The 115343-nt window shown below is 60.5% G+C and carries 88 protein-coding genes and 2 riboswitches (2 of these 90 only partly in view); of the genes, 47 read left to right on the plus strand and 41 right to left on the minus strand.

What is annotated here, in order from left to right; translation table 11 throughout:
• Together ACFFSY_RS12665 and ACFFSY_RS12670 are read right to left on the minus strand one after the other, a co-directional pair.
• Positions 1–2707: the 5' portion of an S-layer homology domain-containing protein gene (locus ACFFSY_RS12665; protein WP_377494373.1), read on the minus strand. The gene continues 794 nt to the left of window position 1, outside the view; the window shows 2707 of its 3501 coding nt (coding positions 1–2707); its start codon is at positions 2705–2707; the stop codon falls past the left edge of the window.
• A 344-nt stretch (positions 2708–3051) separates the two neighbouring features.
• A complete protein-coding gene (locus tag ACFFSY_RS12670) occupies positions 3052–3927 on the minus strand; it encodes a sugar phosphate isomerase/epimerase family protein (protein WP_377494375.1) in 876 nt (291 codons plus the stop codon).
• A 222-nt stretch (positions 3928–4149) separates the two neighbouring features.
• Here ACFFSY_RS12670 and ACFFSY_RS12675 point away from each other — a divergent pair, with 222 nt between their 5' ends.
• From ACFFSY_RS12675 to ACFFSY_RS12710, 8 genes are all read left to right on the plus strand, one after another.
• Entirely contained in the window at positions 4150–4617 is a 468-nt protein-coding gene (locus ACFFSY_RS12675) for a hypothetical protein (RefSeq protein ID WP_377494377.1), read from the plus strand.
• Between the two features lie 406 nt (positions 4618–5023).
• Complete coding sequence (locus ACFFSY_RS12680; protein WP_377494379.1) at positions 5024–6016, plus strand: LacI family DNA-binding transcriptional regulator; 993 nt, start codon at positions 5024–5026, stop codon at positions 6014–6016.
• A 43-nt stretch (positions 6017–6059) separates the two neighbouring features.
• Positions 6060–7058, plus strand: coding sequence for an N-acetylglucosamine kinase (locus tag ACFFSY_RS12685; protein WP_377494381.1), 999 nt, complete (start codon positions 6060–6062; stop codon positions 7056–7058).
• Between the two features lie 5 nt (positions 7059–7063).
• Entirely contained in the window at positions 7064–8371 is a 1308-nt protein-coding gene (locus ACFFSY_RS12690) for a 6-phospho-beta-glucosidase (RefSeq protein WP_377494383.1), read from the plus strand.
• 78 nt (positions 8372–8449) lie between these two features.
• Positions 8450–8584, plus strand: a complete 135-nt coding sequence (locus ACFFSY_RS12695; protein WP_377494385.1) for a hypothetical protein — start codon at positions 8450–8452, stop codon at positions 8582–8584.
• Between the two features lie 136 nt (positions 8585–8720).
• Positions 8721–10853 carry a ribosomal protection-like ABC-F family protein gene (abc-f, locus tag ACFFSY_RS12700; RefSeq protein WP_377494387.1) on the plus strand — a complete coding sequence of 711 codons (2133 nt, stop codon included), beginning with the start codon at positions 8721–8723 and terminating at the stop codon, positions 10851–10853.
• A 355-nt stretch (positions 10854–11208) separates the two neighbouring features.
• Positions 11209–11652 carry a MarR family winged helix-turn-helix transcriptional regulator gene (locus tag ACFFSY_RS12705; protein WP_377494389.1) on the plus strand — a complete coding sequence of 148 codons (444 nt, stop codon included), beginning with the start codon at positions 11209–11211 and terminating at the stop codon, positions 11650–11652.
• A gap of 4 nt (positions 11653–11656) precedes the next feature.
• On the plus strand, positions 11657–12874 hold the full coding sequence (locus ACFFSY_RS12710; RefSeq protein ID WP_377494391.1) for an MFS transporter: 1218 nt from the start codon (positions 11657–11659) through the stop codon (positions 12872–12874).
• A 527-nt stretch (positions 12875–13401) separates the two neighbouring features.
• Here ACFFSY_RS12710 and ACFFSY_RS12715 read toward each other — a convergent pair.
• The 7 genes from ACFFSY_RS12715 to ACFFSY_RS12745 form a co-directional block, all read right to left on the minus strand.
• Complete coding sequence (locus ACFFSY_RS12715) at positions 13402–14199, minus strand: hypothetical protein (protein WP_377494393.1); 798 nt, start codon at positions 14197–14199, stop codon at positions 13402–13404.
• Between the two features lie 115 nt (positions 14200–14314).
• A complete protein-coding gene (locus tag ACFFSY_RS12720) occupies positions 14315–14470 on the minus strand; it encodes a hypothetical protein (protein WP_377494395.1) in 156 nt (51 codons plus the stop codon).
• 414 nt (positions 14471–14884) lie between these two features.
• Positions 14885–15679, minus strand: a complete 795-nt coding sequence (locus ACFFSY_RS12725; protein WP_377494397.1) for an ABC transporter ATP-binding protein — start codon at positions 15677–15679, stop codon at positions 14885–14887.
• Between the two features lies 1 nt (position 15680).
• A complete protein-coding gene (locus ACFFSY_RS12730) occupies positions 15681–16619 on the minus strand; it encodes an ABC transporter permease (protein WP_377494399.1) in 939 nt (312 codons plus the stop codon).
• Positions 16620–16718: 99 nt separating this feature from the next.
• Positions 16719–17795 (minus strand): ABC transporter substrate-binding protein, encoded by a 1077-nt coding sequence (locus ACFFSY_RS12735; protein WP_377494951.1) that lies wholly within the window; start codon positions 17793–17795, stop codon positions 16719–16721.
• A 293-nt stretch (positions 17796–18088) separates the two neighbouring features.
• Entirely contained in the window at positions 18089–19687 is a 1599-nt protein-coding gene (locus ACFFSY_RS12740; RefSeq protein WP_377494401.1) for a response regulator, read from the minus strand.
• Positions 19688–19690: 3 nt separating this feature from the next.
• A complete protein-coding gene (locus ACFFSY_RS12745) occupies positions 19691–21649 on the minus strand; it encodes a cache domain-containing sensor histidine kinase (protein ID WP_377494403.1) in 1959 nt (652 codons plus the stop codon).
• Between the two features lie 129 nt (positions 21650–21778).
• On the opposite strand from ACFFSY_RS12745, the gene ACFFSY_RS12750 reads away from it, so the two are divergent.
• From ACFFSY_RS12750 to ACFFSY_RS12760, 3 genes are all read left to right on the plus strand, one after another.
• Entirely contained in the window at positions 21779–22660 is an 882-nt protein-coding gene (locus ACFFSY_RS12750; protein WP_377494405.1) for a carbohydrate ABC transporter permease, read from the plus strand.
• Positions 22657–23487, plus strand: coding sequence for a carbohydrate ABC transporter permease (locus tag ACFFSY_RS12755; protein WP_377494953.1), 831 nt, complete (start codon positions 22657–22659; stop codon positions 23485–23487). Before ACFFSY_RS12750 ends, ACFFSY_RS12755 begins: the two co-directional genes overlap by 4 nt.
• A 125-nt stretch (positions 23488–23612) precedes the next feature.
• Positions 23613–24950 carry an ABC transporter substrate-binding protein gene (locus ACFFSY_RS12760; protein ID WP_377494407.1) on the plus strand — a complete coding sequence of 446 codons (1338 nt, stop codon included), beginning with the start codon at positions 23613–23615 and terminating at the stop codon, positions 24948–24950.
• Between the two features lie 274 nt (positions 24951–25224).
• Here ACFFSY_RS12760 and ACFFSY_RS12765 read toward each other — a convergent pair whose 3' ends face one another.
• Positions 25225–26610 (minus strand): MATE family efflux transporter, encoded by a 1386-nt coding sequence (locus ACFFSY_RS12765; protein WP_377494409.1) that lies wholly within the window; start codon positions 26608–26610, stop codon positions 25225–25227.
• Positions 26611–26916: 306 nt separating this feature from the next.
• A riboswitch (cyclic di-GMP riboswitch) is annotated at positions 26917–27007 on the plus strand.
• A gap of 145 nt (positions 27008–27152) precedes the next feature.
• Between ACFFSY_RS12765 and ACFFSY_RS12770 the strand changes: the two genes are divergently transcribed.
• The gene (locus tag ACFFSY_RS12770) at positions 27153–29519 is read left to right on the plus strand and encodes a putative bifunctional diguanylate cyclase/phosphodiesterase (protein ID WP_377494411.1); all 2367 of its coding nucleotides are present in this window, start codon (positions 27153–27155) and stop codon (positions 29517–29519) included.
• A 197-nt stretch (positions 29520–29716) separates the two neighbouring features.
• On the opposite strand, the gene ACFFSY_RS12775 is transcribed toward ACFFSY_RS12770, so the two are convergent.
• Positions 29717–31216, minus strand: coding sequence for a methyl-accepting chemotaxis protein (locus tag ACFFSY_RS12775; RefSeq protein WP_377494413.1), 1500 nt, complete (start codon positions 31214–31216; stop codon positions 29717–29719).
• Between the two features lie 190 nt (positions 31217–31406).
• On the opposite strand from ACFFSY_RS12775, the gene ACFFSY_RS12780 reads away from it, so the two are divergent.
• Positions 31407–33752 carry a helicase C-terminal domain-containing protein gene (locus ACFFSY_RS12780; RefSeq protein WP_377494415.1) on the plus strand — a complete coding sequence of 782 codons (2346 nt, stop codon included), beginning with the start codon at positions 31407–31409 and terminating at the stop codon, positions 33750–33752.
• A 340-nt stretch (positions 33753–34092) separates the two neighbouring features.
• Here the strand turns inward: ACFFSY_RS12780 and ACFFSY_RS12785 are convergent, their stop codons facing one another.
• Both ACFFSY_RS12785 and ACFFSY_RS12790 read right to left on the minus strand, forming a co-directional pair.
• Complete coding sequence (locus ACFFSY_RS12785) at positions 34093–34815, minus strand: amino acid ABC transporter ATP-binding protein (protein ID WP_377494417.1); 723 nt, start codon at positions 34813–34815, stop codon at positions 34093–34095.
• Positions 34808–36313 (minus strand): ABC transporter substrate-binding protein/permease, encoded by a 1506-nt coding sequence (locus tag ACFFSY_RS12790; RefSeq protein WP_377494419.1) that lies wholly within the window; start codon positions 36311–36313, stop codon positions 34808–34810. The genes ACFFSY_RS12785 and ACFFSY_RS12790 overlap by 8 nt, the downstream gene beginning before the upstream one ends.
• 429 nt (positions 36314–36742) lie before the next feature.
• On the opposite strand from ACFFSY_RS12790, the gene ACFFSY_RS12795 reads away from it, so the two are divergent.
• The 10 genes from ACFFSY_RS12795 to ACFFSY_RS12840 all read left to right on the plus strand — a co-directional run bounded on the left by ACFFSY_RS12795 (position 36743) and on the right by ACFFSY_RS12840 (position 49516).
• A complete protein-coding gene (locus ACFFSY_RS12795; RefSeq protein WP_377494421.1) occupies positions 36743–37630 on the plus strand; it encodes a carbohydrate ABC transporter permease in 888 nt (295 codons plus the stop codon).
• Positions 37631–37634: 4 nt separating this feature from the next.
• Positions 37635–38519, plus strand: a complete 885-nt coding sequence (locus tag ACFFSY_RS12800) for a carbohydrate ABC transporter permease (protein WP_377494423.1) — start codon at positions 37635–37637, stop codon at positions 38517–38519.
• Between the two features lie 66 nt (positions 38520–38585).
• Complete coding sequence (locus tag ACFFSY_RS12805) at positions 38586–39932, plus strand: ABC transporter substrate-binding protein (protein ID WP_377494425.1); 1347 nt, start codon at positions 38586–38588, stop codon at positions 39930–39932.
• 66 nt (positions 39933–39998) lie between these two features.
• Entirely contained in the window at positions 39999–40985 is a 987-nt protein-coding gene (locus tag ACFFSY_RS12810) for a LacI family DNA-binding transcriptional regulator (protein WP_377494427.1), read from the plus strand.
• 543 nt (positions 40986–41528) lie between these two features.
• Complete coding sequence (locus ACFFSY_RS12815; protein WP_377494429.1) at positions 41529–42743, plus strand: family 8 glycosyl hydrolase; 1215 nt, start codon at positions 41529–41531, stop codon at positions 42741–42743.
• Positions 42744–42981: 238 nt separating this feature from the next.
• A complete protein-coding gene (locus ACFFSY_RS12820) occupies positions 42982–43749 on the plus strand; it encodes a hypothetical protein (RefSeq protein ID WP_377494431.1) in 768 nt (255 codons plus the stop codon).
• 945 nt (positions 43750–44694) lie between these two features.
• On the plus strand, positions 44695–46680 hold the full coding sequence (locus tag ACFFSY_RS12825; RefSeq protein WP_377494433.1) for a GTP-binding protein: 1986 nt from the start codon (positions 44695–44697) through the stop codon (positions 46678–46680).
• Positions 46681–46771: 91 nt separating this feature from the next.
• Positions 46772–47767 carry an EAL domain-containing protein gene (locus ACFFSY_RS12830; protein WP_377494435.1) on the plus strand — a complete coding sequence of 332 codons (996 nt, stop codon included), beginning with the start codon at positions 46772–46774 and terminating at the stop codon, positions 47765–47767.
• Between the two features lie 26 nt (positions 47768–47793).
• A complete protein-coding gene (locus tag ACFFSY_RS12835) occupies positions 47794–48267 on the plus strand; it encodes a PAS domain-containing protein (protein ID WP_377494437.1) in 474 nt (157 codons plus the stop codon).
• 106 nt (positions 48268–48373) lie between these two features.
• A complete protein-coding gene (locus ACFFSY_RS12840) occupies positions 48374–49516 on the plus strand; it encodes a nitric oxide synthase oxygenase (protein WP_377494439.1) in 1143 nt (380 codons plus the stop codon).
• 540 nt (positions 49517–50056) lie between these two features.
• Here ACFFSY_RS12840 and ACFFSY_RS12845 read toward each other — a convergent pair.
• Positions 50057–51199 (minus strand): tyrosine-protein phosphatase, encoded by a 1143-nt coding sequence (locus tag ACFFSY_RS12845; RefSeq protein WP_377494441.1) that lies wholly within the window; start codon positions 51197–51199, stop codon positions 50057–50059.
• Between the two features lie 192 nt (positions 51200–51391).
• On the opposite strand from ACFFSY_RS12845, the gene ACFFSY_RS12850 reads away from it, so the two are divergent.
• The 3 genes from ACFFSY_RS12850 (at position 51392) to ACFFSY_RS12860 (ending at position 55111) form a co-directional block, all read left to right on the plus strand.
• A complete protein-coding gene (locus tag ACFFSY_RS12850; protein WP_377494443.1) occupies positions 51392–52036 on the plus strand; it encodes a GntR family transcriptional regulator in 645 nt (214 codons plus the stop codon).
• 21 nt (positions 52037–52057) lie between these two features.
• On the plus strand, positions 52058–53143 hold the full coding sequence (locus tag ACFFSY_RS12855) for a Gfo/Idh/MocA family protein (protein WP_377494445.1): 1086 nt from the start codon (positions 52058–52060) through the stop codon (positions 53141–53143).
• Positions 53144–53236: 93 nt separating this feature from the next.
• Entirely contained in the window at positions 53237–55111 is a 1875-nt protein-coding gene (locus tag ACFFSY_RS12860; protein WP_377494447.1) for a DEAD/DEAH box helicase, read from the plus strand.
• Positions 55112–56455: 1344 nt separating this feature from the next.
• Here the strand turns inward: ACFFSY_RS12860 and ACFFSY_RS12865 are convergent.
• From ACFFSY_RS12865 to ACFFSY_RS12875, 3 genes are read right to left on the minus strand one after another with little or no spacing between them, the layout of a single operon-like run.
• Positions 56456–57055, minus strand: a complete 600-nt coding sequence (locus ACFFSY_RS12865; protein WP_377494448.1) for a ferric reductase — start codon at positions 57053–57055, stop codon at positions 56456–56458.
• A 25-nt stretch (positions 57056–57080) separates the two neighbouring features.
• The gene (locus ACFFSY_RS12870) at positions 57081–58160 is read right to left on the minus strand and encodes an FAD:protein FMN transferase (RefSeq protein WP_377494450.1); all 1080 of its coding nucleotides are present in this window, start codon (positions 58158–58160) and stop codon (positions 57081–57083) included.
• Positions 58161–58162: 2 nt separating this feature from the next.
• Positions 58163–58594 carry a hypothetical protein gene (locus ACFFSY_RS12875; protein ID WP_377494452.1) on the minus strand — a complete coding sequence of 144 codons (432 nt, stop codon included), beginning with the start codon at positions 58592–58594 and terminating at the stop codon, positions 58163–58165.
• Positions 58595–59027: 433 nt separating this feature from the next.
• On the opposite strand from ACFFSY_RS12875, the gene pyrH reads away from it, so the two are divergent.
• The 5 genes from pyrH to ACFFSY_RS12900 all read left to right on the plus strand — a co-directional run bounded on the left by pyrH (position 59028) and on the right by ACFFSY_RS12900 (position 64274).
• Positions 59028–59780: a UMP kinase gene (pyrH, locus tag ACFFSY_RS12880; protein ID WP_377494454.1), complete on the plus strand. Its 753-nt coding sequence runs from the start codon at positions 59028–59030 to the stop codon at positions 59778–59780.
• A 229-nt stretch (positions 59781–60009) separates the two neighbouring features.
• Positions 60010–60456, plus strand: coding sequence for a LytTR family DNA-binding domain-containing protein (locus tag ACFFSY_RS12885; protein WP_377494456.1), 447 nt, complete (start codon positions 60010–60012; stop codon positions 60454–60456).
• A complete protein-coding gene (locus tag ACFFSY_RS12890; RefSeq protein ID WP_377494458.1) occupies positions 60453–60863 on the plus strand; it encodes a hypothetical protein in 411 nt (136 codons plus the stop codon). The genes ACFFSY_RS12885 and ACFFSY_RS12890 overlap by 4 nt, the downstream gene beginning before the upstream one ends.
• Positions 60864–61050: 187 nt before the next feature.
• On the plus strand, positions 61051–62076 hold the full coding sequence (locus ACFFSY_RS12895) for an NADH:flavin oxidoreductase/NADH oxidase (RefSeq protein ID WP_377494459.1): 1026 nt from the start codon (positions 61051–61053) through the stop codon (positions 62074–62076).
• A 332-nt stretch (positions 62077–62408) separates the two neighbouring features.
• Positions 62409–64274, plus strand: a complete 1866-nt coding sequence (locus tag ACFFSY_RS12900; RefSeq protein ID WP_377494461.1) for an LTA synthase family protein — start codon at positions 62409–62411, stop codon at positions 64272–64274.
• 619 nt (positions 64275–64893) lie between these two features.
• Here the strand turns inward: ACFFSY_RS12900 and kimA are convergent.
• Positions 64894–66720, minus strand: coding sequence for a potassium transporter KimA (gene kimA / locus ACFFSY_RS12905; RefSeq protein WP_377494464.1), 1827 nt, complete (start codon positions 66718–66720; stop codon positions 64894–64896).
• A 165-nt stretch (positions 66721–66885) separates the two neighbouring features.
• Positions 66886–67061: riboswitch (cyclic di-AMP (ydaO/yuaA leader) on the minus strand.
• A 284-nt stretch (positions 67062–67345) separates the two neighbouring features.
• Here kimA and ACFFSY_RS12910 point away from each other — a divergent pair.
• The gene (locus tag ACFFSY_RS12910) at positions 67346–68149 is read left to right on the plus strand and encodes an SDR family oxidoreductase (RefSeq protein ID WP_377494466.1); all 804 of its coding nucleotides are present in this window, start codon (positions 67346–67348) and stop codon (positions 68147–68149) included.
• Between the two features lie 113 nt (positions 68150–68262).
• Here the strand turns inward: ACFFSY_RS12910 and ACFFSY_RS12915 are convergent, their stop codons facing one another.
• The 4 genes from ACFFSY_RS12915 to ACFFSY_RS12930 form a co-directional block, all read right to left on the minus strand.
• Positions 68263–70629 carry a response regulator gene (locus ACFFSY_RS12915; protein WP_377494468.1) on the minus strand — a complete coding sequence of 789 codons (2367 nt, stop codon included), beginning with the start codon at positions 70627–70629 and terminating at the stop codon, positions 68263–68265.
• A 24-nt stretch (positions 70630–70653) separates the two neighbouring features.
• Positions 70654–71484 (minus strand): CheR family methyltransferase, encoded by an 831-nt coding sequence (locus tag ACFFSY_RS12920; RefSeq protein WP_377494470.1) that lies wholly within the window; start codon positions 71482–71484, stop codon positions 70654–70656.
• 7 nt (positions 71485–71491) lie between these two features.
• Entirely contained in the window at positions 71492–75193 is a 3702-nt protein-coding gene (locus tag ACFFSY_RS12925; RefSeq protein ID WP_377494472.1) for a response regulator, read from the minus strand.
• Between the two features lie 104 nt (positions 75194–75297).
• Positions 75298–75630, minus strand: coding sequence for a YflT domain-containing protein (locus ACFFSY_RS12930; RefSeq protein WP_377494474.1), 333 nt, complete (start codon positions 75628–75630; stop codon positions 75298–75300).
• Positions 75631–75936: 306 nt separating this feature from the next.
• Between ACFFSY_RS12930 and ACFFSY_RS12935 the strand changes: the two genes are divergently transcribed.
• Positions 75937–77682, plus strand: a complete 1746-nt coding sequence (locus ACFFSY_RS12935; protein WP_377494476.1) for an alpha-glycosidase — start codon at positions 75937–75939, stop codon at positions 77680–77682.
• A gap of 603 nt (positions 77683–78285) precedes the next feature.
• Positions 78286–79518: a sugar phosphate nucleotidyltransferase gene (locus tag ACFFSY_RS12940; RefSeq protein WP_377494478.1), complete on the plus strand. Its 1233-nt coding sequence runs from the start codon at positions 78286–78288 to the stop codon at positions 79516–79518.
• A 143-nt stretch (positions 79519–79661) separates the two neighbouring features.
• Here ACFFSY_RS12940 and ACFFSY_RS12945 read toward each other — a convergent pair whose 3' ends face one another.
• The 8 genes from ACFFSY_RS12945 to ACFFSY_RS12980 all read right to left on the minus strand — a co-directional run bounded on the left by ACFFSY_RS12945 (position 79662) and on the right by ACFFSY_RS12980 (position 88508).
• Positions 79662–80045: a YuzC family spore coat inner layer protein gene (locus tag ACFFSY_RS12945; protein ID WP_377494480.1), complete on the minus strand. Its 384-nt coding sequence runs from the start codon at positions 80043–80045 to the stop codon at positions 79662–79664.
• Positions 80046–80184: 139 nt separating this feature from the next.
• The gene (locus ACFFSY_RS12950; RefSeq protein WP_377494482.1) at positions 80185–81318 is read right to left on the minus strand and encodes a putative 2-aminoethylphosphonate ABC transporter substrate-binding protein; all 1134 of its coding nucleotides are present in this window, start codon (positions 81316–81318) and stop codon (positions 80185–80187) included.
• Between the two features lie 115 nt (positions 81319–81433).
• Positions 81434–82234 carry a DeoR/GlpR family DNA-binding transcription regulator gene (locus ACFFSY_RS12955; protein WP_377494484.1) on the minus strand — a complete coding sequence of 267 codons (801 nt, stop codon included), beginning with the start codon at positions 82232–82234 and terminating at the stop codon, positions 81434–81436.
• A 40-nt stretch (positions 82235–82274) separates the two neighbouring features.
• The gene (locus ACFFSY_RS12960) at positions 82275–83444 is read right to left on the minus strand and encodes a saccharopine dehydrogenase family protein (protein ID WP_377494486.1); all 1170 of its coding nucleotides are present in this window, start codon (positions 83442–83444) and stop codon (positions 82275–82277) included.
• A 202-nt stretch (positions 83445–83646) separates the two neighbouring features.
• The gene (gene phnW / locus ACFFSY_RS12965; protein ID WP_377494488.1) at positions 83647–84813 is read right to left on the minus strand and encodes a 2-aminoethylphosphonate--pyruvate transaminase; all 1167 of its coding nucleotides are present in this window, start codon (positions 84811–84813) and stop codon (positions 83647–83649) included.
• Complete coding sequence (gene phnX / locus ACFFSY_RS12970) at positions 84810–85610, minus strand: phosphonoacetaldehyde hydrolase (protein ID WP_377494490.1); 801 nt, start codon at positions 85608–85610, stop codon at positions 84810–84812. Before phnX ends, phnW begins: the two co-directional genes overlap by 4 nt.
• Before the next feature lie 109 nt (positions 85611–85719).
• Positions 85720–87417: a putative 2-aminoethylphosphonate ABC transporter permease subunit gene (locus ACFFSY_RS12975; protein WP_377494955.1), complete on the minus strand. Its 1698-nt coding sequence runs from the start codon at positions 87415–87417 to the stop codon at positions 85720–85722.
• Positions 87418–87464: 47 nt separating this feature from the next.
• Positions 87465–88508 (minus strand): ATP-binding cassette domain-containing protein, encoded by a 1044-nt coding sequence (locus tag ACFFSY_RS12980; protein ID WP_377494492.1) that lies wholly within the window; start codon positions 88506–88508, stop codon positions 87465–87467.
• 557 nt (positions 88509–89065) lie between these two features.
• Between ACFFSY_RS12980 and ACFFSY_RS12985 the strand changes: the two genes are divergently transcribed.
• On the plus strand, positions 89066–89593 hold the full coding sequence (locus tag ACFFSY_RS12985; protein WP_377494494.1) for a hypothetical protein: 528 nt from the start codon (positions 89066–89068) through the stop codon (positions 89591–89593).
• Positions 89594–89613: 20 nt separating this feature from the next.
• Positions 89614–90132 carry a Crp/Fnr family transcriptional regulator gene (locus tag ACFFSY_RS12990; protein WP_377494496.1) on the plus strand — a complete coding sequence of 173 codons (519 nt, stop codon included), beginning with the start codon at positions 89614–89616 and terminating at the stop codon, positions 90130–90132.
• A 210-nt stretch (positions 90133–90342) separates the two neighbouring features.
• On the opposite strand, the gene hmpA is transcribed toward ACFFSY_RS12990, so the two are convergent.
• The 5 genes from hmpA to ACFFSY_RS13015 form a co-directional block, all read right to left on the minus strand.
• On the minus strand, positions 90343–91566 hold the full coding sequence (gene hmpA / locus ACFFSY_RS12995) for an NO-inducible flavohemoprotein (RefSeq protein ID WP_377494498.1): 1224 nt from the start codon (positions 91564–91566) through the stop codon (positions 90343–90345).
• A gap of 213 nt (positions 91567–91779) precedes the next feature.
• A complete protein-coding gene (locus ACFFSY_RS13000; protein WP_377494500.1) occupies positions 91780–92289 on the minus strand; it encodes a ferritin in 510 nt (169 codons plus the stop codon).
• 150 nt (positions 92290–92439) lie between these two features.
• On the minus strand, positions 92440–92664 hold the full coding sequence (locus ACFFSY_RS13005) for a DUF1450 domain-containing protein (RefSeq protein ID WP_377494502.1): 225 nt from the start codon (positions 92662–92664) through the stop codon (positions 92440–92442).
• A gap of 445 nt (positions 92665–93109) precedes the next feature.
• Positions 93110–94321 carry a beta propeller repeat protein gene (locus tag ACFFSY_RS13010; protein WP_377494504.1) on the minus strand — a complete coding sequence of 404 codons (1212 nt, stop codon included), beginning with the start codon at positions 94319–94321 and terminating at the stop codon, positions 93110–93112.
• A gap of 174 nt (positions 94322–94495) precedes the next feature.
• Positions 94496–96049, minus strand: a complete 1554-nt coding sequence (locus ACFFSY_RS13015; RefSeq protein ID WP_377494506.1) for a methyl-accepting chemotaxis protein — start codon at positions 96047–96049, stop codon at positions 94496–94498.
• Between the two features lie 169 nt (positions 96050–96218).
• On the opposite strand from ACFFSY_RS13015, the gene ACFFSY_RS13020 reads away from it, so the two are divergent.
• The 3 genes from ACFFSY_RS13020 (at position 96219) to pdaA (ending at position 98642) form a co-directional block, all read left to right on the plus strand.
• On the plus strand, positions 96219–96440 hold the full coding sequence (locus ACFFSY_RS13020; protein WP_377494508.1) for a YwbE family protein: 222 nt from the start codon (positions 96219–96221) through the stop codon (positions 96438–96440).
• Between the two features lie 132 nt (positions 96441–96572).
• Positions 96573–97745, plus strand: a complete 1173-nt coding sequence (locus ACFFSY_RS13025) for a copper amine oxidase N-terminal domain-containing protein (protein ID WP_377494510.1) — start codon at positions 96573–96575, stop codon at positions 97743–97745.
• A 150-nt stretch (positions 97746–97895) separates the two neighbouring features.
• A complete protein-coding gene (pdaA, locus tag ACFFSY_RS13030) occupies positions 97896–98642 on the plus strand; it encodes a delta-lactam-biosynthetic de-N-acetylase (RefSeq protein WP_377494957.1) in 747 nt (248 codons plus the stop codon).
• A gap of 282 nt (positions 98643–98924) precedes the next feature.
• Here pdaA and ACFFSY_RS13035 read toward each other — a convergent pair whose 3' ends face one another.
• The 3 genes from ACFFSY_RS13035 to ACFFSY_RS13045 all read right to left on the minus strand — a co-directional run bounded on the left by ACFFSY_RS13035 (position 98925) and on the right by ACFFSY_RS13045 (position 102376).
• The gene (locus tag ACFFSY_RS13035) at positions 98925–99482 is read right to left on the minus strand and encodes an NADPH-dependent FMN reductase (RefSeq protein ID WP_377494512.1); all 558 of its coding nucleotides are present in this window, start codon (positions 99480–99482) and stop codon (positions 98925–98927) included.
• Positions 99483–99754: 272 nt separating this feature from the next.
• On the minus strand, positions 99755–100429 hold the full coding sequence (locus ACFFSY_RS13040) for a response regulator (protein WP_377494514.1): 675 nt from the start codon (positions 100427–100429) through the stop codon (positions 99755–99757).
• Positions 100430–100462: 33 nt separating this feature from the next.
• Positions 100463–102376: a sensor histidine kinase gene (locus ACFFSY_RS13045; RefSeq protein WP_377494516.1), complete on the minus strand. Its 1914-nt coding sequence runs from the start codon at positions 102374–102376 to the stop codon at positions 100463–100465.
• Positions 102377–102793: 417 nt separating this feature from the next.
• On the opposite strand from ACFFSY_RS13045, the gene ACFFSY_RS13050 reads away from it, so the two are divergent.
• Positions 102794–104158 carry a DUF2252 domain-containing protein gene (locus ACFFSY_RS13050; protein ID WP_377494518.1) on the plus strand — a complete coding sequence of 455 codons (1365 nt, stop codon included), beginning with the start codon at positions 102794–102796 and terminating at the stop codon, positions 104156–104158.
• 108 nt (positions 104159–104266) lie between these two features.
• A complete protein-coding gene (locus tag ACFFSY_RS13055; RefSeq protein ID WP_377494520.1) occupies positions 104267–104764 on the plus strand; it encodes a CcdC family protein in 498 nt (165 codons plus the stop codon).
• A gap of 694 nt (positions 104765–105458) precedes the next feature.
• Here the strand turns inward: ACFFSY_RS13055 and bioB are convergent.
• Positions 105459–106457, minus strand: a complete 999-nt coding sequence (gene bioB / locus ACFFSY_RS13060) for a biotin synthase BioB (protein ID WP_377494522.1) — start codon at positions 106455–106457, stop codon at positions 105459–105461.
• A gap of 479 nt (positions 106458–106936) precedes the next feature.
• On the opposite strand from bioB, the gene ACFFSY_RS13065 reads away from it, so the two are divergent.
• From ACFFSY_RS13065 to ACFFSY_RS13080, 4 genes are all read left to right on the plus strand, one after another.
• Complete coding sequence (locus ACFFSY_RS13065; RefSeq protein WP_377494524.1) at positions 106937–107398, plus strand: MarR family winged helix-turn-helix transcriptional regulator; 462 nt, start codon at positions 106937–106939, stop codon at positions 107396–107398.
• 429 nt (positions 107399–107827) lie between these two features.
• A complete protein-coding gene (locus tag ACFFSY_RS13070) occupies positions 107828–108322 on the plus strand; it encodes a glutathione peroxidase (protein WP_377494526.1) in 495 nt (164 codons plus the stop codon).
• A gap of 121 nt (positions 108323–108443) precedes the next feature.
• Complete coding sequence (gene add / locus ACFFSY_RS13075) at positions 108444–109493, plus strand: adenosine deaminase (RefSeq protein ID WP_377494529.1); 1050 nt, start codon at positions 108444–108446, stop codon at positions 109491–109493.
• Between the two features lie 45 nt (positions 109494–109538).
• The gene (locus ACFFSY_RS13080; protein WP_377494531.1) at positions 109539–110858 is read left to right on the plus strand and encodes a deoxyguanosinetriphosphate triphosphohydrolase family protein; all 1320 of its coding nucleotides are present in this window, start codon (positions 109539–109541) and stop codon (positions 110856–110858) included.
• 245 nt (positions 110859–111103) lie between these two features.
• Here ACFFSY_RS13080 and ACFFSY_RS13085 read toward each other — a convergent pair whose 3' ends face one another.
• The gene (locus ACFFSY_RS13085; RefSeq protein ID WP_377494533.1) at positions 111104–111637 is read right to left on the minus strand and encodes a cysteine hydrolase family protein; all 534 of its coding nucleotides are present in this window, start codon (positions 111635–111637) and stop codon (positions 111104–111106) included.
• Between the two features lie 217 nt (positions 111638–111854).
• Here ACFFSY_RS13085 and ACFFSY_RS13090 point away from each other — a divergent pair, with 217 nt between their 5' ends.
• The gene (locus ACFFSY_RS13090; RefSeq protein WP_377494535.1) at positions 111855–113039 is read left to right on the plus strand and encodes a GNAT family N-acetyltransferase; all 1185 of its coding nucleotides are present in this window, start codon (positions 111855–111857) and stop codon (positions 113037–113039) included.
• Positions 113040–113136: 97 nt separating this feature from the next.
• A complete protein-coding gene (locus ACFFSY_RS13095) occupies positions 113137–114507 on the plus strand; it encodes a sodium-dependent transporter (protein ID WP_377494537.1) in 1371 nt (456 codons plus the stop codon).
• A gap of 716 nt (positions 114508–115223) precedes the next feature.
• On the opposite strand, the gene ACFFSY_RS13100 is transcribed toward ACFFSY_RS13095, so the two are convergent.
• A protein-coding gene (locus tag ACFFSY_RS13100; RefSeq protein WP_377494539.1) for an ABC transporter ATP-binding protein crosses the window boundary here: on the minus strand, positions 115224–115343 show its 3' end. The gene runs 1881 nt beyond the window's last position; the window shows 120 of its 2001 coding nt (coding positions 1882–2001); the start codon falls outside the window, past its right edge; it ends in the stop codon at positions 115224–115226.

Below are 115343 nucleotides of genomic sequence, written 5' to 3' on the forward strand. Positions count from 1 at the left end.
CCGCCGAACTATTATTCACGCCGGAAAGCGCGAATGTAACTTTCTCCGTCGTATTCTTGCCGGAAGTATCGAAAGTGATTTTCTTATTGGTCTTGTCAATGGTGCTCGTTGTGAAGTTGACGGCATTGTTCGCTTTATCCGCGGACAGCGCATCGGTCGTAGCTTCCGTGATCGTAATCGATCCGCCGTCTTCAAGCCAAGCCGCGACGGCGGCATCGCTCATGATCCTGCCGTGCTGATCCTGAACAAGCAGGTCCGTGTAGCTAAGCTCGATACCGGTTTGGTCCGTTTTGAACGTTTTGCTGTAAGTGGTTTTTAAGCCATTGACGCTTGCCGGTTTGGCCGCTTGGCGAACTTGAACCGTCGCTGTTTTGACACTGTTCGTCGCGGTCATGAGCACAAGCGACTTCGTTTCGGAAGTGGAAGTCTCGCTTTGGACCTTAACAAGGTCGCCAGGAATGCGGAGTTGAACAGCACCGTCTTTGAAGACGAATGGATTATCGACTGCCTTCCCGTCATAGGTCACTTTGACGCCTTTTGTTGCGCTGTTCAATGTCGCCGTATTCGTCACCGCGTTGCCATCTTTGTCGACGGCGTCTACCGTAAAGTATGCCGCTTCACCCGCGGAGACGAACTCGGTAGTGCTCGAAACATTGATGGTGTTGACGCGTGCGGCTTCTGCAACCGTAACCGTGGTGGTTGCGCTTTTGCCGGAAGTCGTCGTTACCAGCGTGACGATGTTGCTGCCTACGGCCACCGGACCCTTAAGTTGCAAAGCAGTTCTCGTTACGCCATCGACCGTAACGGTCGTGAAGTTGTCCGGCGTGGCCGACGAGGTGATCGCTCCATTCGGAACGTCGACGATCAAGCTGTTCGACTCATGCACTTGGACTTGCGCGTTAAGCTTAGCAACATCGGTAATCGTTTTGCCGTACTGGTCCTTCACGTCGACCAGGATATAGAACGGCGTCGTCGAAAGATCGGTGTCTTCGTTAAGAACCTTCTTATCGACATTGTACACGCCGTCGGTCGTAACAACGGAAGCGCGGGCTTCGGCCGAGACCGTGAATGTTTTGTTCGCTGTCAGGACGGTTGCGCCGTTATTGTAAATCAACGTCAACGGTACTGTTTGATCTACTTTGTAGTCGCCTGCGAGAGTGGCCAGACCATCGGTTTTATTAATCGTGAACCCATTGGAAGTCAGGTCCGTCGTCTTCGTAATGTTCTCGCCGTATTGGTTCAGCACTTGATATGGTATCGCGATATCATCGATATCCGTATCAGCATCCGGGGATGGCAAATCGACGAGTGCGGCCACATCGGACAAGAATTCGATCTTATCGACTTTCTCGTTGGCTGCCGTGAATTTGCTCGTGAGATCTGCTGTGGCTGCGCCAGTCGCCGTGACTGTATAGTCGCCTTCGGTCAACTTGGTCGTCGTTTCCAGTACGACGGTTGTCTTGTCGGCAGAAACGGTTTTATCCGCGACGGAGACCGTTTGCGTTCCCTTCTTGATCGTGAACGTCACGGCCGACGGATCGATCGCCGCGCCGAATTTCACTTCGATTTTCTTCGCGCCGGTTGGCGTTGCTTTGAACTCAGCTGCCTTAGGCGCTACGACCGTCGCGCTACCTTTGACGGCATCCTTCGTTACCGTTACCGTGTAAGAAGCGCCGCTTGTCAGCGCGTCTGTCGAGACGGTTGCCGTTTTCTTGTCGTCGCTCAGCGTGACTTTGGTGACTTTGACGTCCTTGCCGTCTTTGTCCTTGACGGTCAGGTCCGTAGCAGCGAACGTGTCGACGGCCGTCGTGAACGACAGCTTGATTGTATTGGTATCGCTCGCTTCCGCTTTGAACGAAGTATTCTTGATCGTGTCGGCTGCCGTTTGCAGCTTATCCACGTTCGTCACGTAACGATCAACGACCACCGCAACTTGCTCGCGCGTAGCGGCGCCTTTGCCGTTGAACGTCGATTCGTTGATGCCTGTCAGCAGGCCGTTGTTCACGGCGAACGCAACCGAATCCCGGGCGAAGGACGAGATTGCATCTTTATCCGCGAACTTCAACGTGTCGCCTTGGCCTTTGATATCGTCGGCCGAGAGTCCCAGCGAACGAACAAGAATCGTCGCCAGCTGCTCGCGCGTAATTTCGCCGGTCGGGCCGAAAGTGCCGTCACCCGTGCCTGTGATCAAGCCTTTGGCTACCGCGGTTTCGATGTATTTGTAAGCCCAGTGCGTTTTTGGCACGTCTTTGAACGTCGGCGTGTCCGGGTTCGCCAGATCCGCGTCCTTCACGAGCGCCTTGACGATCATCGACGTGAACGCGTCGCGCGTCATCGTACCTTTCGGGTTGAACGCGCCAGTCTGGTCGCCTTGGATCGTGCCGGACTCGACCAGACGCACGATCGCTTCCTTCGCGAAGCCGGACGCCTTGTCGATGTCTTTCGGACCAGCTGCAGCCGCATGCGCCGCGCCGCCGGCCAGCGGAATCGTACCGAGAACGACACCGCCGAGAACGACTTTGGCCACGGTAACCTTCAGGTTCGGATATTTGTTCTTGACGTAGTTGATGATGCTGGCCTTCGTCTCGCTGTCCGGGCCGCCTTTGCCGAGCTCTTCCGCGAACTCGGTTTGATCATCCGCTAAGTAAATGATGACCTCGTAGCCACCATTTCTCGATTTCTTCAGTTCGTCGCGCAAAATATTCAAAGCAGGTCCCTCCTGTATTCTGAATGTCCGCCCAAGCTTACTGTTTCCAGCGAGGGAGAGAACCATTCGGAGAAAGTTGCCGTACGGAACGGAAAATTTAGCGTGACATTCGCCGATGACGGCGCGCAGTCTTCCGAGATCCCCCTGAAATCTCCCTGGAATTCATCCCCCGTCTGATATTTTTCCCTTGCAAGCGCCCCGTATCCGGACTTTCTGACGAAGAAAGAGCAGGCCTCCTCATACCGTCGTTCGTAATACCGGCAAGCGCGATCCGCTTTCCACGCAGCAAAAAAAGCCCGTACGGCACGGGTATGCCGACGGGCTGCGAGTCGCAAGCGTTATTTTTATTTGAAGCGGTTGATGAACGTGACGGCTCTACGGATATCCAAGGCGGGATCTTCGCCAACCTCGCGTTCGATCGTGAGATAGCCGGTGTAACCGATGGCCTGAAGCGCCTCGAAGTAGCCGGCGAAATCGACGTCGCCTTCTCCTAGCGGAAGCTCGACGAAATCGCGGCCGCCGGCGGCCATCTCCGCGATTTTCTCGTGGCTCATCGCATCGTAGCCGAGGTAGCCGTACACTTTGCGGGGGTCGACCTCGCGCAGGCGGCGCCCGTCTTTCACATGCGTATGGACGATGTAGTCCTTCAGCGTATGGACGCCCTTCACCGGGTCGTCGCCGGTGACCATTACGAAGTTGGCGGGGTCGAAATTAACCGACACGCCTTTCGTGCTGAGCGTATCGAGGAAACGCTTCAAATGCGCGGCAGGCTCGGGACCGGTCTCGATGGCGAAATACGCGCCGAGACTCGTTGCGTAACGGCCCAGCTCCTCGCAGGCCTCGTGCATGGCGGCGTAGATCGGACCGCTCTCGTCATCCGGCACGATGCCGATATGCGTCGTCACGATGTTCGTGCCAAGGTCCAGCGCCAGATCGAGAATGCGCTTGGATTTCTCCACTTTGGCGGGATTGACCGTCGCATCCTGGAAGCCGTGGCCGGCCAGGTCGCCGCATAAGGCGCTGATGGCAAGTCCCTGCTCTTCGACGAAGCGCCGAAGCTCCAAGCGCCGCGCCGCGTCTAGATTGGCCGGATCCATCTCGCCGGAGACGGCGTAGATCTGCACCCCGTCCGCTCCGACGTCTTTGGCCTTGCGCAGTCCTTCGCGAACGCCGACGCCGAAGCTGTCGACGATGACGCCGATCGGGTTAGTCAATTTCATGGGAGGTACCCCCTTCTTCAGACTCGGATTTCGTACTCTTCACCTAGCGGCCCGCATTCGGTACAATGGGGAATGACAAGTCCCGGCACGGCATGGGAGACCGCCTACATACTGCCACTATAGCATGGCGGTACCGGCTGGTGAATGTACAGGGTAACAAAGCGCATGGACCATATATTCAGTCCGCATGGCTGCGCATGACGAGAGGAATGGGGAAACGAAATGAAACGCATAGGATGGGGCGCAGTGGTCGTCATCGCTTTGGCGATGATGCTTGGCGGCTGCTCGGGCGGCGGTGCTGAAGGATCGCCCGAAGCGACTGCGTATTTGGAGAGCAAGGGATATCAGAACGTCCAGCAGGAGGGACGCGTCGTGCGTTACGTTATTAACGGCCGTCTGCTGTCGCAGTCTCCGACGATGGAACAATGGGGGCTGCAAAATGTAGATCCGTCCGCTTACTTCGGTCAGACGATCGCCATTGAACGTTACGCCGCGACGGGCAGCGCGATTCGCGAGGGCAAGGTGAGCGTATCCGTCTTCATGGCGGGAAACAAGCCGGTTGGCGGGTTCGTGACGGTGCCGGGCGAAGAGGGGATCAACTACTCGCTGGAAGGCAAGACGCTGGAGGAAGTGTCAGGCAAATCGTACGAGGCGTGGAAGCAGGAATGGCTCGCGCGGTACGGTGGATAGGCGGGTGAACGGTTATGGGCAGGCGCGGGGTTCCCGCCGAAGCGGCACCAAGCCTGCGCAGCGGGGACGAGTCTTTAGTCCGTAGGGACCCGTGCCATAGATTCCGGCGTCAGTTGGAGGATCAGGTCCCCCAATTGACGCGTGCCATTTTTCCCCTTGCGGCGTCGGAAGAAGCATACTATACTGAAAATAGTTAAAGCGCATTAACTTTCGAGCAGGGTAAGCGCTCGTTTGTTAAAACGAGACAGACTTGAGCGAGGTTTTGGATAAGGTCGGCGGCTGAAACAAGCGAAGGCCGTTTTTATTTCTCATTAAAGTTAAAGCGTTTAAACTTTTGGATGCGGTTTGACGTACAAGAGATAATGGCCGGCCCCTTGCGGGGGACCAGTTTGCGGGAGGCAACGACGTGAAAGTAAGCATATTCGACGTCGCAAGACGTTCCGGCCTATCGGTCGTGACGGTCTCGCGGGTCATCAATAACGCGGAATCGGTGCGGCCGAAGAACCGCGAGAAGGTGCTCCAGGCGATGCGGGAGCTGGATTATCAGCCGAATGCCGCGGCACGCAGCTTGGCCAGGGGCAAGACGGGCATCATCGGGCTGACGCTCACGACGCTGTACGACTCCGTATTCGACGTTATCGTGAAGGAGATCAACGACCGTCTGGCCGAGCACGGTTACTTCCTTGCGATCTCGGTGACGAAGGAGAAGGAAGAGGGGGCGCACGGCGCGATTTTCCAGGAGGACCGGGTGGACGGCGTGATTCTGCTCTCGCCGGTACGGGAGAACGAGTTCGTGCTGGAGCTGAAGAAGAAGGGGATTCCGTTCGTCATGCTCGACAATCAGCACCGTAACCCGTCGGTCACCTCGGTCGTCGTGGACAATTTCAAGGGCGGCTACGAGGCGACCAAGCATCTCATTGATCTCGGGCACAAGGAGATCGCGCATATTAGCGGCACGGAGCTGTTCCTCAGCAGCCGCGAGCGCGAGCGCGGCTTCTTGTTCGCGATGGAGGAGGCGGGGCTGACGCCTTTCGCCGTTGAGCAGGGAAGGTTCGAGGTGAACTCGGGGTACGACATCGCCTCCAAGTGGCTGGCGGAAGGGAAGCTGCCCTCGGCCGTGTTCGCCTCCGACGACCACATCGCCCTTGGCGTGATGGACGCGCTGAAGAACAACGGTTTGCGTATTCCGCAGGACGTCTCCATCGTCGGCTATGACGACCAGGAGCTGGCGTCGCAATTCCGTCCGAAGCTGACGACCGTCCGGCAGCCGGCGCAGCTGATTGGGCGCCATGGCGCCCGGCTTCTGCTGGATGCCATCAACGGCGAGTCGAAGAAGAATGTCACGCTGCAGCTGGAGCCGCAGCTGATCGTCCGGGATTCGACGGCCCGCAAGGAGTAGGAAGCGGGATCGCTGCGGTATACCAAGATAAGGAGTGATGGACGTGAAGTATTATTTGGGCGTGGACGCCGGCGGGAGCAAGACGTATACGCTGATCGTCGACGAGCAGGGCGCGATCGTCGGCAAAGGCGCAGCCGGCAACGGCAACCACCAAATCAGCTATGACGAGGCGAAAGCCAATATTACGGCATCGGTCGAAGCTGCTCTTGCGGAAGCGGGGCTTGCTCGCGAGGATATCGAGTACGCGTATTTTGGGCTTGCCGGCGCGGACCGCGAGACGGACTACAAGATTTTGCGTCCGCTGATCGCGGGACTAGGCTTTCCGAAGCATGACATCAATTGCGACACGGTCATCGCGCTGCGGGCGGGGACGGACCGTCCATACGGCGTCGTGCTCATCTGCGGCAGCGGCACGAACAGCGCGGGTCAGAATCCCGCCGGCCAGTTCTACCAATGCGGCGGCTTCTCTTACCTGTTCGGCGACTTCGCCGGCGGCGGGACGCTTGCGAAGGAAGCGTTCCGGGCCGTCATCCGCGCATGGGACGGCCGCGAAGAGCCGACGTCGCTTACGGGCCCGCTGCTCGCGCGGCTCGGCTACGAGAGCGTGCAGGCGATGTTCGATGATTATCTCGATCATGACAAATGCTACGTGCCGCTCGACGTCGCGAAGCTCGTCTTCGACGCCGCGCTCGCGGGTGACGCCGTAGCGCAGCGCTTGCTGAACATGCAGGGCGACGAGCTAGGCAAAGCGGCGGCGGCGGTCATTAACCGACTCGGCATGCAGGAGGACGAATTCGACGTCGTGCTCGCTGGCAGCATCGTGACGCGCGGCCAAGGGCCTTACGTCATTGACCCGATCCGCTCTTACGTGAACGGCGCGGCGCCGAAGGCGAAGGTCGTGAAGCTGGCGACCGAGCCGGTCGTCGGCGCCGTATGGTTGGCCATCGAAGCCAGCGGGCGGCCGGTGTCAACCGAGATGCACGAGAAGCTGAAGCAGGTATCCGATTACAACGCGATTCTCATCGAAGCGAAGAGGGTGTGAACACGATGACAAAGGGATTGAAGATTGCGGTAATTGGCGGAGGTTCCTCGTATACGCCGGAGATTGTCGAAGGCTTCATTCGGCGATACGCGCAGCTGCCGGTCCGGGAGCTGTGGCTGGTTGATATCGAGGCGGGCCGCCAGAAGCTGGAGATCGTCGGCGGACTGGCGAGGCGGATGGTCGCGGAATCGGGCCTTCCGATCGAGGTGCATCTGACGATGGACCGTCGCGCGGCGATCGAAGGCGCCGATTTCGTCTCGACCCAGATGCGCGTCGGCTTGCTGGAGGCGCGCAAGTGGGATGAGCATTTGCCGAACGGCCACGGGGTGATTGGCCAGGAGACGACCGGTCCCGGGGGCATGATGAAGGCGCTGCGGACGATCCCGGTGCTGCTGGACATATGCCGGGATATCGAGGAGCTGAGCCCGAACGCCTGGCTGCTCAACTTCACGAATCCGGCCGGCATGGTGACGGAGGCGATCAACCGCTACTCGAAGGTGCGCAGCATCGGGTTGTGCAACGCGCCGATCGGCTTGCAGAAGTGGCTGAGCACGAAATACGACGCCGCGCCGGAGCGCATCTATACCGAGTTCGTCGGTCTGAACCATCTGCACTGGGTTACTCGGGTCGAGGTGGATGGCGTGAACCGGCTTCCGGAGCTGCTGGATAAGCGCGAGGAGTATTCGGGCAAGAACGTGCCGGCGACGGAGTGGGACCATGATTTCCTGATGTCCCTCGGCGCGCTTCCGTCGTATTATCTGAAATATTTCTACATGCAGGACGCCATGCTCGAGGAGCAGCTGATCGCGCTGGCGAAGAGCGGCACGCGCGCCGAGGTCGTGAAGAAGGTCGAGGATGAGCTGTTCAAGCTCTATCAGGACCCGGAACTCAAGGAGAAGCCGAAGCAGCTGGAGCAGCGCGGCGGCGCGTATTATTCGGAGGCGGCGGTGAATCTGATGGACTCCCTGCACAATGACAAGCGGGACATCCAGACGCTGAACGTCGCCAACGGCCGCACGCTCGATTTCCTTCCGGCGGACGCTTGTATCGAGGTGAATTGCGTCGTCACGGGCGAAGGCCCGCTGGCGCTTCCGGTCACGCGCGTGCCGGAGCAGACCAAGGGGCTCATTCAGGCGGTGAAGACTTACGAGCGTCTGGCGATCGACGCCGCGATTACCGGCGACCGCGGGCTTGCGCTGCAGGCGATGGCGCATCATCCGCTCGTGCCTTCCGTCTCGGTCGCCAAGACGCTGCTCGGCGAGATGCTGGAGAAGAACAAGCTTTACCTGCCTAATTTCTACGGCAGCAGGTAAAGGTTGTCAGGGGCAGTATCGTTGTGATAAATTAAAAGGGTTATTGCACTCATTTAGAGGAAGCGAGGTGAAGGTAGGATGAATTTCGAAATGGTGAACGATCGTTTGAGCCGTCTGGTACAAATTATCAGCGGCAATGTGCATGCTTTTGCCGACAACGGGAGAAGTCTGTCCAAATTTACGGTCTCACCATTCGAGAAGATGCCTGCCTGATCCTTTTATGCGGATATGTACGTCCGGATAAGAGCCGCGGGGGATTTTCCCGCGGCTCTTTTTGCGCTCTTTTTTCCACAGAGACGAATGAAGGTTCAAGGTCAGGATCTCTCCCTACACTTAGGAGGAACTGACAATGACATTGATGATAAATTGCCAACAAGTCAAGAAATACCACGGGGCGCAGCTGGTGCTGGAGAATGCCACGTTCGAAATCCGCGACGGGGAGCGAATCGGCCTCGTCGGCCGCAACGGAAGCGGCAAATCGACGCTCATGCGGTTAATCGCCAAAGCAGAGAAGCCGGATGAAGGGCAGTTGACGGTGCGCAAAGACGCAGCCATCGGCTATTTGGCCCAAATCCCGGCGGAGTGGGAGATGTATACGGTCTACGAAGCGCTCGCCTCCGGTAGCGGGCATCTCCTGGCGTGCAGGGAGCAGATGCGGGCGCTCGAAGCGGCCATGTCGGACCCGGATGCCGCGGGCTCGGACGGCTTGGATGCGCTGCTTCGGCAATACGCGAAGGCACAAGAGAAGTTCGAGCAAGGCGGCGGCTATGAGCTGGATGCGCGAATCGACGCGGTGGCCGGCGGATTGCGGATTAACCGTGCGCTATATGGACGTAAGTTCGGCACCTTGTCCGGCGGGGAGCAAACGAAGATCGGCCTGGCGGCGCTCCTCATCCAACGACCGGAGCTGCTGCTGCTCGACGAGCCGACCAATCATCTGGATATGTCCGGTATCGAGTGGCTCGAATCGTTCCTGAAGCAATATGACGGCGCCTGCCTGATCGTCTCGCACGATCGGACGTTCCTCGATCGAGTGGTCGCCAAGGTCATCGATCTCGAGGATGGCGAGACGACGCTCTACCACGGCAACTATACCTGGTATGCGCGGGAGAAGGAGGAACGCTTGCTTCGTCAGTTCGCGGAATTCCAAGAGCAGCAGAAGCAGATCAAGAAAATGAAGGAGACGATCCGGCAGCTGGAAGAATGGGGCCGTGTCGGGGGCAATGAGAAGTTCTTCCGGCGGGCGGCGTCGATGCAGAAGGCGCTGGATCGGATGGAGAAGCTGAAGCGGCCGGTGCTGGAGCGCCGCGGCGCGGCGTTCGACCTGCAGCAGGCGGACCGGTCCGGCTCTCGGGTGCTGCATTTCGAGGGCGTACGGAAGGCGTACGGCGACAAACAAGTGCTGCGCGGCGCGGAGGGGCTGCTGGAATATGGCGAACGGGTCATGCTTCTCGGCGGCAACGGCGCGGGCAAATCGACGCTTATCAAGCTTATGCTTGGCCTCGAGCAAGCGGATGCGGGCTCGCTACGCTGGGGCTCGCGCGTCGATGTCGGCTACTTGGCGCAGCAGGAGTATCCGAAGGACGGCAAACAAAGCGTGCTCGCTTATTTCCGGGAGGAAGCCGGTCTCGAGGAAGGCGAGGCGCGATCGCGGCTGGCGAAGTACTTGTTCTACGGGGCGGACGTGTTCAAGTCGGTAGGCCAGCTGTCCGGCGGAGAGTGGACGCGGTTGCGGCTGGCCCTGCTCGTCCTGCGGAAGCCGAATGTGCTTATCTTAGATGAGCCGACCAACCACATGGATATTGCCTCCAAGGAGGCGCTCGAAGAAGCGCTGGACGATTACCCCGGCACGCTGCTGGCGATTACGCACGACCGGTATTTCATCAACCGGCTGGCGGAGAAGGTGTGGGTGCTGGAGCAGGGGCGGCTTACCGCTTATCTCGGTGGCTACGATGATTACGAAGCGGAGCGCGGAAGACGCGGGGCGCAAGGGGCGGTGGAAGGTATTGCTGCGGAAGCGGAACCCGGGAGGTCGCACATCAAGCCGAAGGCGGACGGGGCGACCGGCGCGGGAGGTGACGGCAAGTCGACGGTGAACGCCCGCCGCGACGCGGTGAACGGCGAGGGGGGCGGTTACGCGAAGGCGGGGGCGAAAATCGGCCTTCCTGCCGCCGGAGCGGACGGTCAATCGACCGACGCCGAAGCATGGGGCAGTCAGCCGCCGAGCGGAGAGGTTCCTGGCGGCGCAGCCGGGCGACCGGAGCGGCGAGCCAAGCCGAATCCGGCGCTGCGCGAGCGGCTGGAGCGCGACATCGCGCAGGCGGAGGAGCAGCTGCGGCGGCTCGACGAGACGCTGGGCAGCGAGCAGGTCGCAAGCGACGCGGTGGAGACTGCGCGGATATGGCAGCAACGGGAAGCTCAGCAGCAGGTGTTGGACCGGTTGTATGAGAGATGGATGGCGCTTGACGGGCTCGAAGATTAATGCGTAAACGATCGGCAATAACCCTAGGGACATCCTGCCCCTAGGGTTATTTATTTGCATCTTGTCAGCTTAAGCGAGTCTAAGCGAGGAAGGACCACATCCACCGCAGATGGCGGATTTTTCACCCGCAGGATTACTCTTAACGTGACGACACCGGGGTTATATCACGGGGGAGGCTCCGTGCTCGGACGTGACGGAGATGGTAGAAGCGTTAGCGCGTCAGTCCTTCAATCAGTGATCAATTAAAGCAAGCAACGCTGCCGATTGAGGGGGGGCTGTGCCGTCGCGGGTGGTTGACGAATATAGTTGCTGGTCATATAATTGCTATAGCAATCAATTGAGTGGAGCGTGCGAGATGCATATCGATGATTCGTTAGGTTTCCTTATCAATCACGCCGGACGCCGGCTTACGCTGCTGCTTGCGCTTCGTTACCAGCCGCACGAGATTACGACTGAGCAGTGGAGCGTGTTGAACCGGCTGTACGAGCAGGATGGCATTACCCAGAAGGAGCTCGCCAGAAGGAGCGAGAAGGATCAGACCAACATTACGCGCATTTTGGACCAGCTCGAGCGCAAAGGCTTGGCCGTTCGCAAGGCGAACGAAGCCGATCGGCGATCGTTTCTGACTTATATTACGCCTAAAGGCCGCGAGCTTAACGAGACGCTGCTGCCGATCGAACAGGAAGTCATCCAATCGGTGCTCGGCGGGATGAATACCGACGATGTGGCGCAGCTTCGGCGCCTGTTGAAGCAGGTGACGGTTGCGGCCGAGAGGACTATCGAACAATTGGGGGAATAACGACATGAGCGAACCGAACGCATTCGAATCAAGGCCGAAGCTCTGGACCCGCGATTTCGTCGCGGTATGCTTCAGCAGCTTCTTCTTGTTTATGACATTTTATATTCTGGCAGTCACGCTGCCGATCTTCGTCACCGACACGCTGCATGGCGGCCAAAGCCAAATCGGCCCGGTCATGACGGTATTTGTCGTCGCGGGCTTGATCTTCCGGCCGCTCGCCGGGAAGTGGCTGGACGAAGTGAACCGGCGCACCATCGTGCTCATCGCGCTCGGGTTGTTCTTCGCGTGCAGCGGCCTCTACATGCTGATCGACAGCTATGCATGGCTGCTGGGGCTTCGACTCGTCCACGGCATCAGCTTCGGCATGGGCGCGACGGCGATCGGCGCGATCGCGATGGACCTTGTGCCCGCCGCCCGCAAGGGCGAGGGCGTTGGCTATTATAGCTTGTTTATGAGCTTGGCTATGGTCGGCGGTCCAGCCATCGGCCTCATGATCGCGGAGACAGGCTCGAATTCGCTGTTGTTCGGCACCTGCTTCGGCCTTGCGCTGTGCGGCCTGGCCTGCGGTATGAGCGTCCGCATCCCGGCCCGTCTGCCTCGCAAGCCGGGACCGGCGCCAAAGGGCTGGCGTCAATTCATCGAGCCGGCCGCCATGCCGATTGGCTTGACCGGGGCAGTGCTCGCGTTCTCCTACGGCGCGATTACGACCTTCCTCTCCGTCTACGCCAAGTCGCTGGACTTGAGTGCGTACGCGAGCGTCTTCTTCATGGTGTTCGCGCTCATGATCGTGCTGTCCCGGCCGTTCACCGGCAAAATGTACGATCGCTCCGGGCCGCATTTGCTCGTCTATCCGGGCATCGTTCTCTTCACATTCGGCATGGTGGGCCTCGGCGGCGCGCACTCGCTGGCGATGTTCCTCGCGATGGGCGGCGTGCTCGGCCTTGGCTACGGTGCGCTGTTCCCAAGCTTCCAGACGATTGCGATCCAATCGGCGGAGCCGCACCGCAGCGGTCTTGCGACCGGTACGTTCTTCCTGCTCTTCGATGCCGGTTATGGTTTGGGTTCTTCGGTGCTCGGCATGGTGTCGGCGCACACGAGCTATCATGCGATGTACATCATCGGCGGGGTCGTCGTGGCGTGCTCGGGGATCCTGTACTATGTCTTGCATCACCGCAGAAGCGGCAGCCGCTCGTCCTCGATGACGGCTGCTCCACACGCGTAACGGTCTACGTAACCGAGACTCCTCCGGGGTCTCGGTTTTTTGCAGTCTTAGGAATTATGCAGCTGTTCTGTTGTGGATAAGCCCATCAAGCGCATGCACCTTGCCAGATACCACTCCAAGGCAAAACGTAACGAACGAAGCTCGAACAAAAGCCAGTCCGAAGGACTAGCGTGCTCCCCTCGAAAGGACACATCGAAGACGGCCGCGTAACGAGACACGGTACTTCCGGGTGTCCAGAGGGACGGGTCCCTCTGGACACCCCATCGAGAGGGGCAATGCTATCAGGTTAAGGAAAAATGTCTGGTGAAGCGACCCGTGGCCTATAGTTGACGGACTTATGTCTTAGGAGCCCGCTGAAGCTTTGTCCGACAGGACAAAAGCGTGCCCGCTCAAGCCGCCCCGCCGACTGCGAACAATGGTGGCTGCACGAAGAAGGGAGTCCAGAGGGCAAAGTCCTATGGTTCCCCTCGACGGAGGGGGAAGGGGGAGGGGATGGAAAGGGTTCTCGAAAGGGCAAAGCCCTTATATTACTTCATCACGAGCGTTACGTACCGCGGAATGTCATAAGCATAGAAAGCAGACGTGAACGGGCCTTGATCGGCGAATGGAATGCCCGCCTCTCGCAGCAGCCGATGCAAGGTCTGCTGTTCCTCGGGACCTTTGTTCGTCACAATCAGAACGCCCGGCTGCTCCAGCTGGTCAAACGCATGCGCAATTAATCGGGCCGGCTGAAACGTGCCGAGCGGCAATCCCCAGTGCAGCAGCGGATCTTGCGTGACGAACGGGAGGAACAACGTGCAGACATTATAGGAGGCTGTAACCTGCATAAAGTCGAGCGCTTCATAGCGGATGATGCCCGATTCGCCGAGTTCTCTCAAATACGCCTGCGCGTAGTCGTAGGCTGTGAAGCCGTTGGGGTAGCGGCGGTAAGCGTCCAGCTCGATGCCGAGCAGCGATTCAACCTGGTAATGCCGCCGGAAGAAGTGGAAGAGGGCCGGTGCATAATAGAACGTGCGGCTGCCGACGTCGACGATCCGGAGCACGCGCGGTAGATGCTGCGCCAGCACGGGCTGCAGCCAGCGCAGCAAATCCAGATGGTACAGGTTGAGCCTATAATCGTTCAAGCCGAGCAGCTCATGCCAGCGCTGAAAATCATAGGCGGTCAGCAGCTCGCGTTCTTGGCGCTTGGTAGCTATGTCCGGGTACAAGCGGTCCTTCGGGGCAGGCTTCAGCCGTACGCGGCCCAGCCGTATGCGCAGCCGGCTCCGCAAGGCGAAACGGAGGGCGTTCCATCCGCTGACGAGCCGCTTAGTCCAATCGTTCATCGAGACGAGCCTCCTGCCAGCTATCATGATCTTATAGGCTATTATGTCCTAATCCGGTGCAGCAGCTCGCATATGGTGCGGATGTTGTGCCACCCGTGTACGTCAACAAGGGCCGCTAGTGCAGCAGCCCCAATCGCCTTGCTTGGTCCTCGGTCAAAATAAACTCCTCGCCCGGCCACATCTCCTCTTCGGCATCGCGCCCGAACAGCTTCATTATGTCCGGCCAGATGTTCCGCTCCATCGCCTCGGCGACCGTAATGATCACTTTCATCGAATCCACGCTCCTTGTCCCATATCGTTGCTTATCGATACTGTACCCGACGGGAGACGGAGACAAACCCGTGAGGAGGGACAATGCTGTCAGGTTAAGGAAAAACGATTGGTGAAGACTAATGTCTTAGGATGGCCTTCATGACCCACTGAAGCTTTGTCCGACAGGACAAAAGCGTGCCCCGCTCAAGTCAGCCCGCCGACCGCGGGCCATAGTGGCTGCACGAAGAAGGGAGTCCAGAGGTGAACGTTTTCCGGATGGAAAACGACTTCGGAAGCATATACTCAGTCCTATGGTTCCCCTCAGCGGAGGGGGAAGGGGGAGGCTGGTTTTCTCATGCAAAAAAAGCCTCCACCGCTCGCAAAACCGAGGGGTACAGAGGCTTTATTGCCAGCTTACAAGAGCTCGAAACCGTTAGCCGAACACGACGCGGTCGTCGGACAGCTTGTGGCCGCTGATCCGCTCGAATTCGCCGAGCAGCTGCTCGACGGTCAAATCCTTCTTCCGTTCTTCGGTCACGTCGAGGATGATGCGGCCCTTGTCCATCATGATCAGGCGGTTGCCGAGGCGGATCGCCTGCTCCATGTTGTGCGTGACCATGAGCGTCGTCAGCTTCATCTCGCGCACGATGCTCTCGGTCAGCCGCGTGATCACTTCCGCGCGGGCCGGGTCGAGCGCCGCCGTATGCTCGTCGAGCAGCAGAATCTGCGGCTTGGTGAAGGTCGACATGAGGAGGCTGAGCGCCTGGCGTTCGCCGCCGGAGAGCTGGCCGACTTTAGCGCGCATCCGCTTCTCCAGTCCGAGGCCGAGCCGGCCGAGCTGCTCGTGGTAGAACTTGCGTTTGCCGCCCGTGACGCCGATGGAGAGACCGCGAGACTTGCCGCGCGTATGCGCCATGGCCAAGTTCTCCTCGATCGTCATGTTCGGCGCGGTGCCGGCCATCGGATCTTGGAAGACGCGGCCGATCCACTGGCTGCGCTTGTGCTCGGGTTCGTTCGTAATCTCGGCGTTCGCAATGCTGACCGTGCCGATGTCGGGCGTCATGACGCCGGAGATGACGTTCATGAGCGTCGACTTGCCGGCGCCGTTGCTGCCGATGACCGTGACGAAATCGCCGGGATTCAGCTTCAGGTTAATGTTGACGAGCGCGACCTTCTCATCGGGCGTGCCCGGGAAGAACAGCTTGGATACATTCGATAGCTGCAGCATACTAGAGGGCACCTCCTGCGGACTGACCTGTTGATGGAACCGGCGTTGCCGCCGCGAGCTCGGCGGCGCGCTTCTTCGCCATGCTCTTCTGCTTCAAGGAGCGGCGGACGGTCGGGAGCAGCAGCGCGATAATAACGATAATGGCGGTGATCAGCTTCAAGTCCGACGTGTCGAGCCATTCCACGCGCAGCGCGAGCGCGACGACGATCCGGTACACGATCGAGCCGAGCACGGCTGCGAACGTGGCGCGCAGGACGGTGCGGGCACCGAAGATCGCCTCGCCGATAATGACGGACGCCAGGCCGATGACGATCATGCCGATGCCCATGGAGCTGTCGGCGAAGCCGGTCTGCTGGGCGATCAGCGCGCCGGAGAGCGCGACGAGGCCGTTCGAGAGGCTAATGCCGAGAATTTTGGTCGTATCGGTGTTGGCGCCGAAGCTGCGAATCATGCGGGCATTGTCGCCCGTCGCCCGCAGCGCGAGGCCCATGTCCGTGCGGAGGAACGCGTCGAGCAGGAACTTGATCGCGAAGACGCACAGCGCGATGACGACCAGCTTGAGCCAAATGTTCTCGATGGACGTGAACAGCGGGTCGGTATCGAGAATCGAGACGTTCGGCCGGCCCATGATGCGCAGATTGATCGAGTAGAGCGCGATCATCATGAGAATGCCGGACAACAGGCCGTTGATGCGGCCTTTCGTATGCAGCAGGCCTGTGATGGAGCCCGCGATCGCGCCCGCGAAGAACGCGACGATCACGGACAGCCAGACGGATGTACCGTGCGAGATAAGCACCGCGGCTACGGCGCCGCCGGTCGTGAAGCTGCCGTCAACGGTCAAATCCGGAAAGTCTAGAATACGGAACGTGATGTAGACGCCCAGCGCCATCAGCGCGTAGAGCAGCCCCATCTGTACCGCCCCGGTCATGGAGTCGATCATGGTGGATAACCTCCTGAAATTTTTTATCCTACTTGATAGATGGCTTCGTAAAAACAAGAAGAGGGTGAACTTCAAGGACGTTCACCCTCGTGCGCGTGCTTATTGAATCAGGTTCTCCGCTTGATCGGCCACGGCGCTCTTCATGGCGTCGGTCAGCTCGATGCCGTAGTCGGCAGCGACCTTGGCGTTGATGATCAGGTCCAGCTTCTCCTGCATCATGACCTTCATCTCGCCCGGGTTCTTGCCGTTCTTCAGTACGTCGACGGCCATCTGGCCGACTTGATAGCCATGGTCGTAGTACTTGAAGCCAACGGTGGCGAATGCGCCTTTCTCGACGGTATCGCGGTCGCTGGAGAAGAACGGAAGCTTCTCTTTTTTCGCGATTTTCAAGATGGCGTCCGCGCCCGTGACGACGACGTTGTCGAGCGTGATGTAGAACGCGTCGACGCGGCCGATCAGGGATTCAGCGGCCTGCTGCACTTCCGAGGTGTTCGTAACGGCGGCTTTCACGAGCTCGATGCCCTTCTTGCCGAACTCTTCTTCGGCTTTCTTGGCCATGATGACGGCGTTGGTCTCGCCTTCGTTGATGATCAGGCCGACCTTCTTGACGTTCGGGAAGTTGTCCGCGATGAAGCCGACGAGCTTCGTCGTAGCTTCCGGATTCGTGTCGGAGGCGCCGGTCACGTTGCCGCCCGGCTGGTCCAGGTTGTCCACGATTTTGGAAGCGACAGGGTCTGTCACGGCCGCGAACAGCACCGGGGAATCCTTAATATTCTTCACGAGTGCTTGTGCCGAAGGCGTCGCGATGCCAAGGGCGAGGTCCGGCTTGTCGCTGGCGATCTTCTGGGCGATCGTCGTGTTGTTCGTTTGGTCGTTCTGCGCGTTCTGGTAATCGACTTTCAGGTTCTCGCCTTCAATCAGCCCGCCGTCCTTCAGTGCGGCAAGGAAGCCTTCGCGCGTCGCATCCAGCGACGGATGCTCGACGATTTGGGAGATGGCGATCGAATAGGTCTTCTCATCGGCGGCATTGGTACCGGCGGCGGTGTTCTCCGTCTGCTCGCCCGCGCCGCTATTCGCGTTCGCGTTGTTGCCGTTGCCTTCGTTCTTGCTGCCGCAGCCTGCAATAAGGAGGACGGCGGACAGGACTAGCGCAAACCAGGTCGTCTTCTTCAAAATGAATTCTACCCCTCTCTAAATGTGGCGCAATGTGGCGGCGCGGCATTAACGCTTTTGCTCGTAAAAGCAAAAAGGTAAATAAAAAGGCAAACAGAGCAACAAATACTGTCATGCTTGCCAATTAACGTTAATTTCCGGCGCGTTTAATGAAATAAAACTATTGTTTTTAATATTAAAGCCCGGCTCTATTTTCGTCAATCTCGGATAAATAATGTAAATTTATGAAGCTTGTAATCGTCGGAAGGGTGAAAGTAGCCAGCGGCAGGTGGATGGCTCTGCAGCCGCAGGCTCCCTTATCCGCGTAATTGGATCTGCTTGCGGTATTCGCCCGGCGAGCAGCCGGTCTGCTTCTTGAACACTTTGCTGAAATATTTCTCGTCTTGGAAGCCGCATTTCTCCGACACCTGCGAGATGCGCAGCTGCGGGGAAGCGAGCAGCGCCTTGGCCCGCTCGATGCGGATGCGGGTGACGTAATCCGAGACGTTCTCGTTCATCACCTGCTTGAACTTGCGCGAGATGTACTCGCGGCTGAGGTAGAACCGGCTCGCGATCGTCTGCAGCGAGATGTCTTCGTGGGCGAACTGCTCGATGTACTTGGCGATATCATGGATGCTGCTGTGCGCCTGCCGCTCATCCGAACAAGCTAGCGCCGCCTCGCGCACCTCATCCAAGACGAGCTGCTGCCATGCCGCCAGGTCGAAGGCGCCCTTCTCGTCAGCAGGCAGAAGCAAGGCGGCCGCCTCGCCGTCCCGCTCGAGCTTGCGCTCGCGCAGCCAGACGGACCTGGCGACGGCGATCTCCTGCCACCACAGCTGAAGCTGCTCGGGCGATATCCACTCCGCCGCATCCAGCGCGTCGAACCACGGGGCGAGCGCCGCTCCCACCTGTTCGGGCTGGCCGCTCTGCACGGCGTATCGCACGCGCTCCTCGTAATCGTTGAACAGCGGCGCGTCCGACCTGGCCGCCGCCCCGGCGTAACGATGGCACCAGGCGGCGCCATCGAGCAGGTTGCGGCGGGCGAGCGCGGCTCTCGCCTGACGGTACGAGACGCCGAGCTCGCCCGGCAGCGCGGCATCCCCCCCGATGCCGAAGGCGAATCGCGTCTTCAGCGTCCGGCGAATCGCCGCATCGATCTCGGCGAGCACGTCTGCGGCTTCCTCCGCCGCGCCCCAGAAGAGCAGCGCGATCTCCCCTTCGGACCCGCGGCAACGGAAGGCGTACCCGATGCGCCGCTCGCGCAGAAACTCGTTGCAGATGTTCAAGAGCGCGAAGTACAGCAGATCCCAGCCGGCGGCGAACTTGTGCCGGATCGCGTCCGAGGCGGGCTCGAGACTAAGCAGCGCGATGCGTCCGCGTGCGGGCGCCGCAGGGAGACCGAATTCCTGGCGGAGCGTCTCGGCAGCGCCGGAGGAGGCGCCCGGATCGGTCACAAGCGTGGAGAGGAATTGCTCCAGATAGACCGGCTTGAGCTGATGAATCTGGCTGCCGTGGTGCTGGTCGCGCCGCCGCGCTTCTTCGTCTGCTTGCCAGCTGGCGATCGCGCCCCCTAACGCCGTCGCCAGCTGCGCGGGATCGATCGGCTTGAGGATATAGTCGATGCCGCCGTGCTTCAGCGTCTGGCGCACGAACTCGAAGTCGTCGTGCCCGCTGATGACGATGACCTTGCTCTCCGGCGCATGGCGCGCCGTCCAGGCGAGCAGCTCCACCCCGCCCATGTTCGGCATCATCATGTCGGTGAAGATGATCTCCGGCTTCTCCTTCACGATCGTTGCGGTCGCCGCCGCCCCGTCGGACGCCTCCAGCACCGTTCCGATCCCGTGCGCCTCCCAGTCTACCAGCAGCTTGACGGCCTCCCGGACGTGTTTCTCGTCATCGATAATCAATGCTTTCATCGGCTACAGCACGGCTCCTTCCTCAAGCGGAATATGAATCAGCACGCCTAGGCCGCGCGGTTGCGCCGCGTACAGCTCCAGGGTGGACGATGGATGAAAATGCAGCCGCAGTCTCGACAGCACGTTGCGCAAGCCAATGCCGCCTTCGTCGATATGGGCGACGGCGCCGCCCTGCGTCAGCGGCAGGTCGCCGGCGGCGAGCGCCTGCACGGCCGCTTCCAGCTGCGCCTCGGTCATGCCCTTGCCGTTATCTTCAATCCGGATGGACAAGCTGCCGTCTTCGAGCAGCTCGCTGACGAGCAGCAGCCGCGCCGGCTCCGCTTCGGAAGGGACGAAGCCGTGCTTGAAGAAGTTCTCCACGATCGGCTGGAGAATCATTTTGGGCACGAACACGCCCTTGGTCCGCTGATCGATGCGCAGCGTCGCTTCTAGCCCCGTATCGAACCGCTGCTTCTGAAGATCAAGGTAGGCTTGTACGTAATCGAACTCCTTGGCCAGCTCCACAACGGCGCTCTCCGTGCTCATCTGGTAGCGCATCATCTTGCCGAGCGAGGTGAGCAGGGAATAGACCTGCATGTCCTTATGCTGCAGCGCCACGGTGCCAATCGATTGCATCGCGTTGTACAGGAAGTGCGGATTTACCTGGGCCTGCAGCGCCTTGAGCTGGTTCGTCTTGCTGGCGATCTCAAGCCGGTATTCCTTCAGAATCAGGTTGTTGATCGTCTGCATCATGGAGCGGAAGCGCCGCGCAAGCAGGCCGATCTCATCACTGCTCTGAATGTCGATGTTGACGTTCAGGTGGCCGGTCTCGATCTTGTTCACGTAGCCGATCAGCCGCTGGAGCGGACGCGTAATGCGCAGCGAGACGTACAGCGTCGCGAGCACCGCGATCGCCAGGAAGCCGATGCTGACGCCGGCGTTGATCCGCGCGAGGCTGCCGGCTCGTTCGTACAGGTGCGTGTAAGGCGACAGCTTGACCAGATACCAATCCATGTAATCGGTCTGGATGCGGTCGTAGAAAATCATCCCCTTGAAGTCGCTGCTCTTCTGGTCGACATAACCGCTGTCCGTTCCGGCGCGGCGCACCTTGGTGAACCACTCCAGCACCTCTTCCTGCTTGGCGTCCTGCGAAGCGAGCACCACCCGGCCGGACTTGTCGACGATATAGAGACGTTCGGCGCTGTCGTACAGCTGCCGGTTCAAGTCCTGCAGCACGGACAGCTTCACGTCGATCGACAGGCGGGCGAGCAGCTCATCGCTGGGCGCGCGGAAGATTGGCCGGTGCAGGGTGAACACGGGCTCCTCCGGCTGCGACGTCTTGAAGGTTAGCCCATAGAGGTGGCTCAGGTGCGTCGGCTCAATGGACGTTTTGCCCGTATTCCCGGCGTCGCGCGGCGGCTGCTCGGTCTGCCCGACCTTCATGTCGCTGTTGCGCAGCAGGTAGGTCGCGTTCGTCTTCGCCACGTACAGCCGCACCTGGTGGAATTCCTTCACGCTTTGATAGATGTTGTACAGGTGGTCCTTGAGCAAATTCCGGTTGCGGATAACGTCGGTCAGATCGTTCGGGAATACCTCGTCTTCCATGTCGTGCTCCAGCAGGTAATAGAGCGAACGCGGCACATTCATGGCATTGTAGACGGCGAGCGACTTCTGGTTGATGTTGTTCATATAGTTGACGATGTTCGTCTTGCCGAGCGACAGCAGCCGAGTGTTCATGGCGATGGATTCTTCGGTGACGGATGACTTGGTCGCGTTGTAGGAGATGATCATGGAGGTCGTGATCGGCAGGATGGTGGCTGCCAGAAGCAGCAGCATGAGCCGATTGCGAATCGTATTCTTAAATGGGACAAGTCCGGACATAGACGGTTCGACCACACCTTTCAGCAGCTGTGGAATGCGCTTACATTTTACGAAGGGAGCGGCGGCTTCCATGGGGATCGTCCACTGCTTCGGTTGGTTCAACAGTAACCGATCCCGCTGTGGAGGTCAATATATTCCACCTAGCTGTTCATCATCCTCAGTGTGACGGGCGCGCGGCGGATTCTATACTAGAGTCAGATAAAGCGTATAAGGGGAGGGGAATCGCGCGTTATGGTGAAACGCAAACAATGGAGCGAATGGATACAGCAGACTGTCTTCGTCGGACCGGGTCTCCTGTTCTTCGCCCTGATTATTTTGCTGCCGTTTGTGATGGGCTTTTACTACATGTTCACGAATTGGGACGGCGTGGATAAAGCGGACTGGGTGGGCCTGAACAATTTGACACGCATCTTCACGGATGATGACCGGTTCTGGAGGGCCTTCTGGTTCACGTCGAAATTCACGGTCGCGGCGGTCGTGACGACGAATCTGATCGCGTTCGGGCTGGCGCTGCTGCTCACCCGCAACTTGAAGCTGAAGGGCGTGCTGCGCACGGTATTCTTCCTGCCGAACGTCATCGGCGGCTTGCTGCTCGGCTACATCTGGTATTTCATCTTCGTGCGGGGCTTCTCGTCGATCGGCGAGAGCACGGGGATCGGATTTTTTAATTTGCCATGGCTCGGTACGCCGGCGACCGGGTTCTGGGGTATCGTCATCGTGTTCGTCTGGCAGACGGCCGGCTACATGATGCTCATCTACGTGGCGGCGATCCTCAACGTGCCGAAGGAGCTCATGGAAGCGGCACGCATCGACGGAGCCAGCGGCTGGCGCATTCTGCGCAGCGTCACGCTGCCGCTCATCATGCCGGCGATCACGATCTGCTTGTTCCTGACGACGTCGAACGCGTTCAAGATGTTCGACCTCAATCTGGCGCTCACTGGCGGCGGTCCGGGCAACGCGACGGAATCGATCGCCCTCAACATCTACAAGGAAAGCTTGACGAACGGCCGATACGGCCTCGGCACGGCGAAGGCGATGATCTTCTTCTTCGCGGTCGCGCTCATCACGCTGCTCCAAGTATGGACAACGAAGAAACGGGAGGTGGAGGCATAGTGGAGGAGAAATACGCGAAGCGCACGTTCGGACTGGAAGTGCTCGGCATCGTGCTGGCCGTCGTCTTCCTGGCCCCGTTCTACTTCCTGCTCAACAACTCGTTCAAGAAACTGCCGGAAATTCTGCTCAACGCGGCCAAGCTGCCGGAGGCGTTCAGCCTGGACAACTTCCGCCGCGCCTGGGTCGCGATCGACTTCCCGACGGTGCTGATGCACTCTATCGTCGTAACGGGCCTCAGCGTCCTGGCGCTCGTCGTTGTCAGCTCGATGACCGCCTACCGGCTGGTGCGCCGCCCGACGCTGTTCAACAAGGTGCTGTTCAACGTGCTGGTCGCGGCGATGATCATCCCGTTCCAATCGATCATGCTGCCGCTCATGAAGGTGGCGGCGATGTTCGAGCTGCGGGGCGAGCTGTATGGCATCGTCATTTGTTACCTCGGCTTCGGCCTTCCGCTCTCGATGTTCCTGTATCACGGCTTCATCAAGTCGGTGCCGCTGGAGATCGAGGAGGCGGCGGTCGTCGACGGCTGCACGCCGTACGGCGTGTTCGGACGGATCGTGTTCCCGCTCTTGAAGCCGATCACGATGACCGTCATCATTTTGAACGTGCTGTGGATTTGGAACGATTACCTGCTGCCGGTGCTCATCATTAACGACTCGTACACGACGATTCCGCTTGCCGTGCAGAAGTTTTTCGGGCAGTATTTACGGAAATGGGATCTGGCGATGGCGGCGCTGACGCTGTCCACCATTCCGGTCGTCGCGTTCTTCCTGCTGCTGCAGAAGCACATTATCGCGGGTATTACGGCCGGTTCGGTCAAAGGGTAATGCGCGAGGTGTTCAACATTTTCCACCTCAACCGTTCAATTTTCTCGGTGTCGGTCTGAAGCGCTTCCAACTTATAATGACGATGTAATCACGGATTCGCACTGATGATTAGGAGGGTTTATCGGATGAAAAAGGGGATCACGATGCTGCTGACCGCGGCGATGTTCGTTGCACTGGCAGGCTGCGGCAATGGCAACAATGGCGGCAACGCAGGCAACAACCAGGCGGGCACAGCAGGAAATACAGAGGCGAATACCGCCCAGACGAACGCGGAGAAGCCGAAAGAAGAACCGAAGAAAGAGAACGTGACGATCAAGGTATTCCAGTTCAAGGTCGAAATCGCGGAAGCGCTGCAAAAGATGGCGGAAGCGTACGAGAAAGAGACTGGCGTGAAGGTCGAAGTCGAGACGCACGGCGGCGGCGAAGACTACAGCGCGCTGCTCAAGGCGGAGCTGGCAGCCGGCGAAGAGCCTGAAATCTTCAACTCCGCGGGCTGGGCGGGCTTCGATCCATACGTCGACCGCGCGACTGACCTGAGCGGCGAAGCATGGGCGAAGGATCTGGTCGAAGCGTCCAAAGCGCAAATCTCGCGCGACGGCAAGCTGCTCGGCATGCCGATGAACTTGGAAGCGTACGGCTTCACGTACAACAAAGACCTGTTCGCGAAGGCGGGCATCACGACGCTGCCGCAAACGCTCGACGAGCTGGAAGCGGACGCGAAGAAGCTGCAAGATGCGGGCATCACGCCGTTCGCGCTGACGAGCGAGTGGTGGTCGATGGGCATTCACACGCTGAACATTGCGCTGGCGAACCATGAAGATCCGGCGACGTTCATCGAAGACGTGAAGGCAGGCAAAGCGACGTTCAAAGACGATCCGGTCATGAAGGACTGGCTGCGCCTGGTCGACATCATGTTCGCAAACGGCCAGAAGAACGCGCTGACGACAGACTACAACACGCAAGTCGCGGAATTCGCGGCAGGCAAATACGCGATGATTCAACACGGCAACTGGATTCAAGGCATGGTGGATGAAGTGAATCCGGAGCTGAACCTCGGCATGATGCCGGTACCGCTCGGCGCGAAGCCATACACATTCACGGGCGTGCCGAACAACTGGATTGTGAACAACAAGTCCGCTCATGCGGAAGAAGCGAAAGCATTCCTGAACTGGATGGTAAGCTCCGAGACAGGCAAGAAATTCATCGCGACGGATTTCAAATTTATCCCGGCCGTATCGACAATTACGCCTGACACGGCGGCAATCGGCAAAATCGGCGGCGACTTCGCGACATTCTCGCAAGAGCATGCCGACCAAGTCAAAGGCTGGAACTGGGACCGCTTCCCGGACGGCATCACGCAGCAATGGGGCTCCGCAATGCAGGAGTACCTGGGCAAGCAAATCAGCGGCGACGAGCTGCTCGGCAAGCTGGACAAAGCCGTGGCGGATATCGTCAAACGTTAATAGCGCGATCGCAGTTTAGCGCGGCGAGCCGAGAATGGCTTGGCTCGGGCGCTTCGGGCAGCGAGGTAGAGCACGGCATTCCTTCGGGGATGCCGTGCTTTTGCGTTCCCGCGAAGGCCGGGCCGGCGATTGGCGGAGTTGCGCGGCCGCCGCGAACGACGGGACCAAGGACGCCCAGAGCGAATCGGACCAAAGATCCGTCCTTATAAACGAAGAAAGGCTGGCACGCGTCATGACGATGACGGGAGACCAGCCTTTCTTGCATGTTTGACAATTAATGGGCCGCGACGGTCGGATCGGCGCCGCCGGGCTCGACGAGCGAGCGGCTCTCCCAACGGCGGCTGTGCCACCGCGCCCACATGATGCCGGCGCGGAGCCATTCGTCCGCCGCGATGGCGAGCCAGACGCCGACCAAGCCGAGATCCAGCCGGAATACGAGCAGATAGCCGAGCGGCAGGCTCATGAGCACCATCGAGATGAAGCCCATGTAGACCGTGAATTTCGCGTCGCCGGCCGCGCGCAGCGCGTTGACGAGAACGAGGTTACCCGCGCGGCCGGTCTCCAGCACGATGCTGATCAGAATGACCTGCGCGGCGATCGAGACGATGTTCGGGTTGTCGGTGAACAGCCCGACGAGCGGATAACGGAACAGCATGGCCAGCACGTCGACGATGACCGTGATGCCGACGCTCCACATCACGCTGGACACTACCCGGCGGAACGCGAGCTCCTTCTGCTTCGCGCCGACGAGCCGGCCAACGATGATCGCCGTGCCCATGCCGATCGCCGCGCTGAACAAATAGACGTACTGCGAGATGGAGTTCGCGTAGTTGCGCGCGGCGAGCGCTTCTGTGCCAAGGAAGGTGACATAATAGAGAAAGACCGTTTGGCAGGCATGGTACGTCACCTGCTCGAGCGCGGACGGAATGCCGATCCGCAGGATTTTCTCAATATATTCCTTGGTAAAGGTCAAATAATAACGGAACGCGATGCGCACTTCCATGACCCGATACAGCATCCAGAGGAAGACAAGGAACGCGACGCCGCGGCTAATGACGGTCGAGACGGCCGCGCCGGCTACGCCCATCTCCGGGAAGCCGAGGTTGCCGAAGATCAGCGCATAGTTCAGCCCGATGTGGAGCACGTTCATGCCGAGGGCGACGTACATCGATTCCTTCGTAAAGCCGTAGGTGCGGATTAGGCTAGCGAACACATTAATCAGCGCTTGGATGAAAAGAAATCCGCCCACGATGCCCATGTACGTTTTGGCGTAATCGAGCACCTGGCCATGCAGATTCATCCCCCCGAGAATCATATTGCCGAAGATGAACAGCGCGCCGCTAACGACAAGGCCGAGAACGAGGTTGAGCGTGACGGCGAGTCCGGCGATCTTCGACGCTTCGAGCATCCGCTTCGCCCCAATGTACTGGGCCACGACGATGGCCGCCCCGTTGCTGATGACTTCCATAATGAGAATGCAAATAAATAAGTACTGGTTGACGACCCCGACGGCGGAGACCGCATCGTCGGACACGTGGCTGAGCATGAGGGTATCCGCCGTGCCCATCAGCATGAACAGGAAGACCTCCAAGAAGATCGGCCACGTTAATTTATAGAGGCTAAGGCCTTTGCCGCCGTCAGCATGAGCTTCCGTTGACAATTTGAACCACCTGCGCTTTCGTTCCTTTTATGCAATGGGGCTATCGTAACATAGACCTATAAGCTTTGCATTATTTTCGGGATAAAAATAAGTGAGCTGCTTTCCATTTTTTTATGGGAGCGGCACCAATATCGTCTAGGGCATTCTAGCACCTAGAGAAGCGTGCTGAGCGCGAAGAGAGGCGTTATGGAATGGGGCGATTTGGGTCTCCGCACAAACTTAGCCAAATGGTGGGAATACCTGTCTGTGCGGGGATCAAGGGTAGACGCGGTTAGGAAAATCGTCCTATAATAAGACTAAACAACATCATGTTCAGGGCAAACCGCTCCGAAAGGACGGGACGCAAAACTATAGGGGCTTACCGGAGCTTGTCTCCCGTTGCCAGCCAGCTGCCGCGCAAAGAGAGAACCCGCGGAGGTTCTTTTTTTCTTCTCTCGGCATTTCGTCCTTTAATGTGTGAAAGCACCTGTCCTCTATTCCATATACGAAACCGGTTACTTGGCATAACTTCCTAGACTATCAACGACGTGGAGCTGACTCCGATGCAACTGTGGATTATTTCCATTCTGTTCCTTCTTCTTCCAAGCTATCTGCTTTTCTATATGGGGGCCGAGATCTATTGGCGCAACCCGCGGCATCGGCTGCATCAGCTGACGATGGCGTTGATGTTCACGCTCGGGCTGACGCTTGCCTTGCAGTTCGCGATCCCGTATCTCCTCTCGCTGCCCGCGGGTACGCTGGCGGCTAGGCTGCGGTATACGATGTCCTTCCTGACGATGGGCTTCGCGCTGCTTTTCTTTCGCCATCTCACGGCGGGCGGTAAGGCGACGAGGCTTAGCCTGGCGCTAGCCTTGATTCCGTTTGCTTGCGCGGCAGCTTCCCTTCTCCCCTACTTTATGAATGACGTTTATCTCGAGGTCCACGGGGCGCACCGGATGGAGACGTTTGGTCCGGTGTATGGCGGGTTGATGGGCGTCAGCATCTTGTACACGTTCGTTGGCGTCATCATCATGCTCATCCGCAAAATCGTGTTCCCCCGATTTCGCAAGACGATCGAATTCAAGCGAATCAGCGCGGTATTGTGGGGGGCCCTGTTCACCGTGCTTGCCGTTATCGTGGCAGTGGGCATCAACTTCGTGCTCGTCGCCAAGGGCGTGTACACGTTTAATTTTCTTCCGACCTCTTGCGTCGTCATCTGGGCGTTCGCGCTTCGTTATGCCATGGTCAACCATGATTTTCTGGCTGCGACCGGAAGACGGTATGAGCTGCTCTTCAAACTGTCGCATCACGGCATCGTGCTGCTGGACAGCCAGTGCCGTATCGTGGAAGCGAACGCCTCTTTCCAGAAGCTGGTCGGGCTCTCCCCGGATGTTAGCATGCATGGACGCCGTTTCTCGGGCTTGCTGCGTTCCGGCGAAGAGGATGCGTTCGAGGACGATTACCGGCAGGCCAGCGCGTCCCTTACGCCGCTTCATCGGGAACTGGTGCTGATCGGGGCAAGCGGCGAGACGCACATCGTGGAGGCGCACAGCGACTATATCGAGATCGAAGGCAGTCTATACTCGTTCCTGCTCGCGCGCGACATGACCCAGCAGAAGCAAGGCGAGGAACGGCTAGCCCAGCTCGCCTACGAGGACGAGCTGACCGGTCTTGGCAACCGGCGGCATTTCTCGGATCGCATCCGGGAGGACTTGGCCAATGGCGTGGCGCTTGGCGTCATGCTGCTCGACTTGGATCAATTCAAATGGGTGAACGATACGCTCGGTCATTCGGCGGGCGACGCGATGCTGCAGCAGGTGGCTGGCAAGCTTAGCGCCGTCTCCGGCGGCTTCGTGGCCCGGCTGGGCGGCGACGAATTCGGGGTGCTCGTCCATGGCGGGCGCGAAGAGGTGCTCCGGGGCGCGGAGGCGCTGATCGCCGCCATGAAGGAGCCCGTCATGCTGGGCGGCAAGCCTTATGCAATTACCGCAAGCATCGGCATCAGCTTGGCGCCAGATGACGGCAATGACTATGAGACGCTGCTCCGGAGCGCGGACACGGCGATGTACGTGGCGAAGAACGGCGGCCGCAACCAATACTACCTGTTCCAGCCGCAGTTGAAGACGAACGCCGACAATTACATGACGCTCGTCAGCGGCTTGGCCTCCGCGCTCGAGCGGCGAGAGCTGCAACTGCACTTCCAGCCGCAGATCGATCTGCCTACCGGCGGCGTATACGGCGCCGAAGCGCTGCTGCGCTGGCACTCGTCTGAGCTGGGCTCGGTGCCGCCGGGCGTGTTTATCCCCATCGCGGAAGCGAACGGGCTCGTCGTGCCGATCGGCTGCTGGGTGATGGAGGAAGCGATTCGGCAGGCCAAGCATTGGGTCGACCAAGGGTACGAGGATTTCGTCGTCTCGGTCAACCTCTCCGCGATTCAGCTTCGGGATTCGGGGTTGGCGGAGCATGTAGCGGGATTGCTGGACAAATACGGGTTGCCGCCGCGCAATCTGTGTCTGGAGATCACGGAGAGCACGGCGATCGCCGATGTGGAGACGTCGTACCAAATTTGCAAGGCGCTGGGCGAGATGGGCGTGAAGTTGGCCATCGACGATTTCGGCACCGGATATTCGTCGCTGGCGGTGCTGGGACGGTTCCCGTTCGACTTTATCAAGATCGACCGCTCGCTCGTCGAGGATATCGTCACGAACAAGAAGGATTTGGCTGTTATCCGCTCGGTTGTCGCGCTTGCGCGCGATCTCGGGCTTCAGGTCGTCGCCGAAGGCGTCGAGACGGCGGCGCAGCACGAGATGCTGCGCGGGCTCGGCTGCCATGAAGGACAAGGCTATCTGTACGGACGGCCGATGAGCCGGGAAGATATGGACGACTTCTTGAAGCGCAAAGGCGGCTGCGGACAGCTCGGCACGGCTTAAGCGCATGATTACGGGATTCCAGGCTAAACCAGGGATCCCGTTTTTTGCGTTGCGCGGGCGAACGGGCTATCGGGGCACCGGGCAATCCCGGCGCGGAAGTTAGGTCGGCGGCCCGTTCCAGTCTGCCCCAAACGCAAACAAGAGGCTGCCCGGGCGGCGGCCTCTTGTCGTTGTCCTTATGCCGGCACCAGAGTCGTTTACGACTTGTTGCCTTTGTCCGTTTGGTACAGGCTCATCAAATGCTGAACCTCTCCGCGGCTATCGCGAATATCCGACGTGATCTCCTGCTGGTTCGCGCTCTGTTCCCCGACCGTCGCGGACAGCTGCTCGAGCGTCGCCGACAGCTCCTCGATGAAGGCCGCGAAGTCGGCGGTGGCCGTCTTGACATGGGCCGACTTCGTGCCGATCGACTTGGTCTGCTCGTGGTTGTGCTTGATGTTCTCCGTCAAGATGCCGACGGCCGCTTCGATCGTGCGGAACGTGCCGCGCGTCTGATCCGTCATGTCGACCGACTGGGTCATCTGCTCCACGTTGCGGGACATCAGTTCTTGGACCGAGCGCGTGTCGGACTGGATTTTCCCGATCTTGCTCATCATCTCATCGGCCAGCGCGGTGCTCTGGGAGGCGAGCGAGCGGACCTCCTGCGCGACGATTGCGAATCCGCGGCCAGCTTCGCCCGCGCGCGCCGCTTCGATGCTGGCGTTGAGCGAGAGAATGTTCGTCTGAGCGGAGATATCGTTGATCGAGCGCACCGAGTGGGTCACTTCCGCGATGCTGGCCTGCAGGTTCGACATCTCCTGATGCATGATCTCGAACGAGCCGCTGAACTGCTGCATCGCGTGGGACAGCGCCTCGACGCGCGCGGAGCCGTCTTGGCTTGCCTGCTCGGATTCGGCGGCCTTCTGCTCCAGCATGTCCGACTGCTCGACCATCCGGGCGACCATGCGGTTCGTCTGCTCCAGCTCTTCCGTAATGTCGCTGATCGTCTGCGCTTGCACGGTGACGCCGGAGGCGATCTCCTGGAAGCCTTGATTGATCTCGTTCATCGATTCGGCGTTCGTCGCGTTCTTATTGAAGATACGTTCGATGTTCCCCGACAACGTCGCGGAAGAAGCGCGCAGCTGTGCTTCGCGTTCTTTCTCGAGACGAAGCAGTTCTTCCGTCGCGGAACGGCTCTCGTCGATATCGGCGAACATCTGGGTGGTGATTTTCTCCTTCAGGAACAAGATGACGGTCACGACCGCGTAGATCATCAGGTGAATGGCGATCGTCTTCGGCTCGCCGTCGAGAAGCGGGTCGCCCTTGTGGTACATGAAGAAGGCGACATAGATCGCCAAGCCGACGCCGAAGTAGACGAGCATGATCATGCGGCGCATATAGATGGATCCGGTTGCGACTAGCATGTACAGCAGCATCAGGTTCGACATGCTGGCGCTGCGGAACAAGAAGACTGCTACGACGCCGGCCATCAGCACGAGCCCTGCATAAGGGAACAGCTTCACGGCGATTTGGCGCCGATTCAGCACCATGAGGCCCGCGACGAGTATGGTGCTGATGATCGTCGTTATTTTTAACGACCAAGGGTTGCCTAAAGCAAACATTGCTAAAATGCCCATCACGCTCGCGAACATCAGGGCCGATCCGGCCAGCCTGTTTTTGCGGCGCATGTCGAGCAGCTGCAGCGTATTCATATTCATTGCTTTTCCTCCTTGCGCAAAATAGGGATTACTGCTTGTTATCGGCATTCGGCGCCCGAACGAAGAGATCTTTCTCGCACTAAAATGTACCGCTTCGGCAAACGGGCTGAAAATGCGCCCCAAACGTGCTAGTATGGAGGGAACAAACGTTCCTTTTGGCGGGCGGGCCAGGGGAAGTAAGGGAGGCGCCATGACGACAACGGTAGCGATTGCGGTACGGCCTTTGGTGGAGTATGCCTACTTAAGCGGAGACATCGAGTCGGGATTCCGGACGGCGACGGCGTTGACCGAAGGGACGAAGGCGCACCAACGGGTGCAAAGCCGGTACGGCGAGCGGGACCAGAAGGAAGTATACGTGAAGGGCGAGGTCGCGTGCGAGGAATTGCTCTTCGTGATCGACGGCCGCTGCGACGGCGTGCTGGAGGCAGAGGACGGGGCGATCACGATCGACGAGATCAAATCGACCTCCGGCGATCTGGCGCACATCGACGAGGACCGCTATCCGGTGCACTGGGCGCAGGCGTACTGCTACGCCTTCATCGTAGCGCGCGAACGGGGACTTGCGGCCATCTGCGTGCAGTTGACCTATGTGCAGGTGGACAGCGAAGCCGAGAAGCGGTTCAAGCGGGAGCTTACGGCGGCGGAGCTTGAGGCGTTCGTGCACGAGACCGTGAACAAGTACGCTCCATACGCCCGCATGCGCGCGGCGCACGAGACGGCGAGGGATGCGAGCATCCGCGAGCTGCCGTTCCCGTTCCCGGCTTACCGGAGCGGCCAGCGCAAATTCGCCGGAGCCGTCTACAAGTCGATCGAGGCGGGGACGAAGCTGTTCGCCAAGGCCCCGACGGGTACGGGCAAGACGATCTCGACGCTCTTCCCTGCGATCAAGGCGTTCGGCGCGGGCTTGCTCCAGCGGCTGTTCTACCTGACGGCGCGCACGATCACCCGCACGGCGGCGGAGGAAGCGTTGGCGCTCATGGAGACCAGGGGGCTGCGGATGCATGCGGTCACGATCACGGCGAAGGAGAAGGTCTGCTTCCAGGAGGAGGTCCGTTGCTCGCCGGAGCACTGCCCGTATGCGGATGGCTATTACGACCGGGTGAACGGAGCCGTGCTGGACATGCTGGAGCACGAGACGATCATGACGCGGACGGTCATCGAAGGCTATGCGCGCAAGCATCGGGTATGCCCGTTCGAATTCTCGCTGGACGCGGCTTACGCGGCGGATGCGGTCATCTGCGACTACAATTACGTTTTCGATCCGCGCGTCAGTCTGAAGCGGCAGTTCGAGGAGCAGAAGCGCAGGACGGCGCTGCTCGTCGACGAGGCGCACAACCTGGTCGACCGCGCGCGGGAGATGTATTCCGCGGAGCTGGCGAAGGGGATGTTCCTTGAGCTTAGCCGAGCGTTCAAGACGACGGAGCGCGAGGTCGCCGCCGCGGCGAAGGCGGTGAACGACCACTTGCTCGCGCGGCGCAAGGCGATCGGGGAGCGGCTTACGGAGGTGGAGACCGCCAAGCCGGAGCCGCTGCTGGCGCTCGTCGAATCGTTCTCGGCGGCGGCGGAGCGATACTTGGCCCGGGGCGGGGGAGAGGATGGATCGGAAGCGGGCGCGCAGCTGCTCGATGCCTTCTTCGCGGCGCAGGCTTTCCTGCGTACGGCCAAGCTGTACGACGAGGAGCACCATGTCACGTATACGGAGTGCTTCAAGAGCGAGGTGCGGGTCCGGATGTTCTGTCTGGACCCGTCGCAGCAGCTGCGACAGATGACGAAGGGATACCGCTCGCAAATTATGTTCTCCGCGACGCTCTCGCCGCTCACGTACTACATGGACATGCTGGGCGGCGGCGAGGAAGACTACTCGGTCGCGATTCCGTCGCCGTTCTCAGCCGAGCAGCTGGATGCGCGGCTTGTGCCGCTCTCGACCCGCTATCAAGATCGGGAGCGGACGCGCGAGCCGCTGGCGGAGCTGTTGGCTGAGAAGGCGCGGGGCCACGACGGGAACGGACTCTTCTTCTTCCCCTCGTATGCGTACATGGAGGACATCTATGAGCGGTTCGCCGCCCTGCTCGGCCCGCAGATCGAAGGCGGGAAGATGGACGTGATCGTGCAGCGCACGGCCATGACGGAGGAGGAGCGGGAGCGATTCCTGGCCAGCTTCGAGGCGGAGCGCGGCGTGCCGCTGTTCGGCTTCGCCGTCATGGGCGGCATTTTCTCCGAAGGGGTCGATCTCGTCGGCGACCGGTTGACGCTCGTCGGCATCGTCGGCGTCGGCCTGCCGCAGATCGGATTCGAGCGGGACTTGCTCAAAGCGCACTTCGACCGCACGCGCGGCAGCGGCTTCGAGTATGCCTACGTCATCCCCGGCATGAACAAAGTGCTGCAGGCGGGCGGCCGGCTCATCCGATCGGAGGACGACCGCGGCACGCTGCTGCTCATCGACGACCGGTACCGCCAGCCGCAATACCGCCGGCTGCTGCCGGAGGAGTGGCGGCTGGGGGGCGAGGATGCGGGGGAATGGGCGTATTACAGGTAGCCAATGCCGGTCTGGCCTCGCTTGCAGGCGAGCGAATCGAACCCTGCCGGGGAATTACTTCGGCGGCGAATAGAAGGCGAGATTCAGGCGGGATCAGGGCAACAGGGAGCACGTGCAATCCTGCAAGCCGATAAGGAGGGCACGTAAGTCCGGGGAAGGTCGCATCGGCTGAGCTGAATTGCGGGTATTGGTCCGGGCAGACTGCTTGAGCCGAGCCGGTCTCGCATTCCCCGGCTTGTTCGGCCGTCGGCACGCTGCCGGGGCGCGGCGCACCCATCTGAATACGCGACAAAGCCGCCGGCAGCAGCCGGCGGCTTTGTGCAATATCCATATGAATGCCTTACAGCACCTGCTCCAGGAACCGCGCTGCGCGCTCGCTCTGCGGACTAGCGAAGAACGTCTCCGGATCGGCGCGCTCGATGAGACGGCCGCCGTCGAGGAAGTAGATCGTGTCCGACGCTTCGCGGGCGAATTTCATCTCATGCGTGACGATCAGCATCGTCATGCCGGAGGAAGCGAGGTCGCGAATAACCGCGAGCACTTCCTTGACCATCTCGGGGTCCAGCGCAGAGGTCGGCTCGTCGAACAGCATAATGTCCGGATCCATCGCCAGCGACCGGGCGATCGCCACGCGCTGCTTCTGTCCGCCGGATAGCTTGGACGGATAGACGTCCGCTTTGTCCGCGAGACCGACGCGCTCCAGCAGCTTCAGCCCTTTGGCGCGCGCTTCTTCCTTGCTAAGCCCCTTCACGCGCGTCGGCGCGAAGGTAATATTGTCGATGACCGTCATGTGCGGGAACAGGTGGAAATGCTGGAACACCATGCCGATCCGCTGCCGAACCTGGCCCATGTCGGTATTCGGATCGGTCAGCACCGTTCCGTCGATCGCGATGGAGCCGCTCGTCGGCGTCTCCAGCAGGTTGAGGCAGCGCAGGAAGGTCGATTTGCCCGAGCCGGAAGGCCCGATGATGGCGACGACCTCGCCGCGCTTGACCGTGGTCGAAATATCGTGAAGGACGGCAGCTTTGCCGTACGATTTGTTCAGATGCTCGACTTTAATCACTGCGGCGCATCCTCCTTTCAAGCAGCCCGGCGAGCGACGTTAGCGTCAGCACGAGCACGTAGTAGATGGCGCCGACGAGCAGCAATGCTTCGAACGCCTTGAACGTATTGGCCTGCACGACGTTCGCGCGGCGCATCAGATCGGCGACGCCGATGATCGAGACGAGCGACGATTCCTTCACGAGCGCCACGCATTCGTTGACGAGCGCCGGAAGAATGTTCTTCACCGCCTGCGGGAAAATAATGCTGATCATCATCGTCTTGTACGGAATGCCGAGGGCGATCGCGGCTTCGCGCTGCCCTTTGTCCACGGCCATGATGCCGCCGCGGATCGTTTCGGACAAGTAGGCCGCCGAGTTGAGGCCGAACGCGAGACCGGCCGCCAAGAGCGCCGGAATATCGTAGTTGAACAGCTGCGGCGTCGCGTAGTAGATCAGGAGCAGCTGCAGCAGCAGCGGCGTGCCGCGGAAGATCGACGTGTACACCGTCGCGAACCAGCGCAGCGGCGCGATCGACGAGATTTTGAACAGCGATAGAATGCCGCCCCAGATGAAGCCGAACAAGGCGGAGACGAGCGTGAACAGCAAGGTAACGAAGATGCCTTTGAAAATATACCCGACGTAGCCGTTCAGGACGCTGAAATCGATGCCCTTCTTCGTGCTCTTCACGCCGGACTTCGTATTGAACCACTTATCGACGAGCGTCTGCAGCTCGCCGCTTTCTTTCATCTTCTGCAGCTCGGCGTTGAACGCCGGCGTCAGCTCCGAGCCTTTCGGGAAGGCGATCGCGTACCCGAGGTCGTCCGGATTCGGCTCGAGCATCGTGAAGATCAGGTCGGGATTGGCGTCCGTGTAACCGGCCGCGACGGCGTCCTCGACGATAACGGCGTCCAGACGGCCGGATTTGATCTCTTGGATCAGGTTCGGCAGCTTGTCCAGCTTCTTGATCTCGCCGAGCCCTTGCATCTTCATGACCGCTTCTTCCTGCGTGGAGCCGAGCTGAACGCCGACGCGCTTGCCCGCAAGCGACGCTTCGGTCGTCAGGCCGCTGTCCTTCAGGGCGACGATCGTGTTGCGCGCGGCATAGTACGAATCGGAGAAGTCGATGCTCTGCTTCCGCTCCTCCGTGACGGACATCGCCGACATGACGAAGTCGACGCGCTGCGTCTGGAGCGCGGCGATCAGACCGCTAAAATCCATGCCGGAGATTTCGAGCTTATAGCCTAGACGTTCTGTGATCACCTTGGCGATTTCGACATCGAGGCCGATAATGTCGCCGCCGTTCTTGGCGTCGACGCTTTCGTAGGGCGGATAGTCGGGCGAGGTGCCCATGATGATCGTTTTACCGTTACCGGAAGTCGACTCTCCCGCGGCCAAGGCCAGCCCGGCATCGCCGGTCAAGCTCGCAAAAAAGCCGCCAAAGCCCGTGCCGCCCGCGATTCCCGTGACGAGAAGGAGCGCGGCGAGAGGCGTGACGACCCATTTTAACCATTTGTTCATCGTATTGTCCTCTTCTGTATAAAGTCTGTATAAATATGCGCACTTGAATACTATACCCAAATCGCACGCAACTCTCAACACCGGATAATGTTACCAATGTGTGTCGCCTTTGATGGGCAAAAGGAGCTTTAGCAAGACGTCCCGACTCACCGGAAGTCGAACATTGGTGAAGCAGCTCTGCCGCCATCCGACATGCACGGGCGCCGAGAACTAGAGGCGAAATAGGCCAAAAGGGATATATTGACAATTTGAAAAGGCGTCGCCTATACTGGCATCAAGTCTCCAAAAAATTAAACCGGTTTAATTTACGGTCATCACCATTCTCCGCTTTCACGCAATCCATGCCTGGTTTTCAACTTGCAGCCCGCACTTGTTCGGCCCGAAAGTTAAACCGATTTAACTTTTGTTCGAAAGAGAGGGACCGTATCGATGAGAAGCAAGCTTGGAACCGCGCAAACCCGAGCCTTCTATGCCTTTATCTCCCCATGGCTGATCGGCTTTGCCGTGCTCACCCTGTTTCCCGTGCTGTCATCCCTGTACTACAGCTTCACGGATTACGACGTCATTCACGCCCCCGTCTGGATCGGGCTGGCGAACTTCCGGGAGCTGTTCCAAGACGAGCTGTTCTGGACGTCCATCCGAGCCACGCTCAAGTATACGCTCGTCAGCGTGCCGCTCACGCTCATCCTCTCGCTGCTGCTTGCCCTGCTGCTCAACCGTCGCATGCCCCTCCAAGGCTTCTTCCGCACCGCGATCTACTTCCCGAGCATGATCTCCGGCGTCGCCATGTCGCTGCTCTTCACCTGGGTATTCAACCCGCAGGCCGGGCCGTTCAACTACATCCTGTCTCTCTTCGGCGTGGAGCCGATCCCGTGGCTGCTTGACGAACGGTACGCGATTTGGGCGCTCATCGTCATGTCGTTCTGGGGGCTTGGCGCGGGGATGCTCATTTTCTTGGCGGGGCTGCAAGGGGTGCCGCAGTCGCTGCTGGAAGCGGCCCGGCTGGACGGCGCCACGAAGCTGCGGTCGTTCTGGCATGTTACGCTGCCGATGATCTCGCCGGTCTTCCTATTCCAGCTCATCGTCGGCATGATCGACTCCTTCCAAGTCTTCACGCAAGCCTACACCATTACCCAAGGCGGCCCTAACTACAGCACCTGGTTCTACGTCTACAACATCTACATCAGCGCGTTCAAAAACTTCCGGTACGGCTATGCCTCCGCCATGGCGTGGCTGCTGCTCGCGGCCGTCCTGCTCGTGACCTACTTCATCATGAAAGCTTCGAACCGGTTCGTGTATTACGAAGGGAGCCGCTAGAAAGATGAACGATACCACGCCTACCGCGCATCGGACAGATGTGCCGCACCGCCGCGCCGCCTGGCCATGGGGCCGAATCGCGATCTTCATCGTGCTCATCGTCATCACGCTTGCCATGCTCGCGCCGCTTGCGTTCATGCTCTCCACCTCGCTCAAGTCGAGCAAGGAGCTGCTCGTCTACCCGCCGGCTTGGATTCCGGAGTCGCTGCAGTGGAACAACTTCGGCGCGCTGTTCCGAAGCAGCGAGATCAAATTCGGGCGGCAGTATGCCAACAGCCTGATCGTCGCGGTCTTCGCGGTTGCCGGCACGGTCCTTAGCTCCTCGCTGGTGGCGTTCGGCTTCGCGCGTTACCGGACGAGAGGAAGCAGCGCGCTGTTCCTGCTCGTGCTTAGCACCATGATGCTGCCGTATCCCGCCATCATGATTCCCCAATTCCTGCTGTTCACCAAGCTGGGGCTGCACGACTCGCTGCTGCCGCTCATCCTGCCGAATTTCTTCGGATCGGCGTACATGATCTTCCTGCTCAAGCAGTTCTTCGCGAATATGCCCTCGGAGCTGTACGAGGCGGGCCGGATCGACGGGAGCGGCGAATTCCGGCTGTTCTGGAACCTGACGCTGCCGCTTGCGGGTCCGGCGCTGGCGACGGTCGCGGTCTTCACCTTCATCTGGAGCTGGAACGATCTGCTGGCCCCGGTGCTCTACTTGGACTCTCAGGAGAACTTCACCCTGCCGATCGGCATGGCGTCGATGCTGTCTTCCAAATTCCGGCTCGCCCCGTGGAACTTGCTGATGGCTGCGTCCATCCTCTCCACGCTGCCGATTATCGCCCTGTTCGCGGTCGCTCAGCGGCGGTTCGTCGAGGGAATCGTCTTAACCGGCATCAAGTGACAGTCACAAATATCCGCGCGCTTGGGCAAAAGCAAGTCCACTTTACGAACGGGAGGCTTGGTTGAGATGCAGAGCAAGGTCATGCGCAAGGGGATGTGGAAAGGGGTGGCGGCGGGGGTGATCGCGGCCGGCGCGCTGGCGGGCTGCTCCGGGAATGGCGACAGCGGCGGAGATGCGGTGACGATCACGCACTACACGATCGATTCGCCGGACCGCACGTTCGTCGAGCAGCTCATTCCGGATTTCGAGGCGAAGCACCCGGGCATCAAAATCAAGGTGACCAAGGCGCCCTACGAGCAGTTCGACTCGAAGCTGCAGTCGGCCATCGCCGCGAAGAATGCGCCGGACGTGACGAGCCAGTGGGGCTATGGCGGCTTCATGGAGTATTACAACAAGGGGATGCTGGCCGATCTGACGCCGTACCTCGGCGATTTCAAGGCGGAGGCTGCCCACATTCCGAAGAGCGTCATGGACATCTACAAGGTGGACGGCAAAACATACGGCATTCCGCTCAACAGCTACGTGTCCGTGCTCCTGTACAATAAGGACTTGTTCGACAAGGCGGGGGTCCCCTATCCGCCGTCGGATTATGAAGACAAGAGCTGGACGTTTGATGAAATGGTGCAAGCTGCCAGGAAGCTGACGATCGATTCGAAGAACTTGGCGGAAGCGCAGTACGGACTGGATTTCGGGCTTGGCGAGCGGGACCAGCGGCCGCTGTATTTCGGGGCGAAGGTGTATGCGGAGGATACGTGGGCGAACGGCGGCAAGCCATCGAAGGTGAACTTCGACCAGCCGGACGTTATCGCGGCGTACAAGAAGATTTACGGCCTCATCTGGGATGAGAAAGTATCGCCGCCCCCGGCGTTCAGCAAGTCCGTCGCGGGCCAGTTCGGCGATCCGTTCCTGTCGGGCAAAATCGCGATGTCGGTCGTCGGCTCCTGGAGCCTCGCGGCTTCGAGCGATTTCAACTTCAAGGTCGGCGTGGCCGCGGTGCCGCAGGGACCGAACCCGGATTTTCGCAGCGTGCTCTACATCGACCCGCTGTTCGTGTTGAAAGACTCCAAGCATCCGAAGGAAGCGCTCGAGTGGATTCAGTATCTCGTCTCTACCGACGTGCAGAAGAAGTCGATCGAACTATCGGGCGGCAATCCGCCCGTGAACCAAGAAGCGGCCGAGACCTACTATTCCCACTTCGAGGGGATCGATCCGGCCGTGATCAAGCAGGTGTATGAGGGGGCCTACCGCTACGGCTTCGAGTCCTATAACCATCTCATCGACAACTACTCGCAGATGAACGAGCTGTACATCAACGAGCTGGCGAACATCGAGAACGGGGACAAGAGCGCCGAGGAGGTATTGCCGGTGCTGCAGGAGAAGCTGACCAAGCTGCTCGGACGGGTTAATCCGTAGCACGTCTCCCCGCAGGCGGCATCCCTCGTGATCCGTTCATTCTAACCGCAAGGAGCCAACGCGCTTATGAAAGCTAGCATCTACGATGTCGCCAAACGGGCGGGACTGTCGGTCGTCACCGTCTCCCGCGTCCTTAATAACGATTCGACCGTCCGGGAGAAGAACCGGCTGAAAGTATTGGAAGTGATGAAGGAGCTCGATTACCATCCGAAGGCGGCGGCGCGCAGCTTGGCGAAGGGGAAGACGAATCTGATCGGGATGATGCTCTCGACGTTGGACGATTCCTTCTTCGACGCGGTAATCAAGGACATCAGCGATCGACTCGCGGCCAAAGGGTATTATTTGACGCTGTCGGTCGACACCGATATGTCGCCCATGCTGTTCCGGGAGGATCACGTCGATGGCGTCATTCTGCTCTCGCCGGTCAACGAGATCGCCTATATGCGGGAGCTCGACAAGCGCAGAATCCCGTACGTCATGATCGACCATCAGCATCCCGCGCCGTCGGTCTCCAGCATCGTCGTCGATAACTACGCCGGCGGCGTCATGGCCGCCCGGCATCTGATCGAGCTTGGGCATAAGGAGATCGCGCATGTCGCAGGATCGGCGCTCTTCCTCAGCAGCCGGGAGCGGGAGCGGGGCTTCCGGCACGCGATGCAGGAGGCGGGGCTTGCGCCCTTCGCCGTCGAGCCGGGCGATTTCCAGATCGCCTCCGGCCTGGAGGCGGCCGATCGCTGGCTCGCTGCGGGCCGTCTGCCGACGGCGGTGTTCGCCGCCGACGATTACACGGCGATCGGCGTCGTCACCGCGTTCCAGGGGGCAGGCGTCCGCGTCCCGCAGGACGTGTCGGTCATCGGCTTCGACGACCAGGTCATCGCCTCCCAGTTCCGCCCGGCGCTCACCACGATCAAGCAGCCGGCCGAGCAGATCGGCCAGCAGGCGGTGGACATCATGCTCGCCACGCTTCAGGGCGAGCGCAAGACGCCGGCCAAGATCGAGCTCAAGCCGGAGCTCGTCGTCCGCGCGTCGACAAGCGAGCCGAGGGTGGAGTAGGGGGCAATGCTGTCAGGTTAAGGGGAGACGTTCGGGTGAAGAATCGTGCGCTCCTTGATAACGACGTAGGTGTCACTATCGCGGGCTTGGCCGGCCTGCGGATGAACAATAACGACGTAGGCGTCACTATTGCAGGCACGGACACCTGCGCGGACACCCTCGGACGGGCAATCCCCACCACCGTTCCGCCGCGCTTGCATTGGAGGAGGGGAGTGGCAACGACGTTAGCTTTGTCCGTAAGGACAAAAGCGTGCCGAGCTCGAACCACCCGCCCATCGCGAACACACGTGCCAGCACGAAAAAGGGTGTCCAGAGGGCGAAGCCCTTTGGTTCCTCTCCGATGGAGGGGGAAGGGGGAGGCGATAACCGGGGTTCAGAAGGGCGAAGTCCTTTGGTTCCTCTCCGATGGAGGGGGTCGGCGGAGGCACTTGGGGGAGCGACTTTTTAAGGAGGTGATGCTCACCAAAAAAAGGTCGGATAAAGATAGCGAAGAACAGCTAAACGCCAGGCTAGCGATTCATTCGAAAACAAGGAGGCAAGTTAATGAAAATGAAACTGAAGGTACTCCTGTTAAGCGGACTCTGTATGTCGCTCCTGCCGGTCGGCGCGGCGCTGGCGGCTGGTGAAGCCAAGCCGTTCCCGCAGCACACCATGTACACGGCGGGTACGATCAAGCCCAACAACGTGACGCAGACGGCGATGGATAACGCGGTGAAGAGCAAGTGGACCACGTGGAAGACCAACTACCTCAAGCCGGCGGGCACCGGCAAATATTACGTCAAGTACAACAGCGCGGGCGAGACGGTCTCCGAAGCGCATGGTTACGGCATGCTGCTAGCGGTCATGATGGCCGGGGCGGACACGAACGCCCAGACGTATTTCGATGGCTTATACCGGTACTTCCGCGAACACCCGAGCGCGATCAACGCGAATTTGATGGCGTGGAAGCAGAACAGCAGCTTCCAGAACATCGAAGGCGAGGACTCGGCCACCGACGGCGACATGGACATCGCCTACTCGCTGCTGCTGGCGCACCGCCAATGGGGGAGCGCGGGGACGATCAATTATTTGGCCGAGGCGAAGAAGGTCATTAACGCGATTATGCAAAGCGAAGTCAACCAGACGCGCTGGACGCTAAGGCTCGGCGATTGGGCGACGAGCGGCAATTGGGGCAGCGCAACCCGGCCGTCGGATTTTATGCTGAACCATATGAAGGCGTTCAAAGCTGCGACCGGCGATACCAAATGGGACAACGTGACGAACCAGACGTATTCGATCATCAACACGATTTTCGCGAACAACAGCTCCGCAACCGGACTCATGCCGGACTTCGTCATCTATCAGAACAATGCGTACGTGCCGGCGCCGGCCAACTTCCTGGAGAGCGGCAACGACGGCAGTTACTACTATAATTCGTGCCGCACGCCATGGCGGATCACGACCGATTACCTCATCAGCGGCGACACCCGGGCGCTGAACCAGATCAACAAGCTGAACAGCTGGATCAAGACGAAGACGTCGAACAATCCTAGCAGCATCATGGATGGCTACACGTTAAGCGGCAGCGCGGTAGGCGATTATAATAGCGGCGCCTTCTATGCGCCGTTCGGCGTCAGCGCGATGACGAGTTCGGCGAACCAAAGCTGGCTGAACGCGATCTGGACGAAAACGGCGGGCAGCGCGTCGGAGGGCTACTATGAGGACAGCATCAAACTGTTCTCCTTGCTGGTGATGTCGTCGAACTGGTGGACGTACTAAGGCAACACGAACCGGCCCTGCGCCTCTTGGCAGAACCGCGCCCCCTTCGGGGCGGCCGCGGTCGCTAAGAGGCTTGTTTACGCTGAGGTGTGACATGGACGAAATTTTGCACCCTCATTCCAAAACATGGTTCCCAATCGTCCGGGATTCCCTTATGATGAGGGGAGCAGGTAAGAGCATTGTAAGATTTCGGCTCGCTTCGACATATAGGCATATTTCTAGGAAGGGGCGGATGGTAATGGAACGATGGGAGACGGCGGCGGCGGATTTTTTGCTGGCGTGGACAAGCCGCAACGATGTCATCGGCGCGATGCTGTGCGGCAGTTATATTACGGGGAATCCTTCCCACCGCTCGGACTTGGACATTCATCTGATTTTGTCGGAGGACGCCGAGGGCCGAGAACGCGGCAATCTTGTGAGGGGCGGCCTCATGATCGAATATTTCCTGAACCCGCCGAAGCAAATTCGCGCCTATTTCCGGCAGGATTTCGAGGCGGAGAGCACGATGTCGATGGTGCAGTTCGCCACGGGCCGCATCGTCTACGATCCGACCGGCGTCACGCAGGCGCTCAAGGCGGAAGCGAAGCAGTGGCTCTCGAAGGAACGGGACGAACTGTCCGGCGCGGAGCTCGAGCTGGCCAAGTACGCGGTATGGGACGACATGGACAATGTGCTGGACAGCTTCGAGCAGCGCAGACCGGACTATCCGTTCGTCTGCCAGCAGGCGCTCATGCGGTTGTTCCAGACGTACAGCCGTTACCTCAAGCTCGGGAAGACGCCGCATCATCACGTGCTGGCTTATTTGAAGGATCCCCGGTACTTGGCCAAATACTTGGCCCCCGCCTTCCCGGACGAGGAGTTCGCCCGGAAGATGGTCAAGCTGATTCAAGATCACGATACATACCGGCAAGTGCAGGAGTACGAGCAGCTGGCACGGTACGTGCTGGACCAAATGGGCGGGTTCGAGCCGAACGGCTGGCATCTGCGGACGCCGCTCGATCTGTAGCAGACGTTGCGGAGCGTGCCCGAGTGGGCGGAACGAGCCGCGATAGCGAGCTGGAACTCACTATTGCGCTTCGAACGGACGGAATGTGCACCAATAGTGAGCTGGAAGTCACTATTGCGCTTCGAACGGACGGGATATGCACCAATAGCGAGCTGGAACTCACTATTGCGCATCGAACGGACGGAGTATGTATCAATAGTGTGCGGTAGCACACTATTGCACCTCGAGCGGACGGAATGTGCACCAATAGTGAGCTGGAACTCACTATCGCGCTTCGAACGGACGGAATGTGCACCAATAGTGAGCTGGAACTCACTATCGCGCATCGAACGGACGGAATGTGCACCAATAGTGCGCGGTAGCTCACTAGTGCGCCTCGAACGGGCGGAATATGCACCAATAGTGAGCTGGAACTCACTATTACGCTTCGAGCGGACGGAATGTGCATCAATAGTGAGCTGGAAGTCACTATCGCGCATCGAACGGACGGAATGTGCACTAATAGTGAGCTGTAACTCTTTATTGTGCCTCAAGCGGACGGGATATGCACCAATAGCGAGCTGGAACTCACTATTGCGCCTCGAGCGTACGGAATGTGCACCAATAGTGAGCTGGAACTCACTATTACGCTTCGAACGGACGGAATGTGTACCAATAGTGAGCTGGAACTCACTATTACGCATCGAACGGACGGAGTATGTATCAATAGTGGTGAGCTGGAGCGGCGGGAGCACACTATCGAGATATGCGTATACGACATCACGCAAGGCGTCCGAGGATTATTCCTTGGGCGCCTCCGTTTTGTCAGGGCGGCAGCTTGGTCATGGCCAGGGTCGAGGGCACGCGCTTGCGGCGAATCGGCCAGTCCTGCCCCGCTTGCGCACCACTCCATTATTTCGCATGATAGAGGAAGCGAACACAGCGTTCATACAAGGAGGACTCACCATGACCATCCCATTGCGCAATGTCGGCTTGTTCGCCCATGTCGACGCCGGCAAGACGACGACGACGGAGCACATGCTCTACTTGAGCGGCCAACTGCGCGCCCCGGGCAGCGTAGATAGCGGAACGGCGCAGACCGACTGGCTGGATGTGGAGCGGGAGCGCGGCATCTCCGTCAGAGCGGCTGTCACGCGTCTAGAGTGGGCCGGGGTGCCGATCAACCTGGTGGATACGCCGGGGCACGTCGATTTCCTGTCGGAGGTCGAGCGGACGCTGCGCGTCATGGACGGCGCGGTGCTGATCGTCTCGGCGGTCGAAGGCGTGCAGGCGCAGACCGAGGTGATCTGGGATGCGCTGCGCCAGCTCGGCATTCCGACGTTGATTTATATGAATAAAATGGACCGGGTCGGCGCAGATCCGGACGAAGTGCTCGCGCAAATCCGGCGGCTCCTGTCGCCGCAGGCGGCGCCGCTCTTCGCGCCGGACGGGACGGAGGGCGGATTCGCCTGCACGGTGCCTCTGCTTGGCGAGGGGAAGGACGCTTCGCCACGGGGTGCAGGCTACCGGATGCTGCTGGAAGAAGCGGTCGCCGAGGGCGACGAAGCGGCGATGGAGATCTACTTGGAGCAAGGCGGCTTGACGGATGGTCAGCTGGAGGCGGCGCTGCCGCAGCTCGTCAGCCGGCGCGCGCTGTTCCCGGTTCTCTTCGGCGCTTCGAGCCGGGGCATCGGGGTGACGGAGCTGCTGGAGACGGTCGTGGCGCTGCTGCCGCCGCCGCAAGGCTCGGCAGAACGCCCCGTCTCCGGCGTGGTGTTCAAAATCGAACGCGATCCCGTTATGGGCCGCATCGCGTACGTACGGTTGTACGACGGCGCGATTCGCAACCGGGATATCGTTGCGAATCATTCGCGGGAGCTGGAAGAGAAGGTAACGCAGATTCGCCGGCTGAACGGCCGGAAGACGGAGGATACGGGGCTGCTGGAGGCGGGCGACATCGCCGCCGTGTACGGCTGGAGCCGGGCGCGCATCGGCGATATTCTCGGGACGGATGCCGCTGTTCCGGGCGAGCGCCGGCTTGCCGTACCGCTGCTGACCGTGCAGGCACGGTGGAAGAACGAAGCGGAGTACCCGGCCGTCATCGCGGCGTTCCAGGAGCTGGCCGACGAGGACCCGCAGCTGGACCTGCAGTGGCTGCAGGAGGAGCGGGAGCTGCACGTGAAGGTCATGGGGACCATTCAGATGGAGGTGCTGGCGCACGTCATGCGCAGCCGCTTCAAGCTGGACGTATCCTTCGGCGAGCCGACCGTCATCTATAAGGAGACGCCGGCCGTGCCGGGCGAAGGCTTCGTGGCGTATTTGGCGCCGAAACCGTGCTGGGCGATCCTGCGCTTCCGCATCGAGCCGGGGCCGCGCGGCAGCGGCATCCGCTATCGTTCGCTCGTGCGGGGAGAACGGCTCCTCGAGAGCTACCAGAACGAGGTGGAGCGCCGTATTCCCGAAGCGCTCCAACAAGGACTGCTCGGCTGGGAGGTCACCGACGCCGAGATTACGCTGGTCGAGGGCGAACATCATGTGTGGCATACCCATCCGCTTGATTTCGTCATCGCGACGCCGATGGGGATCATGGACGGACTGGCGAATACAGGCACGAAGCTCCTGGAGCCGCTGCTTCGCTTCCGGCTGTCCGTGCCGGAGGAGCACGGCGGGAAACTGATGAACGAGTTGATGCTGATGCGCGCGGTATTCGAGCCGACCGCGGTGCAAGGGGAGCGGATGGAGTTCGAAGGCGTGCTGCCGGTGGCGACTTCGCTCGATTTTCCGGCAAGGCTCGGTTCGTTGACGAAAGGCAGAGGGACGCTGGCCGCCTCGTTCGCCGGCTATCAGGAGAGCCCGCCGGACGTGCGGGCCGAGCGGCGCAGAAGAGGCGTCGACCCGCGCGACCAGGCGAAGTATATCCTTGCGGCCCGCAGTGCCCTTGCTAGCCAATAGCCATCCTTCGATTATGGGAAAAAATTAACGATGGTCTCCCTAGTTTGCTATGATACACTGGCACTAGACTAACTAGAGGCGGTGTACATCCATGTCGGAATGTCGGAGCTGCCTGCCCGGAGAACTGCATTACAGGGTGACGGCTGGCACGGACGCGAATGAAAAGGTGATGCAAGGGATCTTGCCGTTTATGCGGAACGCGGGCGTCCTTGCAAAGGAAGAGGATGGCGCGGTCACGGTCCGCGAATCGGGCATGGCGGATTTTATGGACTTTTGCCGGGATCATATGGATGCGTCGCGGATGACGTTCCAGCTGGACGGAGCGGGCGAGCAACGGCCGTTCGAGGCGGTGGCGCCGCTGCTGGGTGCGCAGTGGATCGATTCGATCGTCTACCAAGGGAGAGTTGTGCCTTACTGTCAGCCGATCGTGGATCGGGACGGCAAGCTGTTCGCGCACGAGATATTGTCCCGATTCGCGCGAGAGGACGGGACGCTGGCGCCGCCGGGCGAAGTGTTCCGGGCCGCCAAGGCGCGGGGACGGCTGTACGCGCTCGATCGGGTGTGCCGCATGTCGGCCGTGAAGTGCGCCGCCGAGCTGCCGGGCAAAGTATTCATTAACTTCATCCCCACGTCGATCTACGCGCCGGAGCATTGCTTGCGGTCCACGGTCGCGCTGGCCGGGGAGCTTGGCATCGATCCGTCTCGTTTCGTCTTCGAAGTGGTGGAGACCGAATACGTGGAGGACCTGGACCATCTGAAGCGCATTTTGGATTATTATCGTCAGCGGGGCTTCCAGTATGCGCTGGACGACGTGGGCGAAGGTTTTAGCACGGTTGAAATGCTGCGCGAGCTTCAGCCGCATTACATGAAGCTCGACATGGGCTACGTGCGCGGCGTGGCGGACGATCCGCAGAAGCAGGAAGTCGCGCTCAAGCTGCTCGCCGCCGCGCGCGAGGTTGGATCCGTGCCGCTGGCGGAAGGCGTAGAAGCGCCGGAGGATTACGACTGGCTGCGCCAATCGGGATTCGAGCTGTTCCAAGGTTATCTGTTCGGCAAGCCTGCGCCTGTTACGAAGGAGCAAGGTTAGCGTCGTTCAAGACGGGAGTTGAAGGAATGGCCGTAGGCCGCGAAAATATCGGGCAAGTCGGAATGACACTCGTGTGGAAGCGGGAATGGCACCCGCAAGGAAATAGAGTCCGGGCATCGCGGACGAACGGTCTGCCGGACAGCAGGCTGGCCGCCTACATGGACTACCATCCGGATGCCATCGTCCTGTTGGACCGCGAAGGCGTCGTGCTGCGCGTCAATCGTACCTTCGAAACGATGTTCGGCTATACTCGGTCAGAGGTCGAGAACAAGCTCGCCTACGAATGCCCGGTCGTTCCGGCGTCCGAGCTGCCCGGCATCGCCGATCGGCACGCCCGGGCGCTGAACGGCGAGATGGTTGGCGGCGTCGAGACCATGCGCATCGCCAAGGATGGCCGAAGGATCGACGTCGTCGTGACCGTAAGGCCGCTTGTACGCGGCGATGACGGCGTCGACATCTGGATCACCGAGTTCCGCGACGTCACGTGGCAGCGCGATTGAACTGTCACCGAATATGAACATTTTCGCCACCAAGTCGCCACCTGCAGGCCCCGAAGGAAGGGGCCTGTTTGTTGTATAATGGAGAATAATTCCGGAGGGACGACAGATGCCCTTCGACAACCAACAAGAGAAGGTGACCGTAGTGGAGCAGTGCGAGACGGCCGGGCATGAAGCGCTGGCCGAGGAAGCGGTACGATTCATCGAGAACTGTTACCGGGAGCTGGGCCGCGCGGAGCGGGAGACGGCGGCACGGGTGGCCGACGTGCGGGCTACCATCGCGAGGACCGGCACCTATACGCATACCTGCGAAGAACTGGCGCATGGGGCCAAAATGGCGTGGCGCAACAGCAACCGCTGCATCGGCCGGCTGTTCTGGGAGACGCTGCATGTCTTCGACGCGCGCGACGTTCAGGATGCGGACGGTATGGCCGAGGCGATATTCCGCCATATGGCGTATGCGACCAACGAAGGCCGTGTCCGCCCGGCAATCACGATCTTCGCCCCGACGGACGCGGACGGCGCAGGGCCGCGGATATGGAATTCGCAGCTCGTCCGCTACGCGGGCTACGAACGAGAGGACGGAGCGGTGCTCGGCGATCCGATATCGGCGGCGCTGACGAAGCGATGCGAGGCGATGGGCTGGCGCGGCGCGGGCACCGCGTTCGACGTGCTGCCGCTTATCCTGCAGGCGAAGGGTGGCGCGCCCAAGCTGCAGGAAATTCCGGACGAGCTCGTGCTGGAGGTGCCGCTGCGCCATCCGGACTTCCCTGCGTTCGGGGAGCTGGGGCTGAAGTGGTATGCCGTCCCGTTCGTCTCGAATATGCGTCTTGAGATCGGGGGCCTGTCGTATACGGCGGCGCCGTTCAACGGCTGGTACATGGGAACCGAGATTGGGGCGCGCAACCTGGCCGACGGCTTCCGGTACAATCTGCTGCCGCAAATGGCTGAATTGATGGGGCTCGATACGCGGAGCGAGGCGACGTTATGGCGAGATAAGGCGCTCGTGGAGCTGAACGCGGCCGTGCTGCATTCGTACAAGGAGCAGGGCGTCTCGATCGTCGATCACCATACGGCGGCCAAGCAGTTCGCGCGCTTCGAGGAGCAGGAGGCGCAGAAGGGCCGAGACGTCACCGGACGCTGGTCATGGCTCATCCCGCCGCTATCTCCGGCGACGACGCACGTGTTCCACAGCCGGTATGATGCAACCGAGCGGACGCCGAATTATTTCGCGCAGGAGGACTTGCTATAGCAGGGGGAAACGAATAAGGCAGTGCCGGCTGAGAGCAGGCACTGCCTTTTGTATTCTGTCATAAATGGTTTACGTTCTGCACGTAAACGTTAGCTTTGTCCGCAAGGACAAAAGCGAGCCACGCACAATAGCTCCCGCCAACCACCCCAATTACGTGCTTGTACGAACCAGGCGAGAGTAAGCTTTGTCCCCAAGGACAAAAGCGTGCCCCGCTCGAATGCTCCCGCCAACCACTGCCCCAACGTGCCAGCACGAAAACGGGTGTCCAGAGGGCAGCGCCTTCGGAGCCCCCTCGGCGGAGGGGGGCAATGCTGTCAGGTTAAGGGAAAACGTCCGGTGAAGCGACCCGTGGCCTATAGTTGACAGGCTTATGACTTCGGACTGACTTCAAAACCGACTGAAGCTTTGTCCGCGAGGACAAAAGCGTGCCAGCTCGAAGCAACCCGCCGACCGCGAACAAACGAGCCAGCACGAAATGGGAGTCCAGAGGGCGAAGTCCTATGGTTCCCCTCGGCGGAGGGGGAAGGGGGAGGGACCTTTCTACTCCAGATACATCTTCTTCAACTGCGCACGGTTCTCCGCTGTCAGGCCTATGCCCTTCTCCAGGAAGCCGTCCACGGAGCCGTACGTTTTCTCCATCTCGTCGAACGCCGCCTCGATATATTCCGGACGCACGTCCATCAGCGCCTTGAACACCTCGATCGTCTTCTCGTCCGTCAACTTCAGCTGCTTCACGATGCCATCGACCGCGGCTTTGTTATACGCTTCGCGGTAGGTGTTGCTGAGCAGGAAATCCTCCACGACCGTCTCCTTCGGTACGCCGAGCGCGAGCAGGATGAGCGCCGAGCCGAAGCCGGTGCGGTCTTTACCCGCCGTGCAGTGCTGTACGAGCGCTTGGTTCGCCGGATCGAGGAGAAGCTCGAACAGCGCCTTGTACGCTTCGGGACTTTGCACCATTTGACGATTCGCCTGGATCAGTATGTCGCCCGGCTCGCCCAGCTGGTCGAGATGGCCTGAGCTGATCAGGGAGAAGATGTCCGTGCCGCTGCTGCCCGTGGTTTCTTTGAAAGCGGGGTTACTCACGTACGTCACGCCGGCAATGACCGGATCCGGCTTCGCTTTCACTTCGCTGCTCGTCCGGTAGTCAACGTTGGTCTTCAGACCAAGCTTCTGCAAATAGGCGATGTCCGCTACCGTCAGGCCGGCCATCTCGTCTGCCCGGAACAGCTTGCCCCACTTGACCGTGTGCCCGTCCGTCGTCCGGTAGCCGCCGAGGTCGCGGAAGTTCGTGACGCCTTTGAGCGGCAGCTTGCGTTCCGCGGTGACGATGGACGTGCCGTTAGCCCCTTTTATCTTAAAATAAACCGGGCTGCCCGGGCTCGGATCCGCCGCCACGAAGCCGTTGAAGCGGACGTACGTCTTGGCGAGCTCTTTCCATCCGCCTTCCGGAATCGTGCTCCAGTATACCTTTGCGGCGCCCAAGTCGGCATCTGCGCTCCAGCGGATCAAGAGCGAGCCGTCGGTCTTGCGGACGACACTGGCATCGGTGAAGGCGCCTTGCTTGGCTGCTGCCTGGACGGACTGCGTCCCCGGCGCGGCGGCGGTTTTCCCGGCCGCGAACGCTGCCGCGGGGGTAACGGAGATGGCGATCGCTGCGCTGAGCAGCACGGCTTTTCTCATCATGGTGAACAATTCCTCCATTAATATAGGTGTGTAGGTATGTAACCGGTATACAAGTTGCATTATGAGGACGGAGTGTTCGGGGATCGTCATGGGCATGTGGAGGTTTCGTTAAAATCGGGCCTAACTTGCAAGCAGGCTGGACAGAACGTACAATTTTGTTAACAGTTGATGGTGGAAAAGAGGATGCGGAGAATGACGATTTCATTGGCGGATCACATCTATGCGGGACTTCGCGCCAAATTGGTGCGGGCGGAACTGATGCCGGGGATGCTGTTGTCCGAGAACGAACTTGCCGCCGAATTCGGCATGAGCCGGACGCCGGTGCGCACGGCGCTGTCGCGGCTGGAGACGGAAGGGTTCGTCGTGTCGCTGAAGAACCGGGGCATTCTGGTCAAGGAGCTCTCCGGCAAGGAAGTGCTCGATATGTTCGAAGCGATCGCCGGCATGCAGGCGTACACGGCCGAGGCGGTGGCGCAGCGCGGCGGGGGCTTCAATATCCCGGCGCTGGAGCAGGTGCTGGGAGAGCAGCGAGCGGCAACGGCACGAGGCGATTATGCGGCGCATATGGAGCATTCGCTCGCATTCACGGCCGTTTTCCTCGCGGCGGCGAACAACACGTTCATGCTGCGCATGGTGGAGGAATGCCGGGACAAGCTGATGATGGCCGCGATCGTGAACTACAAGCGCACGCCGCATCAGGAGCATTATTCGTCGGACGCGGTGAACGAGCGGTTGCTGGAGCTGGTCAAGGCCGGCGATTATGCGGGTCTTCGCCAAGCGGCATTAGATAGTTACACAGCCGTCCGGGAGCGGGCTTTCCGGTCAGGCCAGTTCTAGCGGGAACAGGGGATGAGGAACATGGCGGAGAAAATCAGATTCGGCATCGTGGGCGGCGGCTGGCGCGCCGAGTTCTATCTGCGCATCGCGGCTGCGCTGCCAGAGCGGTTCGAAGTCGCGCGCATGCTGGTCCGCAGCGAGGAGAAGGGCGCGGCGCTGACGGCGCGGTGGGGCGTGCCTACGGTACGGGATGTGGACGCTTTCGTGAGAGACCGCGATTATGCGTTCGCCGTAGTGTCGGTATCGCGGAGCGTCTGTCCGGATTATATCGCGGCGCTGACGGAGGTCGGCGTTCCGGTGCTGTCGGAGACGCCGCCGGCCGAAGGGTTGGACGAGCTGCTCGCGCTGCATGCGCGAATTGGGCAGGACGCGCGGATTCAGGTGGCGGAGCAATATGTGTTCCAGCCGATGCATGCGGCGCGGCTCGCCGTTGTCCGCTCGGGCAAGCTCGGCGAGGTCTCGCACGTGCAGGTGTCGGCGGCGCATGCGTATCACGGTGTAAGCTTGATCCGCCAGCTGCTCGGAATCGGCTTCGAAGACGCAGTCATCCGGGGCGAGCGGTTCAGCGCTCCGCTGGTGGGCGGCCCGGGACGCGGGGGGCCGCCGGAGTCGGAGACGGTGGCTGAGTCGGTGCAGGATTTGGCGATTTTCCGGTTCGACGGCGGACGCTCGGCGGTATTCGATTTTGCCAAAGAGCAGTATTTCTCCTGGATTCGGAGCAGCCGGTTGCTCGCACGCGGGGAGCGAGGCGAGATCAAGGACGACGAGGTCCGGTATTTGGCGGATTTCCTCACGCCGCTTCGAATGGCGCTGACGCGGGTAGATACAGGGCACGGCGGTAATTTGGAGGGCTATTACCATGCGGGCGTTACGCTCGGAGCGGATTGGGTATACCGCAATCCGTTCGCACCCGGGCGGTTGTCGGACGACGAGATCGCGATCGCGACGGTGCTGGCGTGCATGGGCGAGTACGCGGGAGGTGGCCCTTCCTTCTATAGTTTCGCGGATGCCGCGCAGGATCATTATTTGTCGCTGATGATGCACCGGGCGCTCGAGACGGGCGAAACGGTGCGCACGAAGGCTATGCCGTGGGCAATTCGGGAATAAAGGGTCTTATGGATGCTTTTGTGGTACGATAAAGGGAGCTGTGGGCTTGTTATCGGAGCGTATGAGCAAGAATAGATAAATGAGGTGGCCATTTTGGCGGATTTTGTACAACTAGGGGTATCACAGGAGCAGGCAGCGGCGCTGCGCAGCGGAGGCATCGTGGAGCCGACGCCGATTCAGGAGGGCGCGATTCCGGTCATTCTGCGCGGGGAGGACGTCGTCTGCCAAGCGCAGACCGGGACGGGCAAGACGCTCGCGTTCCTGCTGCCGATGCTGGCGAAGCTCGATCCGAAGAAGCCGAAGCTGCAGGGGCTCATCCTGACGCCGACGCGGGAGCTTGCGCTGCAGATTACGACGGAGCTTAAGCGCTGGCTGGATAAGGATGCGGGCTTCCGCGTGCTCGCCGTCTACGGCGGCCAAGACGTCGAAGCTCAGATGCGCAAGCTCGAGAACGGCGTGCACATTGCAGTGGCGACGCCAGGACGGCTGCTTGACCATCTGCGCCGAGAGACGATCACGCTCGGCGGCGTGTCGATGCTCGTGCTCGACGAAGCGGACCAAATGCTGCACATGGGCTTCTTGAACGAAGTGGAGCAGATCCTCTCGGGCATTCCGACGCGCCGGCAGACGATGCTGTTCTCGGCTACGATGCCGCAGGGCGTCCGCTCGCTCGCGGCGCGCTTCATGCGCGATCCGAAAGACATCACGGTCAAGGCGCCGAAGGTGACGGTCAAAGGCATCCGCCAGCTTGTCGTCGAGACGACCGACCGCGGCAAGCAGGACGCGCTCATCCGGATGATGCACGAGAACACGCCGTACTTGGCCATGATCTTCTGTCGGACCAAGCGCCGCGCGGTCGCGCTGAACGAGGCGCTGCAGGAAGCGGGCTATATGTCGGACGAGCTGCATGGCGACTTGTCGCAGGCGAAACGCGAGCAGGTCATGAAGCGGTTCCGCGAAGCGAAGCTGCAGTTCCTGGTCGCAACCGACATCGCGGCGCGCGGCCTGGATGTGGAAGGCGTCACGCACGTCTACAATTACGACGTGCCGCATGACGTCGAGAGCTATATTCACCGGATCGGCCGGACGGGCCGCGCCGGCGCGGAAGGGCTGGCGGTGACGTTCGCCACGCCTCGCGACGGGCACGCGATCGAAGCGATCGAACGCGGCATCGGACAGACGCTGGAGCATCGCCGCACCGACGGCACGAAGGTCGCGGTTGCGGCCCGGACCGAGAGCAACTCGGCGAAGGCGGGCGGCAAGCGCCGCAGCGACGACGGCAAGGGCGACCGCAAACCTCGCCGCGGCGCGGATGCGCCGGGCCGCTCGGGAAGACGCGGCGATCGCGATCGTTCGGCCAGCGGGCGCGCAGGCGTCAAGAGCGGACGCGGTTCGGCAGGTGCCGGCCGCAGCGCCGCGCAGCTTGAGGAGACGATCAGCGGCTGGGCAGGCCGCCAAGACGCGGCGGCGCGCGCCGAGCGCGGCGAGGCGCCAGTGCGCGGACGCGCAGGCGGTGGCCGTGGCGAGCGTGAAGGCGCGGCCGTCCGCGGAGGCGGTCGGGCAGGGCGTCCGGAGGCGGCATCGACGCGAGGACGCGGCGGCAGCGGCCGCGGCGAACGCGAAGAATCGGCAGGCCGCACGGGCGGCTGGGCGTTCCGCCAAGAGGCGGGCGCCGCTCGCGGACGCGCGGCGGGGAGCCGCGGCGAACGCGAGGAGCAAGCAGGCCGCGCAGGCGGCTGGGCGCGCCAGGATGCAGGCGTTGTGCGCGGCGGCGAGATCGGCGCGACAGGCAAGGCGCGCACTGGCATTTGGGGCGGCGGGCGTGATGGCGGCGCTCGCGGCGGTTCTTCCCGCCAAGGCGGGGGCTCCGCAGGCGGCCAGAAGAGCGGCCGCGGCTCGGCTCCGGCCGGCGGCAGACGCGGCGGCGCGGCCGGCAAGAGCGGTCGCCCGCAGCGCCGCGGGCGATAGGCTGGCAAGACGAACGAATTGAAAAAACGCGTGGAGCGTCACTTTGACGCTCCACGCGTTTTTTTGTTCGAGCTGTATGCGGGCGGCGGCATGGCTCGAGTGAGCAATAGTAGGGCCCAGCGTACTATTGGCCCAAGAACCAGCCGAGGTCGAACAATAGCGCCGCTCAGCTCACTATTGGCCGAGGAACCGGCCGCGCGGCGAGCAATAGCGCCGCTCAGCTCACTATTGGCAGAGAAAACGGCCGCGCGGCGAGCAAAAGTGACACTGAGCTCACTATTGGCCGAGGAACCGGCCGCGCGGCGAGCAAAAGTGACACTGAGCTCACTATTGGCCGAGGAACCGGCCGCGCGGCGAGCAATAGCGACGCTGAGCTCACTATTGGCCGAGGAACCGGCCGCGCGGCGAGCAATAGCGGCGCTCAGCGCACTATTGGCCGAGGAACCGGCCGCGCGGCGAGCAATAGCGGCGCTCAGCGCACTATTGGCCGAGAAAACGGCCACCCGGAGAGCAATAGCGACGCTCAGCTCGGCTATTGGCCGAGGAACCGGCCGCGCGGCGAGCAATAGCGCCGCTCAGCTCGGCTATTGGCCGAGGAACCGGCCGCGCGGTGAGCAATAGCGACGCTCAGCTCGGCTATTGGCCGAGAAAACGTCCACCCGGCGAGCAATAGCGCCGCTCAGCTCACTATTGGCCGAGGAACCGGCCACCCGGCGAGCAATAGTGACACTGAGCTCACTATTGGCTGAGAAAACGGCCACCCGGCGAGCAATAGCGACGCTCAGCTCACTATTGGCCGAGAAAACGGCCACCCGGCGAGCAATAGTGACACTGAGCTCACTATTGGCCGAGAAAACGGCCACCCGGAGAGCAATAGTGACGCTGAGCTCATTATTGGCCGAGGAACCGGCCACACGACGAGGAATAGCGCCGCTCAGCTCGGCTATTGGCCGAGAAACCGGCCGCACGACGAGCAATAGTGACACTGAGCTCACTATTGGCCGAGGAAACGGGCGCCCGACGAGCAATAGCGGCGCTCAGCGCACTATTGGCCGAGGAACTGGCCACAGGGCGCCAAATAGCGGCGCTCAGCTCACTATTGGCAGAGAAAACGGCCGCGCGGCGAGCAATAGCGACGCTCAGCAAACTATTGGCCGAGGAATCGGCCACACGGCGAGCAATAGCGACGCTGAGCTCACTATTGGCCGAGGAACCGGCCACCCGGCGAGCAATAGTGACACTGAGCTCACTATTGGCCGAGGAACCGGCCACCCAGCGAGCAATAGCGACGCTCAGCACACGATTAGCCGAGCAACCGTCCGTGCTCCAGGCGCAGCCGCCCGCTCAAGATATCGACCCTTTGCGGCCCAGTCTGGCTGTCTCGCCGCGGCTGCCTTTCCCCGTGCTCGTGAACGAGCGGTATGTGGCGCGAACGAGCGTAGCGAGCACCACCGCGCAGGCGGACAAGGCGTAGAACCACTGAGCGGCCAAGCTGCTGCTGTCCGTTCCCATGAAGAAGCCGTGCACGAGCGACATGACGAAGGCTGGGTATGCGCTCAAATGGAGCAGGAACCAGAGCGGCCTCTTCAGCTTGCCGCGCAGATCTGTAGACAGAATGATGAGCAGCAGCAAGTAGAAGCTGAGCGTCCCAAGGCCGGAGAGGACGGGGCGATGGGAGGCGGTGAACGGGAGGAGCAGCATGCTCCAGCTATACGGCACATACGTATCGATGACGGTCAGTATGCCATGTCCCATGCCGAGCGCTGCGCCGCCGATCGTCAGCGTGGAGTGTGTTTTGTACAGACGCTTCTTAACCGGTGCGCTCCAGAACGGAAGGCTGTAAAGAATGCCGAGGCAAATCCCGGCCGTAATCGCGGCGAACGACAGCAAGCCGAGCGCCCGTATCGTCTCCCACCACGGCAATGCCAAGAACGAAGCAATCATGTTGTATCCCTCCTGATGTTGACTGTCAATAAAGCCACGGGATATCCGACCCGGCGGCGGCCTGCCAGCGCTCTTCCCGGCCCGGTGGGGTTGATCCGGCTGTAAGTCTCGCGCGCCCGTCCGTGGTGAATGCGAGGACCTCGCAAGCCGAGCCGGCTCGCCGCATCCGAGCCGTGCCTTCCGCGAAACCAAGAATGCAGACGATTTTCGCCCATACCTCGCATTCGGTCGCCGTCGCACCCGCAACCGTGCACTGCACGACGTCGCTGTGGCTGGCGCGCATCGTGGCTGGATCGATAAGATGGTGGTGCGCAGCGCCATCCGGGGAGTTCCAGGCGCGGCCAAGCACGCTCGAGGTGGCGGCTGCGCGGTAAGCGCCGCTCAGCCGCAGCGTTCCCCAATTTCGGATGGGATCCCAAGGATGTTCAATCCCCACGGCCCAAGCCTCCTGATCGCCAGGTACTCCCCACGTCGTCAAATCGCCGCCTGCGTTAATAAGGCCGCAAGTAATTCCGAGCCGACGAGCGAGATAGTCGGCGAGCCGCTGGACTGCCCAGCTCTTGACAATGCCGCCGAGGTCGATCGCGCCGCCTGATGGGAGCGTCGCCGCCTTCATGCCGCGATCGAGCCGAAGCGCGGAGACCGGCGAGTTGATCGGCGCGGATTCATCAGCGCGCGGAGCCGCCGAGCCACTCGCGCGTTCTTCTCGGGAGGAGGCTTCCCCGGATTGTCCGCATACCTGCTCGAAGCTGACGTCATACCCCGACCGGGTAAGCGCCTCCAGCACGAACGGAGAGAATGTGCCTTCCGTGACGCGGCCGTACAGTTCCGCCAACGCCAGCACTTCGAGCATCGTATCCGAGATCATCGTCGGCCGGCCGGCGGCGCGGTTCAGCAGGCTTAGCTCGCTGTCTTCGCGGAAGCGGCTGAACCGCTGCTCAGCGAACCGGAACCAGTCGACCGCGGAAGCTTTGGCCATGGCAGCTTGGGCGTCGTCGCCGCGGATGCGCAGGCTGACGGTCGTATTCATGGCGCGGAAGCGAAAATCATGCAGCCGTTCCGCGGTTTGGGTGAGATCTGCGGCTCGATCTTCTGTCCTCGGCATCGTCATGACCTCCCCGTCCGGGCGGCATCCCCGGCAGCGCCTGTTCCCCACGTCTCGGTACCGGTAGCCTCACCGCTGCCGCTCGCTTGCCATCCTTGCCCACCGCTGTCGCCGCTGCTGTTCGCTTGCCATTCTTGCCCGCCGCCCCGGCTGCCGAACCCGTGGCCTCCGTGCGCCCGTCGGCCCGTGCTGCCCGCATCGCTTTCGCTCGAAGATGCGCCGCCATCTTCTTGACGCGCTCCCTGGCCGTCCGAGAGCCACTCCTCCAAGACGCGATCTTGGTCGTTTTCGACGGTTGCCGTATCGGGGACTGCCGCGTTTTGGGAGACAGCTGCCTCGTAATCTGGACTTGATTTGATCACGTGAAATAAGAAAGCCATGCCCGCCGTTCCGGCCATGGCGATTTTCCATTTGAACCATTTATCTTTCTTCATGCGAATAGGCCTCCTCTAGGGGTGTCGCGTCGTATGTGAATCGATGGAATGGCTTTATTATCGCGCGCAATCCTGAGTAGATTCTGAGTCGAAACTGAAAGTAAGCTAAATGTATTTCCCGCGCGTAGGCCTGGCCGTGCCTCGCTAGGACCAATCGCCCAATTCGGCGGCGGGCCGTTGCCTTTTACCGGCGGATGCGGTATTCTCTTGCAAAGAACATTTGGGAGGGATGGGAAGATGAGGAAGTTGGCGTTCGGGAAGCACAAGGCCGCTTTCGCTATTCCCTTTCCCCAATGAGACACCAAGGCCTATCGTGGCTTTGGTGTTTTTTTACGCCGCCAAGGAGGGCGAATATCAGCTCGACTTGCGCGGCTTGCAGCAGGGCGCAGACATCGGGGAGCTTCGTTCAAAGTCCGGGAGGTGCAGGCGAATTATGGTCAAATACAAACGTGTACTCATCAAATTAAGCGGTGGCGCGGTTGCCGGCGACGGCGGCTCGGGCTTCGATCCGGCGCGGATGAACCGCATTGCGGACGAAATCATGTCGGTACTGGAGCTGGGCGTCGAAGTGTCGGTGGTCATTGGCGGGGGGAACATCTTCCGCGGCAATCTGGCCGACAATTGGGGCATCGAGCGGGCGGAGGCGGACAATATCGGGACGCTCGCGACCGTCGTGAACAGCCTTATGATGCGCGGGGTGCTGAAAGCCAAGACGAACCGGGAGGTCCGGGTCATGTCGGCGGTTCCGATCTCGTCGGTGGCCGAGCCCTACATCCGGCTGCGCGCGATTCATCACCTCGAGAAAGGGTACATCGTCATCTTCGCCGGCGGCAACGGCCAGCCGTTCGTGACGACCGATTATCCGTCCGTGCAGCGGGCGATCGAGGTGAACAGCCAGGCGCTTATCGTCGCCAAGCAGGGCGTCGACGGCGTCCTGACGGGGGATCCGAAGAAGGAGCTGCATCTGCGCAAATTCCGGACGCTGCATTACGACGATGTGCTGCGCCATGACTTGAAGGTGATGGATCAGTCCGCGTTCATTCTGGCGCGCGACTATCGGCTGCCGATCCACGTCGTCGGCTTCGATACGGCGGGATCGCTGCGCGCTGTGTTGGAAGGGCGCGAGGCAGGCACGCTGATCAGCAGCGAGAGCGAATTGGCTTACGACGACGAGCTGCCTGCGTAGGCTAGTCCGCTGCGAAATGCGGACACGGCGCACGCCTCGACGCGGCTTCGCGGCCACCGCACGAATGAAGCGAAACCCAATTCCCTTCGGGGAGTTGGGTTTTTTGGCGTGGGTCGGCGTGGATCGGGCACGGATTGCAACTAACCGACAACATTGTGCAAGAAAGCGAAAAAAGGTAGTTTTGACCATTCGCGGCTTATATGATGGGTTTGAGAGGAGGCACCACCCAGTGAAAGTCATATTCGGAACGGACGCGAGCTTGGAGAAGCGGCTCGCCAAAATCATCACCAACCCCGCCGAACAAGCGGATTGGAGCAAAATCGAACACGCGCTCCGCGGCATGGAACAGAAGATCGTCGTCCTCAACGCGAAGAACGGCCGCAGCGTCGAGGTCGCGCGAAGTACCATCGCGGTCATGCAATCGGAAGATCGGATGTGCAGCGTACGTCTGATCACCGGGGAGATGTTTCTATTGAATAAACGGCTCAAATACGTGGAGGACGACCTCGACCCGGCGGAGTTCCTCAAAATCAATAATCAGACCATCATCAACACCCGATACATCCAGGAGTTCTTCTCCACCGAGCACGCGCGGGTGAAGGTCGTCCTCGAGGATCAGTCCAGCTATTTCGTCAGCCGTCACTATATGAAATCATTTAGGGGGAAAATCCAATGATCAAAGAATTGAGAGAATCTTTTTTTCAAACGTTTACGTTGACGTCGCTATGGGTCACGCTGCTGCTGTCCCTGTTCTACAAGGATCAATCGGTCACTACGTCCCTATTGTGGAGCGCCGCGGGCATTGCCTTGATCTTGGCCGTCTTGTACGGGATGCTGTACAACGTTTTGTGGAATTACTTCACCTTGAAGCCGGTGTGGAACATTCTGATTTCGTCGACGATTAATATCGCAGGCGGACTTATATGCGTGTGGCTGTTCTCCAAGGAAATGTACGACAGCGTAATCGGATGGTGGCCGGGCATGCTGGTGTTGTCCTTCGTGCTGCACACGGCGGCCTTCTACTTCTACGCTAAATCGGACAGCAAGCGGAGGGCCGACGAGCTAAACAAACGCATCAAGTAGGCTGATCCCGGAAAGACTGCTCAAGCGGCGGTCTTTTTGCGTTTTGCCTGGTATGATCCTGCCGTAACTGTCCGTACGGCGCAGTTGCCGACCGGGAGCGTTGTACTTTATGCTCGACATCGTGTACAATTCTAAATATTAATAGGTAACTTACAAATATTAATTGAGATAGGAGTGTCGCTTTCTCATGCCATACTTAGATCAACCGTTCACGCTGGGTAATCTTACGCTCAAAAACCGGATCGTCATGCCGCCGATGTGCCAATACGCCGTCGAGGCGAAAGACGGCATCCCCAATGAATGGCACTACGTCCATTACGTCTCCCGCGCGATCGGCGGGACGGGACTTATTATTATCGAAATGACCGACGTCGAGCCGGACGGCCGCATTACCGATCATGATCTTGGTCTATGGTCGGACGAACAAGTCCCGGCCTTCGCCCGCCTCATTAAGGAATCGCAGAAGTACGGCGCCAAAGTCGGCATCCAGATTGCCCATGCCGGGCGCAAGGCCGAAGACGCGGCGCAGCCAGTCGGTCCCTCGGCGCTGCGCGTCGACGAGAACTTCAAGGTGCCGCGCGCGTTGACGAAGGACGAGATCGGCGCTATGGTGACGAAGTTCGCGGACGCCGCACGGCGTGCGGTCGAAGCCGGCGTCGACACGATCGAGCTGCACGGCGCCCACGGCTATCTGATTCACCAGTTCCACTCGCCGTCCATCAACGATCGGACGGATGAATACGGCCAAGACAAGGCGCGCTTCGGCGTAGAGGTCATTCGCGCAGTGAAGGCCGAGATGCCGGAAGGCATGCCGCTCATCCTCCGCGTGTCGGCGATCGAATACATCGACGGCGGCTACGACCTGAGCGATCTGCTGCCGGTGCTTGCGCAGTACAAAGCGGCCGGCGCCGACGCGTTCCACGTCAGCACGGGCGGGGAAGGACCGGCTGGCAAGCGCAAGCCGGGCAATTATCCGGGCTATCAGGTGGCGTTCGCGCGCGAAATCAAGCAGGCGCTCGGGCTGCCGGTCATCGCCGTCGGCAACCTCGACGATGCGAAGCTGGCCGAATCCGTCGTCGCAAGCGGCGATGCGGATCTGGTCGCGGTCGGCCGCGGGATGCTGCGCGACCCGTACTGGGCGTATCATGCGCTGCGCGCCAATGGCGAGACCCGCCGGGGCATTCTGCCGAAGTCTTACTTGCGCGGCGAATAAGCCCGTGCCAAATAGCGGCAAAGCGGCGGTCCGATAACGGTGCCGCTCACGGTGCCGATATCGGCGGTTCTGGCGAAATGCCGCATGCCGCGCAATCGGTATCATGCAGCGCCGCCGCTGCGTATACCCCCATCTGGGGAGGCTGCCCTTGTCTGCGATACTAACCATGCTCCTGCCAGGGGCATGGTTTTTTTGCTGTCTTTGCACGCTATTACCAGCGGATGGAAGCGGTATTTCCATTTTGACATCAGCCCACGGCGGGCGCATAATATACAATGTTATTCGGTTTACTGGCGGAAGGCAGATTGTTTGGGGGATAGGGAGGTGCGATCATGTCCTTATCGACGACGCATCGTCTGATAAGCACGCGACCGTTCATATTTTTTACGATTATTATGCTCATTAAAGGGTATTTGGCTTGGCACGTCATCTTTGACACGACGCCGACTTGGCAGCCGCTCGTCACGGAGCTGCCGTTCTGCTGGCTGGCGTTTTGCTTGCTGGAGTGGTTCGCATCCAAGCGCAAGCTGATCTATTACATGGCGCTGAACCTGCTGTTTACGAGTATTTTCTTCGCAGTCATTATGTATTACAAATATTTCGGCGTCATCGTGACGTACCATGCGCTGGAGCAGGTGAATCAGGTGACGGCGGTCAAGGATAGCGTGTTCGAGCTGCTGGACCCGTATTTCTTGTTCATCTTCACCGATATTATCTTGATTCCGCTGCTCATCTACCGGAGCGCGAACCATCGGCTCTGGCGGCACCGGAGCGCCCGCAGATTGAACCGCGGCACCGTAGGGGTCTTGTTCATCGTCTCCGCGGCGCTATGCCTGCTCAACATTTGGCCGAACCGGGCCAGCATGAACGAGATCAAGCAAGCCGAAGAGATGGGCATTCTCAACTACGAGGCGTTCACGGTAGCTGATCAGCAGGACGAGACGATCGTCGCGGCGGATCAGATTACGCAGGATGCGATCGACGCGATGAAAGGCATCCAGGAGCCGGCGTCGCCGAATTTGACGGGAGCGGCCGCAGGGCGCAACGTCATTATCGTGCAGATGGAGGCGTTCCAGAACTTCTTGATCGACTTGAAGATCGAAGGTCAGGAAGTGACGCCGAATTTGAACAAGCTGGCGCGGGACAACTTCTACTTCCCGCATTTCTTCCAGCAGGTTGGGCAGGGCAATACGTCCGATGCGGAATTTGTCGTGAACACGTCGTTCTACATCCCGCCGCACGGCGCGGCGACGATGCAGTATGCGGACAAGGCGCTGCCGAGCATGCCGAAGCTGTTGGAGGCCAGCGGCTACGAATCGTACAACTTCCACACGAACGACGTAGCGTTCTGGAACCGGGAGAATTTGTACAAGGCGCTCGGCTTTACGCACTACTATGACAAAACATTCTTCACCGAAGAAGATAAGGTGTTCTTCGGCGCATCCGACGAGGTGCTCTACCGCAAGACGGCGGAGGAGTTGAAGAAGAAGCAGGACGCGGGCACGAAGTTCTACGCCCACGTCATCTCGATGACGGCGCATCATCCCTTCTCCATTCCGGAGGAGAAGGATAAAATCAAGCTGCCGGAGCGTTATCAGGGCACGTTCGTCGGCGATTACATTCGCGCGCAGAGCTATGCCGACTACGCGCTGGGCAAGTTCATCGAGGAGCTGAAGGCGAGTGGCGTGTGGGAGAACAGCATCCTGCTCGTCTACGGCGACCACCTGGGCCTGCCGAAGTATTCGCTCGACAGCGACGATAAGGCGCTGATGGAAGAGATCTACGGCCGGGCGTATACGTATACCGACATGATCAACATCCCATTCATTATCGCCGGCGACAACGTAACTTATCCTTCTCGGCAGCAGCAGATCGGAGGCCAGTCGGACGTCATGCCGACGGTGATGAATTTGCTCGGCATTTCGATCGAAGATCATGTTCACTTCGGGCAGGATTTGCTCAATCAGAAGACGTACAACTTGCTTCCGCAGCGCTATTATTTGCCGTCGGGCTCGTTCCTGAGCGGGCAATCGCTCTATATCCCGGGCGTCGCGTTCAAGGATGGCCTAGAATATCCGCTGACAGGAGATGGGGCGAAGCCGGTCGAGACCGTCACGCAGCAAGATTACGACAACGCGCTCAAACTGCTGCAGTATTCGGACAGTTACGTTCAGCAGCTGCCGGACCGTCAAGAGTAGGGGGCCGACGTTGGTTTGAGCCCGTCAATACAACAAATACAACAAGAAAGCAGGGTGCCATTGCGGCCCCTGCTTTCTTGTTGTGTAGGCAATTATGCAGCTGATCATTTTGGGTTTGAAACGTAAAGCGGACGAAAGCTTTGTCCGACAGGACAATCGCGGGCTTACCCCGAAAGGACACTTCGAAGACGGCCGCGTAACGAAAGACGGTATATCGGGTTGTCCTAAGCGTTTTCCGGCGGAAAGCGTGCTTCGGAAGCATACGCTGAGCCGGGGCCCTATGGTTCCCCTCGGCGGAGAGTAATGCTGTCATGTTAAGGAAAAACGTCCGGTGAAGCCACATAGGCCTAAAGTTGACAGGCTTATGTCTTAGGACTGACTTCAGGCCCACAGAAGCTTTGTCCGCAAGGACAAAAGCGTGCCATGCTCAAAAGCAAACCGCCGACCACCAAACGACCGCGCTTTCGCGAAAAGGGGAGTCCAGAGGGCGAAGTCCTATGGTTCCCCTCGGCGGAGGGGGAAGGGGGAGGGAGCAACAAAAGTGGGGCCCAAGGGGCGGATTCCCTTCTTAACCTGATAGCATTACGGCGGAGGGGGAAGTGAAGGGGGGAGGTCCCCCCTACTTCTTCAAATGGTACGGCACCGTTGTCACAATCACGTCGCGCCGGTACAGCAGATGGGCGCGGATGAGCAGACTGGACTGGTTATGCAAAATATTGTGCCAGCCTTTCTTCGGAATGAACTGCGGGATGATGACGGTCACCTGCACATTCATCTCGCCCGCTTTGCGCTGTACCGTATCGACGAATTTCGTCAGCGGCTGGATAATGCTGCGGTACGGGGAGTGCAGCGTAACAAGCCTAACGTCCGGCTGCCACTGTTTCCATTTCTCCTCGAAGGCTGCCTCGTCCTCCCGCTCGAACGGCACGTAGACCGCGATGATCTGCTCCGGTTTCAGCGATTTGGCGTAGCGCAGCGAATTCTCCACGACATGGGTAATGCCCGCCACCGGCAAAATAATCACGTTACCCTCGACCGTAATGGGTGGCTCGCACGTCGATAGCCGTAGTTGATCACCAACGGCATCGTAATGTTTGCGAATGTTGCGGAACAGCATAATAATGAGCGGCAAGAACACTAATACGGGCCATACTTGCCAGAATTTCGTGAGGAAGAACATCAGCGTCACGACGAGGCAGATCAGCGCGCCGATCCCGTTAATCGTCAGTTTGAGTCTCCAGCCCTCCGGCTTCTGCCGTATCCACTTGAGCATCATGCCGGTCTGCGACAGCGTGAACGGAATGAAGACGCCGACCGCATACAGCGGAATCAGGTGCTCGGTCTGGCCGTTGAACACAATAATAAGCAGGATCGACGACAAGGCCAGCATGAGAATGCCGTTCGAATAGCCGAGGCGGTCGCCTCGCACGGTGAACATCCGCGGAATGAACTTATCCTTGGCGAGACTGACCGCGAGCAGCGGGAACGCGGAATAGCCGGTATTGGCGGCCAGAATCAGAATGAGCGCCGTCGTGCCTTGGACGAAGAAGTACATGGCATTGCGGCCGAACGTCTGCTCCGCGATCTCCGAGACGACGGTTACCTGGGGGTGCGGCGTAATGCCGTAATACCAGGCCAGGAAGACGATGCCCGAGAATAACAGCGCCAGGAGCAAGCCCATCGCGGCGAGCGTCTTCGCGGCGTTGTTGGGGGCGGGCGCTTTGAAGTTCGGGATCGCGTTGGAGATCGCCTCCACGCCCGTTAGCGCGGAACTGCCCGAGGCGAAAGCCTTCAGCAGCAGGAAGAGACTGATACCCGCGACAGGCGTGCCGATGGATGCGTGAAGCTCCGGCGGCACATGGCCGCTGGCGATATCGTAGAGGCCGACGCCGATCATGATGAACAGCGCGAGTACGAACAGATAGACCGGGTACGCCAGTACCGAAGCGGATTCGGTCACCCCGCGCAAGTTCAGAATCGTGATGAAGATGACGAACACGATCGCGATCGGCACGGTATAATCGTGCAGCGACGGGAACGCGGACGTAATCGCGTCCGTGCCGGCCGATACGCTGACCGCGACCGTCAGAATGTAGTCGACCAGCAGCGAGCCGCCGGCTATGAGTCCGGGCCAGATGCCGAGATTCTCCTTGGAGACGACGTAGGCGCCGCCGCCGTGCGGATAGGCATGGATAATTTGCCGGTACGACAGAATGAGCGCCGTTAGCAGCACCAGCACGCCGATCGCGATCGGGATCGAGTACCAGAACGCGATGGCCCCGGCCGCCATCAGCACGATCAAAATTTGCTCCGGTCCGTAAGCGACCGAGGAGAGCGCGTCGGAGGATAGAATCGCCAGCGCCTTCGTCTTGTTCAATTTCTGTTCGCCGAGCTCTGTCGACTTCAAGGGCCGCCCGATTAATAATCGCTTAATTGCGGTAAACACGCGCTTTCACCACCCGAAAGAATCATTGTATTGTCTTTACCCGTGCCCACGCGCGTCCCAAAACCTCTTTTTAAAGGTTAGGTTCTTCACCTTGGACGCGTTTTATGAAACGCCAAATAACGCAGAGGTAAGACCCCTGCGTTCACGGTGCGAACGATGAGTGTTAGACCCCCTCTAATGACGCTTACGAGGTTAGCTGTCGGATTCGGGCGGTTAGAGTCGCCCTACGGCCGCCGCGCTTCTTGCGCGAGAATGGCCGATTCACCCCGGTGAGCGCCGTGTGGCGGCGTTCACGATTGGTTCCCCCGTTCTCCTGTTCGGAGATTCAGCGATGCTGGTTGCTAGTACGGAAGCTATCATACTCCCGGGAAGCGCTGCATGTAAACGGACGCGGAATCGTGCGTTGGGGCTTGGATGGCGATATTTGGCTGGGGGCAGCGCTTACATGAGCCGTTATCGCAGCGAAGATCCGTTTATCGCGGTTATTGTCGCGTTTTCGACGATATCAGGCGGCAAGACCTATAACGCGCGCTTGTCCGTTCGCATAGACTTTCATGTTTTTGGGAAATACCAAACGGGTATTAAGTGGAAGCACAGTCAAGTTAGCGAGGAAGGGGCATGTGGCATGGCACAAGCAAACGGGCAAGGCAGGGTTCAAGGGAAAATCGCGCTCGTAACCGGTGCGGGATCGGGGATCGGACGCGCTGCGGCGTTGCGGCTGGCTGAACAAGGCGCCAAGGTGGCGCTGCTCGACCGGGAAGAGGAACGCGTCGCAGCCGTGCTGGCGCGCATCGAGAAAGCAGGCGGCGAGGCGATCGCGATCGGCGCGGATATTTCGAGCAACGACGACATGGAGGCCGCATACCGGAAGGTAGCGGACAAGTGGGGGCGGCTGGATATCGTCTTCGCTAACGCGGGCATCAACGGCGTGCTTGCGCCGATCGAGACGATGACGCCAGAGGAATTCGGCACGACGATCGACATTAATCTCAAGGGGACGTTCTTTACGGTGAAGCACGCCATTCCGGCGTTGAAGGCACAAGGAGGCAGTATCATCGTCACCAGCTCGATCAACGGCAACCGCGTCTTCTCGAACATCGGTTTCAGCGCATATAGTACGTCGAAAGCCGGACAAGTCGCGTTCACGAAGATGGCTGCGCTTGAATTGGCCAAGTTCGGCATACGCGTCAACGTGATTTGCCCGGGCGCGATCACGACGCATATCGACCAGAACACGGACCGCAAGCCGGAGCTTGCCGAGGTGACGATTCCGATGGAATTCCCGGAAGGCGACCAGCCGCTTGAGGACGGGCCTGGCAAGCCGGCGCAGGTGGCGAATTTGGTGCTCTTCCTGGCCTCGGACGAATCCAACCACATCACGGGAACGGAAGTGTACGTCGACGGCGCGGAATCGCTGCTGCGAGGGTAAGCAGCATAAGCGAGGCCTTGCATGCTAGCTGCGGTGTACATGGAGTTCCGAACGAAAACGAAGGGCTGTTCCGTTCGTCGTCTTGGAGACGCGTGCGGAACAGCCCTTCTTGTCTAGGAGGTGGAAAGCAGACGGTAACGCTGCAGCAGCCGCTTGACGGCTTCGAACTGCAGCGGTTTGGCCAGGAAGTCGGCCATCCCGGCTTCCAAGCAGCGCTGGCGGTCAGCGGGGAGGACGTTGGCCGTCATGGCGACGACGACGGGCGAATGCGGCGGTCCGCTCGCGGCGAGAACCTGGCGGGTCGCCTCCAAGCCGTCCATGACCGGCATGCGCATATCCATCAGAATGAGCGCATACCGGTTCTCGGCTGATTTGGCCACGGCCTCGCCGCCGTCCGCGGCCACATCGGCGCAGATGCCGAGCTTCTCCAGCATGCCGATCGTCAGCCTCTGATTGATCTCATTGTCGTCGGCAACTAGCACCCGAGGCGCCCCGCCGCCGATCGCCGGTTCGCGCTCATCCGGCAAGACCTCGAGGCTGCAGGATAACTCCCGGTTGCCGGACTCGAACAACGAGGCGAAGCTGATCTCCGGAATGCGCGAAGGCAATCGGCCGTCCAAGCCCGTACGCTCGGCTCTGGCTGACAGCCTGCCTGCGTTCTCAGCTGCGGCGCCTGCTGAATCGGAGCCGGCGAAGCTGGCGTCTTGATCGGCCGCGCCTGGATTGGGCATCGGGATATCGACGGCACCCATTAGGGACGCCGCTGCAGGATTCTCCAACGCCTTTACGACCGATTCGGATTCCGACAACGCGTCATGGAACCAGCCGGGCTGAGTCATCCAGGGCGTCAGATCGGTACCGTTATCCTGACGGCTGCGTTCGTCCTCACTGTATGGCTTGACGGTCACCGTGAAGCGGAAGGTGGCGCCGGCGGCTTCGTTCGTCTCGACGTGAATCGTCCCGCGCATCAGCTCCACGAGGTTTTTGCAGATCGCAAGGCCAAGGCCGGTTCCCCCGTATCGCCGGGTAAGCGACGTATCGACTTGCGAGAACGGCTGGAAGAGCAGCGGCAGCTTCTCTTCCGGAATGCCGACGCCCGTATCATGGACGGCGAAATGCACTTCGATCGCGTTCTCGTCCATGCGGCCGAGCCGCGCCTCGACGCGAACGGAACCCTGCGGCGTGAATTTGACCGCGTTGCCGACCAGGTTGATGAGCACCTGACGAAGCTTCAGCCCGTCGCCGATGACGATCTTGGGCAGACCCGGGTCCAGCTCGTACGCCAGATGAAGGCCGAGCTGCTTCGTCTTGGCCGTGAACAGCTCGAACGTCTCCGAGACGATGAGGTCCAGCTGGAACGGCATCTCCTCGACTTCGAGCTTGCCGGATTCGATCTTCGCGTAGTCGAGAATGTCGTTGATGACTGACAGCAGCGCGTCGCCGCTCTTGTGGATGATCTGGGCGTAATCCTGCTGCTCCGACGACAATCCGGTCTCCAGCAGCAGCTCGGTCATGCCGAGCACGCCGTTCATCGGCGTGCGAATCTCATGGCTGACCATCGCCAAGAAGTCGGTCTTCGCGCGGGCTGCGATCTCGGCCGCATCCTTGGCCTTCATCAGGTCGAGCTCGAACTGCTTACGCTCGGTCATATCGCTGACCGTACAGGCGTAGATTCGCTCGTCGTCCACTGTCGCGACGCCGACTTGGATCTCCGCCGGGAAGCGGCTGCCGTCTTTGCGAAGGGGCGCGAGCTCCACCCGTTTGCCTGTCGGCAGGCTAAGCGCCGCATCCGCGTCGGATTCCTTGAAGCTGCCCCCCTCGAAGCAGGGAATGAGCTGCTCGATCGGAGCGCCGATCACCTCGCTCTCCTGATAGCCGAACATGGCCGTCAGGGCAGGATTCACGGCCAGAATGCGCCCTTCGCCGTCGAAGGTCACCATCGTATCGCTGCTTGTCTCTTGCACGACGCGCGCCAGCGCTTGCGTCTTGTTCAGCTGGTAGGCGGTGCGCATCAGCTCGCGGTTCATCTTCTCCAGCTCCCGCGTCTTCTGATGGAGCAGCTCGGTCTGCAGCTGCAGCGTCTTCGTGCCGATGTACATCCGTACGAAACCTTCGATCTTCGTCCGCAGGATCTGGGGAACGAAAGGCTTAAGCATATAGTCGATCGCGCCGACCTCGTAGCCGGTGAAGAAGTGCTCCGATTCCTTGCTGGTGGCGGAGATGAAAATAATCGGCGTCTCGCGCGTCTTCTCTCTCATCTTAATCAAGCGCGCTGTCTCGAAGCCGTCCATCTCCGGCATCTGCACGTCCAGCAATATAACGGCGAACTCTTCCCGCAGTAAGTTGCGCAGCGCTTCCTCGCCCGAGAGGCACTTGACCAAGTTGTAATTCAAATCGCCGAGAACGGCCTCCAGCGCGAGCAGATTGTCAGGGTGGTCATCCACGAGCAGGATGTTAATGGGTCCGTCGTATGTTACCATCGCCTTCGCGTTCACCTGCCTCTTCTATTTCATCTTCCGGTACAGCCTGCTGTGGGCGTCCAATTCTTCATAGGCGTCCGCGTGTCTCGTGAAGTTGATTGATTCTTTGGTGCCGAGCGCGAGCACCCCGAAGGTGCTGAGACTGTCGTACAACAGGCTGTGCACGTGGTTTTGCAGCTCTTTATTGAAATATATCATAACGTTGCGGCAGAAAATGACATTGAACTCGTTGAATGAGCGGTCCGTGACCAGATTATGCTGGGCAAAGACGATATTCGCCTTCAGCTCCGAATGGAACAGGACGGAGTCGTAGCGCGCGGTATAATACCGGCTGAATGCGTCTTTGCCGCCGGCCTCCATATAATTGCGGGTGAACGTCTGCATCCGGTCGATAGGGAATACGCCTTCCCGCGCAAGATCGAGCACGCGTTCGTTCATGTCGGTCGCGTAAATGCGCGTTTTGTCGTATAAGCCTTCCTCTTTGAGCAGAATCGCCATCGAGTAGACTTCTTCGCCCGTCGAGCACCCCGCATGCCAGATCCGGATGAACGGATACGTCCGCAGCAGCGGCACGACATGCTGGCGGAAGGCGAGGAACACCTCCGGATCGCGGAACATCTCGGTGACGTGAATCGTTAAGTCGGCCAGCAGCCGGTTCATCGTCTCGCGGTCGTGCAGCATCCGCTCGGTGAGCGCCGTCACGTTCGGCAGCCGTTCCGCGTGCACGCGGTGCCAGATGCGCCGGCGGACCGACGAGAATGCATAGTTGCGAAAATCATAGCCATACAGCTGGTAGAGTCCCTCGAGGAGCAGCGTGATCTCGATCCGCTCCCGTTCACTGGTCCCGCTGTCCATCCAATCGTTATTTATATAACCACACCCTCATTAATGACAGCAGTTGATCGATATTGACCGGCTTGGCGATATAGTCGGATGCGCCGGCCTCAATGCATTTGTCGCGGTCTTCTTTCATGGCCTTGGCCGTAATGGCGATAATCGGCAGCTTCTCGTAAGCCGGATTGGCACGAATGCGCCGCATCGTCTCGTATCCGTCCATCTCCGGCATCATCATATCCATTAGAATCAGCTGCGCGCCCGGGTTCTTCTCGAGCGCTTCGAGCGCTTCGAGGCCGTTCTCGGCAAAGCTTATATTCATCTTATACCCTTCCAGCGCGCTGGATAACGCAAAGACGTTGCGAATGTCGTCGTCGACGATCAGAATGTCCTTGCCCTCGAATATCGCCTCCACGCTGTGAAGCTGGCGCAGCACGTTGCGTTTGTCTTCGGGCAGATCAGCCACGACCCGGTGCAGGAACAGCGTCGTTTCGTCGAGCAGCCGCTCGGGAGACTTCACGTCTTTAATAATGATCGTTTCCGCGTATTTCTTCAACTGCAGCTCTTCTTTCTTCTCCAGCTCGCGGCCGGTGTAGATGATGATCGGCAGATCACGCAGGCTCTCGTTGCGCCGAATGGCATCCAGCAGGGCGAAACCGGAGATATCCGGCAATCCCAGATCCAGCACCATGCAATCGTAGTGCTGGGCCGACAGTTCTTCCAGCGCGGCCTTGCCAGTCGAGACGGCCTTGATGACGACGTCGTCGTGGCCAATCAGTTCCATGATGCTCGTGCGCTGCGCGTAATCGTCCTCCACGACGAGTAGATGCTTAAGGTCCCGCTCCAAGAACGTTTCGATCTGGCCGAACAGGGCATCGAGCTTCTCTTTGGCCGCCGGCTTCTTCAAATACGCGATGGCGCCCATGGACAGCCCTTGCTGCACGTCGTCCATCATGGAGATGACATGGACCGGGATGTGGCGCGTATCCGGATCGTGCTTCAGGTGATGCAGCACGGACCAGCCGTCCATGACCGGCAGCATGATATCGAGCAGAATCGCATCCGGCGTATACGTCTTGGCGCAGGCGACGCCGTGGTCACCCTGGAGGGCGACGATTCCCTTGAACCCGCGGCCGCGCGCGATATCGAGCAGGACGCGGGCGAAGTTGGCGTCGTCCTCGACGATGAGCACGACGCGATCTTCCAGGCCGATTGCTTCCCGGTCGTCATCGATGCGTTCAGCTTCCGGTTGCGCCAAGGGCTCTGGCTGCGGCGTCTCGGAAGCCGGCGCGGCGAGCAGCGCCGCCGCGCCCGGCAAGATCGCATCTGCTTTGGCCATGACGGCCGCCGCGCTATCGCGCTCTGTTGTTGCCGTCGGATCGGCGACGTGGAACTCCGGCAGCAGCAGCGTGAACGTGCTGCCCTTGCCCTCGCTGCTCGCGAGCGTGATGCCGCCGCCGAGCAGGCCGGCCATGTCGCGGCTGATCGCAAGGCCAAGGCCCGTGCCGCCGTAGATGCGGCTGGTCGTGCCATCGACCTGTTGGAACGCCTCGAAAATAATATCCTGTTTATCCGGCGAGATGCCGATGCCCGTGTCGCGTACGTCGAAGGCGATCATTCTTCCGGCCTCGTGCGTCTTGCCGAGCCCGGCCGCTTCCTCCGCCGACGCTAGCCGCGCCGTCAGGACGACGCCGCCGCGGTGCGTGAATTTGAAGGCGTTGGAGAGCAAGTTCTTGAGCACTTGTTTCACGCGGTGGCTGTCCGTGTACATCTCTTTCGGCACATCCGTCGCCAGCTGCACGTCGAAGCTGAGATCTTTTTGCTGGCCGATCGGCGTGAAGCTGCGGCGCATCGCCGACAAGATATCCGAGATCGGGACGTGCTCGGTGACAAGGTTCATTTTGCCCGCGCCGATCTTAGACAGATCCAGAATCTCGTCGATCAGCTTCAGCAGGTCGCCGCCGGCGGAATGGATCGTGGTGGCGAATTCGATCTGCTTACCGGTCAAGTTGCGCTCCTTGTTGTCCATGAGCATCTGCGACAGGATAAGCATGGAGTTTAGCGGCGTACGCAGCTCGTGCGACATATTCGCCAGAAACTCGGATTTATATTTGGACGCGAGCGCAAGCTGGACGGTCTGCTTCTCCAGCGCGTTCTTCGTCTTCTCGATCTGCTCGTTCTTCTGTTCCGTCTGGCGCATCTGCAGCTCGAGCAGGTGGGACTTCTGCAGAAGTTCCTCGTTGGTCTGCTCCAGTTCTTCATGCTGGGACTGAAGCTGCTCCTCGGACTTCTTGAGCGCCCGGGTCTGTTCCTCCAACCGGTCGTTGGAGCGGCGAAGCTCTTCTTGCTGGCTCATCAGTTCTTCGGATTGCGCTTGCATCTCCTCGCTGAGCGCTTGCGACTCGCGCAGCAGCTCTTCGATTCGGATGCGGCCGAACAGGTTATTCAGAATAATGCCGAGTGCCGCGGCCAGCTCGTGCAGCAGCTCGGTCTGGCGTGGATCGAACGCTTCGAAGGAAGCGACTTCGGCGACGCCGAGCAGACGGCCCTGATACATGACCGGCACGAGCAGCAGATGAAGCGGACGCGTCTCGCCCAGCCCGGACTTGACCCGGACATGGGAGGCCGGCAGATCGTCCAGCTGGATCGTCTCCTGCGAGATCGCGCATTGGCCGACGAGTCCTTGGCCGAACGCGAACGATTGCTCGAACAGATCCGGATCGTGCGGAGCATAAGCGCCCTGGAGCTTCAGCCGGTTCTCATCGCCGAGCCCGTCGCGTATGTAGAGGCCGCCGTACGTCCCGCCCGTGATCGGGACGATCTGATCGATGAACAGCTTCGCCAGCCGTTCGAGGTTTTGCTCGTTCTGGAGCAGCACCGTGACGTTCGCGAGATTCGTTTTGACCCAAGCCTCGTCTTCGACTTTGCGATTGTAGGCCTGTTCGGCTGCCGTCTTCTCTTCGAGATTGTCGGCCAGCGCGTTGAAGGCCTTGGCGACCGTGCCGAACTCGTCGCCGGTCTCCGTCCGCTTGCGGACGTTCCGGTCCAGCGTGCCGTGCGCGTACGAGTGGATGAGCATGCTCAGGTTGTTCAGCCCTTTGGTTACGCCGGTCAGATTCCACAGCATCGTCGCGATGCCCAGGATTAGGCCGATGACGGAGGCGGTAATGAGCACCATGCGCGATTCGCTGTTCGCTTGGCGCGCGGCCGCGACGGCCGCATCCATTGCGCTCCGCTGGTAATTGGTCAAGGCGTCGATCGCATCGATCGTCTCGTTCTGGAACTGCAGCCCTTCCTTCTCGCGAAGCGCGATCGCCTCCTGGCTCTTGCCCTGCCGAATGAGCTCGACGACCTGCGTCTCGTAGCCGAAGAAGTGCTCGGCGGATCGCTTCACGTCGGCCAGCAGCGTTTGGCGGAGGTCATTCGTTACGCTATCGTCCAACTGGCCGATGCGTTCGCGCGCCATCGCCGGTTCGCCGACGAGCAATGCCTCGTTCTTGATCAGATTGGCGCTCGTCGGCATCGTCAGAATGTTGACCAACCCTTTGGCCGTATTCTGAACCGAGCTCTTCAACTCATAAGCGAGGATCAGCTTCTGGTATCGGTCGTCATACACCTCGTCCAGCTTCTCCCCCATGCGCGTCACGTTGTTCAGCCCGGTTATGCCCAAGAAGCCGAGCAGCAGAATGACGGCGATGAAACTGATGATCAACCTCGTCTTCGTCTTCACGTCTTTCGCTCACCTGCGTTCCTTTGTATGAAGTATAAATGCGCACATGCGAACAGGCCGCCAACCCTGACGGGTTTGCGACCATTCGCATTATGGTAGATCCGTTATTGTACGTTCGTGATGACGAGCAGCCGACCTTGGTCGAGCTCCTCTTCGTAGCGCTCAGCCTCCGATTCGGGAATGCCGATCGCTTGCAGCTTGGCGCGGATCTCGTCGCCTCGGGAGCGGAATACGTTCGCCATGGTCGTGAACGCGCCTTCCTCGGTCATGCCGATCTCGCTCGCGTCCGTGGCGCCGGCCAACGATTTGGTCTCGTCCCGGTCATGCGCCAATACGAAAATGTTGTCCTGGCGATAACCCCTGCGGTTCAGATCCCGGACCGCGTGCAGGGCATCCATCGCCGTCGTAACAATTTGAACGCTCGGTGTTTGCTGCATCGTCCATCCCTCCGCTTTTGCGTTTGTTAGGCGCGGCAGCACCATCGGGGTGCGATGATGTCTCCGCTGCTCGTGTGACTACTTTCATATACCCGTAGGCATCCGCCGTGAAACAAGCCCGCGTCTGGAAAGGCGGCCGATTCTGCCTGCTTACGGCCATCCGATTCACGGCGCTTGCGGCGGGTGTAAGTGTGTACTAAACATGAACCGCTTGTCAGGCGCCTGAATGCCCGAGCCTCATGTCAAGTCGGCAGGGGTGGGCGCGGAATCGCGGCGGTTCGTTTTTCGAGAAGAGGAGAGATGCGCATGCAATGGGAGTGCTTTCATCATTCGCCGAGGAGCAACTGGGCGTATGCTTACGACAAGGATACGATTCATCTGCGCGTGCAGACGAAGCGCGATGACGTCGAAGAGGTTACGGCCGTTACGGGCGACAAGTACGATTGGGACGGCTGTCACGAGGACGTCCCGATGGAGAAAATCGCTTACGACCATTTTTTCGATTATTGGGAAGCGGCGGTTAAGCCCAAGTATAAGCGGTTCTCCTATGGATTCCGGATGCGGACCGGCGAAGAGACGGTATTCATGACCGAATCGGGCATCGGGCCGGATCAGCCGGAGCCGCCGGGCGGCTATTACGAGTTTCCGTACATACACGAGATCGATATATTCGCGGCGCCGGAGTGGGCGAAAGAAGCGGTGTTCTACCAAATCATGCCGGACCGGTTCGAGAACGGCGATCCGAGTATCAGCCCGGAGGACGTATGCGATTGGGGCGGAGAGCCGACGCGCGAGAATTTCTTCGGCGGGGACCTGAAGGGCATTCTGGAACGCCTGGACCATCTGACCGACCTTGGCGTGACCGCGGTGTACTTGACGCCGATCTTCGAGGCGCCGTCCAACCACAAGTACGACACGGTGAACTACATGAAGGTCGATCCGCATTTCGGCGATACGGCGACGCTCAAGAAGCTCGTGCGCGAATGCCATGCGCGCGGCATCCGGGTCGTGCTTGACGCGGTGTTCAACCATACAAGCGAGCAGTTCCCGCCTTTCCAGGACGTGCTGCAGAAGGGCGAGAAATCGAAATACGCGGACTGGTTCCACATCCGGGAATTCCCGCCCGAGGTCCGCGACGGCGTGCCGACCTACGATACGTTCGGTTTCTACGGCAACATGCCGAAGCTCAACACCGCCAATCCCGAGGTCAAACAGTATTTATTGGAGGTGGCGACGCACTGGATTCGCGAAGCGGACATCGACGGCTGGCGGCTGGACGTCGCCAACGAGATCGACCACCATTTCTGGCGGGATTTCCGCAAAACCGTGAAGGAGCTCAAGCCGGACGCCTACATCATCGGCGAAGTGTGGAGCGAGTCCCGCCCGTGGCTGCTTGGCGATCAATTCGACTCGGTCATGAACTACCCGTTCGCGGACAAGGTGCTCGGCTTCTTCGTGGAAGACGCCTTCGACGGGCGGGCGTTCGCCGAGCAAATCAACAATCTGCTCATGCGGTATCCGCAGCAGACGAACGAGGTCATCTTCAACCTGCTCTCGAGCCACGATACCCCGCGCGTGCTGACGCGCGCCGGCGAGGACAAGCGCCGCTTGAAGCTGGCCGTCGTGTACCTGTTGACGTACATCGGAACGCCGTGCATCTTCTACGGCGACGAGGTCGGGCTGAAGGGCGGCGGCGATCCGGATTGCCGGCAGTGCATGGTGTGGGAGGAGGAGCGGCAGGACCGCGACCTGCATGATTTCTACAAGCTGCTGATCGACCTGCGCAAGTCCCACCCGGTGCTGCGCAGCGGGCGTTTCCGCTTCCTGAAGGCCGATGGCGGCGACTCGCGCGTCATCTACGAGCGGCTCGGCGAAGGCGAGCATTTCATCATCTGGATGAACAACACGCCGGAGGAGACGCAGATGGAGCATCCGCTGGAGACCGATGATTGGACGGATGCGCTGACGGGCGAGCGCGTCCCGGTCGAAGACGGCGTGCAGACGATCAAGCTCGACCCGTACGGGTACCGGATCATGATGCGCACGCTGTAAGCGGCGAGATAAGGGGCTTCGCCCCTTTAACCCCACTTTTGGCGTGCCCTCCCCCTTCCCCCTCCGCCGAGGGGAACCAAAGGGCTTTGCCCTCTGGACACCCTTCTTCGTGCAGCCACAATTGTTCGCGGTCGGCGGGTTGGCTTGAGTGGGGCACGCTTTTGTCCTCGCGGACAAAGCTTCAGTGGGTTTTGAAATCGGTCCTAAGGCATCAGCTTAGCATTGGGGCGGGAGGAAAGGGGGAGGTTTAGGTGGCAGCCAAGCCCTCCTTTTTTGTTGCTCGGGCGAGAGCTGGGCTGCGGTGCGGCGCGATAGCAACGCTGAGGTAGCTATTGCGTGCGGAGCATTGCAGATGGCGCGAATAGCGTGTCCAGCCAGAGGCCTAGCCTCGCCCGATAAGCGCTGCTCAAGGCGCCAGCGAATTTAGACCAATAGCCAGAGGACAAAAACACCCAAATCATTCCATTTACCACTATTTCAGGCGGCTGAATCAGTGTCGGCGATGGACGGCGACATTATTTTTTTGTAAGAACGGCGCGGGTTTCAAGCCGTGAGGGGAGGTGTATTAACGTTATACCAAAACACGTCGGGAGGAACCGTAACATGAACACCAACGAATGCATCGCAATGCTTCTTGCCGGAGGCGAGGGCCGAAGACTGGCTCCGCTGACGACTCACTTGGCCAAACCTGCCGTCCCTTTCGGCGGACGGTGCCGCATTATCGACTACACACTCAGCAATTGCGTGAACTCGGGGATTTCGACGATCGGCGTGCTGACTCAATATAAAGCAGAATCGCTTCATGCCCATATTGGAGACGGCTCCGCTTGGCGTCATACTGGCGACGGCCGGGAGACGGACATCGCGCTGCTGCCTTCCGCGCGCGTCGGCCGCGAAGGCTATGCAGGCACGGCGGATGCAATCTGCCAAAACATCGACTTCGTCGACGCCAAGGCGCCCGAACACGTCATCGTGCTCTCCGGCGACCATATCTATCATATGGATTACCGCGAGCTGCTGGAGGCGCACAAGGCGTCCGGCGCGGCGGCGACCATCGCGGTGAAGCGCGTGCCCTGGAAAGAGACAAGCCGCTTCGGCATCATGAACACGGACGGCAAAGGACGGATTACCTCGTTCGTCGAGAAGCCAGCCAAGGCGCAGAGCAATCTGGCTTCGATGGGCATCTATATATTCCGTTGGGCCGACCTGCGCGCCGTGCTGCTGGCAGATTGCGAGGACGATCGGTCGAGCCACGATTTCGGTAAAGACATCATTCCGCGCATGCTGCAAGCCGGGGAGCAGCTGGAGGCGTATTCGTTCGACGGCTACTGGCGCGACGTCGGCACGGTCGAGAGCCTTTGGGAAGCGCATATGGATATTCTCGACGGCGAGCTGGACGCCTCGTGCGACGCGTGGCCGGTAGCTACGCGCGAGCGGAAGCAGGCGTTCCGGTCGTACGTCAGCCCGCACGCGGATATTCTAACGTCGTATGTGCATGAAGGCAGCTCCGTCGAAGGCGATCTGGAGCGCTCCGTAGTGTTCGGGGGCGTGGCGATCGGCCGTGGCACGGAGGTCCGCGAAGGCATCGTCATGCCGGGCGCGCGCATCGGGCGGCAGGCTCGGATTACCCGCGCGATTATTGGGGAAGGAGCGGTGATCGAGGATGGCGCGGTCATCGGCCACCCGGACGGCGACATCGTCGTGGTCGCGGCTGGCGAACGCGTGTCGGGCAACCCGCTCTATCGCAAATGGCCGCTCATGCTTCCAAAATCGATGTACGACGTCAACGGATCCGCTTATGCGGGGTCTGTCAACGTCTCTTGGGAAAAGGCGTAATCAAGAGCATGGCGAGAAGCGAGCTTCCATCCGGCCGTTCAAGCGGCTGGTCGGAGGCTTGTTCGCTTATGTACGCGGAAAATAGGGCCAACGAACAGACGCCTCCGGCCACCGGCGAAAGGCGTCTTGTTTGCGCGCGGCCCTTAAAGGCCCCAACGGAGCATCATGCGCAGCGAGCAGCCGTCGACCTCGAGCGTGAACGTCACTCCCGTCGGGGTGTAAGACGTATGAATGGGCGTGCTGGACCCGACGCTCTTCAGCATGCTGTCCACGGCGTCCTGCTTGCCTTCTTGCGAGGCGCTCATCAATTGATGCGCGAATCCGGGATCGCTGAGCTTCTTCAGCAGCAGGGAGCCGTCGCTCATCAATTTGGAGAAGCTGCCCACGGACGCTTCGAAAATTTTCGTGTCGACCGGGGGGAATGCCCGCGTGTCTGCGGGAGAGAACGAATCAGCGGGAGAAGCTGGTCCGTAAGGTCGGTAGGCAACAGCCGGATAATAAAGGGAAGAGGAACGATAAGAATACACGTTAGCACCGCCATTATATTGGAATTTTTGCTATCCCATGGTATGTGGGCGGCAGCGGAGGGGTGCATGGCCCGCGCGCCGATAAGCCGCCGGCGCGGATATCCACGCCGGCGGCTTTTTGGCCTCTTTGTCCCGAACCTTACGATTTTGGCTCGCTTTTGCCGTCGTACCGTTTAGTCCACTCTGCCAGAATGGCGTCGCGGTCTTTCGCGGCTTGCAACAAATCGTACTTGATCAGCTGGTTCAACGGATTGGTCGTATAGCCTTCGGGAATCGCAGCGCCTTCGCCGCCAACCGCGACGATCGCGTAGTTCTTGTTGTATTCTTTCATGGCGTCGTCGGTGATCGCCCAGTCGAGGAAGTCTTTGGCGACCTGTTTGATCGCGTCCTTCTTTACGAGCGCGTTCGCCTCCACGTCCCAGCCGGAGCCTTCCCTAGGGAAGACGACTTCGACCGGCGAGCCGCCGCTCTTCTCCTTGATGGCGCGGTAGCCGAACGAGATGCCGATCGGGTATTCGCCCGTGCCCGACATCTTGGCCGGCTTGGAGCCCGAATGGGTGTACATGCCGATATTTTCGTGCAGCTTGTCCAGGTAAGCCCATGCCGCGTCGGCGCCTTTCAGCTGCACGAGGCCGGACACGGTCAGGAAGCCTGTGCCGGACGAAGCGGGATTCGGCATCGTGATAAGTCCTTTATACTCCGGCTTCAGCAGATCCTCGTACGATTGCGGGATGGCGAGTCCTTTCTTCTCCAGCTCGACCGTATTGACCGCGATTGCCGTCTCCCAAGCGTCGATGCCGACCCAATGCGCCGGGTCGGCGCTGTCCTTGAACGATGCATTCACGCGCTCGATCCCCTTCGGCGAGTATGGCTCGATCATGCCATTCTGGTCGAGCACGAGCAGGCTCGTGGCGGCCGTGCCCCAGACGACGTCGGCTTGCGGGTTGTCCTTCTCGGCGAGCAGCTTCGCCGTGATGATGCCTGTCGAATCGCGCACAATGTTCAGCTTCACGTCCGGATGCCGGGCTTTCCATGTGGCCAGGTAAGCCTCGATCTGGTCGTCCTCGAGCGCGGTGTAAATGGTCAATTCTTTGCTGTCCGCATCGACGCCGGCATTAGCGCCGCTGCTCCCCTTCGCAGCGACGTTCGATCCTCCGGCTGCCGAGCTGTCAGCGTTCCCGTTATTGCCGGCATTATTGGCCGTGCTTCCGCAAGCAGTCAGCGCGATCAGGACGATCAGCAGCAGCAGTGCGGTTAAACCGCGTTTTTTCATTGGTCTCGCTCCCCGTTAATTGTTATTCCTCACAATCTCTACTATAAAGTTGGTTCTTTAATACAAGGTAAAATGCACGTTAATAAATTGTTTTCTTTTGCGATATAGTTGTGATTCATTGTGTTGTGAGCGGGGACGCGACCAGCCAATGGATGTCCTTCTCTTCCAGCCGGGCGTGCCATTCTTTCGGCGGGGCAACGTCGCTGACGACGATGTCGACCTCTTCAAGGCCGGCAATGCGGCAATAATGGTTCGTTCCGATCTTGGTATGGTCGGCGAGCACGATCGATTGTTTGGCGTGCTTCATGAACGTCCGGGAAAGCATGGCGCGCTCGTCCTCGTAGGCGGTGATACCGCCGTCGATCTGCAAGCCGTCGGCGACGAGGAACGCTTTGTCCACGTGAAAATGGCTCATAAAATGGATGGCGAGCGAACCGGAGGTACGGTAATGCTTCGTGTTGACGCGCCCGCCGATTAGCACGATTTCCCCGTCGAACACGCCGCGGTTGCGGTAGCCGATCAGCAGGTTCAGCGTATGGACGCTCGTGACGAGCACGGTCAGTCCTTTGCGCATGACAAGCGTGTCGATCATCTTGAGCGTTGTCGTTCCGTCGTCGAGCACGATCGTCTCGCGGTCCTGGATAAGCGACGCGGCGGCGTGGCCGATGCGCCGTTTCTCCTCCGCCTGCAGCACCTCGCGCTGGACGTAGGCCGGCTCCTCGCGTTCGACGTTGATTTTGACCGCGCCGCCGTAGACGCGCTTCAGCTTCGAATCGCCCTCGAGTTCCTCCAAATATCGGCGCACCGTCTCCGAGGACACCTCCAGCGTGGCGACGAGTTCCGGCGTGCGCACCTTGCCCTGCAGCTGCAGCAGGTTCAAGATGACTTGTTTGCGTTCTTCTCCCGCAAGGGACATGGCTTCTCGCTCCTATCTCGATTGATGGGCATATAGGCGGCTATAGCGACTCGATCGTCTCGTGGATATGGATACCCCGCTTGCGCAGCGCTTCGAAAATGACCTGCGGCTCGAACGCTTCCTCCGGCGTCACGATGCCCGGACGATCCGCGCACAGCGTCTCGCCTTTGGCGATGAGCTCGGCCGCGATCGCCAGCGGAATGCCGACGTTGCGGGTATAGGCGCGCAACCCTTCCCAGCCTGGGACCGAGCCGTCCGAGCTTGGATGCGTGTGGGTCAGCGTGTGGCGCATGAGACGGCCATCGGCGATGCCGGTCACTTCGACGTGGAGCGCGTAGCCGTAAAGCTCGGTCGCGCGGCCCTCCGGCGCTTCGCATAGGTAGGCGCCGATAGCGTCCATGATACCCATCTTCGTATCGCCGATCGCGATCTTGTCATTGCGCATGAACCCGTATTCGTACAAGGCGCGCACTAAGCGCATGTTCTGCTGCGGCCATGTGCCCCGCACCTCGATCAGACGCACGCCTTTGGCCTGGAGCGCCGCGGCGAGCGTCCGCGTCTCGGCGTGGGGGATGATGTATTGCACCGCCGCGCCGTAAGGCTCGGGCAACTGGATCTTGCGGGGACGGGCGAAAGGCGGCACTTGCAGGAAGGCGCCGTTCTCGTACACGACGCGGCCCGGCAGCTGCGGATCGTACTCGTAGGTCGTCGTCTCGGCGATCGACTTCGAGAAGGCGATCGGGCGATAGGAGCCGTGGCTGACGCGTACCTCGTGCACCTCGTCCAGCTGGTTCGCCGCATGCATCGCCATCATCTGCGTCACGCCCGGCGTCATGCCGAAGCCCGGCAGGCAGGTGCGTCCGTGGCGGACGAAGCCGTCCTGGCTGCGGTCCTCGTCGCCGAAGCCGTTCAAATTGATGCCGTGGCAGCCGGCCTCCGCGATGCAGGCGGTGGACAGGCCGTTCAGCGTGATGGTGGTGCCGTCCATGACGATATCGTAGCCGCGCAGCTGGGCGACTGTCGCGTCATGATCGCGCACGTTCACCTGCACGACGTCGATGCGGGAATCGTTCAGCTCGTCCGCGACGCGCTGCGCCTCCTCCGCGTTGTAATCGCCGATCGTAATGCGTTCGAATTCGGAATGCTGGACCAGATCGAGCACCGCTTCACGGCAGATGCGGCCCGCGCCGCCTAGACAGAATACTTTCATGGATCGATATACCCCTCTCGGAAAATGGAGTGCGTCAGAAATAACGGATGTGGGAGCGGCATGCGGACGTCGTTCCAATTGCGCTTGCGCGCGAGCTTAGTGCACGCCCGCAACCGGCTGCCATGTGGCGGAAGCGACTGCCGGCGCGGCAAACGCCAACGTATAGCCCGCTTCGCATATCCGGCGCTGCACGGGCTAACGCCTACACTTGGCTCGCTTCGCTCATCCGGCGCAGCACCGCTTGCGTCAGACGCGCCATGTCGGCCGGCTGCACGTCGCCGATGCTGCCGATCCGGAATGTGTCGGCGGCTGAAATTTTGCCCGGATAGATGACGAACCCTTCGGCTTTCAAGTCGTTGTAGAAGGAGGCGAACTCGAACCCGCCTTGCTCTGGATAACGGAACGCCGTAATGATTGGCGACTGCCACGAGGCGGGCAGCAGCGGCACGAACCCGGCCTGCGCCATGCCGAAGGCGAGCGCCCGCTGGTTCTCGGCATACCGGCGGTGGCGAGCTTCGATGCCGCCTTCCTCTTCCAGCTCGATCAGCGCCTGATCGAACGCGCGGACGACGTGCGTCGGGGAGGTGTAGCGCCATTTGCCCCCCTGCTGCTCCATCGTAAGCCATTGGTCGTACAGATCGAGCGACAGCGAGCGGGCGTTGTCGCCGCACGTCTCGATGACGTCGCGCTTAACGAGGACGAAGCCGAAGCCGGGCACGCCCTGGATGCATTTGTTGCTGCTGCTGATCAGCCAATCGATATCGAGCGCCGCCATGTCGAGCGGCACGCCGCCGAAGCTGCTCATCGCGTCGACGATGAAGATGCGGCCGTGGCGCTTGACGACGGCGGCGATCTCTTCGAGCGGATTGAGGATGCCGGTCGTCGTCTCGCAATGGACGAGCGCGACGTGCGTGATGGAAGGATCGGCGGCCAGCGCCGCCTCGAGCGCGCGAGGGTCGGCTTGCGCGACCTCGCCGAACGCGACGACTGTATGGGCGATGCCCAGACGCTCGGCGATCTGGACGATGCGATCGCCGTAGGCGCCGTTCGTCAGCACGGCAAGCTTGCCGCCAAGGCGCGGCAGCGCCGTGCCGACCGTCGCCTCGACGCTGAACGTGCCGCTGCCTTGCATCAGCACCGCCGTATAGCGCGACGGATCGGAGGGGGCGGCCAGCGCGGTCAGACGGCCGCGGATCGACTGGACGAGCGCATTGTATTCTCTATCCCACGTGCACCAGTCCCGGAGCATGGCGCCCTTCACGGTCGCGGTCGTGCTGAGCGGGCCGGGCGTGAGCAGCAGGTACGGGTTCAAGACGGATGGTGCGGCCGCATCTTGACGAAAGACCGGGGAGGCAGGCTGCTGATTCATGGACGCTCCCCCTTAGCTAGACGCGCTTCGATGTTTGGGAACAAGCCGTCCAGCTCGCCGATCTCGCGGATGATGTAGTGCGCGCCGGCTGCCGTCAGCCGAGATGCTACTTCATTGAGCAGCCGCTCGCGTTCGCTGTTATCCAGCGCTTCGGTCTCCGCTTGCGATAGACCGAGCTCGTTGCCGCCGAAGACGACGCCGACGGTCCAGGCGCCCGCGGCGCGGCCCTCCTGCATGTCGGCTTCCGTGTCGCCGCATTTGACGACCGCGTGCATCGGATAGACGCCCAGCGCTTCGGCATTGCGCAGCAGCATCCACGGGTGCGGACGCCCGCCTCCTTGCGTTTCGTCCGGCGTCACGGACGAATCCGGCGCATAGCCGCGGCGCGCCGCCTCGGGCATAAGCAGGTCCATCATCGGCCGGGTATAGCCGGTCGTCGTGCCGATCTTGATGCCGGCGCCGCGCAGTCGGTCGACGAGGGCGAGGGCGCCCGGCACCGGCTCGGCGAATTCACGAACGATCGACATCAGTGCCGGTTCGAAGGACGCATACAGCTCCTGTACGTCAGCTTCGCTCGCCGGCGCGCCATATCGGCTGATCCAGGCGTCCTGCACGGCCGGCTGGGCGCAAATATCGCGCAGGTGGTCGATTTTCATCCGGCCCATCGGCTTGCGGATATCGGCGTCGGAGACGGCGATGCCGCGCTCCTCGAACAACTTGCGGAATGCGGCGACCGGCGCGAAGCTTCCGTAGTCGACCATCGTGCCGGCCCAATCTAACATTACAGCTTGAATCATGTGGAGTTCCTCCTAGGGATCGAGTATGGGGTAACAAGTGAAACAAATCATTGCGAATCGGACGCGTGTACGGAATAGGCCGGGGCTTGTAGCGCGTGGTGCGCGCCGATTATCGGCTGCGCCACCCCGAAGTCCGTTTGCGCAGCAGTGCCGAGATGGCCTCGTACGCAAGACGCGCCAGCAGATTGGCGGCGACGATCAGAACCGACATGGCGGCGGCCTTGGCCGTGTCCCCGGCGTCGTCCATGCTGACGATGGCCACGGACGCGAGCTTCAGGTCGGCCCCGTATAGGAAAATGACGGCCGATACGGTGACCATCGCGTTCACGAAGAAGTAGACGAGCATCTCCAAAATCGCGGGAAGCGACAGCGGCAGCGCGATGCGGGCGAAGAAGCGCGGCCACGAGACGCCAAGCGACGCGGAGACATGCGCGAACTCCTTGTCCATCATCTTGAGCGACGTCGTCGCCGTCATGAACGGCACCGAGTAGAAGTGCGCAACGTTCGCCAGGACGAGCACCGCCATCGTGCCATACAGGATGTGCAGCGGATTCGCCGGATCATTGAAGAAGAATATGTACGCAAGCCCGATGGCAAGGCCCGGCAGCGCCAGCGGCACGATCGCCAGGAAGTAGCTGGCTTGACGGAGCGCGCGCAAAATCCGGATATTCTCGATCATGTACGCGGCGGCGAAGGTGATGAACGTGCCGGCGAGCGCGGTCCAGGCGGCCATCCGGACGCTGTTCCAGAACGGGGCGAGCCCGCCTGCCGCCGCGTCGGCAAACTGATATTTGGCCAGCGTGAGCGTCAAATTGTAAGGCCACGCCTTCACGAGCGACGCCATGACGACCGCGCCGAGCAGCAGCAGCATCGCAAGCGCGATCAACGACGCGTATGAGTGAGCCAGCGCGTTGCGCAGCCGTCCCGGCCGAACGGCGTATGGCGTGGAGCGCGAGGTAACATAGGCCTGCTGCCTGCGCGCCGCGATGCGGTCGATGAGGAATGCCGCGACGGCAGGCAGCGACAGCACGATGCTGACGACTGCGCCGAGCGCCATGTTTTGCTGGCCGATGACCTGCTTGAACATGTCGGTCGCCAACACGTTGTACTGGCCGCCGACGACCTTCGGCGCGCCGAAGTCGGTGAAGCTGAGCGTCGCGCAGACGATGGTAGCGCTGATCAGGGCGTATTTGACCGAAGGCAGCGTGACAGTGAGCAGCTGTCGAAGCTTGCCCGCCCCGAGCGTCTCCGACGCTTCATACAGCCGGTAATCGCTGATCGCGAGCGCGGCCGACAAGATGAGGAACGCCTGCGGGAACGTATAGACGACCTCGGACATGATAATGCCGACCTTGCCGTACAGCGGAATGCGCAGCTCGAACGGAAGCCAGCCGAATAAGCCGGTAGTGATCGCGCCCTGATGTCCGAACAAGTAGACGAGGCCGATGCCGTGCATCATGGTCGGCGCGAACAGCGGGAGCAGCGCCATCGCTTTGTAGAGCGATTTGCCCCGGATGTCCGTGCGCGTCAGCACATAAGCCAGCAGGAAGGCAAGCGGGACGGCAATGATGGTCGTCATGAACGAAATGAAGATCGTATTGCCCAGCGATTGCAGCAAGGCTGGCGATTCGAGATACGCCCGGAAGTAGGACAGGCCGGCGAATTCGCCTTCACGCGTCAGGAACGCCTGGCGGAAGAGCGCGGCGAGCGGCAGCGCGACCAGGACCGTCATGGCAAGCAGCAGCAGGAGGAGCAGGATGGCCTGCATCCATTCCGCGCGTCCCCATCGGCGGCGCCGGCGCGGCATGACCACGGCGCTGGACGGGCGGTAGGCGGCGGTTTCGATATCCGGCATCAGGAGGAACGCCTCCCTTGGGCGTTCAGCGCCTCGGCCGGGTAACGAAGCGGCTCCCCGGCCGGCAGCTGCAGCCGAAGCGGCGCGCTGCGCGCAAGGTTCAGCATGCGCGCGAGCTGAGCGGGTACGTCGACGAGCACCGGCGCCGCGTCCACGTAAGGCTGCTCGGGCAGCAGGCTGACGCGATAATACGCGCCGCGGAACTCGGCGTGCGCCACCGTGCCTGCGAGCACGGTGCAGCCGGCCTCGGGCGCTTCATGCGCGCCGAGCGGCTTGATCTGCTCCGGACGCACCGCCTGTACGCCCCCTGCCGCGCCGCCATCCGGAATGAAGTTGATCGCGCCGATGAAGTCGGCGACGAACGGCGTGCGGGGGCGTTCGTAGATTTCTTCGGGCGTGCCCGTCTGCGCGACGCGCCCTTGATCCATGACGACGACGTGGTCGGCCATCGTCAGCGCCTCCTCTTGGTCGTGCGTGACCATGACGGTCGTGATGCCGAGCCGCTCTTGAAGCAGGCACAGCTGATCGCGCAGATGGACGCGCACTTTGGCGTCGAGCGCGGAGAGCGGCTCGTCGAGCAGCAATACCTCCGGGGAGAGCGCGACCGCCCGCGCCAGCGCAACCCGCTGCTGCTGACCGCCCGAGAGTTGTGCCGGGTACCGGTCTTGAATATCCGGCAGGCCGACGAGCTCCAGCATCTCGCGCACCTTCGCTTTAATCTGGGCGCGCGGCAGCTTGCCTTTCAGCCCGTAGGCGATGTTGGCGCCGGCGGTCAGATTCGGGAACAACGCGTACGATTGGAACACGATGCCGAAATTGCGCTTCGCCGGCGGGAGCGGGGTCAGGTCCCGGCCGCCGAGCCGGACGGCGCCCCGATCGGGGTGTTCCAACCCGGCGATGATGCGCAGCATCGTCGTTTTGCCGCAGCCGCTCGGGCCGAGCAGACAGGTGAACTTGCCTTTGGGAATCGTCAGCGTGACGTCCCGGAGCGCTTCGAACGCGCCAAACCGTTTGTGTATGCCTTCAAGCATGAGGGATTCCATATGCGCGCTTGCGACCTCCTTTGTAGTGAATTGCGTAGCGTCCCTGTACGACATGCTCCGAGATTGGTGGGACAAGGGGGACTGTTGCCGTGCGTCCGGCCCGCCGAGATGACGATTTACGAGCGGAGATGGCAAAATGGCAGTGATTGACCGGAGCCGGCCGTTGATCGCGCCGCGACCAACGGAAGAAGCGACGGCTTGAGCGGAAGCAGCCTTTAACTCGGCAAGGACAGTAGAATCGGCAATGGCTTGAGCGAATCCAGCCATGCAGGCAGCTCTCGTACTGGCATAACAAGTTGTGATTGTGGAGTGTGTTGTGTTTAATCGATCATGTCTTGGTTGTACAGCCTAAGTTTAGGCGGGAAGTGTAAAATGAGCGTAAACCCTATATTAAGATTGTGTGTTTAATTTTGTTTGATTGGTTTAAGTTTGGATTCGGTTGGCGGTGAGGATCTCCACCTTGAGACCGAGGCGGGAATCGGCGCGCGGCATGATTGGCTGTCCGGCGCATAAGGATTACAATAGAGACAAACGGAAGACGAGAGGGTGGCGTTCGGATGTTTCAATGGGGGCGTTTGGGCAGGTTCAAACGGTATGGCAGTCCATGGAACGACGGGCAGGAAATCGATTATCAATGGCCGTCGACCGGATTCCCCGTCGTGAGGATCCGGCTGGGCGGGACGCGGGGCGGGCGGCGCAAGGTGGCGGTGGGACTGATCGCGATCGGCGACGTGGCCGTCGGGCTCATCGCGCTGGGCGGAGTGAGCGTCGGCATCCTCGCCTTCGGCGCAGTGGCGCTCGGCTGGGTGCTCGGGCTCGGCGCGGTGGCGGTCTCGAGCCTGGCGGGCGGAGCAGTCGCCATCGGCGAGCTGGCTGCGGGCGCGGTCGCCATTGGGCAATATGCGATTGGCGCGGTCGCCATCGGGGAGCAGGCGCTGGGGGCGGTTGCCATTGGCCAGCACGTGCTCGGCGCGGTCGCGATCGGAGAGACGGCCTACGGCGGCGTAGCCATTGGCGAGCACGGTTTCGGCATCCTGCCGTTCACCGCGGATGTATTCAATTTTATTAAAGGATTATTCGACTAAGAGGGCGCGAATCATACGACATGAGATTTCATAAAGGTGAATCATTGTTTCGGCAAGGGGAGGAAGGGCCGCTGTTTCGGATCGAAAGCGGTCTGCTCAAGGTCGTGCGTCTCCACCCGGACGGCGGCGCGTTCATCTTCAACCTGCTCACGCCCGGCGAAGTGATCCCCCACCATTCGCTAATCAGCCCCAAAGAATATCACGGCACCGCCATCGCGCTGACGACCTGCGAGGTGACGGTGATCCCGCCGGACGAGTGGTACGGCGCGATGGAACGCGATCCGGCCCGCTACCGGGAGGCGGCGCTCCTGCTGCAGGCGAAGCTGCGGATGATGCAGCAGCGCATCGATCAGCTGACCGCGCTCGAGCCGGCGGAGAAGCTGGGCCGCCTGCAGGAGTGGTTCGGCGCGTACGTACAGGATACGCCGCTTGGCGACCTGCTCACCCAAGAAGAGATTGGTCAGCTGCTCGGCCTTCGCCGGGAGACGGTGAACCGGCTGCTGCGCGCGAAGAAGCCGCAAGCGTCACGGGATTCGTGATGCTTGCGGCTTTTTTCGATACCTATAGTGAGTGAGGCGGTGGGGCAATAGCGGCGTCAGGCCGACTGTTGCGTGTCGCAGCGAACGACCGGCTCGCAATAGTAGCCCCCAGCCGACTGTCGCGTGTCGCAGCTGGCGGTTAGCCAGCAATAGTGGCGCCCCACCGACTATCGCGTGTCGCGGAACGGCCTTCACGCACCCCGCCGAGTCTTAGTCCTCCGCGTCCACGCTGGCCGCAGGCCCGAAGAACTCGTAATGGATGCGCTCGGGCGGTACGCCATTCGCTTTCAAACCGCGGTAGACCTGTTTGATGAAGTCGGCCGGACCGCAAATATAGCAATCGGCCACGTCCTGCGGCAGCGCGGCGCGGAGCCACGCCTCATCGATGCGTCCGAAATGCGCCGCGCCTTCACCTGCGTCGCGGTCTTCCTCGGTCGGCCGCGTGTAAGCGTACCGGACGTCGATGCCGCTTCCGCTCTCCGCCAGCTTCCGCACTTCCTCGCGGAATGCGTGCTCTCCGCCGTTCGGCGCGGAGTGCAGGAAGATCGCCGGGCGTCCTTGATGCTTCAGCTGGCGCAGCATGCCGATCATCGGCGTAATGCCGGAGCCGGCGCTAATGAGCGCAACCGGAGCGTTACCCTCCGAGGCGGCCAAGGTGAAGTCGCCCGCCGGCGCGGACAGCTCTACGGCGTCGCCTTCGTTCAAGCGCTCGTGCAAATAATTGGAGACGATGCCGTCTGGCTGACCGGCGCCGCTCTCGCGCTTGACCGTAATGCGGTACGCGCTTTGGCCTGGCTCTCCGGAGAGGCTGTACTGGCGGATGTGCGTGTACGTCTCGCCCGGTACAGTGAGTTTGACACTGACATATTGGCCTGGCGCGAAGGACGCAGGCTGCGAGCCATCCGCCGGTTCCAGATAGAAGGAGGTCATGACGCTGCTTTCGGCCTGTTTACGCACAACCTTGAACGGCTTGAAGTCGGCCCAACCGCCTTCTTGTTTCTCCGCTTGCGCATACATCTCCGCTTCGACGCCGATGAAGGCGTCGGCGATGACGCCGTAGGCTTCTCCCCACGCGCCAAGAATCTCGTCCGTCGCGGCGTCGCCGAGCACGTCTTTGATCGCTCCGAGCAGATGATGGCCGACGATCGGGTAATGTTCCGCCTTGACGCCTAGACTGCGGTGCTTGTGGGCGATCTGCTTGACGGCCGGCAGAATCGCTTCCAAGCGGTCGATATGAACGGCGGCGGCGTAGACGGCATTGGCGAGCGCGGTCTGCTGGCGTCCCTGCTTTTGATTGGCGTGGTTGAAAATATTCAGCAGTTCGGGGTGTGCGGCAAACATCTGTTGGTAGAAACGAGTCGTAATGGCAGTGCCGTGCACCTCGAGAGCCGGGACGGTCGATTTGATGATGGCGATCGTCTTTTCGTTGAGCATGCGCGCTTCCCTCTTTCTCTTCGGTAGTGGATATGTACTTATTGTACCGACTCGATTAACGGGCATGTGTGATCCAAATCACACGGTGTGGGGCGGTTTTGTGACGACCGGCGGTGATAACCGGGTATAGTATGGCATGCGGCAGGCCGTCTCGACCATCAAAAAAGGAAGCGAACGGCCAGAGCGGCGCATCGCTTCCTTGAAAGGCTTGTCCTATTTCTCCGAAGACGGCGGCGTGAACGAACGCGCGGCGAACTCGTTGTCGAGCATGTAAAACGCGTTGCTGTCCTTCTCGATCCGCTTCAGCTTGTTGATGATGCTGTCGAACATCGCTTCTTCTTCGACCTGCTCGTCGATGAACCACTTCAGGAACTGCATCGTCGCATGTTCACGGTCGTTCAAGGCCAGGTCGGAGAGGTGATAAATGCGGGCGGTGACGACTTTCTCGTGCTCATACGCGTGCTCGAACACTTGCAGGATCGAGTCGTATTCGTTCTGCGGCGTCTCCATGCCGGCCAGCGTGGCGCGGTGTCCGCGGTCGTTGAGGAATTTATAAATTTTCATGGCGTGAAACCGTTCTTCTTCCGCCTGCACGATGAAGAAGTTGGCGAACCCGTCCAGACTTTCGCCGGAACAGTAGGCAGCCATGGCCAGATAGACATGGGCGGAATAGAATTCGAAGTTCATTTGGTCGTTTAACGCGCGGCTGAGCATTTCATTCATGGGGCTTCACGCACCTTTCCTTCGTCGTCGTGTGGAAATCAAAAAGCAGCGGCTCCCCGCAGGATGCATGACGCACGCTAGCCAAGGAGCCGCATTCGCTTCTCTAGTGTACCACACTCGTCCGTCGTTAGCCCACCTGAGATGGACAAATTACCCAATGCGGGCTTTCAGGATGCCATACAGCGCTTCAGCCGTCGGCGCGACGACGACTTCCTTCTTGCCGATCGTGACCATGCACTGCTTGGCGCACATCCGGCAGTTGCCCAGGCAATCCTTCTTCTTCTGCTTCAAGTCGGGGAATTCGCTCTTCAGCGTCTTGTACACCGACTTCGATCCGGTGCGGAAATTGCGGCAGCAATATCTGATCTTCTTCATCGTCCGTACCCAGCCTTTCACGGTTGGTCTGTATGTATATTCTCAATGATATTCATTCTCATGAAGGCTGTCAACGCGAAATCGGGCAGGGTTGTACGGGCGGGGAAACGTCCATGGCTGGCGGCTTAACTACACAGCGTCTATCCAATAGCCGATCAGTATTATAACGAGCACCAAGAGTATAATGAGCGCAAGTCGCTTTCGCATCGTTATCGTCTCCTTATGCAAGGCTAGCAAGTACGGACTGTGCCTCGATAAGAAAAAAATACCCGGGCCACGCCGTCTTCAACCCGCAAGCGGGCGTGGAAAACGGCGCGTCCGGGTAAGGAGCGTCCAGACTAGTCGCAAGGTACGCGACCCCGGTAAGCGTCGCGCGGCGTCGAGTCGCGGCCTGCAGCCGGGGGAATAGGCGGCACGGCAAGTTTGACGGATTTCGGCACGCGGGTCAGTCGGACGGGATTGCGAACGTCTTCGACCACGTCGCGCCGCCGTCGCGCGTGGCGTAGACCGCCGAGCCGGTCAAGCTCGTGACGGCGAGCCAGCCGGACTTGGCCGCGGGGAACGAGAGCGCCCCTTCGAAGCCGGTAGGCGCGCTGCCGTTCCGCCACGACTTGCCGCCGTTCAGCGTCCGGCCGAGCGAGAGGGTGTCCATCGCGCCGCTTCCGGTCAGAAGATAAGCCGATCGCAGGTCGGGCGTCGCCATATCGGAGGGCCTGCCGGGAGGTCCGGGCAGCTTGCCGGCCTTCATAGCAGGACCCGGTGCGGGTCCGCCGCCTGCCGTGGCGTTCGAGACGACCTGCTTCCAGCTGGCGCCGCCGTCTTTCGTATGGAAGAGCGAATAGGACGTCTGCGACATGCCGGATCCGCCGTACAGCAGCGCCCAGACATCGCGGCTGTCCGCGCCGTAGACAGCGCCGCCCACGCCGGCGGCGGAAGATGCTTGAAGCCGGGTCGTCCACGTCCGCCCGCCGTCCGTCGTGCGCTTCACCTGATAGCCGCCCGGTACGAGCGCGACCGCCCAGCCTTCCTTCGGCGAGAAGAATTGCGTCCCGCGCGTGTTGGGCGGCGTCGGCAGCTTGCTCCACTTCACTCCCGCGTTGGCCGTGTAATAGGCGGAACTATCGTTGACCGCATAGCCGAAGCCTTCCAGCGCCGACCGAAAATCAATGCGCGCGAAGCGATTGCCGCCATTGGGGACCGGTTTGTAGCTGGCGCCGCCGTTCGCCGTGCGCAGCAGCGTCGCCGGACCTTCGGGCGTCGCGCGGGCCAGGACATAGCCGAGCGAGTTCGTCACGAAATCCATCTGCGCGAAATCGAGCTTGCCGCTGTAAATCGACTGCCAGTGGCATCCGCCATCCGACGTGCCGAGCATGAAGCCGTTCCCTGCCGCTCTGCCCGTGGAAGCGTTCAGAAATTGAATGGACGTGAAATGGGGCGATTCCCCTGAGGTGTCCGCCGTCAGTCGGATGCCGTGATTATCGGTTCGGCAGCCCTCTGCAGCGGCAGCCTCACGGTCGCCGTGCGCCGGCAGCATAGACGCCGCTAACAAGACGGACGCCATGTAAGCGATCAGGCGGGTGCGCAGGCGGCGGTTGTTGCGACGGGAACCATGCGTTCGCTGGTCTGATTTCGTTATTGTGCATTCCTTCATCATCATCACCTCTACCTTTATCTTACCCCGATGCCGAGTCGTATAGGCGCGGGCATCCAATAGAGAAGAGACCGGTCGGGCAGCGCGAGGTCAGAGGGCCGGCTCGACGCAGGCAGCCCTCGCCAGAATCGCACAAAAAGAAAGAAGCCGTGCAGTCGCGGCTTCTTTCTTAAGCGGGAACTATTCGCGTTCTTCTTGCGCCATGCGCCGCAGGCTGCCGATCAGGGCGTCGAGCTTGTGGAAGCTGCTGGCGATCTCGTCCGCCACGCTCTTCTGACGATCCATGTTGGAGGAGATTTGCACGGCTAGGGCGCTGGATTGCTCCGTCACGCCGGCGATCGTGTTCACCTCGTCGATAATGTGATCGGAGGAGCGCTGAATTGCCTGGTTCTGGCGTTCGACCTCCGATGCTTCCTCCAATACCTGCCCCGCGATGGCGGAAATTTGGCGGAACACCTCTTCGGAGGCTTCGGCCGATTGCTTGCTGTGCGCGATCGTCTCTTCGACCTGTGCGAATTGGCGAACCAGCGCGCTGCTTTTGCCTTGGAGCGAGGTCAAAATGTCGCTAATTTGCGACGTGGAGGCGTTCGAATGCTCGGCCAGCTTGCGCACCTCGCCGGAGACGACGGCGAATCCGCGGCCGTGCTCGCCCGCGCGGGCCGCTTCGATGGCGGCGTTCAGCGCGAGCAGATGCGTCTGGGCGGAAATTTCGGTGATCGTGGCGAGAATGTCGGCGATTTGGCCGTTCTGCGTGTTCAACTCGCGGAGCGTCACTTTGATTTCCGCGGCTACGCTATCGACCTCTTGAATCTTCTCCTTCAGCTCCAACATGCGGCGATGGCCTTCCTCCGTCACGGCAGCCGTGTCGACCGAGCTGGACTTGACCGCCTGCGAGCGGTTCGTCACGTGGCCGATCGCTTGATTCGTCGACTGCAGCAAGCCGGAGATATCCGCGATGCTCGCGGCCTGAAGCTCCGAGCCTTGCGACACTTCGCGCAGTCCCGTCGCGATCAGGCCGGTATTCTCCGACGCGTGCGCGACGTTATCGCGCAGCCGTTCGTTCAAGTCGTTGAGGACGCCGATCGCCTCCTGCATATTGGCCATCAGCTCGTCGCGCTTCGCTTTCTCCCGCGCGAACTGCTCGCCGCGCAGGAACAAGCTGCGCAGCATGCGCGCCGATAGCAGACTGATGATCGTCATGCCCACGGCGCCAATAACGAGCGGTAGGAGGAGCGAAGGAATCAGCTCGCCTTTGTTAGCGGCCGCGCCGGCATCGCTGCCAAGATAACGCATGATCAGGATAACGTTGCTCGCGATCGTGACGATGTAATACGACAGCACCGGCTTGAACGAAGGATACAACAGGAAGAGCGCGGCGAACGCGAGCGTCGTGCCCGGATTGACGGGCGCCGCGTCGGTCCCGAGCGTCAGTTGCAGGAAGACGTTCATGAAGCCGAACATGAGTACCGCTACCGCAGGGCCGAACCTGACGGTGGCTGCGCGTTTGTTCAGCAGCGTGATCGCGACGCTCGGCGCAAGGAAGGCCGCCATGAGCACCGGCGCTTCCTCCGAGGCGAGGCCGCTGGCGAGATAGCCGGCCAAATTGCCGAGGAAGAGAAGAAAGAAAAGAGCGGCCACGATCCGGTTCCGCGATGCGAACAGCGCGGTCAATTCATCCAGTTCGGGGGCTGGCCGGGTGATCGAATCATATAGCTGGCGTATGCTTGCTGCCAAGGAAGTTCCCCCTAAGATCGTCGTTATCTTCTTTATATCGGTGCAAAATTCGGTAGAATTAAGAGCATGTACGATGCAACATCCGGAAAAATCTTCAGCGGATTTGAGCGGGCGGTCCCCGTAATGGTACGCTAGTAGTCAAACCGTGCAAGCAAAGGAGCTTTCTAAAATGAACAATAACGGACAACAGCGCGCGGCGATCCGGCCGGGCATGACCGTCGATATCGTATTGAAACAGGACCAGCCGACCGGCAAGCTGACCCGCGGCGTCGTGAAGGATTTGCTGACCAAATCGCCCAACCATCCGCACGGAATCAAGGTTCGATTGCAGAACGGCCAGGTCGGCCGGGTGAAAGCGATTGTGGACCAAGGCGGTTCATCGGCCACGTAAAAATGCCAAGATCACCGCGCCCCCCTCGAAAGAGTGCTCTATGGTAAAAACTATCCATTGCTACGTACGCTGCCATTCCGGTATAACTGAGCTATGGGATAATGAACACCATGTCGAGAGGGGCAATCTTAGTTGAACAACAAGGCAATGGTTTTATCGGCGGCACTGCTGCTTGGCGTAATGTCGGCAGCACAGGCGGCACCTGTATCCGCCAAGGGCAAGCAGGACCGTGATCGCGTCCAGCAGGAGCAAAGCGCAGGTCAAACGGAAACGAAATCAGCCGGGGATGAGGCGGACGAGTCTAAATTAACTGCCGAAGCGAGCGCGGGAACAAGCGGCTCGGCTGCCGTTGAAGACGATGATGCAGAAGCTAAGGAAGTCGCTGCGGAAGCTGAGGACGACGATGCGGACGCTGAGGATAACGAGGCGAAAGCCAAAGAAGATGATAATCACGGCAAGAAGAAAGGCAAAGGGCACGATAAAGAGCACGGCCTGCAAAATGCCTATAAAAATACGAAGGACAAGCCTGCCGGCGAGCGCATCGCCCAGCTGCTGAAAGAGAAATACGGCATCGACGTGACGGCTGAGACGAAAGAGCAGATCGAGGCGATCGTCACCGATCTGGAGGCGAAGGGCGATACGGACGCTGCGGAGGATACGCAGGCGGAGCTGGTCGCTGGAGATCCGACGAATGTAGAGCTGTACGTGAAGCTTGGCAAGATCAAGGAGAAGAACGGCAAGAAAGGCGTTAAAGCGTACGTGAACGGCAGCGAACCGAAGTTCGACGTAGCGCCGGTGAAGAAGGACGGCCGCGTGCTGGTGCCGTTCCGCGCCATCGCGGAAGCGCTCGAGGCCGACGTGAAATGGGATGCCGCGTCGAAGACGATCACGGTTACCCGCGACGGCGTCGAAGTGAAGCTGACGCTGGGCAGCAAGGTTGCTTATGTGAATGGAACCGAAATCAAGCTGGACGTGCCAGGCCAGTCGGTGAACAACCGCGTGCTCGTGCCGCTGCGTTTCTTGAGCGAGGCGCTGAAGTCGAACGTCGTGTGGGAGCCGGAGACGTCGAGCGTCATCGTGAACGATGCGGCGACGGAAGACGGAGCGGCGGCGACGGAGGGAACGGACGCGAATTCAGCGACCGCGGATACGACAACGACGGAAGCGTCAACGACGGATACGACAACGACCGGGACGACGGAATCCTCCGCAACGACGGAGCCGGCGGCATCGACCGACGCGGCGGCGACGAACGCTGCGACTGAGGCGTCCACGACCACGGAAAGCCAGACCACAACGCCATAATCGACTTTTAATAGAATTCCTTTAATTGGAACGTGTGGAAAAGCGCCGCCCGCGCCATCCTATCCTTGAATAACCGGCTTTAAGCCCGGACTTCGAGGAGGTTGGACGGTGCGGCGCTTTTTTGTCGCGTTGATCGCGATCACAACGATAATGGCGGGCGCGGGGATCGCCCCGGCTTCGGGTGCCGATGGTTCCCGCCCGTTTCATTTTGGGTTCAAGAAAAGCAAGAACGGCGAACTGCCGTCGATTGCGCAGGAAGGCTTCATGGACCTGCTGCAGCAGCACGGTTCGATCTTTCTGGGCGATACGGCGAGCAAAGAATTGTACCTAACGTTCGACAGCGGATACGAGAACGGCGTCACCCCGCAAATTCTCGACGTGCTGAAGGCGAAAGGAGTGCCGGCCATTTTTTTCATCACCGGCCATTACGTGAAGGACCAGCCGGAGCTTGTGAAACGGATGGTCGCGGACGGCCATCTGATCGGTAACCACTCTTGGAGCCATCCGGACATGACGACGCTGCCGGAGGGACGAATCGTCTCCGAGCTGAGTCAGGTGAAGGACGCCGTAGCGCAGCTGACGGGGCAGCAGGAGATGGCGTATTTGCGACCGCCGCGGGGGATTTTCAGCGATCGGGTGCTCGGGGTAAGCAAGGGCGCCGGCTATACGAATGTGTTCTGGTCGGTGGCATACAAGGATTGGGATACCAAGGCGCAGCGGGGGGCGAAATTCGCCTACGACAGCGTCATGGCGCAGCTTCATCCAGGTGCCGTCATTCTGCTCCACTCCGTCTCGACGGATAACGCGGGCGCGCTGCCGCAGATCATCGACGACGCCCGGGCGAAGGGTTATACGTTCAAGAGCTTGAATGAGCTGAAGACGAAGCAGTACCGGTGAATTGGAGCTGGACGATGCAGCCTCTATGAACATAGTGGGGCAGCGGCGACGTTTCGCAACGAGCGGTATCTGCGCGTTTGAGATCCAGCAGTTTTACGCGGGGAAGCCCGCAGGATGCCGCCGTGCAGCGTGAACGCGGTAACACGAGTTTGACCGCCGACGTGTGACCGAGCATTGCGTGCCGCGATCCCGGGGCGGCATACCGCCATGCCAAAAAAAGCTTCGATGCACGATGAAACGTGCATCGAAGCTTTTTGTCTTGTGCAGCGTCAATGCGGCTGCTCAGGCTTTCGGCTTGCGAATTTGCGCCGTCAGCGCGAGGAAATGATCGAGCACCCGGTGGATGCGGTCGCCGATCTCGTGGCCGACCTCGTACTCGTCCGGCGTCGCCGTCTCGAACCAGCGGCGCTGCGCGCCCCCGATCGACAGCCACTCCGGCGCGTTGATACCGTGCAGGTTACGGACGATCGCCTGCAGCTGCTGGAGCGAGCTGACGCCCACGGCGCCGCCGGCCGAGCTGACCGATAGCACGGGCTTGCCGCTGAAGTGGTCTTGACTGAGGAAGTCGAGCGCGTTCTTCAGCACGCCGCTAATGCTGCCGTGGTATTCCGGCGTGGCGAGCACGACGGCGTCGGCATCGAGGACGGTCTGTTTCAGCGCGACCACTTGCGGATGCGTCGTGCCGTATTCGTCGGGGGAGAAGAACGGCAGCGGCTTCTCGTGCAGGTCGAACAGCGTAGCCTGGAAGCCGTTACGCTCGATGAGGCGGGCTAAGTAGGCGCTCAAATGGGTGCTTGTGGCGTTCTTGCGGTTGCTTCCTGCGATAATGGCGATTTTCATCATGGATCATCCTTTCGCTCTCTTGCTGAATGCTGCATTCCCAATCTTTGGATTACGAACGCAAACCAATCAGCACATTCGCTGAATGCTGCATTCCCAATCTTTGGATTACGAACGCAAGCCAATCAGCTGATTTAACCTTATTGTACAGAGGGGTGCGGCTGCCCGCGTCGGCAGATGGACGGAATTTCGGCGGCAATCCGCATCCGCCGAATGAATGAATCGAATACGACTTTGGATGGAGATCGGCGGTGCCGCGATGCGGTGGAAGGCTACGAATTCGGTTCGCCGAACCCGTGGCGGATGGCCAGAATCGCCGCCTGGGTCCGGTCCGTTACGCTCAATTTGTCGAGCAGGTGACTCACGTGGGTTTTGACCGTCTTCTCTGTAATGTGCAGCGTATCGCTAATGTCTTTGTTGCTGAGGCCGCGCGCGATTTGCTCCAGCACTTCAAGCTCGCGCGGGGTCAATTCTTCGAAGGGATTGCGCGGCGCGGGCGCGGATGGTGCGGGGGGAGCAGCCGAGGGTGCCGCAACCACGCTCATCAGCGCGCTCGCTGCATCCGGATGCAGCTCCACCTGCCCTTGATGGACGCGGCGGATGGCCCGGACGAGCTCCTCCGGCTCGATGTCCTTCAGCAAGTACCCCTTTGCGCCGGCTCGGATGGCCGGCAAGACGTGGTCCTGGTCGGAGAACGACGTCAGCACGATGACCTTCACCTCCGGATGGGAGACGGTCAGCCGTCTGGTTGTCTCGATGCCGTTCAGAACGGGCATATGCAGGTCCATCAGCACGACGTCGGGCGCATGGAGCGCAATTTGCTCCAGCGCTTCTTGGCCGTTGGCGGCTTCGCCGACGAGCAGCAGATCGGGCTGGGTATGCAGGAACACCTGCAGCCCTTTGCGCACCATCGCATGGTCGTCCGCCAGCATTAATCGAATGGTCATCTATCTTCGCTCCTTCAGCTTGAGGGGGAATGGTCAAAAATGCAGCGGCACCGTCGCTTCGACTTCCGTGCCGCCGCCAGCCGGCCGGGTGATCGTCAACTGCCCGCCAAGCGCCTGGGCGCGCTCTCTCATCGTGGAGAGGCCCAGCGATCCGTCCTTGGCGCTGCCGGGCGCGATGCCGGCGCCGCGGTCGGAGACGCGCAGAACGGCTTTGTCCGCAAGCAGCTGGAGATGGACATCAGCCTCCGTGCAGCCGGCATGCTTGCGGACGTTGTTCAGCGCTTCCTGGCCGATGCGCCACAGCGCTTCCTCCACGGTGCGGGACAGCTTGCTCAAGCCGGACACCTGCGTGGCGATGGTAAGCCCGAGCTTGGCGCCGTAACCGGCGAGCGCGGTCGCAAGCCCAGCCTCGAGCCCGGCGGGACGAAGCTGCATAATCAGCGCGCGCATCTCGCGGAGCGCATGCTGCGCCAGCGACTGCATGTCGCGCACGGAGGCGATCGCCTCCGCCGTCGCCTCGCGGCTGAGCAGGCTCTCGACGCCCTTGGCCGTCATGGAGAGGGAGAAGAGCATCTGGGAGACCGAATCGTGCAAATCGCGGGCCAGCCGGTTGCGCTCGGTGAGCCGCGCCAGCTCGCGGCGGTTGTACTCGAGCTCCACGCCTTCGAATACGACGGCGAGATGCTCGCCTAGCGCCTCGACGACCTCGCCCTGCGCGCAGTCTGGCTTGCGGCTGCGCCTGTCGCCGACGAGCAGAAGGCCAGCGTTGCGGGCGCTGCCGGACGGAATGGGGGCGGCGAGCAAATAGCTTAGGCCGGGCAGGATGCCGGCAAGCTCTGGTATGGCGGACAGCTCGGCGGCATCCTCCGCCGGCTTAATGGTATGAGCGCGCCCTTGCGCCGCTTCGCGCAGCCACTTGGAGGCGCCGAGCGGAATTTGCGCGTCGACGGTCGCGGCGCGGCCCTCATCGTATACGGTGCGGACGGCGAGCGTGTCGCCTTCCGTCGTCAGCAGCGCGGCGAATGGCCACTCGAAGTGTTCCCCGATTAGCGTGGCGGCCTGCCGGTAGAGACGGCATGGCAGATCTTCCGTTCCTTCCTCTGCAGTGCCTGCATCGGAGCCGCCGCCAAGGCTGCTTGCAGGCGAGCCGCCTGCAGCTGCGGAATTCGCGGTTGCCGGGCCGCCGTTCGCGTCGGCGCCTTCGCGAGCAGCGATGGCGTACGAGGGGCGTTCGTCATTGGCGGACAAGCCGCCTATCGGCGAGGTAATCGCCTCGTTCTCCGCCGCTTCGGGGGCCGGCACCGCAGCTGGCAGCCCCTGCGCTAGCTGGCATTCCGCGGTGACGCCGCGGCCGACGGCGACGGCCGCGCTCAGCGCGCGGCTGAACACGCCGAGCTTCGCGAATAGCTCGGCTCGCTGCTGCTCGGCGGCGTACAGCCGCATCCGCTCAATCGCGCCGCCGATCTGGTAAGCCACGCCTTCAAGCAGCGCGAGCTCCTCGTCGTTGAAGTGCACCTTGCCGGGCGCCGCCACGTTCAGCACGCCGTATTTGCGGTCGCCGGACCGAAGCGGGACGGTGGCGTGATGGGTAATGCCCTGCGTGTCGCCCCAATCGTTCTCCTCCGCGTCCTCGATCCGCTTGCAATTGAGAATGTTCACGGCGCGGTTCAGCCGGCCGTCCCGGAACCGGTCTACGCACCAGCAGGAGCCGCAGCGCATAGGCGCCTTGTCTCCGATCATCAGAGCCGGCGGCAGCGCGAAGTCGGAGGCGCACTCGAATTCCGTCTCTTCTATAAAAAGGATCCAGCCGCTCGTTAGACCCGAGAGCGCCAGCAGTTTCTCGAGCACGCCGTTCAGCAGCTCCGTCGTCAAGCCGCCCGACTGGTTGAGCATTTCGGCAATCGTCTTCAACGTCACCAGCTTCTGTATGCGGGGATCCGCGATCATCGTATCCGCTCCTTCGAAGCCGCCTGGGGCGGCTTTGTTCAAGTTTCCCGCTAATTAGCAGCTTCCAAGTTGTACATAATCTTATGCCTCGCCTTCTGGTTACCCTTCAAGGGGGACTAAGAGGACTCCAAGGGGGGAGAAAAGAGCGCCATTGTGAATAGAGATAATCAAGTAAGCTTTGTCCGCGAGGACAAAAGCGTGCCCCGTGCGAAAGCGCCCGACGTCCGCCAAACTACCACGTTAGCACTAACACTGGAGTCCAGAGGTCAGCGCCCTTGGGGCCCCTCCTTTGGAGGGGTGGGGGAGGTAGATTTGTTCCTGCATCAAGGGTAAGAGAACGGATGGGCGATTGTCAATTGCTGGGCTTGCGTCGTACACTGGAAGAAGCAGGAATACGGCAAGGGGAGAGGAGTCCTTATGAATCATACAAGCGGGGAAACGCTGACAGACCGGGTTCGCCACACGCGTGACAAGCTGCGCAAAATGACGCTGACGGCTGTATTCGACGAATTCGATGGCAAGCTGATGGGCCTTGATCGCAAGAAGCGCGCGGTGAAGTACCGCAAAATGGCGGAGACGCCATTTTCCTTTTTTCGCGGCAGCGCCTATCTGTTCTATTTCGATGTGACCCGGGCTTGGTTCCCCTACCATACGTCGCCGGAGCGGCCGACTTGGATTCAGGGCGATCTGCATATGGAGAACTTCGGCGCGTTCCGTAACGGGTCCGGCAAGCTGGTCTACGACGTGAACGACTTCGACGAAGGTTACCTGGGCTCGTATCTGTACGATCTGCTTCGGATGTCGGTCAGCATCGCGCTCGTCGGACGGATGAAAGGGCTCGATAAGCCGGCGCAGGCGTCCGCCATCCGCGCATATTTGGAAGCGTACGGATCGCAAATGCGGCGTTTCGCCAAACGCAAGGACGATCCCCGGGATTTCGTAATCGATGAGGAGACGGCGGAGGGGCCCGTCCGCAAGCTGCTGCGGAAGCTGCGCAAACGGCAGGACAATCATCTGCTGGAGAAGGTGACCGCGATGATGCAGCAAGAGCGGCAGTTCGCCGAGACCGACGAGCTTGTGCCGCCGACGGACGACGAACAGGCGGCGCTGCTCGCCGCATGGCCGCAATATACGGAGACGGCAGAGCTGCGGGAGGCGCACGCGATTCATTTTCAAATTAAGGATATCGCCGTCAAACACGGCTCAGGCACGGCTTCGCTCGGGTTGGACCGGTTCTACGTGCTGATCGAGGCAGCTGCCCCCGAAGAAGGCGAGACGGGCGCGGATGACGCGGTGCTCGAGGTCAAAGAGGTGCGCACCCCGATACCCGCTTATTTCATGCCGTACGAGGAAGAATTCTGGACGTTGTTCGGGAGTCATCAGGGCCAGCGGGTCGTGCTGACCCAGCGGGCGATGCACCATGAGGCCGACCGGTATTTGGGCGCGCTGTCGATCGGGGAACGGCAGTTCTACGTGCGCGAGCGTTCGCCCTATAAGAAGCGGCTGAAGCTGGACGTCTTGGAGGGGACGGATGAGCTCCACGGCGTGCTGGAGGCGATGGGCCGGCTGACGGCCAAGCTGCATGCCCGCGCCGATGCGGACGTGCAGGAGGGGCTGCTCGGGTACCACAGCGAAGCTGAGATCGTGCGGGCGATGGGCGACGACGAAGCTGCGTTCTGCGCGACCATCGGCAATTGGGCGTTGTCATACGCCGATCAGACGGAGCGTGACCACGCCTTGTTCGTACAGTGGTCGGCTGCAAGGCGCAAGGCGAAAGCATAAGGGAGTCGGCCGCGAGCGTTCCGGTATTGCGCGGGCAATCCCGTTTACAGTACGATTAGGACGTAGGCCGCACTTTGAGGCGGCAAGGTGAAAGAAGGTAGTCGTACGATGAATTTTAATTTCAACCTGGCTCAGCTCCAGTTCTCGCATATGGCGTCGATTCTCATGTCGCTCCTCGTGGGCGGCGGCATCATCGCGATGCGGCTGCGAGCGTCCAACCGCCCGGTCTCGCTGCGCAAAATCATCATTCCGCCGCTGGCCATGTCGACCGGATTTCTTATGTTTGTCGTTCCGGACACCCGGATCCCGTGGTTGTGGGCGCTCTATGCGTTCGCGGCGGGCGCGATTCTGTTCGCTTACCCGCTCATTCGTACGTCGAAGCTCGAGCGCAGGGGCGGGGAGATCGTCTTGAAGCGATCGAAGACGTTTATCGTCATCCTGCTGGCATTATTTATCGTCCGCCTGCTGCTGCACGACGTGCTCGAGCAGTACGTCAGTATCCCGCAGACGGCCGGTCTCTTCTTTATTCTGGCTTTCGGCATGATCCTTGTCTGGCGTCTGGCGATGCTGCGCATCTTCCTCAAGCTGGAGCAGGGACGAGCCTAGGGACGGGCCGCGAGGCTCGGAGTTACGGCTTGCTCGGGCTGGATAGTGCTCCTTGGCTGTTCCCTTGTCGGACCTGGTGAGACCGGGCGCCATGAGAAGCGCTGCGCAGGGCTGGCACCCGGAGGAACGCTGACCTGCGAGACGAGGACCGAGCGGATCGAAGGCTTGCTCTGGCGGCTCACCGCACGGCTTACGGCGACGAGGGTCCGGGCGTTCGCGGTCAGGGCGGATTGACCACGAACCGGTGACTAGCGCCACGTATACGATTAATGCGGCGGGGGAGCGAGCATCGGTTTCTTGCCGTCAATCGGATCTTAACGCAGCGGTGACATTGCGCTTACCCATGACCGGTAAAGTGGACGTATCAGCCTGAACGGGAGGGGATACGGATGCTGAAACGGTTGCGCAGATGGCGCCGGCGGCTTCGACTCAACCTGGCGTGAAACGGACCATGCACGTCATGCTATCATGCGCGAATAGCGCCTCCCCGGGAACCTGAACGGTTCCTGAGCGAGGCGCTTTTTGTGTTTTGGCCATTCATTGGCTGTGCTAAGCGCGCTTGCGTACCGCGCGCCTTCAGTGTGCGATGCTTGGTCACACATCGGCGGTTGCGGGGAGTTTCGTCCAGTGCCTGCCGTTGCGGCGTACCGCGTTAAAGGCAGATTCTTAAAAAAGAGGTAACCATTTCTGTTTTTTAGAGGGCGCAGCGTTCGATCTCAAAGCCCAGGTCTTCGATCATCCGGTGATCGTCGGAGACGTCCTGGCCGCTTGTGGTGAGATAGTCGCCGACGAAGACGGAGTTGGCCGCGTACAGGGCAAGCGGCTGCAGCGACCGCAAGTTCACCTCGCGGCCGCCGGCGACCCGAATTTCCTTGGATGGGCAGACGAAGCGGAAGAGTGCGAGCACCTTGAGCGCCTTCATGGCTGGGGTGCGTCCGGCATTGGCGAGCGGCGTGCCAGGGATGGCGTTCAGGAAATTAATCGGAATCGAGTCGGAATCCAGCTCGCGCAGCGCATACGCCATCTCGACGATCTCGTCGTCCGTCTCGCCCATCCCGATAATGACGCCCGAGCAGGGCGACATGCCGCTGGACTTGGCCCGCCGCACCGTCTCGGTCCGCTGATCGTACGTGTGGGTCGTCGTAATGGCAGCGTAGTTGGCGCGGCTGGTATTCACATTATGGTTGTAGCGATGAACCCCGGCGTCGGCGAGCCGCTGGGCTTGGCCGTCTGACAGAAGTCCAAGGCAGGCGCAAATCTTGAGCGGCATCGTCGCGGTGATTTCCTGGACCGCCTCGATGACCTGGTTCAGCTCGCGTTCGGTCGGGCCTTTGCCGGAGGCAACGATGCAATAGGTACCCGCTTGCCGGTTCATCGCTTCCCGCGCGCCCGCGAGCAGCGTCGCCTTATCCATCAGCGAGTACTTGGGCACGGGCGCCGTGGAGACGATCGATTGCGAACAGTAACCGCAGTCTTCGGGGCAGAGGCCGCTTTTGGCGTTGATGATCATGTTCAGCTTGACCTTCTTGCCGTAATAATGCTTGCGCACGGCAAAAGCCGCATGAAGCAGCGGCAGCACCTCGTCATCCGGAGCCTGCAGAATAGCAAGGCCCTCTTCCGGCGTGAGCAGCTGCCCATTCAGCGCCAGGGAGGCAAGCTGCTGCCAATCGCAGCTGGTTGACGTTAACGTCATGGTCGGGTTCCTCCTCGTCGTATGTTTGAGGCGAGCGTCGAAGTGGGCGGTGTGTGTTTATTGTTAACCACTTTCGACTTTTGTGGTTAACAATTGGTCTGGTGCCATTTTAGCAGACGAGGATGCGGGTGGTAAACACCTTTTTCCAGATGGCGAGGTTGCCTCATTCTCAACGCGCCTGTGCCATACTGTGGCTACCGGGAGCGCACTATCGAGTATCCAGAAAATGGTGGCCAAATGGTTCCGCTCTAAAAGGGATAAAATGGTGATGCGTGCGGGGGAAAACGAACGGCAGACGTTTTTCTATGGTTCGCGATAGACGCCCGTGCAACCAACTATGCGTCGCACCCGTCGTACCCGGGATGACCTCGCATCTCCTATTGGCTCGAAAAGATTGACAACACGAGAACGTAACTATAAAATTAAATTGTATAAAATTTAATTGGGCCAATGGCAGCATGTACAGACAGGAGGGGAACATGGACGCGAATCCGCTCTTATTTCTCGATAATCAACTTTGTTTCGCCCTCTACGCGAGCTCGCGCGAGGTGACGAAGCTATACCGTCCGTTCCTTGACGAGCTCGGACTTACCTACACACAGTACGTGACAATGCTCGTGCTCTGGGAGAAGGACGAAATTCCGGTGAAGACGCTCGGTGAGCGGCTGCACCTGGATTCCGGCACGCTCACACCCCTGCTCAAGAAGCTGGAAGCGGCCGGACTCGTCCTGCGTGCCCGGGACCCGCAAGATGAGCGCAGTGTCATCGTGCGCCTGACGGACCAAGGGCATGCGCTCAAAGCGAGGGTGGAGGACCTGCCGGCGCGCGTGTTCTGCCAGACGCAGCTGTCGCCGGAGGAGATCGGGAAGCTCCGCGATCAACTCCATGACTTGACCCGGACGATTAGTGCCCTGGCAGGCTGCAAGATAGAGCGGGAGTAAGGATCTTCGCCCGATGCCTTCACATCCGCTATCCGGCCCGGCCTATTCCGCGCGGAACGGCCGACGCATGCAAGGCGGGCAGGAATTACCCGTGGGACAACGGCGTTAGCCAATGCCTATCACCCGAAGCAGCAATAGCAGGAGGCGGGCGCGATGGAACGGGGGCAATATCAACGCCAAACGTTACGCTTTGGGGCGCGTCAACGACACTTGGCCAACGCCAAGCGCAAAGGCTAGTCACGACGTACACGGCGATTCGGGAGCGCCAAGCCTTAGCACCATCGCCACCCTACGCGAAAGGTCTGGCGTCAAGCGCTACGCTTCGCGGCGCGCGTTGCCGCCCCGATCCACGGGCCATAATTCTTGGGATGACAAGCGTTCGCACGCTGCTGCCCGAGTAACATCCACATTTTCAGGAGGTAGATGATCATGTCGAACTTATACGATTTTCAAGCTACAACGATTAAAGGCGAGTCCCGCTCGTTAGCCGATTTCAAAGGAAACGTGGTTGTCGTCGTCAACACGGCGAGCAAATGCGGGCTGACGCCGCAATACGAGGGGCTTCAGGAGCTGTACGAGACGTACAAGGACCAAGGCCTTGAGATTATCGGCTTCCCGTCGAATCAGTTCAACGGCCAAGAACCGGGCACGAACGAAGAAGTGGAGACGTTCTGCAAAGTGAACTATGGCGTTACGTTCCCGCTGTTCGCGAAGACGGACGTACGCGGAGAAGAGGCACACCCGTTGTTCCAATACTTGACCGAAGCAGCGCCGTATTCCGGCTCCCCGGACGAACCGGCGGACAACTCGGTCAAATGGAATTTCACGAAATTCCTCGTCGATCGCGAAGGCAACGTCGTGGAACGGTTCGAGCCAAGCATCGTGCCGGCGAGCATGAAAGCGTCGATCGAGAAGCTGCTGTAAAGACGCACCTTCGAACGTCCGATAAAATTTCCCGTTCGTCACCCATCGCTCTTGCATGACCATGTTACTTCTGCGAGAATAAGATACATTAAGCGCGGTCTTGAATGGGAGGTAAGTTGACATGGTTGTGAACGACACGGTGAAACATCAATTGGCTGCATTACCGAAAGCCGACCTCCACGTGCACTTGGATGGCAGCGTGAAGCCCGAGACGGTACTCGATTTGGCGGCCCGGAAAGGCATTCAGCTCCCCGCCAATACCGCGGAGGGGCTGTTGCCGTATATGCAGGTGACGGACGAGTGCGAGAGTCTCGTTGAATACTTGAGCAAATTTCAATTCGTGCTCCGTTTCATGCAGGACGCCGAGTCGATCGAACGAATCGCCTTCGAACTGATCGAGCAGGCTGCGGCGGAGAATGTCATCTATATGGAGGTACGCTTCGGCCCGCATCTGCATACCAGCGAAGGACTGACCCACGACGATGCGATCGCGGCGGCGCTGCGCGGACTGAAGCGCGGGGAAGAACGGTTCGGCGTCGCGACGGGGCTGATCGTGATCTGCATGCGCCACGAGCCTGAGACCGTGAACCGGGAAGTCATCGCGGCGGCGCTTCGCTTCCAGGGCCAAGGCGTCGTCGCGGTCGATCTGGCTGGAGATGAGGCGGGATATCCGGCGGCGTTGTTCCACGAGCTATTCCGCCCGGCGCGCGAGAGCGGGATGCCGGTAACGATCCATGCCGGCGAAGCGGCTGGCGCTGCGAACATCGAGGAAGCGGTGACCGGCCTTGGCGCTTGGCGGCTCGGTCACGGGGTTCGGCTGAAGGAAGACGGGCGGGTGCTTGCGCTTGTGCGGGAGCGGGGGATTCCGCTGGAAATGTGCCCGCTCAGCAACATGCAGACGAAGGCCGTCCCGGGCTGGGCGTCGTACCCGCTGCGGGATTATTTGCGCCAAGGACTGAAGGTGACGGTCAACACGGACAACCGGACCGTGTCGGATACGACGATGACGAAGGAATACGCCATGCTGATGGCGCAATGCGGCTTGACGGTCGAAGAAATTGCGGCCACGATCCGGAACAGCCTGGACGCGGCTTTCGCCGAGCCGTCCAAGCGGGAAGCGCTGAAGGCGCGGCTGCAATCGGTTTGCGAGGAGCTTGGCATCGCCTTGTAACGCCTGCTAACCAAGACTGCGCACCGGAGAAGGAGAGGGATGCCCATGAACGTACGCAAACTGCGTTTATTCGATACCGAAAATGTATTCTCCAGCGAGAATCGCGACGAATACGAGAAGGACTACGCCAGACTTATTCAGTCCCCCGCCTTCCGGCGGCTGCAGGGCAAATCGCAGGTGTTCGGGGCGGGAACGGGCGATTATTACCGGACGCGGCTGACGCATTCGCTCGAGGTGTCGCAGATCGCGCGCGAGGTGGGCCGCCGGCTCAACAAGACCGAGCCGTTCCTCGCGCTGCGCGAGCATCCGGGGTTGGTCATCGAGCCGGAAGTCGTCGAATGCGCATCGCTCGCCCATGATCTTGGCCACCCGCCGTTCGGCCACAAGGGCGAGGAAGTGCTGCACCGGCTGCTGTCAGCCGACTATGGGCTGAACTATGAAGGCAATGCCCAGAACTACCGCATCCTGATGTTTCTGGAGAAGCGGGCGGGCAGCGACAGCGGCTTGGATCTGACGAGCGCGGTGCTGCTGGGCATTAACAAATACCCGTTCAACCTCGGCGAGCCGGGACGGATGAAGGGCGTCTACCCAATGGAGTGGGTGGACGGCATTGCCTATTTGCGCGACCAATGGGGGATGCCGGAAGGCTGCGCGACGCTCGAGGCGCAGCTGATGGACCTGTGCGACGATATCGCCTATTCGACCCATGACATCGAGGATGGCATTCGCGCCGGCAAGATCCAAATGAACCGCAGCTTCTTCGAGGACGACCGCCTCGTGGCCCATACCGTGCAGGAAATCGTCGAAGACCAGGGCAATTCCGCGGTCGGCTGGGATCAGGTCGACATCGCGGGCATGGTGCGCCAGGTGTTCACCCTCTACCTGGAGCAGTGGGAGACGATCTATAACGCGTGCGGCCGGGAGACCTCCCGCGCCCGTCGCGAGATGAAGGCGCGCTGGGTGAGCCAGTTCGCCGCGCGGGTCGGCATCATCGACGATCCGGCGACTGGCTGGAAGAAGGTGACCTTCGTGCGCGATGGCGAGCAGGATCTTGAGCTGCTGCGGACGATGGAGATTCTGAAGAAGCTCGCCTGGGTGACGCTGATCAAAGACTTCCGTGTGCAGCGGCTGCAGAAACGCAGCGAAATTCTGCTCCAGCGGCTGTGGGAAAGCTTCAAGGACGAGACGACCGGCCGCCTCATCATACCGCCGGACTGGATCGAGAGCTACGAGCGGCAGAAGGACGTCTGGCCATGGCCGAGGATGGTGGCGGATTACATCGCGGGCATGACGGACGCTTACGCGGAGAAGGTGTATGGCGAACTCTACGCGAGCCGGACGGGGTCAATTTACGAGCGGGACTAAGCGAAGGTGCTTCAGCCGGCGATGATGCATACGGAATGAATAGAAAGCCTCTTCGATTGCGCGGCAGAGCCGTCGACGATCGAAGAGGCTTTTTTGGTTGGTTCGGCGTCATGGTCTCAGGCGTGGGGCTGGTGGTCATGCGTGCGTTGCGCACGGGCGCGGTGCTGTTCGATGCGCGTTATGGCGGTGGCGGTAGCTGGACGCAAGCCAATGGCAGTAAAGATGAGGCCGGGTGTTGGGCCTTGTCAAGACAGCTGGTCGACGACATGCGCTCCGATCCGGCGCAGCTTCGCCAGCGCCCGGCCGCGGGTGCGCTCGTTCCTGCCGCCGACAGCCTGGTGCGGGACCGTCACGAGGAAGCCCCGGCGCAGCGCCTCCTTCGCAGTCCGGTAGACGCAGCCCTCGGCGAATACGCCGGTGATGACCAGCTCGGAGATGCCGGCCGCTGCCAAGTAGCCGGCCAGCGCCGAATTCGAGAAGGCGCTGCCCCGCCGCTTGGCGAAGCGGAGGCTGCCCGCGAGCCGCACGCGCGCGTCGAGCTCTGCGCCGGCCGAACCGGCGACGGAGGCCTGTTGCCGGAAGACATTGCCGATGAGATCATAGGGCGAGAACTCGTTCATGACGTAGAGGATGTCCGAGCCCTCCTGCGCGAAATCATCGACGAGCGCGTTGACGTGCTCCAGCAAGCCGGGGGTCTGACCGGGATCGACGGGCATGCGCGCGTCCTCTCCGATGAAATCCCGCTGCATATCCATGACAAGCAGCGCGCGGTTGCACATGCCGATCGGCTCCTTTCGGGTGGGGTAGCCTTAGTATAGCGCCTGCGGTTCCGGGCAGCCATCGGTCGCGGGGAGGGAAACGGTATCGGCCTGGCGCCGGGCCTGGCAGCCGGACTAATTGCGACTTGTCTTCTACGGGGCGGGCAGCTGTAGTATGATTTTAGAGGAATATGTAAACAAATCCCTGCGGCCAAGCAGCGAAAGAGGTGCGTCGATCATGCCGATCCGGCAGTTAACAAGCGAAGAGTTTGAATTGTACATGGAGTTGGCTCAATACGCGTTTCAATTCCACCTGACCCCGGAACAACGCGAGGGGCAGCGGGAGAAGTTCAAGCCGGAGACGGTGTGGGGCGTGTTTAACGACGGCGAACTGGAGGCGCAGCTCCGCATCATTCCGTTCGAGCTTTACTTGTACGGACGTAAGCTCCAGATGGGTGGCATTGCGGCAGTGTCGACGTGGCCGGAACAACGTCGTAAGGGGCATGTGAACGAGCTGCTTCTTCACGCGCTGGAGACGATGCGTAAGGCCGGCCAAACGATCTCCTGTTTGGCGCCGTTCGCATTCCCGTTCTACCGGAAATACGGATGGGAGCTGTACGTGGAGTACAAGAAATATACGATCGACACGGCGCTGCTTCCGCCGCGGGTGGCCACAAGCGGCCGCGTGGAGCGCACGGAAGGCGACATTGCGGAGCTGAACGCGGTATACGAGCGCTATGCGGCGTGCTATAACGGCACGCTCGCACGCACGGAGGCATGGTGGCAGGATTCCGTCTATAGGCGCAAGAAGAAGCTGGCGGCGGTGTATAAGGACGAGAGCGGACAGGCCGCAGGCTACATCTTGTACGAGATTGCAGAGCGCGCGTTCAAAATCAACGAGATGGTCTACCAGGACGAGACCGCGCGGCAGGCGCTGTGGACGTTCATCGCGAATCACGACTCGATGGTCGAGAGGGTGACGCTCGATGCGCCGATGGACGACAATCTGCCGTATCTGCTGCCGAATCCGCGTATCGGCCAGGAGATCGTGCCTTATTTCATGGGGCGCATCGTCGACGCGCCGGCTTTCGTCGCGCAGCTTGGGCTGCGCGCACCGGCTGAAGCGACGTCGGGAGAGCCGCTCTCTCTCCGCATTCGCGACGAGCACGCACCTTGGAACGACGGTCATTGGCAGCTGGGCGCCGATGAGGAAGGGAACCTGTCGCTCAAGCCCGCCACGGCGACTCAAGGCGGCGAACCGGAGCTTTCATGCGGCATTGGGACCCTGACGGCGCTGTTCATGGGATACCAGCGGCCGGAGCGGCTGCAGCGGGATGGGCGGCTCCTTGGGAGCGCCGATGCGGCCGCGCGGCTGGAGAAGATGATTCCGAGATGCCAAACGAATTTGCTTGATTTCTTCTGAAAGCTGTTTTACCATGTTCAAGTTGCGCCTTGGCATTGACATGCTTTGCCTTGGGTAATACTACAACATAGATTATGCAGAAGAGGTGAGGCATCGAATGAGCGTTAATTCTGGCAATACGAATGGCACCGGTAGCGAAGGGCAGGAGGGCAAGGCTGGCCAGTTCTCGCGCTGGGGATTCATCATGGCGGCGATCGGCAGCGCGGTCGGTCTCGGCAACATGTGGAAATTCCCGTACATTACCGGCAAGTATGGCGGTGCTGCATTTTTTCTCGTCTTCATTATCTGTTTAATCGTCGTGGGACTTCCCGTCCTGCTGGCGGAGATGGCCGTCGGCCGCGGCGGTCGGGGCAACGCATCCACCTCGATGGTGCGTCTCTCCGGCAAGAAGGCATGGGGCGGATTCGGATTCATTTCGATCTTTGGCTCCTTCATGATCTTCTCCTACTACGCGGTCGTGGCGGGCTGGACGCTTCATTATGCGTACCTCTCCTTCACCGGCCAGCTGTTCGCGTCGAATGACTTCGGCGCGACGTTCGGCGATTTCATCGGCGGGTCGCTGCCGGTGTTCTGGCAGCTGATCGTCGTGCTGTTGACGGCATGGGTCGTCGCGGCGGGCATCTCCTCGGGCATCGAGCGATTTAACAAAATCCTTATCCCGGGTCTGGTCGTGCTGCTGGTCATCCTCGTCATCCGCTCGCTGACGCTCGAGGGAGCCGGGGAAGGCGTAAGCTTCTTCCTCGATCCGGACTTCAGCAAGCTGACGCCGACGGCTATTCTCGTCGCACTGGGACATGCCTTCTTCTCCCTGTCGCTCGGCATGGGCGTCATGATTACCTACGGCGCATATGTGAGCAAGAAGCAGTCGCTTAGCGGCGCGGCGCTCGCGGTCGGTCTGGGCGATCTGCTGTACGCCTTCTTGGCGGGACTGATCATCTTCCCGACGACCTTCGCCTTCGATTTGGAACCTACGCAGGGGGCCGGCTTGGTCTTCGTCGTGCTGCCGGTAGCATTCTCGGCGATGCCGCTGGGCGCCTGGTTCGGCGGCTTGTTCTTCATCCTGCTGGCGGTCGCGGCGCTCACGTCGGCCGTATCGCTGCTGGAGGTTGCGGTCGCGTTCGTCATGGAGAAGTGGAAGACGAGCCGTACCAAAGCGGTATGGACGACGGGCATTATCGCTTTCCTGGTCGGTCTGCCTTCGGCGATGTCGGTCGGCGGTGCCGTGGACTTCTTGAATTTCGGCGGCAAGTCGTTCTTCGATTGGATGGATTTCCTCTCCTCGAACGTATTGCTTCCGATCGGCGGATTGATCGTCACCATCTTCGCCGGCTGGGTATGGAAGGGCGCCTACGAAGAGGCGGACCTGACGCCGGGCTGGTACAGAGTCTGGCGGTTCACGCTGCGGTATATCGCCCCGATCCTGGTTTTGGGCGTACTGCTGATCTCGGCAGGCGTTATTTCCGAGTAGAACGCAAAAGCGGCCCTTGGAGGGCGGCGGAACGGATTCGTTCCCGCCGGCTCTTCCGAGGGTCGCTTTTTTTGAATTGCCGGTCTATGGATAAGTGCCGTCGTATGTGCACCTCTTCTTGGGTGGATTACCCCGGAACGACAACAAGCGAGCGCCCCGAGGGTGCCCGCCTGTTGTCTTTTGCCTGTAAGCAGGGTAGCAAAGTTGCTAAGGGCCGCTTACAGGGCCGCTCCGCAGGCAGCGAAGAGCGCCGCCCGAATCCTCGTCTTCCGCGCCGATCTACATCTTGCTAATCAGCAAGATGACGAGCGCCCACACGGCTGCCGAGAACCCGATCGCGGCAACCATGCCCCAGTTGATCTGTCTCATGAGGGTCATCACATCCACACTCCATCCCATTCAAGCGTTGACTTGCCGGCTTCCCTATCGATGGTGTACGCTTGTCCTTCTGCATATCCATATTATGGGGATCTTAAACTCATCATATCTGATTCGACAAAATTTGCAGGGTGCCGTTAGACCTAAATGCGAAAAAAATGTCGAGCTGGCCAGTGAGAGGGTGTTCATGCACCAACTGCAATCGGACGCGGATGACGAGCGTTTCTCATTTTGAATGCGCCGACGTCATGCAAACGCGCAAAAACTCCCCTGCCGCGCTTGCGAGCGGATAGGGGAGTTAACGACAAGTGCGTATATAGGGCTGTCTCGAGGTGGTGTTACACGGCGTCGATCGTCGTTTGCCGTCTGCCGCTGAACTGGCTCTCGTATAGATCGGCATAGAAGCCGCCCTGCGCAAGGAGCTCTTCGTGCGTGCCCTGCTCGATGACCGCGCCTTT

It is taken from the genome of Paenibacillus aurantiacus (assembly GCF_042431225.1).
GTDB lineage: Bacteria > Bacillota > Bacilli > Paenibacillales > Paenibacillaceae > Paenibacillus_Z > Paenibacillus_Z aurantiacus.

Coding starts and splice junctions, on each gene's coding strand:
- ACFFSY_RS13095 (WP_377494537.1), top strand. CDS start 113,137: ATGAGCGTTAATTCTGGCAATACGAATGGCACCGGTAGCGAAGGGCAG.
- ACFFSY_RS12915 (WP_377494468.1), bottom strand. CDS start 70,629: ATGGTAACATACGACGGACCCATTAACATCCTGCTCGTGGATGACCAC.
- ACFFSY_RS12770 (WP_377494411.1), top strand. CDS start 27,153: ATGCAACTGTGGATTATTTCCATTCTGTTCCTTCTTCTTCCAAGCTAT.
- ACFFSY_RS13090 (WP_377494535.1), top strand. CDS start 111,855: ATGCCGATCCGGCAGTTAACAAGCGAAGAGTTTGAATTGTACATGGAG.
- ACFFSY_RS12840 (WP_377494439.1), top strand. CDS start 48,374: ATGCCCTTCGACAACCAACAAGAGAAGGTGACCGTAGTGGAGCAGTGC.
- ACFFSY_RS12910 (WP_377494466.1), top strand. CDS start 67,346: ATGGCACAAGCAAACGGGCAAGGCAGGGTTCAAGGGAAAATCGCGCTC.
- ACFFSY_RS12720 (WP_377494395.1), bottom strand. CDS start 14,470: ATGAAAGTGATCATTACGGTCGCCGAGGCGATGGAGCGGAACATCTGG.
- ACFFSY_RS12710 (WP_377494391.1), top strand. CDS start 11,657: ATGAGCGAACCGAACGCATTCGAATCAAGGCCGAAGCTCTGGACCCGC.
- ACFFSY_RS12850 (WP_377494443.1), top strand. CDS start 51,392: ATGACGATTTCATTGGCGGATCACATCTATGCGGGACTTCGCGCCAAA.
- ACFFSY_RS12935 (WP_377494476.1), top strand. CDS start 75,937: ATGCAATGGGAGTGCTTTCATCATTCGCCGAGGAGCAACTGGGCGTAT.
- ACFFSY_RS12830 (WP_377494435.1), top strand. CDS start 46,772: ATGTCGGAATGTCGGAGCTGCCTGCCCGGAGAACTGCATTACAGGGTG.
- ACFFSY_RS12985 (WP_377494494.1), top strand. CDS start 89,066: ATGTTTCAATGGGGGCGTTTGGGCAGGTTCAAACGGTATGGCAGTCCA.
- ACFFSY_RS12890 (WP_377494458.1), top strand. CDS start 60,453: ATGATCAAAGAATTGAGAGAATCTTTTTTTCAAACGTTTACGTTGACG.
- ACFFSY_RS12820 (WP_377494431.1), top strand. CDS start 42,982: ATGGAACGATGGGAGACGGCGGCGGCGGATTTTTTGCTGGCGTGGACA.
- ACFFSY_RS12740 (WP_377494401.1), bottom strand. CDS start 19,687: ATGAAAGCATTGATTATCGATGACGAGAAACACGTCCGGGAGGCCGTC.
- ACFFSY_RS12870 (WP_377494450.1), bottom strand. CDS start 58,160: ATGCCGAGGACAGAAGATCGAGCCGCAGATCTCACCCAAACCGCGGAA.
- ACFFSY_RS13005 (WP_377494502.1), bottom strand. CDS start 92,664: ATGAAGAAGATCAGATATTGCTGCCGCAATTTCCGCACCGGATCGAAG.
- ACFFSY_RS12940 (WP_377494478.1), top strand. CDS start 78,286: ATGAACACCAACGAATGCATCGCAATGCTTCTTGCCGGAGGCGAGGGC.
- ACFFSY_RS12975 (WP_377494955.1), bottom strand. CDS start 87,417: ATGCCGCGCCGGCGCCGCCGATGGGGACGCGCGGAATGGATGCAGGCC.
- ACFFSY_RS12855 (WP_377494445.1), top strand. CDS start 52,058: ATGGCGGAGAAAATCAGATTCGGCATCGTGGGCGGCGGCTGGCGCGCC.
- ACFFSY_RS12845 (WP_377494441.1), bottom strand. CDS start 51,199: ATGATGAGAAAAGCCGTGCTGCTCAGCGCAGCGATCGCCATCTCCGTT.
- ACFFSY_RS12950 (WP_377494482.1), bottom strand. CDS start 81,318: ATGAAAAAACGCGGTTTAACCGCACTGCTGCTGCTGATCGTCCTGATC.
- ACFFSY_RS13080 (WP_377494531.1), top strand. CDS start 109,539: ATGAACGTACGCAAACTGCGTTTATTCGATACCGAAAATGTATTCTCC.
- pyrH (WP_377494454.1), top strand. CDS start 59,028: ATGGTCAAATACAAACGTGTACTCATCAAATTAAGCGGTGGCGCGGTT.
- ACFFSY_RS12790 (WP_377494419.1), bottom strand. CDS start 36,313: ATGAACAAATGGTTAAAATGGGTCGTCACGCCTCTCGCCGCGCTCCTT.
- ACFFSY_RS12760 (WP_377494407.1), top strand. CDS start 23,613: ATGAAAAAGGGGATCACGATGCTGCTGACCGCGGCGATGTTCGTTGCA.
- ACFFSY_RS13055 (WP_377494520.1), top strand. CDS start 104,267: ATGAATTTTAATTTCAACCTGGCTCAGCTCCAGTTCTCGCATATGGCG.
- hmpA (WP_377494498.1), bottom strand. CDS start 91,566: ATGCTCAACGAAAAGACGATCGCCATCATCAAATCGACCGTCCCGGCT.
- phnX (WP_377494490.1), bottom strand. CDS start 85,610: ATGATTCAAGCTGTAATGTTAGATTGGGCCGGCACGATGGTCGACTAC.
- ACFFSY_RS13010 (WP_377494504.1), bottom strand. CDS start 94,321: ATGATGATGAAGGAATGCACAATAACGAAATCAGACCAGCGAACGCAT.
- ACFFSY_RS12895 (WP_377494459.1), top strand. CDS start 61,051: ATGCCATACTTAGATCAACCGTTCACGCTGGGTAATCTTACGCTCAAA.
- ACFFSY_RS12705 (WP_377494389.1), top strand. CDS start 11,209: ATGCATATCGATGATTCGTTAGGTTTCCTTATCAATCACGCCGGACGC.
- ACFFSY_RS12810 (WP_377494427.1), top strand. CDS start 39,999: ATGAAAGCTAGCATCTACGATGTCGCCAAACGGGCGGGACTGTCGGTC.
- pdaA (WP_377494957.1), top strand. CDS start 97,896: ATGGCGGGCGCGGGGATCGCCCCGGCTTCGGGTGCCGATGGTTCCCGC.
- ACFFSY_RS13035 (WP_377494512.1), bottom strand. CDS start 99,482: ATGAAAATCGCCATTATCGCAGGAAGCAACCGCAAGAACGCCACAAGC.
- ACFFSY_RS12980 (WP_377494492.1), bottom strand. CDS start 88,508: ATGGAATCCCTCATGCTTGAAGGCATACACAAACGGTTTGGCGCGTTC.
- ACFFSY_RS13050 (WP_377494518.1), top strand. CDS start 102,794: ATGAATCATACAAGCGGGGAAACGCTGACAGACCGGGTTCGCCACACG.
- ACFFSY_RS12670 (WP_377494375.1), bottom strand. CDS start 3,927: ATGAAATTGACTAACCCGATCGGCGTCATCGTCGACAGCTTCGGCGTC.
- ACFFSY_RS12800 (WP_377494423.1), top strand. CDS start 37,635: ATGAACGATACCACGCCTACCGCGCATCGGACAGATGTGCCGCACCGC.
- ACFFSY_RS12780 (WP_377494415.1), top strand. CDS start 31,407: ATGACGACAACGGTAGCGATTGCGGTACGGCCTTTGGTGGAGTATGCC.
- ACFFSY_RS12865 (WP_377494448.1), bottom strand. CDS start 57,055: ATGATTGCTTCGTTCTTGGCATTGCCGTGGTGGGAGACGATACGGGCG.
- bioB (WP_377494522.1), bottom strand. CDS start 106,457: ATGACGTTAACGTCAACCAGCTGCGATTGGCAGCAGCTTGCCTCCCTG.
- ACFFSY_RS12795 (WP_377494421.1), top strand. CDS start 36,743: ATGAGAAGCAAGCTTGGAACCGCGCAAACCCGAGCCTTCTATGCCTTT.
- ACFFSY_RS12990 (WP_377494496.1), top strand. CDS start 89,614: ATGAGATTTCATAAAGGTGAATCATTGTTTCGGCAAGGGGAGGAAGGG.
- ACFFSY_RS13085 (WP_377494533.1), bottom strand. CDS start 111,637: ATGTGCAACCGCGCGCTGCTTGTCATGGATATGCAGCGGGATTTCATC.
- ACFFSY_RS12805 (WP_377494425.1), top strand. CDS start 38,586: ATGCAGAGCAAGGTCATGCGCAAGGGGATGTGGAAAGGGGTGGCGGCG.
- ACFFSY_RS13040 (WP_377494514.1), bottom strand. CDS start 100,429: ATGACCATTCGATTAATGCTGGCGGACGACCATGCGATGGTGCGCAAA.
- ACFFSY_RS12930 (WP_377494474.1), bottom strand. CDS start 75,630: ATGCAGCAAACACCGAGCGTTCAAATTGTTACGACGGCGATGGATGCC.
- ACFFSY_RS13070 (WP_377494526.1), top strand. CDS start 107,828: ATGTCGAACTTATACGATTTTCAAGCTACAACGATTAAAGGCGAGTCC.
- ACFFSY_RS12725 (WP_377494397.1), bottom strand. CDS start 15,679: ATGCTGCAGCTATCGAATGTATCCAAGCTGTTCTTCCCGGGCACGCCC.
- ACFFSY_RS13045 (WP_377494516.1), bottom strand. CDS start 102,376: ATGATCGCGGATCCCCGCATACAGAAGCTGGTGACGTTGAAGACGATT.
- ACFFSY_RS12730 (WP_377494399.1), bottom strand. CDS start 16,619: ATGATCGACTCCATGACCGGGGCGGTACAGATGGGGCTGCTCTACGCG.
- ACFFSY_RS13065 (WP_377494524.1), top strand. CDS start 106,937: ATGGACGCGAATCCGCTCTTATTTCTCGATAATCAACTTTGTTTCGCC.
- ACFFSY_RS12955 (WP_377494484.1), bottom strand. CDS start 82,234: ATGTCCCTTGCGGGAGAAGAACGCAAACAAGTCATCTTGAACCTGCTG.
- abc-f (WP_377494387.1), top strand. CDS start 8,721: ATGACATTGATGATAAATTGCCAACAAGTCAAGAAATACCACGGGGCG.
- ACFFSY_RS12875 (WP_377494452.1), bottom strand. CDS start 58,594: ATGAAGAAAGATAAATGGTTCAAATGGAAAATCGCCATGGCCGGAACG.
- ACFFSY_RS12715 (WP_377494393.1), bottom strand. CDS start 14,199: ATGAACGATTGGACTAAGCGGCTCGTCAGCGGATGGAACGCCCTCCGT.
- ACFFSY_RS12825 (WP_377494433.1), top strand. CDS start 44,695: ATGACCATCCCATTGCGCAATGTCGGCTTGTTCGCCCATGTCGACGCC.
- ACFFSY_RS13020 (WP_377494508.1), top strand. CDS start 96,219: ATGAACAATAACGGACAACAGCGCGCGGCGATCCGGCCGGGCATGACC.
- ACFFSY_RS13000 (WP_377494500.1), bottom strand. CDS start 92,289: ATGAATGAAATGCTCAGCCGCGCGTTAAACGACCAAATGAACTTCGAA.
- ACFFSY_RS12695 (WP_377494385.1), top strand. CDS start 8,450: ATGAATTTCGAAATGGTGAACGATCGTTTGAGCCGTCTGGTACAAATT.
- ACFFSY_RS12675 (WP_377494377.1), top strand. CDS start 4,150: ATGAAACGCATAGGATGGGGCGCAGTGGTCGTCATCGCTTTGGCGATG.
- ACFFSY_RS12815 (WP_377494429.1), top strand. CDS start 41,529: ATGAAAATGAAACTGAAGGTACTCCTGTTAAGCGGACTCTGTATGTCG.
- ACFFSY_RS12960 (WP_377494486.1), bottom strand. CDS start 83,444: ATGAAAGTATTCTGTCTAGGCGGCGCGGGCCGCATCTGCCGTGAAGCG.
- ACFFSY_RS12750 (WP_377494405.1), top strand. CDS start 21,779: ATGGTGAAACGCAAACAATGGAGCGAATGGATACAGCAGACTGTCTTC.
- ACFFSY_RS12920 (WP_377494470.1), bottom strand. CDS start 71,484: ATGGACAGCGGGACCAGTGAACGGGAGCGGATCGAGATCACGCTGCTC.
- add (WP_377494529.1), top strand. CDS start 108,444: ATGGTTGTGAACGACACGGTGAAACATCAATTGGCTGCATTACCGAAA.
- ACFFSY_RS12900 (WP_377494461.1), top strand. CDS start 62,409: ATGTCCTTATCGACGACGCATCGTCTGATAAGCACGCGACCGTTCATA.
- ACFFSY_RS12835 (WP_377494437.1), top strand. CDS start 47,794: ATGGCCGTAGGCCGCGAAAATATCGGGCAAGTCGGAATGACACTCGTG.
- ACFFSY_RS12690 (WP_377494383.1), top strand. CDS start 7,064: ATGACAAAGGGATTGAAGATTGCGGTAATTGGCGGAGGTTCCTCGTAT.
- ACFFSY_RS12775 (WP_377494413.1), bottom strand. CDS start 31,216: ATGAATATGAATACGCTGCAGCTGCTCGACATGCGCCGCAAAAACAGG.
- phnW (WP_377494488.1), bottom strand. CDS start 84,813: ATGAATCAGCAGCCTGCCTCCCCGGTCTTTCGTCAAGATGCGGCCGCA.